Origin of the sequence: Marinimicrobium agarilyticum DSM 16975 (genome assembly GCF_000423345.1) — a bacterium.
GTDB lineage: Bacteria > Pseudomonadota > Gammaproteobacteria > Pseudomonadales > Cellvibrionaceae > Marinimicrobium > Marinimicrobium agarilyticum.
This window is the reverse complement of the sequence record NZ_AUHU01000011.1, coordinates 57,672-148,163: the sequence shown is the minus strand read 5'-3', so window position 1 is coordinate 148,163 and position 90,492 is coordinate 57,672. Positions and strand designations below refer to the sequence as shown.

Genomic DNA, 90,492 nt, shown 5'->3' with positions numbered 1-90,492 from the left:
CTCGATTGCGGACATTCGGCACTCGACGATCCTTGTAAAGCAGGGCCTCCACACCGCCCTCGTTAGCCGCTTCTTTGTACCGGTAGAAGGTGTCTCGCGAGACGCCCATCATCTTGCAGGCCTTGGAGACGTTACCCAGCTCCTCCGCCAAATTCAGCAATCCGACCTTGTGTTTAATGATACGTTCGTTACTATTGAGCATGAGGGTTACCTCTAATGTGTTTTGATTTCAGGTTTCGTCACCATCAATCAAAACCGGTAACCCTCCCTTTTTCAAGAGGCAGTGTCAGATTTGGTCTGAACTAATACATATCAGACTACCCATACATCCCCTTTTTCTTCCTTTACTTAAGCAGTCTCATCGCTTCTGCAATTGCGGCATCTAAATCTCCATATCTACCCTCGGGGTCAGGAAACTCTCGAATCTCATAGATTCGATCTTCTTCCGGATCATACTGCTGAACAAACTTTTGAAGTAATAAGGAGCCGTTATCGGTTTTCATAATTTCAATAAACCGAGTGCCACTTTTAGAGGATATCCGCTTTAGTTTTTCCATTAGTTAATTACTCATGCTACCTTTGATCATCAATAATTGTCTTAGGCTCAATGAGCTCATTTGTCGAAGCATCACGAAACGAGTGTGTCTGAACTTGTTGCCCGTCCCTGGCGACATGCGCGTCAGAACTCACCTTTTGAATATCAGCCGGATTTGCGCCAGTTTGTGCCGCTATTCTGTCTGCCTGATTAGCTGGCTGGCTAATAACTGTACCACCACCTTCAGCTAGTTGGCTGACTTGAGATTCAGAAGCCAACTGCTTCTCCAGCTTTACAGCATTAACCGCAGAGTCTGCACCCCTGCTAACCTGAATGCCTGCACCAACCACACCCGGAACTATAGGTATTGCGGCTGCGACGCCATCCACGGCTACACCAACTGCGTCTACAGCGGCAGCGCCCCAATTTCCTTCAGAAACATTGTTAACAAATGATGTTACTCCCATTGCCAGGCTGGCGGCTTCAAAACCAGCCTCAACATACATCCCAGTAGGATCCCTAAGATTCAGCGGATCATTTGCTACGTAGGCGTACAAATTCATTTGGTCTTCGTAGCCCACCGGATCGGTTTGCAAGAATCTTCCTATCTCAGGATCATACATTCGCGCTTTATAGTAGTACAAGCCCACTTCGTGAAGCCACATCTGACCAGTGTAGCGAAATCTGCCCTGATTGTAGGAGGCATTCAGCCCATACTCGTCGTAAGCATTGATGAACGCAGCGCTTCCTGATTGGTTGGTCGCTCCGACAATACTGCCTTTATAATCCTTTGTGTAGTATCGCTTAGAACTCGTTCCAGAGCCTTGATACCAAACGACAGGGCTGTCGGTGCCCATTCCATGTACATATCTTTGCTGTACAGCTCCTGATGAGTTAGTTTCAGCAATGACGTTCTGGTTGCTGTGGACAAATCGCGTTCCAGAGACACTGAACAATCTGTTGCGGGCGTCGTGCACCAAGTTAGTCGTGGTTCCGTTTCTCACGACTTTGGTCATCAAATTATCGGCTTGATAGGTATACGACCTGCCGCTCCTACTTTTTAGGTTTCCTCTACCATCGTAGCTTACGTTACTACCATTGATCTGCGTTATTTGATTAAGATCATTGGGCGTGTAGCTAATGCTCGCTGAACTGCCCGGGGTATACCTGTAATCAACATTTTCAATTTCTAGTGTGTGTGTCTTTATCTGGCTTGCAGCGGTGTAAGTGAAAGACTCGTATATGTCATCCTGTTCTCCCGACAAATCCGTACCCATTAATTCTATTCTGGAAAGGTCGTCGTATACGTAGTCAGTCGTCACTCCGTTGCCTCGCACTAGACTGGAAATTCGACCGTAATCATCATAGTTATAAGTTACGAGAACAGAGCTGCCGTTCTCTCTCACTCTTTTTACATAGTCAGAAGGGTAACTACCTACATTGTAATCGTAAGTGACATAAAAGCTATCCGGCCATGTCAGCTTTGTCATTCGACCATAGTTGTCGTAGCCATAGCTAACTGTAGACACCAAGCTGTTATCATAGAATGCTTTCTCCCACTTTTTACTACCAAAAGCGTTGTACTCCTCCTCTATTCTTGATAAATCTCCCCCGGTGCTAGAGCTGTTCTGTTCGATTACGTTTCCAAAGTTATCATACTTGGTCGTTTTATCTATGGCGCCATAGCTCTCTCTTAGCCTTCCTCTAGCATCATAAAGAAAGCTGACCACCTGCCCATCTCGCAATCGGGTAGACTGAAGCTGCGCAGCGTTATACGTGTTCTTGATGAAATCGGTCGAGCTAGCTACCGCACCATTACTGGGATTGGGGAATTTGGTGTACTCCAACCTGTTGAAGTCATCATACGTATAGAACGTAGTGTTGCCTTTCCCATCCTTTACATTCTCTAAAAGACCGTTATCTGACCTGTACTTATTAGTGCGGGTGGCCCTTTCATTTGACGTTTGGTAGGCATGGATGGTTTTTAATATCTCGTCCGCCGAATCGTATTCGTACTTAGTAATACGGTCGTTTCCATCGGGCCCTGCCGGGGACAGAGAGCAGGCGGATCCCGGGAGGTTGCCATATTGCGCACTATTGAGTCGTTCAGCGCGACAGTCCACGCGCATCCTAGAGTCGTAGCTCAACTGGATAACATTTTCCAGTGATCCAGCCGCATACAGCTTCTCTTTAACTTTCAAGCCAGAGTCTGGATCGTACTCGAACACCTTCTTTGTATCGGCATACATGCTGTTCAAAGAAGCTATCCCCAATGAGCTAACCACACCTTCCTTAATGCTGGAAACCTTTCCATCTTCATTAAAGTACGTGCGCTTGCCTTGCCTTCGCAACGGTCCGGAGCCATCGGGGTCTGTACCGATCTCACCAATTTTATTCCTGAGAATGTCGTAATAGTAATATTTGGTATCGTAGGTTCCCGGTCTGGGGCCATTCTCCCAAGTTAAATTTCCATATCTATCATAGCCCATAGTAGTCGTTCGAGAGACAGAGCCATCACCGAGCGCCTCCGTTACCGAGCTCATAAGAAGGTTTTTATTAGAATCATACGAAAACGTTGTTTTCAGTTCATCAACAGTGCCTTCACAGGAATTAAGGTAGCCCCTAATGCACTTTGACGTTTTAACCAACTTCCATACAGGAGTGCTATTAACTAAATTTCCGCTACTGTTCTTTATTTTTGGTGTTTTCTGTTCGTATGTATAACGAATCTCGGCGCGGTCTCCATCTACAGAAGGCCACCGAACGGACTCCACATTTCCACTCTGTGCGTGATAAGTAAAGTCTCTCCGAACACCCGCTTCATCAATAATATATGTAGGTTGATTACACGTTTTCCAGTTGCTGCAGCTATCTGGATAGTCAGCCGTGGTCACCAAAGGAGAGCCACCGCCTTTCGGGTATCGCCTCACATGAGTGATATTGCCTCTGGTGTCGTAAGAGTACTCTGTGTAGCCGCCCGTAGGGTTTACCTGATCTGGCGTAGCGTCCGGAGCAATCACCCTCTTGATGAATCCGTCGGAGTTATAAGTATAAACGTAGGACCTACCCAGTCTGTCCTTGTAGCTCTCGATCCTAGATTGAAAGCTTGTGACATCTCCATTAAAGCCACTGGAAACCGTATTGTAAGTATCGGTCCAACCATAACCCGCCTGCTGTTGACCTCCGACGTCCACATTGGTGACTTTACCCGTGCTTGCGTTGGAGGGACAAGTTTGGTTCGTAGGGTAGGAAGCACACAATCCAATTCGGTAGGAAACGGTTTTACCACTTGGAAATGTTACCACATCATCGTAGTATCCCTGAGGCACCTCTTTATCGTACTCGCGTGAAAAAATATCGCCCGCGGGGTTTTCTATTGAAGATTCTAAAATCGTATTGGTAATCGATCCGCCATCGGGCCAGCTTGGCTGAACAACTCCATACTGCGTCTTCGACTGCAATTCCGCTTCTGGCCATGAGTAACTTAACGAGTCGCAAGCAGACAAAGGGGCGCAATAGTCATACCGGGAGTTAATCGCTTTAATTGAGGACGTATATTCATACACCGTATATGAGCCTGCTGGATACGAGTTCAATCCACTAGCGTTATACTTGAGCATCCATCCCAACGAAGTCGACACTGCCGCCACAGATTTTTTATTACTCCCAGGGTAGAAGGGGTTGTTTTCATAGAACAAGGTGATAACTTCGCCATCAGGATTCGTAATTTTCTCCATCATGGCAACATTATCCATGGTCCCTACAACTGCACCGCTGTGCCTAAAGCTCTGATAATAGCCATTAGAAATCGATTTTTTGAATATATATTCGGCGCCGCTTCTGGAGGTATAGGTACAGCTACTTGAATTACAAGTCAGTTTACCGGTCGCCCCTTTTACAGGCTCGTACGTACCGCCTTGGACTTCGAATATGTAGGATGACTGACCAGTGGACACCTGGAGATAGACCCCATTATCCAATCCTGATCCAGCCCAATTTCCGCCGTAGGTCCCGGTTTTTGTGATTTCTGTTACTGACCCAGTAAAGTTATCGCGACCTCTCCACACTCCTAGAGGGTTTCTTTCGATTCCGCTCTCATCATTACCAAGCGAGAGTTCCATTCCAGGATACGACGCTGTGCCTGATATCTGGTCAATGCCTAAAGAGTCGGTGGTGCTTTGTACAGGGGGAGGAGGCACGACGGGCCCCGCATCTGAGGCAAAAACGTGTCCTGTGACCGTGACCACTAGAAGAACCACGGCCAAAGCGATCTTCACGAGAAAGGTAATTTTATTTTTCATGACTAACATCCATTTACTGTGGAGATTATTGGCTGACTAAGTGTTATGAACATTCAAACTGCTAGTTGGAGATGCTTTTCGATGTTCTATTGTCAGCGTCATCGTATTCATAACTCGTCGATTTCCCTCCAGGCCTAACCACCTTCTTTAGCCTTCCTAAAGCGTCATATTCATACGATGTTTCGTAGGTAACAGCTCCGGCTATCACAATGGTCTCTGTATCCACCACTACATAACCGCCTCTAGCTCCGTTTTCCTTCAATCTAAATATGTACTCCCCAGGTGGAAGATTGGAAACGGATACATAGCCAGAAGTATTAGGAGGAGCATAACTAGCGACAGCTACCGTCGCACCATTAGGCCCTTCCCTATCTAGAGCGCAGTACGAGGCACTACAACTCACGGAAACCAAAAGGCTTCCAGCGTATTCAAAACTACTTACCGAGGACGCTGAAGCCATTTGACCGAAGGTTGAGATTAGAAATGACAAAACCAAAACAGTTGCACTAGAAAACTTCAGCTTCCCAAAAAGCTTTAGTCGAAAATTCATGCTAGATCCTTCACAGTTATTAATTATAGCTTTTTAAAATTCCAAAAATTATTTCAGGAATCAACGACGCATCTCGATCAATTCACGAAACCCGTTGTTACCATATTTTTTCAATTAAAATAACTCTTCTCAAAAGAGTAAAAAATCGGAAGTAGCAGCGGGGCGGAAGTAATTGAGAACATGACAAAAATCCTTCTTTTAGCTGAGGTGTTAGCGGCATTTAACGTACTACAATTTATCACCACAACATTTCCAAGACAATCAGATAAAATATAACATTTTGCTATTAAAAATCTTATAAATAAAAAATAATCCTCACACGCTGGAAAATTCACGAGCGATTGCCCTGCCAGCTACACGCAAGGCGCACCCTTTGCGTTGGACGAGCACGAAGCGAAAACGGTCGGAGCAGGCATTCTGGTATTGGGCGTCGTTTTACCCTTGGTAGAGCTGTCGCTGATGGCGCTATTGATATTGGAGTGGTTGGTGATTCGGCGTGTTAAACCCTTGGCGTTCTGGTTGGGGGTACGGAGCCACACTCCAACCTAAAACGGCAGGTGGCGCGCTTCGCGCTTACCATGCCCTACGCTACTATCCCGTAGGGTGTGGTAAGGCCGAAGGCCGTCACCCGCCGATCTTCTTTCCAGACTACTGCCGAATCAGCTCAAACTGCTGATTGGTATTGCCGGCAATGCATTCCCACTGAACCACATTGGCGCCATCGTCCTGACTGATACCGCTGATATCAAGGCATTTGGAACTCTGGCGGCCGATTATCCGCCAGCGGCCTTCGCCGGCGCTCTGGAACCGGAACTGCTGGTTGTGGCCGCCGAGATAATCCCACAGCATGATATTCGCGCCGTTATCAGTGGACAAGCTGTCCACATCCAAGGCCAGGTTACCGGCGTTCACCGGGGAGATGCGATGGTAATCGCCATCGACCGGGGTGATGTTCCATTTCTGACAGTCGTTGTTGAGCCAGCTCCACTGCTGCACGTTGGTGCCGGCACTGTTACCGCAGCTGGCGACATCCAATGCCTTACCGCTATGCACGGGTCTGATATGGTAGATGCCGTCAACGGTGCCGTAGTTACCACCACCGCCGCCGGAGCCACCACCAGGAGGGGTGCCGATGTCATTGCAGCCGGAGACGCGAATGCTGGAGCTGTCGGTGCGCACGAGTTGGCAGTTGGGGTTGCCGTTGGATACCGAGCCGCTCAGTACGTGGGTATTGGACGCATCTTCCAGGAAAATACCGTGGGAGGTAGTATTGGCAATATCCACGTAATTCACCGTAGTGCCATGGCTACCGGACACGCTGAAGAAACCGCGACCGGAGTTGCGCGAGTAAACACTGTTCACGGTCACGTTGGGACCATTGTTATTCGCCACACGAAAGGTGGCGTAGCCGCCGCCCTGGTTGTTGTAGTGGCCGGTGACATTGCCCACGGTGCCGTTGCGGGAGTTGTTCAGCAGAAGACCGCAGCCGCCATTATTGGTGACCGTCACGTCACCGATGTTGAAACCGTCCACGCCATAGGTTTCCACACCGTGGCCCTTGGCCCCATTGATATTAATGTTCCCCGCAATGGTGAGGTTGCTGGCCGCGCCGGTGGAGTCATCCACGCGAATACCCAGGCCCACCGGATTGTTGTTGCTCAAATCCATGGTGATGTTTTCCAGGGTGACGTTAGAGCAGCCCCGGAACCAGACGCCGTAGCGCGGGTTACCGGTCACGTGCATATTGCGCACAGTGATGTTGTTGCGACGGTCACAGTACACGGGCACGACCAGGTCGCCACCATTGGCGTGAACAGTGTGGCCATGAAAATCCAGGGTCTGTCCCGCTTGAGGGCGAATGGAGTAAACGTTGCCACCATCAGGGCCGCTGTCGCCGGAGTTGCGAACGTTTACAACGCCGTTGCCCATATTATTGATGGCGGCGTTGATCGCGTCGAAATAGCGACCACCTTGATACACGGTATTACCGTCCACGCGGGATAGCCATTGACCATTGGTGCGGGTCACTTCGGCATCCGCCCAGAGATTGGGCGACAGGATCATCAGACATAGAAAAGCGAACAGCGGCGAGCGCTGCAGAAGGGTCTTTAACATCGGTTCTCTCTCCAATTTTTATGGATTTGTGTTGGCGGTGCCTGACGCACCGGCCCGACGAGAGATACCACTTGTGGGGACAGTAGACGCCCGAACGGGACACTCCCCTACTCAGGCCCCCCACTCAGGTCGGGAGACTGACCCTACAAAACTTTTGTTCCTGTTTGTATTACATTATTACCAAACTGTGGAACTTGTCACATAAATAACATATTTGGCGGCTTTACCCGAAGGTCCCAGCAGTACGCCGCCACCTTCACCATGCCAGGGCAAAGAGCAGATGCATCAGCACCACCACACCGGTGAGCTGCCAGCGCAATACCGGGTAGCCGACGGGGTACTGGCGATCAACCCCGGCCAGGTACTCAAACAGCCGCAACCCCAGAAACAAGGCCGCCTGCAGTACCAGGGCCTGGGACGGCGTCATCAACGCGAAGCCCACCAGACTGACCACAGGAAAAGCCACCGCCACCAGCGCCCGCCGACCGGGGACCTTTGGCCGATAAAGTACCGGCCAGAGCACGCCGGCCATAAATCCGAGAATCAAGGCGCCATATAGCTGAAACAACTGCAATGCTCGCCCGAACTCCATCAGGCCGGCGGCACCCAGCAAAGGGAGCAGTACAAAAGGGATCAGACCCAGGTACCCCAGCCATTGCAACAAGGTCAGTTTCGGTAGGGTGAGTGTCGACATTGATCAACGCCTCCAGGGTAGCGGTGGCGCCTGAAGCGGATCCCCGTCATAGCCGGGGACGGGGCCAAAGCGGTCACTGCCGGACTCCCATTGCGCTTGGGCCTCGGCGATTTCCTCGCGGCTGTGGCCGACAAAATTCCACCAGATCATGATCTCCTCCTCCAGAGGTTCTCCCCCCATTACAAGCAGGCGGGTACCGGTGCTGAGGGACACAGAGACGCTATTGCGCCCGCCCCCGATGTACGCCAGCTCATTGGCCGCGAAGACCTCCCCTTCCACTGTCAGCCCACCTTCCAGGGCCACCACCCCATATTCAAATTCCGGGTCCAAGGTGAGGGTGAGATCGGCTGCCGGGTGAGTACGATATTCCACGGCCACCAGGGGGCTGTAGCTCAAGGTCGGGGCTTTCTGACCGGCGTATTCTCCCACCAGCAGGGTGGCGTCAATGCCCGCTTCCTGCCACTGGGGCAGAGTGGGGTAGTGGTCAAACCGGGGCGCGGTGTTCTTGTGGGCTTCGGGTAGCGCGATCCACAGCTGGGCGGCGTGCAGCACCGCTTCAGGGCCGGTGGCCTCTTCAGTGTGGGCAATCCCGTGGCCGGCGGTCATCAAGTTCACCTGGCCGGGGCGGATCACTTGCTCACTGCCCAGGCTGTCCCGGTGCAGTACCTCGCCTTCTATCATCCAGGTAAAGGTCTGCAGCCCGATGTGTGGATGGGGCCCTACGCGAAAGCCCGGAGCATCCTCGGGAAAGTGGCTGGGCCCGGCGTGATCGAGAAAACACCAGGCCCCGATGGTACGCCTTTGACGGCGAGGCAGTATGCGGTTGACGGGGATGCCGCCCACATCCGCCGTGCGGGGCGTGACCCGCTGTATCTGGTAACGGCCGTCCACCTTGGGACACTCCAGGGACGAAGCCAGCTCGTCCGGCCATTCAGTATTGGTCATGGCACTTGTCCTCTATGAATGTTCCAACGCTGAGAGCGTCGTCACCAGGCGCTGGGTCATTCCGTCCAAGCGGCTCCGCTGGCCTTCCTCCTTTAGCCGTCCCTCCTCATCAAACGCCTCGTGCGCTTTGGAGACCGCCAGTTGGTCCGGCAGTAGAGTGACGCCCAAGGTGGTTATAAACTGGCGGGCTGCCGCCAGGCTACGGATGCCGCCCAGTGGGCCCGGCGAGGCGGACATCAGCACCCCGTACTTGCCCTTGAACAGGTCCAAACCGCTCTCCTCACCGTCTTTGCGGGACAGCCAGTCAAAGGTATTGACCAGCAGCGGAGTGACAAAACCATTGTACTCGGGGGACGCAATCAGCAGACCGTCGGTTTCCCGCAATAGCTTGCGCAGGCCGCGAGAGGCCTCCGGCACGCCCTCTTTCGCCTCCAGATCGCCGTGATAAAGCGGCATGGCGTAGTCGTTTAAATCCACAAAAGTCACATTGGCGCCGGCTGCTTCAGCGCTCAGCGCCGCCGCCCTCGCGAGCCTCTTGTTGAGGGAACCTTCTCGGGCACTGCCCGCCAATGCCAGTAACTTCACCGCCATGATGCGTCTCCTGTCTCCGTGAGTGTATGTCTACGTTGGCTAACTGCTATAGTTTACGCCTTTCAGACCTTCAAGATCACCGACATCAGAGGCCCTCATGGCACAGAAAGGAAACAACCTCCGTTGGGGCATTATCGGCGCGGGCGATGTGTGCGAGGTGAAAAGCGGACCGGGCCTCCAGAAAGCAGCCCACTCCGAGCTGGTCAGCGCAATGCGCCGCAATGGCGCAAAGGCAGAGGATTTTGCCCGCCGCCACGGCGTACCCCAGTGGAGCGACAACGCCGAGGCGCTTATCAATGACCCGGGGATTGACGCCGTCTACATCGCCACACCACCGGCAAGCCACAAGGACTATACGGTCGCCGCACTCGAGGCAGGAAAGTCCGTGTACGTCGAGAAGCCGGTGGCGTTGAACGCGGCCGAGTGCGAAGCCATGATCGCGGCCGAAAGCACCTCCGCCGGTAAACTCTGCGCGGCCCACTATCGCCGTTTTCTGCCCAGTTTCATGAAGGTCAAAGAGCTGCTGGAAAGCGGCACGATTGGCACACCGATGCTGGTGCGCCTGGACATGCTGCAGCCGGCCGCCTCCAAACTGATTGCGCAGACCGAAGAGAACTGGCGGGTCGACCCGGCCATTTCCGGCGGGGGCCTCTTTCACGACCTGGCGCCCCATCAGCTGGATTTAATGCTTCACTGGTTTGGCCCAGTGACCAAGGCGAGCGGCTTTGGTAAAAATCAGGGCGGACACTACGCGGCCGACGACTGCGTCCACGGCTGGGCCGAGTTCGACAGCGGCGTAGTGTTACAGGGGCGCTGGCATTTTGCCGTGCCGGAATCGCAAGCGCGGGACCAGTGTGAAATTATCGGCACCGAGGGGCGAATCACCATCAACTTTTTTGGGGCGCAGGTGTTAACGTTTTACACGGACAATGAATCCCAGACCTTTGAACTCGCGAATCCCCCCCATATTCAGCAGCCGATGATTGAAGAAGTTGTCCGGTATTTTCGCGGCGAGCGGGACAACCCTTGCAGCATGAAAGAGGCCAAACAGGTGATGGCGCTCATTGATACATTCAGCCAACCCGGCTAAACACATTGAGCGGCAGGTGGCGCGCTTCGCGCTTACCGTGCCCTACTCGGCCGAATTTGACGCTGTTTGGCGGGTGCGCCTTTGGCTTACCGCGACCTACGTTGGGCGTTGTATAATGTCGGCCGGATACGTCAGACAAAGCGCCGAGAAAGAGGACCGTTGAGCTTATGGAAACGAACTATCAATACAGGGAACGAACCCCCGAGCCATTGCCGGAGCGCGAGCTTCGTCTCGGGGAGGGGAGGATCAGCGGGATCAGCTCGATTACCCTGGGCATTCTCAGTGTGCTGGCCGTACTGGCCTACCTGTACCCCTCCTACCTCACGACCACGGAATTACGGCAGGTCTATGACGGCGAGCAACTGCAAATACTGCTCAAGTATGGAATCTATTTTTCCATTTTACTGGGTTGCCTGACGTTTATTCTGAATCGCGGCCTGTACCGACATTTGGGAAGCTTCGGCATTGGCTTTAGCTTGATCGCACTGGCGCTCGGCGGCTATCGGGTTCCGGTGGGTTCGGTTGAGCCCCGTGAACTTTCCCTGGGCGTGGACTGGTTGATATTGGCTTTCCTCGGGTCGGTTGTTATTTTTCTTACACTGGAAAAGCTGCTCCCCAAATATCGGGAACAGGTCATTATGCGCCCGGAGTGGGACGTGGATCTGTTTTATTTCTGCTTCAACCATCTGGCCATTTCGGCCATATTGATTTTCTCAAACTATCACGCCAGTCATTTTCACTGGGCAATCAGCCAGGACGTTCAGGCCACGATTCAGTCGATCCCGATCTGGCTGCAAGTGGCATTGATCATCTTGTGTGCGGACTTTGTGCTGTACTGGGAACATCGCGCTTACCACGAGATAAAGCTGCTATGGCCCGTCCATGCGGTACATCACTCGGTGGAGCATCTGGACTGGCTGGCGGGTTCGCGCGGGCACTTTGTTCAGGTGTTCTCGGAGCGGGCGATGGTAATGATTCCGCTGTATTTACTGGGTGCGGATGAAGCGGCGCTGAACGCGTATGTGGTGTTCGCAGCATTGCAGGCGGTGCTGATTCATTGCAATACCCGCTTACCATTCGGACCACTGAAATATGTGTTTGTGACGCCGCAGTTTCACCACTGGCACCACAGTTCGGAGAAGCCGGCGATTGATACCAATTATTCCGCACACACGGTGATTTTTGATCGGCTGTTTGGAACCTACCATTTTCCCGGTGAGCATTGGCCCGCCGAGTACGGCACCACCAAGCGGTTGCCAAGGAGTGTGGTGGGGCAGACGTTGTATCCGGTGACGGTGCATTTGGGGAGAAAGGATTCAGGCCTCCCGAAACAGTAATTTTGTCAGGTAAGCGCGAAGCGCGCCACCTGACAAATCGAACCTATAAAAAAGGCGGCCCCAATTTTGGAGCCGCCTTTTTTAACGATTGCGTAACAACAATGATCAGTCGTTCGCGCGCTGCTCCAGTATTTCCACGGCGGGCAGGGGTTTGCCTTCCACAAATTCCAGGAAGGCGCCACCGCCGGTGGAGATGTAGGAGATCTTGTCCGCCAGGTTCCACTTGTCGATGGCCGCCAGGGTGTCACCACCGCCGGCGACGGAGAACGCCTGGCTCTCGGCAATCGCATCGGCCACCACTTTGGTGCCCTTGGCGAAGGCGTCGAACTCGAACACGCCGCAGGGGCCGTTCCACAGAATGGTTTTGGCGTTCTTGATGATGTCCGCCACTTTCTGCGCGGTTTCCGGACCATAGTCGATGATTTCTTCATCGGCACCGATCTCGTCGACCTTTTTCACTTCGGTCGGGGTGTCGTTGGCCCAGTCATCAAAGCCTGCCGTGGTGGTGCGCACGTCGGTGGCGTAGATCACTTCGGTGGTGTTGGTCAGGCGCTGCGCTTCGGGGATCAGATCCTTCTCATGCAGGGAGTTGCCGACTTCGTAACCGGCCGCGGCGACGAAGGTGTTGGAAATACCCCCGCCGACTACCAGGGTGTCGGAAATCTTGGACAAAGAGTCCAACACGCTCAGTTTGGAGGAGACCTTGGCACCGCCAACGATGGACACCAGCGGACGCTCCGGGTTGTCCAGCACTTTGCCCAGGGCATCCAGCTCATTGGCCAGCAGCGGGCCGGCACAGGCGATGGGGGCGTACTTGGCCACACCGTGGGTCGAGGCTTGCGCGCGGTGAGCGGTGCCGAAGGCGTCCATTACGAACACATCGCACAGTTTGGCCATTTTCTTGGCCAGTTCGTCGTCGTTGGCTTTTTCGCCTTTGTTGAAGCGGACGTTTTCCAGCAGCACCACATCGCTACCGCCCATATCGACGCCGTCCACCCAGTCGCGAATCAGTGGTACGTCTTTACCCAGAGACTCGCCCAGTGCCTTGGCGACCAACGCCAGGGAATCCTCTTCGCTGAACTGGCCTTCTTCCGGACGCCCCAGGTGGGACATCACCATGACCTTGGCGCCCATTTCCAGGGCTTTCTTGATCGTGGGCACGGCGCCGTCCAGGCGAACGGTGCTGGTGATTTTGCCATCGCGAATCGGTACGTTCAGGTCTTCGCGGATCAATACGCGCTTACCGGACAGATCCTGGTCTTGCATACGTTTTACGGTCATGAATCGCTCCCATTGGTTGGTATTCGGGGTGGCCGGGCATTTCCCATCCACCGGAAACAAGTAAGCCCGACAACGGAGTTGTCGGGCTAATGATACCGCATTAAAAGATGCGGTCGCCGAGCGCGATATCAACCGACCCTGGCCGGGTGATATCGCTCACGCCGTCTTAGAGCAGGCCTTCGGCGGTCTTGGCGATGTTTTCAGCAGTGAAGCCGAAGTGCTTCATCAGGTCGCCGCCCTTGCCGGATTCACCGAAGGTGTCCAGGGTCACGGTGGCGCCGTCCAGGCCGATGTACTTGCGCCACTGGTCACCGTGAGCGGTTTCCACAGCGACTCGCGCGGTCACGCTGCGCGGCAGCACTTCGTCTTTGTACTCTTTACCCTGCAGGTCGAACAGCGTGGTGCTGGGCATGGAGACTACACGGACCTTGCGACCTTTTTCGGTCAGCAGGTCGGCCGCTTCCAGAGTCGGGGTCACTTCGGAACCGGTGGCCATCAGGATCACTTCCGGCTCGCCGTCGCAGTCGCGCAGGATGTAGCCGCCGCGGGCGATGGCTTCCACCTGCTCTGCGTTGCGCTGAACCGCCTCCAGGCCCTGACGGCTGAAGACCAGTGCGCTCGGGCCGTCTTTGCGCTCAATGGCCATTTTCCAGGCCGTGGCGGTTTCAGCGGCGTCACAGGGGCGCCATACCACCATGTTCGGGGTGGCGCGCAGCGTGGCCATGTGCTCGACCGGCTGGTGCGTCGGGCCGTCTTCGCCCTGACCGATGGAGTCGTGGGTATAAACGAAGATGTTGGGCAGCTTCATCAGCGCGGACATGCGCACGGCGTTGCGAGCATAGTCCATGAACATCAGGAAGGTGGCACCGTAGTTGATGAAACCACCGTGGGCGGCGATACCGTTCATCATGGCGCTCATGCCGAACTCACGCACACCGTAGTAGATGTAGTTGCCGGAGGCGTCTTCTTTGGTGATCGGCTTGGAGCCGGACCAGATGGTCAGGTTGGAACCGGCCAGGTCGGCAGAGCCGCCCAGCAGTTCGGGCAGGATGGCACCGAAGGTTTCGATGGCCTTGAGCGAGGCCTTACGGCTCGGCATGGCTTCCTGCTTTTCCTGACACTCCTTGATGAAAGCGTCGGCCTTGGCGGCGAATTCTTTGGGCAACTCGCCCTTGATCACGCGACGCTCAAACTCTTCGGCCAGCTCCGGGTGGGCCTTTTTGTAGGCGCCGAAGCGCTCTTGCCAGCTGCTTTCAGAGGCGGCGCCCTTCTCTTTGGCATCCCAGCCTTTGTAAATGTCGTCGGGGATTTCGAAGGGAGCGTGATTCCAGTTCAGCTCTTTGCGAGCCAGCTCGATTTCCTCTTCGCCCAGCGGAGCACCGTGTATACCTTGGGTGCCGCGCTTGTTGGGCGAGCCAAAGCCGATCACGGTTTTGCAGCAGATCAGGCTGGGCTTTTCGGTTTCTTTCTGGGCTTCTTCGATGGCGGCCTTCACGGCGGCGGGATCGTGACCGTCGACGTTCGGGATCACATGCCAGTCGTAGGCTTCAAAGCGTTTGGGCGTGTCGTCGGTAAACCAGCCTTCGACCTTACCGTCAATGGAGATGCCGTTGTCGTCGTAGAAGCCGATCAGCTTGCCCAGCCCCAGCGTACCGGCCAGGGAGCAGGCTTCGTGGGAGATGCCCTCCATCAGGCAGCCGTCGCCCATGAACACGTAGGTGTGGTGATCGACAATGGTGTGGCCATCGCGGTTGAACTGAGCGGCGAGGTTTTTCTCGGCCAGTGCCATACCGACGCTGTTGGCCAGACCCTGACCCAACGGGCCGGTGGTGGTTTCAACGCCAGGGGTGTAGCCCAGCTCGGGGTGGCCCGGGGTTTTGGAGTGCAGCTGACGGAAGTTTTCCAGCTCTTTCATCGGCAGGTCGTAGCCGGTCAGGTGCAGCAGGGAGTAGACCAGCATGGAGCCGTGGCCGTTGGACATGACGAAGCGGTCACGATCCACCCATTCCGGGTTGGTCGGGTTGTGCTTCATGAAGTCGTTCCAGAGGACTTCGGCGATGTCCGCCATGCCCATGGGCGCGCCGGGGTGGCCGCTTTTGGCTTTCTGGACCGCGTCCATACTCAGGGCGCGGATGGCGTTGGCAAGTTCAGTACGAGTGGGCATGTTGTCAGTAGCTCCTTCGATGATAGTTGGATGTTCTGGAATCTTAGGGCCTTTCAGTGACCCTTTTTCTGTCGGACCCCGGGGCTTTCCTGGCGCCAGTGTGGTGTTGGGCACCGAGCCTCGCAGGGCTGTCTTTGTCACGCGATTGGTGGGCGCCAGAGCTTCATTGCTGTGGGTTGTCGACCGTTTCCGGCGCCCGCGGTTCTCTTCGGACCGCTCCTAGCTTTCAGTACAAAGCCGATAATTGTATGACATTTGGCGGCTTTTTTTAACTCTAACCGCACAAATAGGCTGTGGAGATTTCAAAGCGCGCTATTTTCCCCTACCGAGCGCAGACAGTAAAGCCTTGTTATAGTTTTTATGACTATATAGTTCAAGGGACTGAACTCGATTGATGCTCACTTCGAGACCGGTCAGGAACGGGGCATACCCTTCGGAGACCCGCCGTAAATCCATCCCTGGAGGCTTCTCATCGGCATCCATGCCTCAGAGAGTCTCCGAAGGGTATGCCCCGTTCCCGCCCTCAGTGCCAATAGCCAACCAAAGAGGTGCGTATAGTGCGGTAATCGCGGAACGCGTCACCCACCATTTCGAGTTGACGGATTATTGGGAGCTACGAAGTTCATAGGGTGTGGGCGGGGGTATGGTGTTTGGAAACTCTCTGAGGCATGGATGCCGATGAGAAGCCCCCATGGATGGGTTCACGGCGGGTTTCCAAACACCATACCCCCGCCCACACTCTACTCTCCGCACGCACCACTCTATATCAAAATATTTTGATATAGGTGAAAACTCCTGCTAGACTCCCGCTCTATGAATCAAGCTCAAGCACTCCCACCCGAGGACAGCCTCGCCCCCCAGGCCCTGCCCCTGCTGCTCAAAGCCGCGGGCGACCCCCTGCGCCTGGACATCCTGCGAGTCATGAAACGCGACTCCTTCGGGGTGCTTGAGCTATGCCAGTTGCTCGAGTGCAAACAATCCGGCATGAGCCACCACTTGAAGGTACTCACCAACGCCGGGCTGCTCACCTCACGCCGGGAAGGCAACTCCATCTTCTATAGGCGGGCCTACCTGGCGCCGGCGAACCCGTTGCGCGAACTGCAACAGCAGCTGTTCGCCACCCTGGACGTCGAGCCGCTACCGGGTGATCTGAATGAGAAACTCAGTGAGCTGCGGCGTGAGCGAGCGCTCGCTTCGCGGGATTTTTTCGCCGACAACGCCCACAAATTTCGGGCGCAACAAGACCTCATTGCCAGCTATCCCGTATACGCCGAACAGGTGGGTCAGCTGCTTGCCAACACGCCCCTGCCGGATCGCCACCTGGCACTGGAAGTCGGGCCGGGTGAGGGCGAGTTTTTGCCGGCGCTGGCCAAACGCTTCAAGCAGGTGGTGGCACTGGACAATGCCTCAAAAATGTTGGAACAAGCCAGACAGCGCGCTCAAGAGCAGCGCCTGAGTAATGTCGAATTTATTCTGGGCGACACCCGCAGACTGAAAGAACACAAAGTGCTGGCGGACTGTATTGTGGTGAATATGGTGCTGCACCACACCCCCTCGCCCGCCGACATTTTTCAGGATTTGAGCGGTGTGCTGGTCCCCGGAGGCGCCTTATTGGTGACCGACCTCTGCCGTCATGAACAAACCTGGGCGCGGGAAGCCTGCGGAGACCTCTGGCAGGGCTTCGAGCCGGACGATTTATCCCTTTGGGCAGGCGACGCCGGCCTGAAGGAAGGCCAGAGCGTTTACTTCGCTCTGCGCAACGGTTTTCAGATTCAACTGCGACAGTTTTTTAAACGTTCATCATCCGACCCTTTATCACCCGTGTAAGGAGCCACTCATGGCTGAATATTCGTTGTTTACTTCGGAGTCCGTCTCGGAAGGCCACCCCGACAAACTGGCGGATCAGATCTCCGATGCCGTGCTGGATGCGATTCTCAAAGACGACCCCAATGCCCGCGTGGCCGTGGAAACGCTGGTCAAAACCGGTATGGCCATCGTCGCTGGTGAGGTACGCACTTCCACCTACGTCGACCTCGAAGACCTGATTCGCGATGTGATTCTGGATATCGGTTACAACTCCAGCGATGTGGGCTTTGACGGGGCCTCTTGCGCCGTGCTGAACGCCATCGGCAAACAGTCCGCCGATATCGCCCAGGGCGTGGATGAAAACGAAGCGGAATCCAAAGACCAGGGCGCCGGCGACCAGGGTCTGATGTTCGGCTACGCCACCGACGAGACCGACGTGCTGATGCCAGCACCCATTTATTTCGCCCACCGGCTGGTGGAAAAGCAGGCCGAGTTGCGTCGGAACGGTAGTCTGCCCTGGCTGCGCCCCGACGCCAAAAGCCAGGTCACGCTGCGTTACGAAAACGGTAAGCCGGTGGCGGTGGACGCAGTGGTCCTCTCGACCCAGCACAACCCCGATGTCACCCAAGCCCAGATTCATGAAGCCGTGCGCGAGGAAATCCTCAAGCCGGTGCTGCCCGCCGAGTGGTTACATGACGACACCCGCTACCACATCAACCCGACCGGCCAGTTCATCATCGGCGGTCCGGTGGGCGACTGTGGCCTGACCGGCCGGAAGATCATTGTCGATACCTACGGCGGCATGGCCCGTCACGGTGGCGGCGCCTTCTCCGGCAAGGACCCGTCCAAAGTAGACCGTTCCGCCGCCTACGCTGGCCGTTACGTGGCCAAAAACATTGTGGCCGCCGGGCTCGCCAGCCGCTGTGAAATTCAGGTGTCCTACGCCATCGGCGTGGCCGAACCCACCTCTATTTCCGTGAACACTTTCGGCACCGGCAAATTGCCCGACGACGAAATCGCCAAGCTGGTGCGTGAGCACTTCGACCTGCGCCCGAAAGGTCTGGTGGATATGCTCGACCTGAAGCGCCCGATTTACCGCGCCACCGCCGCCTACGGGCACTTCGGCCGTGAGCTGCCGGCGTTCACCTGGGAGAAAACCGACAAGGCCGAGTTGCTGAAGAAGTATTTGTAAAAGGGTTAAAGCGGTAGGTGGCGCTGAGCTTACCTACCCTACGATCCTTTTTTGCGTAGGGTAGGTAAGTGAAACGCCACCTACCAACACACCAAACCGAATTCAAAAGTTTAACTGGAGCCACCATATGAACATCGCCGCCAACTTTACCGACTACAAAGTCGCCGCCAAAACCGCGGAAGACTTTGAAAAGCAGGCCCAATACGGTCGCCGTGAAATCGACATCGCCGAAGGCGAAATGCCCGCACTGATGGCGCTGCGCCGCAAATACAAGGCGGAAAAGCCGCTCAAAGGCGCCAAGATCATGGGCTGCATTCACATGACCATCCAGACCGCCGTTCTGATCGAAACCCTAGTGGAGCTGGGCGCGGAAGTGCGCTGGGCCTCTTGCAACATTTTCTCCACCCAGGATCACGCTGCGGCCGCTATCGCCGCCGCGGGTATTCCGGTCTTCGCCTGGAAGGGCCAGACGGAAGAGGAGTTCTGGTGGTGCATTGAACAGACCGTTAAGAAAGACGGTAAGGTCTGGGATTCCAACATGATTCTGGACGATGGCGGCGACTTGACCGGCCTGATGCACGAGAAGTACGCCGAACAGCTGGACAAGATTCACGGCATCTCGGAAGAAACCACCACCGGCGTTCACCGCCTGCTGGATATGCTGAAAAAGGGCGAACTCAAGGTCCCTGCCATCAACGTCAACGACGCGGTCACCAAGGCCAAGAACGACAACAAGTACGGCTGTCGTCACAGTCTGAACGATGCCATCAAGCGCGGTACCGACCACCTGCTGGCCGGCAAGAAAGCGCTGGTCATCGGCTACGGCGATGTGGGCAAAGGCTCTGCCGCTTCCCTGCGTCAGGAAGGCATGATCGTAAAAATTACCGAAGTCGATCCGATCTGCGCCATGCAGGCCTGCATGGACGGCTTTGAAGTGGTTTCCGCCTACAAAAATGGCGTGAACACCGGTAAAGATGCGGACATCGATAAAGTCCTGCTGGGCAACACCGACCTGGTGGTGACCACCACCGGCAACGTGAACGTGTGCGATGCCCCCATGTTGAAGGCCCTCAAAAGCAGCGCCGTGGTGTGCAACATCGGCCACTTCGACAGCGAGATCGACACCGCCTACATGCGCAAGAACTGGCACTGGGAAGAGGTCAAACCCCAGGTGCACAAAATCTACCGCGACAAGGACAGCAACGATCACTTGATCCTCTTGTCCGAAGGTCGCCTGGTGAACCTGGGCAACGCCACCGGTCACCCCTCGCGCATCATGGACGGCTCTTTTGCCAACCAGGTACTGGCCCAGATGCATCTGTTCGAGCGCAAGTTCGCCGACCTGCCCAAGGACCAGAAGAAAGAACACCTGTACGTGAAAGTACTGCCCAAAAAGCTGGATGAAGAAGTAGCGAAAGACATGGTGGAAGGTTTCGGTGGCGTGATCACCAAGCTGACCCCGCAGCAAGCCGAGTACATCGACGTGCCGGTGGATGGGCCGTTCAAGACGGAAAGCTACAAATATTAATTGAGTAACGGTAGGTGGCGCGCTACGCGCTTACCAACCCTACGGGTAAGTGTAGGGTACGGTAAGCGCAGCGCCACCTACCAAAAACCCCAAAACACGATCCAAAAAACAGAGCTCCACCAAAATGACTGACAACGATCAACCGCGCCTGAGCTTCGAATTCTTTCCCCCGAAAACGGATCAGGGAAGGGAAAAGCTGCTGAACGTGCGCAAAAAACTTTCTGAGTTCGAACCGGACTTCTTCTCCGTCACCTATGGTGCCGGCGGTTCCACCCGGGACAACACCAAAGGCCTCGTAACGCACTTCAAAAAAGAAGGCGTGCCGGTGGCGCCGCACCTCTCGTTCGGGGGCGATGAGGAAGAAACCATCAAAGCCCTGATTCAGGAATACAAAGACGCTGGCATCGACCGCATCGTCGCCCTGCGCGGTGACATGCCCTCGGGCGTCGGCGGTGGCTACCAGATGGTCTACGCCAACGAGTTGGTCGCCTTCATTCGCAAACACTTTGGCGACCATTTCCACCTGGAAGTGGCGGCCTACCCGGAGATTCATCCGCAGGCCAAAAGTTACGACGACGACGTTAAATTCCTGAAAGGAAAGTTTGACGCCGGTGCCAACAGTGCTATTACCCAGTACTTCTATAATCCCGACGCGTATTTCTACTTCATGGACCAGTGCCACAAGGCCGGAATCACGCAACCGATTTATCCGGGCGTCATGCCGATCATCAACTTCAATAACCTCACCCGCTTCTCCGACGCCTGCGGCGCGGAAATCCCCCGCTGGATGCGCAAGCGGCTGGAAGCCTACGGCGATGACAGCGAAAGCATCAAAGCATTTGGCGAAGAACTGGTGACCGAGCTGTGCGAAACGCTACTGGAGAATGGCGCACCGGGGCTACATTTCTACACCATGAATCAGTATGCGCCGACGGCGAATATTGTGAAGAACCTGGGCTTAACGCCTTGATAGATCTCCCTGAAAGCCTAAAGCTGACGCCAGCCAGGGACACGGATCAGGCGTCGCTACAGGCATTGTTCCGCTCGGCGAGACCGCACCTCGAGCAAGTCGACCTGCCGCCTGAGTTGGCTCTCACATTAGTACAGCAGCAGTACCGCTTACAACAGGTTCACTACAGAGAGCGGTGGCCACAGCACCAAGTCTGGCTTGTTGAGCGTTTGCATAAAGTCATAGGTAAAATGGCGATTGATGAATCTTCCTCAGCAATTCGTCTCATTGACTTGGTACTGTTTCCCGAACATCGTGGTCAAGGAGTCGGGGCAACCCTGATCAAGGCCTTGCAGGCAGCCGCTCAAGCCAAAAACCTGCCAATAGAGCTTTCCGTGGACCGGCAAAACCCTCGGGCACGGGCGCTCTACCTGTCGCTCGGCTTCTACACGTCTCGTTATTCGGAAACCCAGGAGGATATGAAGTGGCACGCTGGGAAGCGCTCCCCGGCGACAAGCGTCTGAAGGACCCAACCACCGACCACTCCCGGAACACACCAGAAAACGCCAGCCCTCCTCGAAAACACCTTATATTTGACACTCTGGAACGTATCGGCTTCGTTCGCACATAAACCGACAATACTACGACATTCGGAGAAGGCGCGCCTCGCCAGAACGCCATGAATATTCGCTGAATTGTGTAAAAGGATTTGCACAAATCCTAGCCCTTTACTACCCTTAGATTTCGACTGGTGGTATCCGCCAACACAAGCAATAATTCCGATCAGATATCGACTTTTAGTCTTTATACAATCCCACCCGTTCCGGAATCATTCAGTCCGAGCACCGGACCGGCTCTCCGGCTTCAGGATGAAATAAGGAGGTCATGTGGCCGAGCCATACCTTGGAGAAATCAAACTTTTCCCTTTCCAGTGGGCCCCACGAGGCTGGGCGCTCTGCGATGGAGCCATACTCCCCATCAGCACCAACACCGCTCTGTTTTCCATACTGGGCACCGTTTACGGTGGCGATGGCGTAAAGACCTTCGCTCTGCCGGACCTGAGAGGTCGAGCGGCAATGCAGACCTCTACGACTTATGAAAACAAGAGCGGCATAAAGGGCGGTACCGAAACCGCAACGTTGACGGAGCTAAATATGCCCCCACATAGCCATGCGGTTGGCGCCTCAACCAACACCGGCGACCTGAAAACCTTCGACGGCTCGGTATTGGCCAGCTCCTCAAGCCCCCGGGGCACCGCTCACCTATACGCTCCCCCCGAATCACCTGAAACCTTGAATTCCACCAGCCTAACCAATACAGGTGGATCACAGCCCCACAACAATATGCAACCCACGTTGGTGATGAGCTTTTGCATCGCCACCCAGGGCGTGTTTCCGCAACGCGGCTAATCAGGGAGAATCACAATGAGCGAAGCCTTTATTGGAGAAATTCGGTTGTTTGCGGGAAATTTCGCACCCCAGAACTGGCACTTATGCGATGGCAGCCTATTGAGTATCTCTAGCAACGAAGCCCTCTTTTCATTAATCGGCACGACCTATGGCGGCGACGGCAGAACGACATTCGCCCTGCCGGATCTGCGTGGTCGAGTTCCCATTGGGCAGGGGCAAGGGCCAGGACTGTCCGTGCGAAGCATTGGGGAGAGATTTGGAAGCGAAACGGTGACATTGCTGGAGACAGAACTACCCAGCCACAACCACAGGTTTGTAGTAACCGCCTCCGCCCCAAATAGCGACAGCCCGGAAAACAATCTGCTCTCATCCAATAGTGAGGACAACATTTTCGCCCCGGGTTCATCGATGGACAAGCTTGAGGCCCTGAGCCCAGACACAGTGTCCTCAACGGGCGGGAGCCGGCCTCACGACAACATCATGCGAAGCACCGCCATGCACTACATCATGTGTATTTGGGGCGTTTATCCAAGCAGAAACTAATCGCAGGAGCGAACCATGGAACCATTTATCGGTGAAATTCAACTGATGCCCATTAGCTTTGTTCCTCGCGGCTGGGAGCTGTGCGCCGGCCAGTTGTTGAGCGTGTCACAGAACACCGCTCTCTTTTCCATTATCGGGATCACCTATGGAGGCGATGGGCGCACCAACTTCCGGTTGCCGGACCTACGAGGGCAGGTTGTACCGGGTATCGGTTCGGGCCCCGGATTGACGCCCTGGGCCTGGGGAGAAACCAGGGGAGAGGACACCGTCGCTATTACGGAAGCCGAAATGCCCCAACACAATCACGGGCTAAGAGGGCTGAATAGCCCGGGTAGCAGCGAAAAAAGGGCGACGGACTCGTTTCTCGCCCAGGATGACCGGGCTGGCAGTGGCGTTGTCAACTACCTGACAGGCGGAGATAGTCCGATCAACACCGAGCTGTCCTCGCAGGCAACCACTACCAGCGGTAGCGGCCAGCCTCACGAGAACCGTCAACCGTTTTTGACCATGATGTACTGCATTGCCGTTAACGGCATTTTCCCCAATCGATCCTGAGCCGCAACGAGGCTGGTGCCCCAAAGGCACCGCCACTTTCGAATGAAGGAACAGTCGTTTTAAAAAACTTATGAATCCGAAATACCACTTTATATCCGGACTGCCCCGCGCTGGCTCAACGCTGCTGGCCGGCATACTCCGGCAGAATCCCCGCTTCCACGCCGCCATGAGCAGTCCGGTCTCGGCCTTGCTCAATGGCGCACTGGAACAAATGGGGGCGGGCAGCGAGTTCTACCCATTTTTTGACGAAGCCAAGCGCAAGCGCATCTGCCGATCCCTGTTTGACGCCTACTACAGCGACCGAGACAAGTACGAGGTGATTTTCGATACCAGCCGGATCTGGACGGCCCGACTCCACCAACTCGTCGAACTGTTTGATGACTTCAAAGTTATTTGCTGTGTTCGCAATCCCGCCTGGATCATGGACAGCTTCGAGGTCATCTACCGAAAGAATCCGTTTGACTACAGCCGCATGTTCAACGCGGCCAACCGTCAAACGGTATACAGCCGCTGCGAGGCTCTGATCAACGCCAGCAGCACAGTAGGCTCCGCCTGGACCGCCCTTAAAGAAGCCTATTACGGCGAGTATTCCGACCGACTGCTTCTGGTGGACTACGACATACTGGCTCAACACCCGGCGAAAACCGTGGAGCTGATTTACCGGTTTATCAACGAACCGTTGTACGACCACGACTTTAACGCCGTGGAGTACGAGGATAGCGAGTTTGACCACCAGCTCGGCGTCAAGGGACTGCACACCGTCCGAAAGAAAGTACAATTTACACCGAGGCGCAGCATTTTGCCCCCGGACCTGTTCAGCAAGTACCAGGAAATGAGCTTCTGGCAAGACACCAACGGAACGGCCGCCAACATTGTCGCCGCGAAGCCCCAAAAGTGACTCAGGATCAACAGCCATGCGTAAAACACTTCTCAGCAGCGTAACCAGCCTACTGCTCCCCCTTGCAGCGTATGGAGCAACGCCGACCTACGGCTCCTACCAGCGGTCGAACACTTCCAGAGCGGATCTTATTTCGGCCCTTCCCATCCCATCGGGGCCAAGCCAGTTTACCGAGCCTTCGACCATTACGGGAGCGAAAGAGCTGTCAGTCGTTCAGGGCGCCAAGACGCGCGAGCTGATTATTGTCGACGCAAGCGTTCGGGACAAACATTTGATCATGAAGCAGTCCCGACCAGGGATCGAGGTTGTCGAGATAAAGGCAACCGAACAAGGCGGCTTGGCGGCGCTCACCCAGGCACTCAAGGGCTATAACGGACTTGATGCGGTGCACATTGTGGCCCATGCCGAGGCAGGCGTTCTATACATTGGCGGCCACAAGATTGATCAACAACAGCTGACTGAGGAGGCGTCCGCATTTTCTTCCATCAACTCAGCGATCCGCGAGGGCGGTGACTTTATGCTTTACGGTTGCGACCTTGCCAAAGGGCCGGACGGTGAGGCGTTTCTGGATATTCTGCAAGAAAACACTCACGTGGACATAGCCGCTTCGAAGGATTTGACCGGCAACCCGGAAAACGGCGGCGACTGGGACCTGGAAATAAAAAAAGGCTCCATCGAAACCGCGTTGCTATCAGAGTCGATTGCGCTGAGGGATTTCAGGTCGGTACTGCAAGCCTCGCCCGGCACAAAGGACTTCTCCAGCGGGTGGACGGACACTGGCAACACGCTCATCTCAACAAATTTTGTTGTGGGGGCTAAAGACGCCAGCTCTTCCTCTAGCTTAGATGTCAGCGTCTACGCAGGTCCTCCCAATCCGGCCTATGCACTCAACGCTCAGTCTGTAAACAATTACTTTTATGTTAATGCCGACGGTACGAATACCGGATCCTTTGAGCTAACAGGGTTAACTTCTGCTGAATATGGACTCGGTCAATTCACCAACGTTTATATTGTTGGCGTTCTTGTCGGTGGAGGACAGGTTACCTCATCCACGATCAATGGTACCGGCGCCACCAACGAATCCTTTAATTTCGGCTCCGGCGAACTGGCCAGCTTTTCTGGAGAGCAGCTCACAGGGTTCAAACTCTACTTTGAGTCAACTACAAATAGCGAGGATGTGCCATTCTTTGAGTTCCGCACTTTCACCACGGGAGCTTCCCAAGGCGCCGATAGTTCCCCCCCGGTCGTTCAGAGTATAGCGCTGAGTGGGACGCCCAACGCCAACGCCAGCTCAGTGGACTTCAATGTCACTTTTGACGAAAGCGCCAACAACCTGTCATCGGACGATTTTGCGTTAACCACAACGGGTTCCGCCTCCGGCGTTATCGATACCGTCAGTGCGAGCTCGGGTACATCCGTCACCGTCACGGTCAACGGTATCTCCGGCGAAGGCACGCTCCGACTGGATCTACCCTCTGGCACCAATATCACGGATAACAGCGGCAATAGTGGGGTATCCGCGTATACGAGTGGTAACGAGCACACGGTGGACCGCGTTGCCCCGAGTGCCCCCTCAGCACCGGACCTGAACGCGGCGTCCGATACGGGCAACTCCTCTACCGACAACCTTACCTCGGAGACAACCCCCGCATTGAGCGGCACCGCCGAAGCGAACAGTACAGTAGTGATAACCTCTGACCAGGACGGCACGGTGGCGAGCACGACAGCGGATGGCAGTGGCAACTGGACGGCGACCGCATCTACGCTGACCGAGGCAGCTCATGCTCTTACGGCAACGGCCGAAGACTCGGCGGGCAATCAGTCCTCCCCCTCGGGCGCATTGACGGTAACCGTCGATACCTCAACTTCGACACCGTCCGCACCAGATCTGTCGGCGGCTTCCGATTCGGGTACTTCCAGCACCGATAACCTGACCGCCGATACAACTCCCACACTGGCTGGCACGGCCGAAGCGAACAGCACCGTACAAATTATCAGCGACCAGGACGGAAGCCTTGGGACCACAACAGCCGACGGCAGCGGAAACTGGACGTTTACTACCGGCTCAGCGATCAGCGCGACAACCCATAGCCTCACTGCCAATGCCACCGATGTGGCGGGGAACGTGTCCGGCTCATCAAGCGCGTTAAACGTCACCATCGACAACGTGACCCCTTCGGTCAGCAGCGTAAACGTCCCAGCCAATAGCACCTATATCGAGGGCGACTTCCTTGATTTCACGGTCAATACCGACGAGAGCGTAACGGTGGACACTGGCGGCGGCGCTCCGCAGATCGCCATAACGGTAGGCTCCACCACTCGTCACGCCACTTATATCAGCGGCAGTGGCACATCCAGCCTCGTGTTCCGCCATACAGTCCAATCCGGAGACGAAGACGCCGACGGTATAACGGTGGTGGCTTCTCTCGACACCAACGGTGGAAGCCTCAAAGACAGCGCGGGGAATGATTTAAGCACGGCATTGAACAATATCGGAACGACAGCCGGCATCATCGTCGACGCGTTGGCGCCAAGTGGTCATAGCGTAAGCTTCGATGACGCCACGCTCAGCGGTACCGAGGCAAGCTCCACCAGCTTTACCTTCGCCAGCGCCGAAGTCGGTGCCGACTACACCTACACCATCTCCAGCAGCGAGGGCGGCACATCGGTATCCAGCTCGGGCACCGTGACCACCACCGACGAGCAAATCACCGGCATCGACGTCAGCGGCCTTCCCGATGGAACACTGACACTCTCGGTGACACTGACCGATACCGCAGGCAATACCGCCAGCGCCGTGACCGATACCGCCACACTGGATGCCACCTCACCCACCACCAGCCTGAGCACGGCCGCCAGCGATCCCACCAATGGCGCGTTCAGTATCACCGTCACTTTTGGTGAAACCGTCAGCGGCTTTGACATAGGTGATATCACCGTAACCAATGCCGACTTGAGCAACTTCAGCGGAAGCGGGAGCAGTTACACCGCCACGGTGACGCCGACGGCCGATGGTTCGGTGAGTGTGGATATCGCGGCGGACGTGGTTCAGGACTCGGTGGGCAACGGCAACACGGCGGCAACAACGCTGAGCCTGACCTACGACGGCACCGCGCCCTCGCCGACCATCACCAGCGCGGAACCCAGCCCGAGCAACAGCACCAGCTTTACCGCCACCGTCAACTTTGGCGAAACAGTCACTGGCTTTGCGGTCGGCGATATCAGCGCTGGCAACGCATCGTTGAGCGGTTTCACCGACAATGGCGATGGCAGTTTCGATATGACAGTCACACCCAGTGCCGAAGGCACCGTGACACTGGATATCGGTGCTGGCGCGGCGCAGGATACGGCCGGCAATAACAGCGAGGCCGCCAGTCAATTTAGCTTAGACTACGATGGCACCCTGCCCACGCTGTCTGGCACCTCACCCACCGACGGTGCCACTAACGTCCCGTACGACGCCGATATTCAATTGACCTTCGACGAAGCGATTGTCGCCCAACCCGGCTCGGACGCGGTGGTGGAAATTTTTGATGACGCGGACAACCAGGTGGACAGCGTCGCGGTCACCTCTTCCAACGCTTCGGTCAGTGGCAATACCGCCACCATCGATTTCGTGGCGGAGTTGGTACCGACCATGAGCTACTACGTGCAGGTCTCCGGCACGGCGTTCGCGGACAGCGCCAGCAACCTCTTTGGCGGCATCGCTGACAAGACCACCCTGAACTTCACCGTCGCCAATACCAGCCCGACGGCGAATAACGATGCGGTTTCAGTGAACGAAGAGCAGTCCGTCGACATCACCGTTCTGGGCAACGATGTGGACCCGGACAGCACTTTGAACTCGGCCAGTGTTCAGGTCGGTACAGCGCCGAGTAACGGCAGCACCAGTGTCGATACCGGCAGCGGGGTGATTACCTACACTCCGAACGCCGACTTCGCCGGCACCGACACCTTCACCTACACCGTCGACGATGTGCACGGCGGCACTTCGAACGAAGCGACGGTTACCGTGACGGTCAACAATGTGAACGATGCGCCCACGGCGAACGACGACACCGCCAACACGCCGGAGGACAACCCGATCAGCATCGACGTGGCGGCGGATGACTCCGACATCGACAGCGGTGACAGCGTCGACCCGAGCACCATCGTCATTACCTCCGAACCCGCCAACGGCAGCGCAGAGCTGGTCAGCGGCGAGGTGCTCTATACGCCGGATACCGACTTCAGTGGAACAGATCAGTTCAGCTATACCATTGAAGATCAGAACGGTGACGTGTCCAACGTGGCGACCGTTATCATCAATGTGAACGGCGTGAATGACACACCTACCGCCCTCGATGACTCCGCCAGCGTGGATGAAGACAACCCGGTGGACGTAGACGTTACCGCCAATGACTCCGACGTCGACGGCACGGTGAATGCCACCACCGTGCAAGTGCTGGATGATGTGGCCAACGGTACCCTATCGGTGGACGCCACCACCGGCGTCGTCACCTACACGCCCGATGAAAACTTCAACGGCACGGATACATTCACCTACGTGGTGCAGGACGATGCCGACGGCACCTCCAACGAGGCGACCGTGACGCTCACTGTCAACAGCATCAACGACGCCCCGGTGGCCGATGACAACGCCGCGACACTGCAGGAAGAAACGCCGCACGAGATTAACGTGCTGGGCAATGATTCGGATGTGGACGGCAGCCTGGACATCGCCTCGGTGGAAATCGTCAGCGCGCCCAGCGACGGCGCTACCACCATCGACACCACGACCGGTGCCATTACTTACACACCAGAGGAAAACTTCGACGGCAACGACAGCTTCACCTACCGGGTCATGGACAACGAAGGCCTCTGGTCCAACGCGGCAACGGTGAACCTGACCGTAGAGGGCGTCAACGACGCGCCTCTAGCCAACGATGACGATGCCACCACGGAGGAAGATACACCCGCGACCATCGATCTGCTGACCAACGACAATGATGTGGACGGCACTGTGGACGCGACGAGCATCGCCCTTAGCAGCCCGAGCAACGGCAGCGCCGATCTCAACGGCGACGGCACCGTGACCTACACACCGGATGAGCATTTCAACGGGGCGGACAGCTTCAGCTACACAGTCAACGACGATATGGGCGAACCATCGAATACGGCAACCGTTTCGGTCACCGTGACTCCGGTCAACGATGCGCCCACGATCAGCGGCACGCCAACGGCCAGCGTGAACGAACGCGAGGCCTATAGCTTCACTCCGATCGCCGACGACGTGGACGCCAACGAGACGCTGAGCTTCAGTGTCACCGGGTTACCTGCCTGGGCGGAGTTTGACAACACAACCGGCACTCTCACCGGGACACCGGGCATCTCCGCCGCCGGCAACTATCCGGGTATTGTGATCAGTGTCAGCGATGGGGATGCCACCACTGACCTGACGGCGTTCAGCATCCAGGTCATGGATGTGAACAACGCGCCCACCATCGGCGGTACCGCGCCCACCACCGCCACCGTCGGGCAGGCCTATACCTTTGCTCCAACGGCGACGGATCCGGACGCGACCGACACTCTGAGCTACAGCGCCACCGGCCTGCCCGAGTGGCTGACACTCGACAGTGCCACCGGCGAGCTGTCCGGCACACCCGCTGATGATGATGTCGGCAACTACACCGGCCTGCAGGTCAGCGTCAGCGATGGCACGGCCACCGACACTCTGGGTGCTTTCAGTCTGACGGTGGAACCGGGTGTGGACAGTGACAACGACAGCTTCAGCGATTATCAGGAGGGCCTGGACGGCACTGACCCGAACGACCCGGCCAGTTATCTGGACCTGATGCCGCCGCAGTTGGCCGCGCCAGCCGCTCAAGTCCTCGATGCCGACGCACTGTTCACCCGTATCACCCTGCGACAATTGCTGGGACTGGCGAACGATGCAACAGAAGCCGAGTTGCAGGCGGCGCTGAACCCGCTGGCCAGCGACAATATCGATGGCAATGCCTGCTGCAACCCTAGGGTGATGGGCATGGAGGGCAACACCCTTCGCCTGGCACCGGGTCGGCACGAAATCACCTGGCTGGCGGAGGATCGGCAGAACAACAGCGCCGAAGCGACCCAGGTGGTGAACATCCGCCCCTTGGTGTCTCTGAGCAAAGACCAGGTGGCGGTCGCCGGCAACACGGTGGAGCTCTCGGTCGTCCTCAATGGCCGGTCACCCTTTTATCCGCTCACCATTCCCTACCGGGTGGCCAGTGAAAGTACAGCGGACAGCGAGGCTCACGACCTGACCGATGGCACTCTGGTGCTGGAGGAAGGCGAACGCCGTAAAACGCTGTCGATCACGCTGGCACCGAACGACGGTGGCAGCGACTCGACCCTGATCGTGGCGCTGGACGACCGCACCCCCAACGCGCAGGACCTTGCTGAGGGCTATGACGAGAACGATCCGAACATTTACGACATCAACAGTGGCGCCAAGACCCGCCATCGGATCGAGATTGTCAGCGGCAACGTGGCACCGCGGGTCAATCTGCAACTGGTACAGAACGAGGAGCGCCGCTTGCTGATTCCGCGCGCCGGGGGCGCGGTCAGGGCCACCGCCGTGGTCACCGACCCCAATACCGGCGACAGCCACCAATACGACTGGTCAGCCACTGACAGCACCTTGATCGACACCGATGAGGATACGGGCAATGAGACGTTGGTGTTCGAACCACAGGCGCTGAATCCAGGCCGGTACCGCGTGGCCGCCACAGTGACTGACAGCGCCGGCGCGACCACCGAAGTCAGCCGCCACTTCGTCGTGGTGCCCGCGCCACCCACACTGAATCCGGACCTGGACAGTGACGATGACGGCATTGATGACGCCACTGAAGGTTTTGCGGATGAGAACGGCAATGGCATTCCCAACTATCAGGACAGCCTCGCCAGCACCAACGTCCTGCTGGAAAGCGCCGAGCGGCAAAATGCCTTTCTGATGGAATGCGATCCGGGCGTGGCTTGCGGCCTGGGCGAGTTCTCCCTGCAAACCGGCAAGGGGGGCACCGAGCTCGGCGAGGAAACCGTGGGCGAAGGCAACCCGATTCCGGGGGATGTGCCTTTTGAACCGGTGGGTGGCATCTTTGACTTCGAAATGACCGAACTGCCCGAACTCGGACAAAGCGTGAGCGTTGTGATCCCCCAGCGCGAGCCGATACCAGCCGACGCGGTCTACCGCAAGTTCCTCGGCGGTGAATGGGTCACCTTCGTGGAAGACGCCGACAACCGGTTGCAGTCCGCCGACGGTGAACCGGGCTACTGCCCGCCCGTCGGTTCAAACGAGTGGGAAGACGGATTGACCGAGGGCCATCACTGCGTCCAGCTCACCCTTGAAGACGGCGGCCCCAACGATGCCGATGGCCTGGTTAACGGCAGTGTCTCGGACCCGGGCGCGGTAAGCCGCCCGGTGGAGCAGGAGCCTGAGCAACCCGGAACCGGCACGCCGGAGTACGATGGTGAGGTCACCACCCGCAGTTCCGGGGGCGGTGGCAGTAACGGCGCCCTCTTTACCGGCCTGCTGCTGAGTCTGGGCCTCGGCCGTCGCTGGGTCGCTCGCCGGGCTCGCAAGCGCCGCCGCGTATTGGCCTGGCTGCCCATGTTGGCGTTGGGCAGCCTGCTGCTGCCCAGCCCGCAAGCCAGTGCCCAGGCGCCCGGGACACCGATATTCGAGCAGCTTCAGTTCGAACTGGGGCTCTACCGCGCCAAAAGCTCGACCAGCGCGGCAGACTTTACCCGCAGCATGAGCGACCGCGGCGTCCCGATTACGCTGAGCCGTTACGATATCGACCGCCAGGCGTTGAGTTTCGAGCTGGGACTGCCGCTGGCCCCGCACTTCCGCCTGGGGGTCGGTTACCTCAACCTGGGTGATGTGACGGCGGATTTTCAGGTAGACGGCGCCACCGCACAGGCTCTGTCGCAAGGCCTGACACAACACTACCCCTACAGCACAACGGGGTGGACGGTCAGCTCGCAGCTGAAAGTGCCGCTTGCTGAGCGCATCGCAGTCACCGCAGAGGTGGGGCTGTACCGCTGGGAGAGCGAAACCCGCTCCCTGGGCCCCAACCTGCCGGCTCAGTCCCGGGACGGCGTCGATCCGATGCTCGGGGCCGGCTTCGAGCTGCCCCTCAACGAGCGAGTGACGGCCGGTTTTCGCTTCCGTCAGGTCCTGCTTAAAGACCAGACGGTCGACCTGATGGGGCTCACCCTTCGCTGGCAGTACTGACCGATAGACAGGGCAGACGGACCTGCCCGCCTTAAAGTCAAATTGACTCTTAATTGTCAGCCGACTAGAGTGCACGGCACACATATCATCACAGGACCCTGCCGTGGACACTATCCAACACCTCCTCGACGCCTTCTTCAGCTTTAAAGCCTATGTGATGCTGCCCGCGATCATTTTTATCATCGCGCTGGCGGTGCGTTTGCCCTTTAAAAAGTCCCTGTTGAGCACGGTTGAGCTCGCCGTGGGCTTCGCCGGGGTGTTTATTGCCTTCGATTTTTTTGTAGCCAATATCAAGCCGGCGGTCGAACAGTTGATGGTGATGCGCGGGCTCAACTACACCATATTGGATGTGGGCTGGCCACCGCTGGCCGCCATTACCTGGTCCTCCCCTCTGGCCGCCCTGTCGATTCCGCTGGTCCTGTTTATGAACATCGCCATGCTGGCCCTCGGCTGGACCCGCACGGTTTATATTGACCTGTGGAATTACTGGCACTTCGCGCTGATTGGGGCTCTGGTGATGGCCACCACCGGCAGCATGCTGTGGGGCCTGTCCGCCACGCTTCTGTTGGCCGTGTATTGTTTTAAGATGACCGAGTGGACCGCGCCGGATGTGGAGCGGGAAATCGGCCTGGAAGGCGTCTCCGCCTCACCGGTCTCGGTCAACGGCATCGTGCCCTACACCGCCTGCGTCAACTGGCTGTTTGACCGCATCCCCGGTTTTAATCGACTGAGCTATAACCCCGAGAAAGCCGCCGCCACTCACGACACGCCGGCCGAGGAGGACGGGTCCACACCGACCCACAAAATGACCTGGCTGGCCTTTTTCAGCGAGCCGATGGTCATCGGCGTTCTGATCGGGTTGGTACTGGCGGTGGCCGCTGGTTACGACACCAAGAAAACATTGGAGCTGGCCGTTCACATTGCGGCAGTCATGTTCCTTTTGCCGAAAAGCGCGGGGCTGATTGGTGAGGCCATGGCGCCCATTACCCATGCACTGAGGGCTCAGGTCGAGCGGCGTTTCCCCAGCCGGAAAAATCTGGTGGTGGCGCTCGATACGGGATTTTTGATGAGCCACAAATCCGTGATTGTGACCGGTCTGATTCTGATGGTATTGGCGGTCGCGATTGCACTGGTCTTGCCGGGCAACCGGGTTTTGCCCCTCGGGGATTTACCCAACCTGATTTCGGTGATGTCCATTTCGGTACTGATGTTTCGCGGCAACGTGTTGCGTGCGGTGCTGGCAGGCATTCCCGTGATCGTCACCTTCCTGCTGATCTCCACCCATCTGGCTCCGCTCTATACCGAGCTGGCGAACCAGACCTCCGGTTTCGATGCGGAAGGTCTGGGCACCATCACCGCCTTTACCGACGGCGGTCATCAGGTTCGCTACCTGTTGTTTGAACTATACCAGGGCAACCTCTGGGCGATAGGCGGCCTGATGGCACTATTGGCCATGATGGTGGTCACCTGGCGGCGGTTCAAACGGCTCACCGCCAATCGCTAGCAAGGCGGCGCCATCGCAGGCCCCGACGGCTTCACCGAGAGGGCCTGCGCTGCTCAGAAGCTCAACGCTTTTACAATGGAGCGCTTGGGCGTTACGGCCACCGCCCGGTGCAGGCGCTCCGCCACCTCCTCAATGGAAATCAGCCCCCGAATGTGGTGATGATCCCGATCCAGCACCAGGCAGTGGTTTTCCCCCGCTTCGCGCAAGGTGCGGATCAGATCCCCAACGGTGGCCGATTTGAGCGCGTCGTAATCCAGCGCGGGAATCGAGGAACGGGGCAGCATCATATCCGCCGCGGTCAGTTCGTCACGGTCGAGCCCCTGCATCGTCTGCGTCACCAGGATGTATTGTTCGGACAGCCGTTCGGCCGTGAGCAGGCCAATAAATTCCTGGTCCCGATCCACCACCAGCTTGCTGTCCACCTCCTCCATAGCCATCAGCTTCGCCACCCCCAGAGCGCGCGCACTGGCACTCACCGTGTGCGGCTGGTGCTGGCGAAAGTCGGTCATCAGATTCAGAGCGGGCGAGTGTTCGTCGATATCGGAAAATTCCCGGGGTTTGACCAAATGGTCGACAGAGTCCAGTTGATACACTTTCAATGCTTTCATGGGTACTACCTCTACACCTCAACGGCTAAACCCGTTGAAACAAATTCATTTAAGACGGCGCGGCGAGAAACCGGCAATCGATAATGCGGTGGTCTAGAGGTATGCAGGAGAAGCGCGGGCGGGGGGAAGCTCGACAAAACCGGTGGCAAAGGCGGTGAGTACCGGGAGACTTGGGGGCTGAACCCCCCGTTGGCCGTGCGAGGTAAGCGGTACAGGGTGCTGGCCATCCTCCGAATCGGTATCCGTCCCGTTGAATAAGCCGCCCCCTGTATCGGTTGCCACACTGAGGGAGACGTTGGACGGCCCGTGGCCCTCTTCATACCCCCCGTCGCCCGCAGCGGTAGGCGCTGCAAGCGAGGCCCCTAACAACAGGGCGGTCAGTATCGCTAACCAGGATCTAAACATAGGGCCTCGTCACTGGAGCCATTCAGGGCCTCAAAAGGAGGGCCCGACAAAAGCTTGTACATTCAAATTAGCGCAAGGCCTCAAGCGGCACAAGCACCTGAACAAAACTTTATAACCCCTATAATGTGGGCGGTGACCGGCCGTTTCAATCCTCGGCCCACATTCGGAACAGATTGCTTCGACTTCGGCTGAGCCGGTCAAACTGCTCGGTTTTTCCGTTCAGCTCAAATTCGGCTCGCAACGATGTTTCCAGATCCAACAGTATCTCCCGTTGATGCGCGTGGCGAAGGTAGCTGCGCACCCAACCCACGACCGCCATGCGCTCGCCCGAGCGCACCGGGTCCACCCGGTGCAGATAGGTCGTGGGGTAAAGCAACAGGTCCCCCGCGCCCACTTTCCAGGCCCGATCGCCGCTGCTGTCCTCCAGTACCAGCTCGCCGCCTTCGTATTCAGCGCTCGGCGTGAGGCCCAGGGTAAAAGACAGGTCCGTGCGCTCACCATTGATGACGGCATCATCCACGTGAGAGCCGTACTGCATACCGGGGCCATAGCGGTTGATCAACAGCCGGGGAAAGCTCTTGGGCTGAGCCGCGCTGGAGAACAGGGCGTGCTTGCGGAGCTGGCTTTCCACCAACTTGAGCACCGCCGCGCGAGTCTTGCCACAGCGCGCCTGCTCGTTCTGCTTGACCTGCCGCGCCGCGTAGCCGGCGGTGCTTGCGCCGTCATCAAACGCTTGCCCGGCAAGGCGCTCGCGCACGGCGTCCAGGGTGCCGGGGTCCAGGATTTGCTGGAGGTATAAAATCATTTAACTGCCTATATTGAGACTCAATCTCATTTATGCCAGAATCGATCGCATTATAGCCACGAACCGCCATCAAGAGAATGACCTTATGAACGAACAACGCAAAGTTTGGGTCGGCCTGGGCGCCGCCCTGATTGCCGGCAGCGCTCTGACCGGCCACGCCGCCGACACCGACCCTTTTAACAGCCACACCAGCCACGGCACCCTGCAAATGGCTGCGGCCATGGGCGAGGGTGAAGGCGGCGAAGGCGAAGGTGGTGAGGGTGAAGGCGGCGGTGCTGTCGACCTGACCACCAACGATGCCGCCTACCTGGGCCAGCTGGGCCTGGTGCGCGGCCACCTTTGGGTAGGGGTTCAGCTGTACAAGGCCGGCCATACCGACATGGCCCTGACCCATATGAAGCACCCGGGTGACGAACTCTATGCGGGGCTCAAACCCGCCCTGGCCGCCCGCGACGAAGACGGCTTTGCAGACGCCCTGACGGCGTTGGCCGACGCCGTGGAGCAGGAGCTTGCCATCGACGTCGTCGAGCGCCGCCATATGGAGCTGGAAAAGGGCATTGCCGACGCTGAAAACCTGCATACCGCTGACCTGGGCACGATCTTGGCGAGCATTGAGCGCATGGTGCGCACCGCCGCCGATGAGTATGCCATTGGGGTCAAAGGGGGCAACATCGTCAACATGCACGAATACCAGGACTCCTACGGCTTCGTGGAAGCGGCCAAGGCACGCCTCGCGGTTCTGAGCGACCTGCAGCGGGAAGAGAGCCCGGAGGCGGTCGCGGAAGTGAAGAACCAACTGAACACAGTAAGCGGACTCTGGTCCGGACTGGCCCCGGAAGGCAAGCTGGACGGCGACGCCAGCAAGCTCTACGGCGCCGCCGCCCGCATTCAGCTGGCCGGTTGGGAACTGGAATAACCCTGACGGTTATTGAACACGCTGGAGAAACCGCCGCACCGCAGCGGTTTCTCCCTACTGATCCCGGCAAGGTTCTCCGGCAAGCTCCACCTCCACGGTGGTATGGGCCAGCCCGTAGCGGGCCAGAGTACTGGAGATGCATTCCTTGGTTTCCCGCAGTTGCTCAACATCCTCGACCCGCTCCACGACCACGTGCGCTGTCAGCACATGGTGTTCACCATCGAGCGACCAGAAGTGCAGATGGTGCACATTGGTCACCCGCGGCAGGCGCCGAAGCGCCTGTTCAATGGTTTGCCGCACGGCTTCGGATGGCGTTCCCTGCAAAAATAGTCGCACCGTCTGCCACAGAGTGCGCACAACGTTGGCCAAGATAAAGAGCGTAAACCCGATGGACAGCAGTGGGTCCAGAATCGGCCATTCCACGAACATCAGCACCACAGACACCACCAGCACCGCTACCCAGCCGAGCACGTCCTCAAGCAAATGCCAATTGAGTACACGCTCATTCAGGGTTTTACCGTGGCTGAGCTTGTAGGCGGCGAAGCCGTTCACGGCAATCCCGAAAATGGCCAGTGCGAACATGCCTTCAGTCACCGGCATTTCCGGTTCAAACAACCGGGGGATGGCGTGCGCCATGACCCAGATGGAGCCCGCCACCAGAATCAGCCCGTTGATCAATGAACCCAGCAACGAGAAGCGTCGGTAGCCGTAAGTGAACGACTCACTCGCTTCCCGGCCACTCAAGCGGGCCAGCACCCAGGCGAGGCCGATAGACAGACTGTCACCCAGATCGTGCACGGCATCGGCCATGATGGCGGTACTGTTGGTCAGGACGCCACCGACAAACTCGATAACGGTGAAACCGAGATTGAGGAAAAACGCCCAGCCGATGCGACTGCCGCTACCGTCATGGCTCTCTGTACGCTCATGGCTGTCTGCCCGCTCATGGCTGCTCTTCCGCTCATGGCTGTCTATACGCTCATGGCTGTGACCGTGCTCATGCATACCACTACTCCTGCGTGCCGCACTGACAAAAACCGGATTGCCGTTATTGCTCCGTGTTCTTCGGGTCGGAAAACCAGGGATACAACGCGGGCAAGATCAACAAGGTCAGTATAGTCGCTGTCACCAGCCCGCCAATCACCACCGCTGCCAGGGGCCGCTGGACTTCACTGCCCGTTCCGGTGGCAAACAGCAACGGCATCAGCCCCAGGCCGGTGGTGACGGCGGTCATGACCACCGGACGCAAGCGCGCCATGGCGGCCTGAACACAGGCCTTGGCCACAGGCACACCGTTACGCACCAGCTCGTTCAGGTAGCTGACCAGCACCAGCCCGTTTTCCAGCGCAATCCCGAACAGCGCAATAAAGCCCACCGACGCGGGTACGGACAGACTCAACCCGGCCAGCCACAAGGACACGGCGCCACCCACCAGCGCCAGGGGAATGTTGAGCATAATCAACAGGGCGTTGCGCAGCGAGCCGAAGTTGGCATAGAGCATGAAGAATACCAGCGCCAAGGTAATCGGCACCACGATCATCAACCGCTTGTTAGCCTGCTGCTGCAACTCAAACTGACCGCCCCACTTGAGGAAATAGCCCGGCGGCAATTCCACCTGCTCGGCAATCACCCGGTCCGCTTCGGCCACGAACGAGCCGATATCCCGACCGAGCACATTGGCCTGAATGGTGATAAAGCGCTGGTTGTTTTCCCGGGTAATCTGTCGCGGGCCAACCACCTCTTCGATGGTCGCCAGCTCGTTCAGCGGAACCTCCAGGCCCTGCGGGTTGCGTATTTTCAGGTCTCCCAACACTTCGGTGCGGTCCCGGGCCGACGCTTGCAGCCGCAGATAAATATCAAACCGGCGAATGCCCTCGAACACCTGTCCCGCACTGGCTCCGCCCACCGCGATACGAAGAGTTTCCTGAACGTCCGAAATGTTCAGGTTGTAGCGGGCGATCGCCCGCCGGTTCAGTTGAATGCGCACTTGCGGCGTGCCGCCCACCTGATCTTTTTGCACCCCTTCCGCGCCCTTCATCCCGCGTAGCACCTCGGCGATTTCCCCGGCCTTTCGATCCAACACCGTCAGGTCGTCCCCGAACAGTTTCGCCGCCAGCTCGGCCTTGGTGCCGGTGAGCAGTTCGTCCACCGAAGCGGCAATGGGCTGGGTGAGGTTGAACTTGGTTCCGGGAAAGTCCTCGAGCTCGGTGCTGATGGCCCGGTACAGGCCGTCCAGCGTGTCGGCGGTTTGCCATTCGTCCTTGGGCTTGAGTGCCACAAAAATTTCCGCGTTGTTCACCGGGTCCGCATGGGCGCCTACCTCGCCCCGCCCCAGGCGGGTCACCACTTGGGTCACCTCGGGGAAGCGCGCCTGTATCCGCTGTTCAAGCAGGTGGACATAACTCTTGGCCTTCTCCAGAGAGATAGAGGGCGCCATGGTGGCCCGAATCAACAGGTCACCTTCATTGAATCGCGGCACAAACTCGGAACCGAGTCGCGGGCCGATGACCAACCCCACCGCAAGCACCAGGCCCGCGCAGCCCAACGCCAACCAACGGTGGTTCACAAAGCGCTGGACCAAAGGCTGGTAGCCGCGAGCGAGATAACCGATCAGCCCTTTGGGCTCGTCCTCTTCACTTGCCACCTTGGGCCGGCGCATCAGCAGAGACGCCGCCACCGGGGCCACCACCAGGGCAAAAATCAAGGACCCGAGCATCGCCAGGGAGACCGTGTAAGCCAGTGGCCGAAAGGTCGCGCCCTCCACGCCCTGCAAGCTGAACAGCGGCAGAAACACGACGATGATAATGCTGATGGCAAACAGAATCGGACGGGCCACGGCCTGACTGGCGCGCGCGACGATATGGAGGCGCGACTCCTCGGGGCTTGCGTGGTGCAATGAGCGATCAATGTTCTCCACCACCACCACGGCGCCATCCACCATCATGCCGATCGCGATAGCCAGGCCACCGAGCGACATCAGGTTGGCGGAAATACCAAACCACTTCATGCCGATCAACGCCAAACACACCGAGAAGGGAATGGACAACGCCACCACCAGACTCGGACGCCAACCGCCCATGAAGGCAATCAATACCAGGGCGACCAGAACGATGCCCTGGAGCAAGGCGTTGGTGACCGTCGAGACCGCGGCCTCGACCAGTTGCGCCTGGTCGTAGTAAGGGGTGACTGTCATCCCCTCCGGCAGATTGGCGTTGATGCTTGCCAGTTCTTTTTTGACCGCGCTGATCACATTGGACGTATTGGCCCCTATCAGTTTCAGCACCATGCCCACCACGGCCTCGCCTTCGGCATCCTTGGTCACAAGCCCGCGCCGGATTTCCCCGCCAATGGTCAGCTCGCCCAATTGATGCAAGTACACCGGCACACCATCGATGCTTTTGACAACAATCTGACGCAGGTCGTCCAGGTTTTTGGCAAGCCCCACAGAGCGAACAATATACTGTTCGTCATTCTGCACAATAAACTGCGCCCCGGCGTTGGCGTTATTGGCCTCGATGCGGGCTTTGATCTGCGGCAGGGAGACGTCGTAACGCAACAGCGCTTGAGGGTCGATTCGCACCTGAAACTGTTTGACGTGCCCGCCAATGGATAACACCTCGGTGACGCCCTTGACCGTCTGCAGGTTGAACTTGACGATCCAGTCCTGCACCTCCCGCAACTCCGTACCACTGTACTGGCCGGTGGTATCTTCCAGCACATAAAACAGAATCTGCCCCAGGCCGGTAGTGATCGGGCCCATCTCCGGTTTGCCGAATCCCTCCGGAATGGCCTCGCGGGCGGCCTGCAATCGTTCGCCCACCAGTTGTCGGGCAAAATAGATATCGGTGCCGTCTTCAAAATAAATATTGACCACCGACAGACCGAAGTTTGAGACGGACCGGATATGATCCAGTTTCGGCAGTCCGTTCATCGCGCTTTCCAGCGGATAGGTCACGTACTTTTCAACCTCTTCCGGCGCCAGGCCCTCGGTTTCCACAAACACCTGCACCAGCGATGGGGAGATATCCGGGTAGGCATCTACCGGCAGACTGCGGTAGGCGGCATAACCCCCGGCAACGGTGGCCAGCGCCAGCACCACCACCAGAAGCCGGTTCTGCAAGGCCGCTCGAATAATTGCTTGCATAAGTCCTCCGCGGGTTAGTGGTGGTGTCCGGCTTCAAGCTCGCTTTTAAGCAGGTTCGCTTTCACCACAAACCCACCCTCGGAGACATACGCCTCTCCCGCTTCAAGCCCCGAGAGAATTTCAACTTGCTCGCGGCTTTCTTCTCCCAGCGTCACCGGTCGAGGGTGCCAACGCTCGCCCTCTCGAACAAAAACAACGGTTTCACCCTCGTAATTGATCAGGGCCGAAGGGGGCACCGCCACCGCAACAGGGGACTCCGCCAAAGTAACCTCCGCCTCCACAAACATACCGGGTTTCCAGTGCCCCGCCTCATTGTCCAGGTAGACCCGGGCCAAGCCGGTGCGCAACTGCTCATCCACCAGCGGTGCGATATAGTCGACAGTGGCAGTGACCGGCTTCGGACCAAAGGCGGTGGTAAGGCGCACCGGTTGACCCTGTTTGATGCGACCTATCTGGCGAGGATACAGGGCAATGTCCACCCACAAGCGGGTCAGGTCAGCGATTTCGAAGGCCGCATCTGAAGGCTGCAGCTGCTCTCCGAGGCTGGCGTGCCGGTCAATCACCGTACCTCCAACCAGCGACTTCAATTCGAAACGCTGAAGGGTCTGGGAACTTTCCGCCACCGCCAGGGTATCGCCCGCCTCAACAACATCGCCAATGCGCGCATTCACCTCAACAATTTGCGCTGCGTAGCGCGGGCTGACGTGCGCCACCGCTTCTTTGTCGAGACGAATTTCGCCAGGAAGTGTGACCGTTCGCTTCAGCGTTGTCGGTCCGGCGATTGCCACAACGCCCCCCAATGCTTTCAACTCGTCCAGCGCAAGCTCTGTGGCGGCGTTCTCGTGTTCCTCATGGCCTGCGTGCTTCGTGTCGGAACCGCTGTCGGCATGTGCTTCAGTGTGCTTTTTCTGAGCCTTTTGTTCGTGAGCATGCCCGGCGTCGCCTTGGGCGAACGCCGGCAAACCCATGCCCATCACCAGAGCGGCGCAAATCAGCCTGCTCAAAGAAGGAAGTGTGTGCTTCATGATTCACCTGCTTGTTCGTCATTATTGATACCGGAGGAGCCGCCAGCGCGTTTGACCGCGTCGGGTTCAAGCGTCCACTGCCCGGTCATACCGGTACCGGTCAGCTGTTCCAGCGTGACCAGTGTTTGATGAAAGTTGACCGCGGCCGTCAAGATATCGCGTTCCACTGCCAGCCGTTCACGACGCGCTTCGGCCAGTTCCAGGTAGGTGTAAAGGCCCCGCTCGTAACCGCGGGAGATACTTTCAAGCGCGTCGCGCGCAGCGGGCAAGGCCTTGAGTCGGAGCTGTTCGGCAGTCTGTCGAAACACCGTCAATTCCTGGTAGAGGCGCTGAACGCGTGCCATCAGTTCAACGCGGGCGGCTTTCTCTTCCAGTGCCAGTTGCTCGTACTCCGCCCGTCGCGCGGCGACGGTGCCCTGGTTGCGATCGCTCGTGCCGATGGGCATGGAGAGGCTCAACGTAAAAGCGTGCTCATCGGTATCCTGCATCTGTTTCACACCAATACCGACGCGCAGGTCCTGTCGGCCACGAGCGCGCGCCAGTTGCAGCTCGGCCTCGCGCAGCCGTTTCTCAGTCAGAAAGCGTGTCAATTCGGGTGACGATGCCAAGTGAGCACGAACCTGCGCGAAATCCGGCAATGACACCAACTGGTAAAGGCTTGCCAAGACCCGCTCGAACGACGGTTGGCTTTCACCCCACTGGGCCGCCAGCGACACCCGGGCGGAGGTCAGCTGCTGTCGGGCACCTGCCAGCGCAAGTTCCGAGCGCGTAAGCGCAATGGTGGCCCGCTGAAGCGACGCGTCGTTGGTGGTGCCGGCCCGAACACGCCTTTGAATGGTGTCTCGGCTTTGGCGGGCGAGCTCCAGTGACAGCTCGGCAAGACGAATCTGCTCCTGAGCTTGGGCTGTTTGCAGGAAACGGCGCACCGTCTCCGCCAATACCTGCCAGCGCGCCGTTTGGTATTCCCGCTCGAGCAGGTCGGTTCTATGGCGAGCGACCTGCTCGCGCTGCGAGCGCTTACCACCGAGTTCAAGCACCTGACTCAACACCAGCGACGTCTCGGCGGAACCGGTGCCCGAGAAACGACCGCTGCCAGCAATGTTTTCCACCTCGAGGGCCAATTCCGGATTCGGCCTTAAACCGGCCTGGAGTTCCCGCGCCTCAGAGGCGCGGCGCCGATAGGGAAATTGAGCCAGCTCCGGGTGGCTTTCCAGTGTGCGAGCCAACGCTTCATTCAGTGACAACGGCGCCGGCTCGGCATTGGCGGAGATACTGAGCAGTGACAATGTCAGGAGCCAGACGCTCAGCCACCCCGCCCGTCCCGACGGGGGGAATATATAAGAAAGCAACATGCATAACCTGCCTGTTTTCCAATGTCAGCCAAAACCGGTGCGACGCGGGCTACACCCGAGAGTCAATCACCGGTCGAGAGGGTTCAGAGAAAACGTCAGGCAATGGGAGGGGGCACATCCGGTGCCATAAAGTGCTGGGGAGGTAATGGCAGGTTCACCGCCTGCCAGCGATCACCTTCGGTGACAATAGCGCTGTAACCGTCAGTATCGATAGAAAACAAATGCGCGTGGGCGTGGCAGCTGTGGCTGTGCATACAGTTGCCGCCGGGGGGATGGGGATGTTCCGAGTGCTCCGTCGCCTCGCCGTCTTCAAAAATGGCCGCCAACGCGAGCTCGTCTCCCGACGCACGCTCGTGCCAGTCCGCCGCGAACACGAGGTTCGCAAACGAGACGAGCACTAAAAAAAGGAGCAGGGAGACGCGTTTCATGAACCGGAGTTTACCGCCAGCCCATCACGCAATACAAGTCTCCCTGTTCCTTGAGGTTTCAGGCGTCAGAAGTCGTAGCGAACACCGAGACGGATTTCCCACAGAGACGGCTCGCCCTCGCGGGTGGGGCCGGCGGGGTCACGGAAGCTCTCGTACACGTAGCGGCCCTGATCATCCATGGAAGCGTCCACGGCGGTCTGAATCCGCGGGAAGCCGGCTTCGTACTGAACGCCCCAGTCATCATTGATCAGGTTGCCCAGGTTCTCCACCACCATGTACAGCGAAGAGCGATGGTCGCGGGAGAAGCCCGGCAGCTCCTGTTCCAGCTTGAGGTCAAACTTGACCCACCAGTCACTGTACAGGTCGTTGCGCTCCATGATCTGGCCGCGGTTAAGGCCTTCGGAATCTACCCAGGCAAAGAAAGCGTCAGTATCGAATTCGTCGCCAAATACGACAGCTGAATCATTAACCCCGGTGGGCACATACAGCAGGTGGCGTTCAATAAACCCAGTGGAGTCTCCAAAGAGGAAGCCATTATCGACCGCGTAGCTGTAGGGACGACCTTCGTTGGCTGAGCCAAAGAGCGTAATACGGGTTTGGTAATCTCCGAAAAAGGCTTTTTCATAAGCGAGTTTCGTTGTGAAGCGGTGGGGAATGTTGTAGTTGGAGGTCGCCGCACCCGGATTTTCCGGATCGGATACGGCGATGTTGGTGTAGTTGGAGAAGGCCACGGAGCTGGTCATGGGGTTGACGTCTTCGGCATCGCTGTAGGCGTAACCAAAAGCGGTTTCCAGACCGAAATCGAAGTATTTGCTCAGGCCCAGGGAGAAAGTCAGTGCCTTGCCTGAATCGCCTTTCACATTGGTGAGCATGAAGTCTTGGCTGCGACCGTCGATGCTGCCGTAAACCGGGCGTCCGTCTATGGCCGTGCCGGTCTGTACGCGGGAGATGTCCTTGATGATGGCGGCATCTTCCATCTCGCTGTACAACAAGTCGGCGGACAGTACCAGATCGTTTCCGAAATCGTAGCTACCGCCAAAGGCGTACTTCCAGGACGACGGGATCTTGAAGTTTGGGTCCATCAGATTGACGCCCCCGGCCTGACCGTTGCCGGCCGCTACCTGGTCGTAAAGATCCTGAGGAATGTCATAACCCGGACGCCCTTCACCAGTGAATTCCATATCAAACACCGAGGTTCCGGAACGATCCTGAACTTCAATCTGCGTGACGCCGTCATTGGAGTAGTTATTGGAAATCCAGACGTTGGGGTTGCCGCCGGAGTACAGCCCTACACCGCCGTGCAGTTCCATCGCGCTGGTCACATTCCAATTAAAGCCCAGGCGCGGTTGAAGCAGGTCTTTGCCGTCCAGGTTCTGTTCGTTGTCCAGGCCATAGGTCAAGTAGATGTCGCGGTTCCAGGCCGGAACGTCATCGCTCTCGTACCAGTCATAGCGCAGACCGGCCACCACGGTGAGATCATTTCCGCCAAAATAGAATTCATCTTGGGCATACAGCGTGTTGATGACGTAACCGAACTCGGCAGCGGCGTCAGCCTTGACGTTGGTGTTCGCCGCGTTTTCATAAATAATGGCGCTGGGCGTGCCCGCTTCAAAGGCGTCGATAGAGTCGAACCGGTATTCGCCTTCTGACTCCTGGATGAACATATTGAACACGTCGAACTCTTCACGCTCGTAACCGACGGTGAAGGTCTGCATATCCAACGCGTAAGTGCCCGCCAGTTTCAGGTTGAAGGTTTCGTAGCTGAGCTTGTTGGCGTGGCGGGAGTCATCCGCCCCGAGGTAAACTGTGGCCTCGGAGGGGTTACCATCGTTGTCGTGATCGTTTTCGGTGGTGATCTGAAACTCACCGAATTCCACGCCCGCCAGCGACAGCTGGCGATTGTCCAGCTCCTGGTAGCCCAGTTTCACTTCAGTTGAGAAGCGGTCGCTCCAGTCGGAAAACAGTTGCCCAACGTAGCTGGTGAGCTCCGCGCCGCGTTCGTAATAATGGTTGGAGAACTCCAACTCATCCGGGTCGCCATCGGATTCGGCGATACTGTAACCGTCGTTGTAGTTGTAGGTCAGAGCAGCGCGGTGATCTTCACTGATATTCCAGTCCAGCTTCACCAGAAATTTCTCGTCCTCCACCGGCAAACTGGTTGGGAAACCGCCCGGGTTGTAGCCGTAGAGTTCGTTGGCGATACGCGCAATGTCATTCGCCTGTTCTACGCTGACGCCTTCCACCGGCGTGGCCACATTGGTCCCGACCGGGCCACGACCGAAAGTATCGACCCCTTCCAGTTTTTCGTAGGCGGCAAAGAGAAACAGCTTGTCCTGAATCAAAGGCGCGCCCACACTGAAGCCATAGCGCTGCTCATCAAACGGCGCCACATCGATCTTGTCGCCTTCCAGCGAGTCACCGGTCAGGGAGTCATCGGTGTAATCGAAGAAAACGGAGCCGTGCACCTCGTTACTGCCGGCCTTGGTGACGGCGTTGATGTTACAGGCACTGAAACCACCGTACTGAACGTCAAAGGGCGCCAGCTCCACGGCAACCTGCTCGATCGCGTCGTAGGGGAAAGGCATACGCTCGGTGGGGTAGCCGTTGCTGTTCAAACCGAAGTTGTCGTTCATGCGAACGCCATCGACAGTCAGGCTGTTAAAGCGCGGATTGGCACCGGCGCACTGAATCGAGTCACCGAAGGCTTCGTCCACATAAATGCGCGGATCGAGGCGGACCACATCTTTGAGGTCCCGGTTGATCGCCGGGGCGTTGCGCAGATCACTCACCCCGAACGAGGAGCTGGGGCCAACAGCGGCAAACTCCTGCTCCAGAATATTGCCCACCACCACGATATCTTCGGTGGCAACGGAGCGAAGCACGACTTCAAGGGCGTAGGCATCACCCAGGGTCAAATAGAGATCTTCAAGGGTACGCTCCCCTTCATCGGAGCGAATCGTGACCGTGTAGGGCCCCCCGACACGCAGACCGTCTGCACTGAAGCGACCCGCGTCGTTGGTCATCAGTTGGTTGCGACTGTTGGTGGGCGTGTGGGTCACCACCACCTGGGCATCATCCACCGGATTGCCGCTGGCGTCGGTCACAAACCCCTGAATGGCGGAGCTGGTTTGCTGGGCCAGGCCCGGCGCAGTCGCAACACCCATGGCGGTCGCGATGGCGAGGCCGAGAGAGCGTCGAATCAATGCCTTCTTCATAGATCAATCCCCTGAATACTGCGATAAGGCACCCTTTCCGGGCGCAAGGTCATTGGCACACTTTTACGTGTGGTCTGGGTCAGGGACTATAAGACTGAAAAGCGACGATTCAGTGACCGGAATGTGACCACTGGGTTACGATTGGATGGCAGGGAAAAGTCCGTGCATTGAGGCGGCGTGCCCGCTATTCTGTCACCGGTTTAGACGCAATAGGGGGAGCCTGATGAAATCGGGATGGTTAGCCGCCCTAATGACGGCGCTGTTGATCAGTGGCTGTACAACAGAGCGAGAAATGAATACCGGAATGAACCCGTGCAGTGAATCCATTCGAGTGGCCACCTTCAACGTCAGTATGGAGGCGGGCAATTACCTCGACGAGAACACCGACCAGCCCTTGTCGGCCGCCGTACTTCAACAGCGGTTGCAGGCCGGTGATCACCCCCAGATTCGCAACATCGCGGAAATCATTCAGCGAGTGCGGCCGGACATTCTCCTGCTGAATGAGTTCGACACGATTCAACCGCGCTCGGCAGGGCTGGATCTGTTTCAGGAAAACTATTTAAGCCAATCTCAAGCCGGCCAGCCTCCGATCGAATACGCTTACCGCTTCGTCGCGCCGGTCAATACCGGAGTGGCCATGCCGCTCGACAGTAACGGCGATGGTGAGATTACTCTGCCAGAAGACGCCTACGGGTTTGGGCACTACCCCGGCCAATACGGTATGGCGGTGCTCAGCCGCTACCCGATTGATACCGACAAGGTCCGAACGTTTCAGCACTTTCTATGGAAGGATATGCCCGGCGCATTAAAGCCTTTCAACGCCGATGGTACCCCGTATTATTCAGAGGCGGTGTGGTCACAGTTCCGGCTATCCTCCAAGTCGCACTGGAGCATTCCCGTTCAACTCCACGAGCAAACCTTGCACCTGCTGGCAAGCCACCCAACCCCACCGGTGTTCGATGGGCCGGAGGATCGCAACGGCAAGCGCAACCACGATGAAATCCGCTTTTGGGTGGATTACCTGAACAACGCCGCTTATCTCTATGATGACCAGGGCCAGCGGGGCGGGCTCGCCGCCGACGCGCCCTTCGTCGTTCTGGGCGATCTAAATGCCTCCCCGGTCGAAGGGGACAGTCGCCCCGGGGCCATAGCGGGCCTGTTGTCACACCCGGCGGTCAATGCCCTCACTCCCACCAGCGAGGGCGGCCGGGAAGCCAGGCCCGGCGACCCCCATAGCGCCTCTCACACCGTGAGCTGGGGAATGCGGGCCGACTATGTGCTGCCCTCGACGCATCTTGGCATTGAGAACAGCGGCGTCTACTGGCCCATCAAAGAAGAGCCTCTCCATCGGCTGATTGAAAGCCGAGAGGCCAGCTCGGACCACCGGCTGGTGTGGGTGGACCTGGGCTGTACCCTTTAGCCTTTAGCCTTTAGCCTTTAGCGGCTGATAGTCACTCGATCACCACTTTCCAAGTCCACGACGACCAGAGCGTCACGGCTTCGCCCCCCGGCTATATACAAGAGATTACGGTTCGCATCGTATGCGGTTTCAGTACTGTCCAATATCGTTGACGAGCTGCCCAGAACATCCGAAGCCAGCAAGGTTCGTTCACCCGTCGCAAGGTCAACCGCAATGATAGTGTCATTGCCCCGACTCCTTAGTATAAGGCGCTTACGAGCCGCATCCAGGTGCAGACTTTCAGCACCTTCAGCTATTTTCGGCGTTACTGACCAGTCCGTCGCACTCAAGCTGGCCCCGGTGACCACCTCATCCGTCACATCAAACGCGAGAATAGGAGAGTCGCTGAAAATATTCTCAGAGACATAGAACTGCCCGGTTTTACCATCAAAAATGCCGCTTAGCGGGGCGTCTACGGTGACCGGCGCCGTACTTTCATCGACGACCACGGTTCGCTTACCTGTGGCCAAGTCAACCGTCATCACCGACGGCACACCCTCGGAGCCACCATTGTTCGTCACCCATAGGCGCCCCTCCCCGTCCAGCATCAGGTCATTCGGCAAATTAAGGGCAGGCCCATCACCGATGTCTCCGCCCGTTATAACTGATCTCATGCCCGTTGCCATGTCCAGCTCAATGATGAGGTGATCCTCCCCCGAAGGCGCCGACGACAACAAAAACCGCCCGGCCACCGGGTCGAACTCCATGTCGGTATAAGCTCCGTAGACCGTGCCCAACGTCTCGTCGCTAAGGTCCGCCACGGTGTCCAACCGATCTCCGGTGGCAAGGTCAACAGCAAGGAGTTTCGTATCACTGAGCCAAAAGCCCGAAGTCAACAAATATGCCACGTCACCGGAAGGTGCCAGTGCTAGACCAGGCGACTCCTCCCATGTGGGCCCCTCTCCCAACGTCTCTTGTCCGAGCATAAGGACAGCCTCATCTGTCTGGTCGAGCCCCTGGGTATCAGTCGCCGTCACTTTGATGGTCAGTTCAGTAACACCTGAGGGTAAAGCCACCGCTGAGGCTCGCCAGCTCCCATCCGGGCCCACGTCCGCCTCCGTAGCACCACTGCCCGCGTTCACCATGACCGATTCTATTTGGGCCGAGCCGCGGGATTGAACGGAGCCAAATACATCTACGGTCTCTTCCTCATACAGGCCTTTGGCCGGTGGAAAATGAATGCTGAGATCAGGGGCATCTTCCGGCGTAACGGTGACTCGGACAGTATCCCGCCCAGTCGCTCCTTCGTTATCGGTGACTATCACTTCAAATGCCAGCTCCACATCAACAAGCGTGGAAGGCGCCTGAAAGGACAGCTGAGCTGCCGCAGTTTCGTCCAGATCAACCGCTTCCCCGTCGATCTGCTGCCATTGATAGGCGGATAACTCACCATCCGAATCCGTCGCTTGAGCCAACAGGTTCACCTCAGACAATCCTCTGAGCGTTATATCGCTCCCCGCCTCAACAGTCGGAGGCAAATTAACAGGCATCACCGTCACGCGAACCGAATCGGAGGCCGTGCCCCCATCATCATCTGCTACTTGCACCTCAAAGGTTAAAAGGCGTTCTTCGGAAACAGTCGGTGCCAGAAATCGCAGTACTCCCGTGGCATTGACTTCAAAACTGACCTCAGCACCACCCGTCTGACGCCACTGCAGAGGGCCCAGTGTGCCATCGGAATCGTTTGCGGTAGCACGGAGCTGAACAACGCTCCCCTCCTCGGGGCTCAAGTCACTACCGGCGTCTATTGTCGGCGTTATATTTTTCGAAGCTTCCTCGTCGTTATTCTGCTCTTCGTTTTCGGGAGGCTCTTCCTCTGCCCCATCGTCATCCTCAGAGTCTCCTTCGTCAACGTCACCTGTGTCATCTCCGTCAATATTCGTAGAGGGTGTTTCACCGACTTGCGGCTGCGGATCTGCTCCTCCGGAGGAGCCCCCGCAAGAAGCCAGGATTGCTGACAGTAGTATCGCCAAGGCAATCTTTAACGTAGAAAAAGCGCTATTCGGTGCGGAAGTCATGGGTTCGGGGTCCTTTTTATAGGTGCTTCACCAACGGAATAACCACCCACGCCAAAGAGAAAACGCGAGAACAAAATCTAGGACAGGGAAAGCGATAAGCGGGGCTGGGAAGTACCATCAACCGTCCTTGTCTGTATGGTCGCATCATCAATTCATTAAGTGCGGGTGGAACCCCCTGATACTAGGTTAGGATTCTGACGCCAACAAACGGTTGTTTCCGATTTTGTGACTTCGATCACAGAAGCACAATGCCGGCTAGCTCAACTCGTTAAACAGGGCCTGAACATTGGCCGCGCTTTCCTGGTAAACCTTGAGCAGTTTGCGGTTAATGGTGGCCAGATCCTTTTTCATCGCCAGGCGCCGCTCAAGATCTTCGACCACTTTGATCAGCTCGCCCAGGCCCCCGGTGCGCTCGAGGGCGGCGCTCTTGATGTCGCCCGCCAAATCCAGCTCTTGCAGAAACGCGGGAAGTTCCACTTGCAGCAGGACGTCCGCGCCCGAGAGCAGCCCTGCCAGAAACGCCCGCCCAGAGTCCAGGGGCTCCGCGGTATACAGCGGCGCCAGAGCCGCGCAGGCCTGAGCCCGGATCAGGATGGTTCTCGCCACCTCGGGCGAACTGGCCTGTAAGGAGGAAATCAGCACGGCCCAGCGTCGAATCGCCACAATACCCAGACGCATCACCACCTCTTTCATGGTGCTGATATTGTGCCGCCCCTTATACAGTGGGCTGTTAACAATGCGAATCAAACTGACCGACAACAGCGGGTCCTGAGCCAGGAGGTCGGTTACCTGGTCGATATCCGGCTCGTCGGCGAAAAGCTGGCTGATGAGGCGAGCGAGGTTTAGAGCGGAGGGGCTGAGCTTTTTCCCGTAAAGCACGGCCGGCCTGGCCAGGAAATAGCCCTGAAACAAATCGAAGCCCGCGTCCAGGTATTGCTGATGCTGTTCCGCCGTTTCCACCCGTTCCGCCAGCCACCGAAGCGGAAAGCGCGCGAGTTTTTTGCGCTTTTCGAGCGCCACACTCAATGGCGTCTGTTCGATATCCACTTTGATGATCGATGCCAGAAACAGCAGCGGCTTCCAGGAGTCTTTGAACTCGAAATCATCCAGCGCGAAGGTGAAGCCTTTCTTATTCCACTTCCGTACAGCCTCGATCAGCTCGGCGTCGGGCTCAATGCGCTCCACCAGCTCAACGACGACGCTTCGAGGATCAATCGGAAGAAAAGCACCGGAGCATAGAAACTCTCGTGAGACATTAATGAAGGCGGGCTGTTGGTAGTGATCCACTTGAGAGGTCACACCCGTGCAATAGTTGAACAGCACCTCGCTGGTGGCACGGTCTTCCCCTACCTCAACGGCATTCTTCCCTGAATCATGGCGATACAAGAGCTCCATCCCTGCGATATGGTTGTCACGGTCGTAAATCGGCTGAGAAGCCAATAGCGCATTGGTACCCGGCGGGCGGATGTCACTCATAAATGGATCGCATTATTAACAAGCGTATGGCGCAATAATCAACATATTGTATAGGGAGGCGACCCGCCGTACATCCAATTTATTGGCATAAGCCTGACGTTTTTAGATCCCGATGCAGATCTTACCGAAGTGCTGGCCAGACGCCTCGTAGCGAAACGCTTCGGCAAGCCCTTCCAGCGGAAAGGTCCGATCAATGACCGGCTTCAACCCGCCGACCTCAAGCGCACGGACAAACTCCTGCTGCTGGCTGCGGCTGCCCACAATCAAACCCTGGAGCCGTGCCTGCTTGGCCATCAAGCGTGCCGTGGGAATATCACCCGCGACACCGGTCAACACGCCAATCAACGCAATGTGACCGCCGATGGCGACCGCCTGAATGGACTGGGGCAGCGTCCCCGGACCACCCACTTCCACGATATGGTCGGCGCCGTGACCACCCGTCAACTCCATTACCCGTTTGCCCCACTCGGGCTCGGTCTTGTAGTTGATGACATGATCGGCGCCGAGCCCCTTGAGGCGCTCCAGTTTGGCATCGGAGGAAGACGTCGAGATCACCTTGGCACCCATCATCTTCGCCAGTTGCACGGCGAATATGGAGACGCCACCGGTACCCAGGGTCAGCACCGTGTTCCCCGCCTTGATGGGGCCGTCCACCACCAGCGCCCGCCAGGCGGTCAGCCCGGCCGTGGTCAGCGTGGCCGCTTCCTCGTGGGTGTAGCCTTTGGGGGCACGGGTGAAGTAGTTGACCGGCCGCACGACCGCCTCACGGGCGTAGCCGTCTATGCCGTCCCCCGGGGTCTGCGAGAAATCACCCAGCGGCGGAGGCCCGGCCAGCCAGGGCGGGAAGAAGGTGGATACCACCGAGTCCCCCACAGCAAACTCCTGAACGCCCTGCCCAACAGCCTCGACCTCGCCGGCCCCATCCGACATTGGAATGCGGCCATCCTCGGTGGGCATGACGCCACTGACCACGCTGTAATCATGAAAGTTGAGGGAACTGGCGTGAATTCGCACCCGAATTTCCCCGGGGCCCGGGTCGCCCGGGTCCGGGCGGTCCTGCATTTCCAGGGATTCCAACGTAGCAGGGTTGCGAACGGCAATGGTCTTCATGACAGCACCTCCAATCAATGCGTTAGTGGTCATATCAGTGTAGCAATGGGAACACGTTACTTCTTCACTGCCAATATCGATCACTTTATATGGCTGAATAACGCCTGCACATTGTGCGTACTTTCCGAATACAGACGTACCAGTGTTTTGTTGACCCTCGCCAGGTCGCGCTTCATGGCCACCCGGCGCTCGAGCTTCTCAATGACCTCCACGACCTTGCCAAGCCCGCCGGCGCGCGAACGGGCGGCGGCTTTGATGTCTTCCGAGATGTCCACCGACTCGAGAAAGCGACTCAGTTCCACATCCAACAAGACATCGGCGCCGGACAGCAACCCCGCGAGAAAAGCGCTACCGGCATCCAGTGGCTCGTTCCGGTAGTACTCGGCCAGCGCGGCACTGGCCTGGGCCCGCACCAGCACCAGCCGGGCCCGTTCCGGTGAGCTCGATTGCAATGACGCAATCAGCACGGCCCATCGGCGAACCGCCACTAACCCCATACGCATGACCACTTCCTTCATGGAGCGAACTTCATACCGGGTTTTGAACAGTGGACTGTTCACTATGCGAATAAGGCTGACCGAAAGCATCGGGTCACTCGAAAGCACCTCGGTGATGCGGTCCATATCCGGCTCCGGCGCAAACAGTACGCCGATCAGTCGCGCGATATTCATCGCCGTCGGGCTCAGCTTTTTGCCGCGAACGATCACCGGGCGGGCAAAGTAATACCCTTGAAAAAGGTCAAATCCGGCATCGTAAAACTGCTGATACATTTCAGCCGTTTCCACTTTTTCGGCCAACCATTTGATGTCGTAGCGCGCCAAAGCCCGACGCTTCGACAACGCGCGTTCCAAGGAGGTTTTCTCCACATCCACCTTGATGTAGGACGCCAACTTCAATAACGGGTCCCATTCGGGCTGGAACTCAAAATCATCCAGAGCAAAACGGAAGCCTTTCTGATGCCAGCGCTGTGCGGCGGAGACGACCATCGCGTCGGGAGTAATGCGCTCAACCAGCTCCACCACCACGCGTGTCGGGTCAATCGGCAGGAAGGAGCCTGAACACAGGAAGCTTCTCGACACATTGATGAAAGCCGGGTAACGACTGTCTTGAATGTGCTCGCTCACCCCGGTGCAGAAGTTGAATAGCAATTCGTTGGTCGCCTGGTGCTCACCAATGTCAAACGCTGTCTGCCCCTTGTCATTACGGTACAGCAGTTCGACACCTGCCGTGGTTTGGGACCGGTCAAAAATAGGCTGGGCCGCCAAGAGCACATTGTCGGTATCGGAGGCTGGGGGCTGGTTCATAGACATCCTGGTTTACACAAGACCGCTCTCGGTCACCTCGTCGTATGAAACCACGTTACACATTTCTCCACAAGCGATCCCACAGGCACGGCGTTCGTTTATTGAGCAGCGAGAGCAACCTGCTCAGAAGAGACTGGAGCGCAGCATGTCACTGCCATTTGTTGTGCGTCTGGCTCCAATCTGGTAATTTACCGCCGTCTTTGGGGAGTAGCCTGCTTCCCCCGGAGCCGAGCTTATGGCTCAGCCAGGGGAAGTCCCCGCATCAACATAATCGGCGAGTTGCCGTGGTGCGGGTGGCCATAACGGTTGGCGAGACCATCGACGCGCATGCGCTACTGGCCGGTGGTGTAGGCGTGTCGTGGGCTCATCACACCGGCCGGGGTTATTGCTGAATGTCTCCCGTTTCTACGTTGTTACTCGCCTTTTCCATGTCAACCGATGCCTTTGCAGCCGCCATCAGCAAAGGAACCGCACTCAATAAGCCTCACTTTAGCGAAGCCTTGCGCACGGGTGTCATCTTCGGCGTTATCGAAACCCTTACCCCCCTTTTAGGCTGGACACTGGGCATGCTCTTCGCCGACAGCGTCTCGCAGTGGGATCACTGGATCGCCTTCGCCCTGCTCGGTTGCCTGGGCGGTCATATGGTGGTCGAAGGGTTAAAAACTGATACCGCGCACGCCCAGCCGCCCAAACAATCACGCCACGGTTTTTGGCTTTTGGCCATTACGGCACTATCCACCAGCCTGGACGCACTGACCGTGGGGGTCAGTTTGGCCTTTATGGACGTCCACATTATGGCTACCGCAGTCGCGATTGGCGTGGCCACTCTGCTGATGGCCACCGCCGGGATTATGCTCGGCCGCGTTCTGGGAGCAGTGGTCGGAAAACGCGCTGAAGTCATCGGCGGTCTGGTGCTGATGGGGCTGGGGAGCGCCATCTTGTTCAACCACCTGACGGCGCCCACCTGAGCCTGACGAGCCGCCCCTAAAGCCAAAAAATGCCAACCCCAAAGCCACCCTCAAAGGTGGCTCTGAGAAACCCGGCTTTGCAATGGATCAGGCGATCTCTGCTTTGGCGGGGGACTGACTTTTTTCGTCATCACTCTCTTCCATGGAAGAGCGAATCAGGTGATCAAAGGCACTGAGCGCGGCCGTTGCCCCCGCCCCCATGGAGATCACAATCTGCTTATAGGGCACGGTGGTGGCATCCCCGGCGGCGAAGACGCCCGGCATGGAAGTCGCGCCGCGCTCATCGATCTCGATCTCGCCAAAGCGGTTCATCGCCAGGTCACTGCCCTTCAACCACTCGGTATTGGGAATCAGGCCAATCTGAATAAACACGCCGGCCAGCTCAACATCGTGGCTCTCCCCCGAGGTCCGATCGGTGTAGGTCAGACCGGTGACCTTGTTGCCGTCACCGGTAATTTCGGTGGTCTGAGCGCTGGTCAGAATGTCCACATTGGGCATGGAGCGTGCTTTTCTCTGAAGGACCTCGTCCGCCTTCAACTGATCACCGAATTCCAGCACGGTGACGTGTTTGACGATGCCGGCCAGATCAATGGCCGCTTCAATCCCGGAGTTGCCGCCGCCGATCACCGCCACGTGCTTGCCCTTGAAGAAGGGGCCATCGCAGTGGGGGCAGTAAGCCACACCCTTGGTGCGGTACTTGGCTTCGCCCGGCACACCCAGCTCGCGCCAGCGCGCGCCGGTGGCAAGCACCACGGATTTACTGGACAGCGTGGCACCGCTTTCAAGCTCCAGGTCGAGCATTTTATGGCGGCTGATACTGGCCGCTCGCTGTTCGGTGATGATGTCCACACCGTACTCTTTCACGTGTTGCTCCAGACCGGCGGACAGCTTGGGGCCTTCCGTGTACGGGACCGAGACGAAGTTCTCAATACCCATGGTATCCATCACCTGGCCGCCGAAACGCTCCGCCAGTAGTGCGGTACGCACGCCTTTACGAGCGGCGTAGATGGCCGCTGCCGCGCCGGCCGGACCGCCGCCGACAATCAACACGTCATAGGGGTCGCGTTCGCTCAGGGCGGCCGCTTTACGCTTGGCGGCGCCGGTGTCGAGCTTGTTCACGATTTCTTCCAGGCTCATACGACCCTGGCCGAAGTGCTCGCCGTTCAGGTAGACGGCCGGGACCGCCATTACCTGACGCTCGTCCACTTCTTGCTGGAACAATGCCCCGTCGATCATTTCGTGGGTGATGTTCGGGTTCAACCGCGCCATCAGGTTCAGCGCCTGTACCACGTCCGGACAGTTCTGGCACGACAGGGAAATATAGGTTTCAAAGTGGAACTCACCCTCGAGCTGGCGCACCTGCTCCAACACCTCGGGGTCCGCCTTTGACGGGTGACCACCGGCTTGCAGCAATGCCAGTACCAGAGAAGTGAACTCATGCCCCATAGGAATACCGGCGAAACTCACGCGCGGCGCTTCCCCGGCCGGGGCAATGGCCATGGCCGGCTGGCGTTTGCCGGAACCGGGTTTCAATTCAATTTGACCGGAAAGCTCGGCGATTTCGCTCGCCAGACTCTCCAGCTCGGAAGACTTGGAGGACTCGTTACCGGACACACGAATTTCGATCGGGTTGACGATTTTCTGCAAGTAGGTGTCCAGTTGCTGTTTCAGGTTTGCATCCAACATCAGTGTGTCCTTCGTCGGTTAACAGTCGTTAGGTAAAAAGGGCCCACCCAGAGGTGGGCCAAAGCGTGAAAAGCCAGAAGGGAGAACCGGGTTTAGATTTTGCCAACCAGGTCCAGGGAGGGAGCGAGTGTTTCTTCACCTTCCTTCCACTTGGCGGGGCAGACTTCACCCGGGTGCGCCGCGATGTACTGGGCCGCCTTGATCTTGCGCAGCAATTCGGAGGCGTCGCGACCAATGCCGCCGGCGGTGATTTCCACCAGTTGGATACGACCTTCCGGGTCGATCACAAAGGTACCGCGATCAGCGATCCCCTCTTCTTCAATCATCACATTGAAGTTGCGGGTGATCTGGCCGGTCGGGTCACCGATCATCGGAAACTGGATCTTGCCGATGGTCTCGGAGGAATCGTGCCACGCCTTGTGGGTGAAGTGGGTATCGGTGGACACGGAGTAGATTTCCACACCCAGCTTCTGGAATTCGGCGTAGTTATCCGCCAAGTCGCCCAGCTCGGTGGGACAGACAAAGGTAAAATCAGCCGGGTAGAAGAAGACCACGGCCCACTTGCCTTTGACATCGCTGTCGCTGATTTTGGTGAACTCACCATTGTGGTAAGCCTGGGCGCTGAAGGGTTTCAGTTCGGATTCGATGTAGCGAGACATTCGGTATAGCTCCTCGTCGTTGGTTTCAATGAATGACTAGATAACGATAGCTATACTATTAGGAATATCAGACTAATTGAAATTCTATATATCAATGACATAAATAGCTAATGGCTATCGACACCAAACAACCGATACATTCAGATTAATAAAGGCACCTGCCGAGCACAGAGAGACTGTTTGAACTCAGCGAGCAAGCGGGGCACAATCCAAAACGTGGGCAACGTCTGCCCCTCCCCACCCACAACATGGTTAACAAGGAGTTTTGTTATGAATGCTATCCCGACGTTTATAAAACGCGCCCTTCTTCTGCCCCTATCCTGCCTTGCGCTCGCTGGCGGCTCCGCCCAGGCCGAATCCGTCTACCTCAAGCCCGGCACCTGGGAAATGACCATGCAGATGAGTTCGGACTCCGGCGAGCTGGAGAAACGAATCGAACAGATGGAAGCGCAGCTGGCCGCCCTGCCCGAGCAGAGCCGGGCCATGGCCGAGCAAATGAACCCGTTCAGTCTTTTTAATGGAGAGCCCCAAAAAGACTGCATGACCCAGGAAGAGATAGACAACGTCGAATTCAATTTCGCCGATGACGCGAGCTGCGAACACACAGTGACCCGGGACGGAAAAGACTCGGACATCACGCTGACCTGCCCCGAGTCGGGGGCCAAGGGTGAATTCCAGATCGAGAATGGTGAGCGCTATAAGGGGAATGTGACCATGCCCTCTCAGTTTCCCGGTGTGTCGGGCAACCTCACGCTGGATATTACGGGGAAGTTTCTAAAAGAAGGCTGCTCTGACGAGCTCAAAGCCCAGTAACCGGGTCTTTCAGCTCAGCCGGGCCGGTATGTTACCCCGGCCCGGCTGAGTGAGCGGTCAAGAGATTTCGGTGGGTGTCGTTTTCGAACGATTCCAGAAGTAATGAACGGCCCCAACAAAATGCATCGCAATCAGCGCAGGAATAATGTACAGGCCCGTGATGACATGAAGGGTTTCAACCGGCTCGTGGATCACCGCCAGGCTCTCCAGCGGAATCATCACCGTGAACCACCCAAACACATTCACGCCCTCGTTTTCGGTAAACAGGTAGAGCGGCCCGGTAAACACCTGTAGCAACAGAAGCCACAGCATCAGCCGGTGCACCCACCAGGCCAGCAGCCGCTGCCAGCGAACATCACCCTGGGTCGGGGGAAAGCCCTGATAAAGGCGATAGGCCACCCGCCAGAGCACGAACCAGAACGCAAAGAACCCCAGGCTGATGTGCACCGACATAATGAAACCACCGACCTCCCTTGAGGGCGCCGCTGCGGCCATAAAGCCCAACAGCAACATGGCCACGACCAGCAAGGCCGTCACCCAGTGATTGACAATGGAAATTGCGGAGTATCCTGAAGTACTCGTCATTGTTCTCCCCTCTCCTGATGAAATGACAATAATGGTAACGGTGGTTTACCGCAAAACAACCCTCAAACGGCAGCGCCGCCTTGCCCCACTGGCGTGAGTATAGACGACAGAGGTGGCATAGCCACAACGCCCGCTCATCGATTCCGGTTGGGCTGGACGCCAGTATCCGGTAGACTGCGCGCCCATTTCGCCCGATTCCGGCGCTCACCTCCCAGTTGGACCCTTTTTGTGATCTCTACCGCCAATATTACCATGCAGTTCGGGGCCAAGCCCCTGTTCGAGAACGTCTCCGTCAAATTCAACAACGGCAACCGCTACGGCCTGATCGGCGCCAACGGCTGCGGCAAGTCCACGTTTATGAAGATTCTGGGGCGCGAGCTGGAGCCCTCCGGCGGCCAGGTCATGCTGGAGCCCAACGTCCGCATGGGGATGCTGCGCCAGGACCAGTTCGCCTATGAAGAGTACACAGTGCTGGATACCGTGATCATGGGGCACACCGAGCTGTGGCGAGTGAAAGCCGAGCGCGACCGTATCTACAGCCTGCCGGAGATGAGCGAAGACGATGGCATGAAGGTCGCCGAGCTGGAGGTGCAGTTCGCCGAGCTGGATGGCTATACCGCCGAGGCCCGCGCGGGCGAGCTTCTGCTGGGCCTGGAAATTCCCGAGGATCAACATACCGGCCCCATGAGCGCCATCGCCCCCGGCTGGAAGCTGCGAGTACTGCTGGCCCAGGCCCTGTTTTCGGACCCGGACGTACTGCTGCTGGACGAGCCCACCAACAACCTGGACATCAACACTATCCGCTGGCTGGAAGGTGTTCTGACCCAGCGCAACAGCACCATCATCATCATTTCGCACGACCGGCACTTCCTGAACAGTGTGTGCACCCACATGGCAGACCTGGACTTTGGCGAGCTGCGCATCTATCCGGGCAACTACGACGACTATATGACGGCCTCCACCGCCGCCCGCGAACGGCTGCACAACGAAAACGCCAAGAAAAAGACCCAGATCGCCGATCTGCAGGCGTTCGTGAGTCGATTCTCTGCCAACGCCTCCAAAGCCAAGCAGGCTACCTCGCGAGCCAAGCAGCTGGAGAAAATCCAACTTGAGGATATACCACCCTCCAGCCGGATCAGTCCCTTTATCCGGTTTTCCCAGAACAAGAAACTGCACCGCCTGGCCGTGGTGACGGAAAAAGCAGAAAAGGCCTTTGACAGGTCTCTGTTCAAGGACTTGAGCCTGAGTATTGAAGCCGGCGAGAAGGTCGCCATCATCGGCCCCAACGGCGCGGGTAAAACCACCCTGCTGCGCTGCCTGTACGGCGACGTCACCCCGGACGCCGGCACCATCAAATGGGCCGAGCAAGCCGATGTAGGCTATGTAGCACAAGACCATTCCGACGATTTTGCCTATGAGGCGACACTGTTTGAGTGGATGCAACAGTGGACCACCGGCGATGAGCAAGTGGTGCGCGGCGCGCTTGGGCGAATGCTCTTCTCAAACGACGACGTGAAAAAATCCGTGAAAGTGATTTCCGGCGGCGAGCAGGGCCGGATGCTGTTCGGCAAGCTGACCCTGCTCAACCCCAACGTCATGCTGATGGACGAACCCACCAACCACCTGGACATGGAATCCATCGAGGCCTTGAACCTGGCCTTGGAGAATTACCCCGGCACATTGGTGTTCGTCAGCCACGACCGGGAATTTGTCTCTTCCCTCGCGACACGAATTATCGATATGAGACCAGAAGGGTTGGTGGACTTTCACGGCTCCTATGAGGAGTACTTACGCAGCCAAGGGCTTTGATCTCACCAGCCAGCCCTTGCGGGGCTGGAAGGCACTTCTGATGGGCCAGGATAAAACACCTGATCCAACGAATGAAGGTTTAAGTGGTGCGATTGGCGCAATGCCGACGCATCATTTCATCATTGACTTCCTGTAGAAGCATTATTGGCACATTAACCTTCCCGCAGCTAACTGTGAATGGTAATGCCCCCTACATATTTCCGTATAACATATCAGCAACGACACTTTCCGTTTCTTACCCCGTCATTCTTATTTCGATACATTCTAAACCGCGAGTGACGCGGCCCATTGAGCATGATATAAAAACATCCAAACGCGAAATACGGAAACCCTCCGGCTAATAATATTGTTACCCTTGAGAAAGGAAAAAACATGAGCAACACGTTCAATTTTAACGTCACATTGTGTCTCTCGCTTCTCATGGCTGGTTGTGTGACACCATATAACGTAAATAACTCGGAATTTGCAAAAGAGAAGATCAGGTACATGAGTGCTGGACCTACTGGTTGTCTACCAGCTGACATGGAAGTAGAGTTTATCGACCCAAAATGGAACGTTCATGGCGTATGGACCGTAACATGCACGTCGACTGTTCATGTATGTTCGGCTGCTGGAGTAGATGAAAATACAGCAAGTTGTAGCCCTTTAGCCAAATAGGGTTAGCGATATGGCAGGAGTTCATAACCATTCCATTAAGTGAGACATCCGTCCCGTCGGCGACGTTGAGTGGAGGTTGCCCCGCAACACCAGAAACGGCACCCCCACCCATATAGTGTAGTTAAACAAGGAGAATTTCGATGCAAATCAACCACAAAAAATATCTTATTATTGTAACTTTTCCGCTATTTTTTTCTGGCTGCAGTACAGCAACAACCACAGCCTATTCGGATTTAATAAAGAGCAGCCTTCAAACTATAAGCGCCGGCTACACTGGTTGCTTTCCTAATGATAATGACATTAATTTTGTAACTGCAGACGGCGTTGTTTCCGATGAGTTATCAATAGGGCTGACCTCAAATGTATGGATGGCCACATGCAAAGGAAAACGTTATTTATGTTCTAAAGCCAAAACTGGTGAAAGCTATTCGTACAACTGCGCTTTATCGGTAGATCAGAGTTTAGAGTGACTCCGCAGACCGACGACATAAATCATATTGCTTACGTATTTAATAAGGTTGCCAGCATTGTAAAAGCCCACCTTCACTGGCCACCCCTTCCCCCTCTAACTCCGGCATCAGCTAAATGCGTCAATTTAAAAAAGGAAATGGAAATAAAAACTGTAGAAGATAGAAGCGATAAGAGCCGAACTCTGACAGCAATACTTGCGTTTTTCTTTGGGGTTTTTGGAGCTCATCGCTTTTACACTGGAAAAATGAAATCAGCAACAGTTCAATTATTAACTCTAGGCGGTCTAGACATTTGGGCTTTTATTGATTTTATAATTATCTTATTTGGTGAACTTAGTGATTCATTGGGCAGAAAATATAAGGAAGCCTTTATTATGGACAACACCGTCAAGATAAAAGCCAACGTTAGGTTATTAATTTTCATAGTCTCCTTGCCTTTCTGGGCACTTTTGTTCCTCCAGATATATAGCCTTTGGTTGGGCGATCCTTACTCGTTCGACTTCACTCATATTTTCATTGTGGCGGCCGCCTATTTGTTCTTCCGGACGGTGGTCATGGGGAAGCATCCCGTTAGCCCCACTCAACCCCCAAAGCAGTAGAAATTTCACTTCGTCTGCTTATCGCTACGCAGTGAAACTCAGCGCCGACGCTCGCGATGTTCGCGATGCTTCAGAAACAGAACAGCGGCCGCCGGAAAGTGAGCCACGCCAAAACCGATAAGAAACAGTGCCCAGCGTTCTGCGCCATCCACCATGGGGAAATAGCGGAAGGCCGTTGCCCAACCGACCCCCACACCGAGCAACACCAGAAAACCGCCGGTCAGCCAGCGCGACCAGCGGTTTTCCGCGAGCGGGGGTAGCCGCCAGTGGGCGTAGATGGGAAGCAACAACGCCAAAGGAACGCCTAACCAAAGCATCAACGCAAGCCATCAAAGAAATGCTTGGCGTTGGTCGCCAGGGATTCCAGATGGTAACCTCCCTCCTGTACCACCAACGTGGGCAGCCCCATCGCTTTAATGCCTTCGCCCATATGGCCCAGGCCCTCGGTGCTGACGGCGACTTTGGCTTGCGGGTCTTCGTGGTAAACATCGAAGCCGAGGGCGACAATCAGGACATCAGGCTCGTACAAGCGAATGGCATCGGCGGCGTCCGCCAGTTTTTCGAAAAATACGGACTCGGGCGAGCCGTGGGGCATGGGCATGTTGATGTTGTAGCCGTAACCCGGGCCGGCACCGCGCTCGTCTTCAAAGCCGCTTACCACCGGGTAGAAGTTGGTGGGATCGCCGTGGATGGAGATATACAGAACGTCGTCCCGCTCGTAGAAGATCTCCTGCACGCCCTGGCCGTGGTGCATGTCCGGGTCCAGAATCGCGACCCGGTCGTACTTCGTTCGCAAGGCTTCGGCGGCGATGGCGGCGTTATTCAGGTAGCAAAAGCCCCCGGCTGCGTCGCGCCGGGCGTGATGGCCCGGTGGGCGGCAGAGGGCGTAGGCGAGGCGCTCGCCAGCCAGTAACTCATCCGCGCCTGAGAGGGCACTTTGCGCGGACCAGTAGGCCGCCTCCCAGGTATGGGGGCCGATGGGGCAACTGCCGTCCGCCTGGTAGCGGGCGGATTCGGCCAGAATGCCCCGCAGGGGGTTGGGGGAGCGCACGAAAATATTGGACATGACTTCTTCGCCCCAGTCTTCCGGCCAGCGTCGGTGGGCGGACTCGAGAAAACGCAGATAGCCCAGATCGTGCACCCGGGCGATCATGTCCATACCATAGTCGCGGGCCTGCTCGGGTTTCACCCCCAGAGCTTCCAGGCCCTTGATGAGTTCCGGGGTTCGGGTGGGCAGTTCCTGGGGCGCCCGCATCTGGCCGCGAGTCAGGTAGGATTGCGGGGCGTGCTTGTCCTGGCTTGGGTGGAAAAACGCTTTCATAGGCTCTCCTTTGTCGCCTGAGACGGAATCAGTTATGGGTAAAGACTAGCATACGAGCTTCTCACTTCGACGGTTTAGCGCTTTGCCTACCCGAACGGCTGCGCTACACTGCTGACCATGACGAGCCGATTCCTGTTCCACACTCTGTTTGCGCTACTGCTGGTGATAGCAGGGCCCGTGAGCGCCTCCCATGCGGAGATGTCGGCGCCGGAGCCGCACTGCGAAGAGATGGGCCCGTCAATGGCAATGATGCAACACGCTGGCGGCCATGACGCCATGTCGAACTCGTCCAGTGTCCCTGAACAGGATTGCGACACGCAATGCCTCTGCTGCCCCGGCACCTGCTCCGGGACGGTCGCCTTGAGCACCGCGCCCGCGGCGATTCCTTTCACAACCGTTTCCCATTTTGCGGCCAACCAAAGCCGATACCCTCACCGCTCGCCGGCGGAGCTGCTTCGCCCACCCACTTTCGCCTGAACACAGGGTCAGTGCGCCTGAAAAACGCACCTTTTCACCCCCCCGTTTGAACCCTTAGTGGACAGGTATCATGAACAAACTGTTTTTTTCCGGCGCCCTGCTGGGTGCTCTGGTTGCCGGCGTTGGCGCCGGTGCCTGGTTCTTTTCACCCGCCCCTTTAACCGGTGGCGGGGTGAGCACCAACAAAGACGAGTCGGCCGCCGCCTCCGAGAAAGAGCCGCTTTACTGGGTGGCGCCCATGGACGACAGCTACCGGCGCGACAAGCCGGGCAAGTCTCCCATGGGAATGGACCTGGTGCCGGTGTACGCCGAGGACCAGGGAAGCGAACCCGGTGACGTCCAGATAGCCCCCACCGTACAGCACAACCTGGGGCTGAAACTCGGCGAGGTCAGTCGCGGCCCCTTCCACCGCCCGGTGAGCACCACCGGCTATGTGGTGGCCAATCAGGACCGGCTCAAGCACTACCACGTGCGGGCCCAGGGCTGGATCAGTGAGCTCTCGGTGGCCACGGAGGGCGACCCGGTGAAGGCCGGGCAAAAACTGTTTGAGTTCTACTCCCCGGAAATTGTGAACATCCAGAAGGAGTACCTGCAGGCACTGCGTGAGCAACGCCCGGCGCTGGCGCGCTCCTCGATTGCCTCCCTGCGGGCCAAGGGCGTGAGCGACCGGGAAATCAAACGGCTGCAGGAAACCGGGGAAATCCGCCAACGCCTGCACTACTACGCCGACCGCGACGGCTACGTGTTCAACCTGGGTGTGCGCGAAGGCAATTTCGTCGATCTCCCACAGAACCTGATGTCCCTGGGTTCGCTGGAGGACATCTGGGTGACCCTGGAATTCTTCGAACACCAGGCCGGGCTGCTGGAGACCGGTCAGCCGGTGACCCTGACGGCCGACGCCTACCCCGGCCGGGAATGGTCCGGTCAAGTGGATTACCTTTACCCCACACTGAACGAAAACCAGCGCACCCTGCGCGCCCGCTCGGTGTTTCCCAATGAGGACGGCCGGCTGAAGCCGGGCATGTACGTAGAAGCTCGCGTTCACACGCAACCGCGCGAAGCGGTGCTCACCGCCCCCGCCTCGGCTGTCATCCGCACCGGCGCGGGGGCTCGCGTGGTGTTGAAAGTCGGCCCCGAGCGCTTTCGCTCCGTACCGGTCAAGCTCGGCCACCGTGCCGGCGATCGGGTCGAAATCCTCGCCGGGTTGGACGCCGGTGACCAGGTGGTCGTGGACGGGCAGTTCCTGATCGATTCCGAGTCCAGCCGGGAGGCGGATTTGAGCCGGTTCGAAACCGCGCCCAACCCGAGTGATGACGCGACTCCCTCAAAGGACCACGACGCGATGGGACACGGAGATAGGGACCACGGTGACATGGAGCATGACGAAATGGACCATGAGGGTATGGATCACGGCGACATGAACCACGAAAGCATGAATCATGACGGTATGGACCACGACGACATGACCGGAGGTGATCAATGATCGCCGCCGTCATTCGCTGGTCGGTTCACAACCGGCTGTTCGTCCTACTGGCCAGTTTCCTATTGGCCGGCTGGGGCATCTACGCCGCCCGCACCACGCCGGTAGACGCCATCCCGGACCTGTCGGATGTACAGGTGATCGTCAAAACCAGCTACCCGGGGCAGGCGCCCCAGGTGGTGCAGGACCAGGTCACCTATCCGCTGACCACGGCGCTGCTGTCAGTGCCCAACACCAAAACCGTGCGCGGCTTTTCCTTCTACGGTGACTCCTACGTTTACGTCATTTTCGAAGACGATACCGACCTTTATTGGGCGCGTTCCCGGGTGCTGGAGTACCTGAGCCAGGTGAGCGGCGACCTGCCCGATGCGGCCCGACCCGAACTCGGGCCCGATGCCACCGGCGTGGGTTGGGTGTACCAATACGCCCTGGTGGACCGCACCGGGCAACACAACCTCTCCGAGCTGACCAGCCTGCAGGACTGGTTCCTCAAATACGAGCTGCAAGCGCTCGACGGCGTGTCGGAAATCGCCACCGTGGGCGGCATGGTCCGCCAGTATCAGGTCACCGTTTCCCCGGAGAAGTTGCGGGCCTACCAGGTGCCCTTGTCCCACATTCGTACGGCCATTGAGCGGGCTAACCGGGAAACCGGCGCCTCAGTGGTGGAAATGGCGGAAGCCGAATACATGGTGCGCGTGAGTGGCTACATCGACAGCGTGGAGGACCTGGAAAGCATTCCCCTGCGCACCAGCGCCAATGGCACGCCCTTGCTGTTGGGGGATATCGCCGAGATCGGGCTGGGGCCACAGATGCGCCGAGGCATTGCCGACCTGAACGGCGAGGGCGAAGTGGTGGGCGGCATCGTGGTGATGCGCTCGGGCGAAAACGCCGCCGAGGTGATCGGCCGGGTCAAGCAGCGGCTGGACGAATTGCGCCCGAGCCTGCCCGAGGGCGTGGAGCTGGTCACCGTCTACGATCGCTCGCGCCTGATTCTGAACGCGGTCGAGAACCTCTATAAAAAACTGGGCCAGGAACTGCTGGTGGTGGTGCTGATCTGCGCCCTGTTCCTGTTTCACCTGCGCTCCTCTCTGGTGGTGGTTTTCAGCCTGCCTCTGGGTGTGCTCGTGGCGGTCATCATCATGCACCTGCAGGGCATCAACGCCAACATCATGTCGCTGGGGGGCATTGCCATCGCCATCGGCGCCATGGTGGACGGCGCGGTGGTGATGATCGAGAACCTGCACAAACACCTCGAACAACACAAAGGGCCCCTGCGCCCGGAGGAGCGCTGGCCACTGGTGGCCCGGGCCTCGGCCGAAGTGGGGCCGGCGCTGTTTTTCTCCTTGCTGATCATTACCCTGAGCTTTCTGCCGGTGTTCGCCCTGGAAGCGCAGGAGGGGCGGATGTTCGCCCCCCTGGCGTTCACCAAAACCTACGCCATGGCAGCGTCTGCCGGACTGGCCATTACCCTGGTGCCGGTGCTACTGGGCTACTGCGTGCGCGGGCGTATTCTGCCCGAAGGGAAAAACCCGGTGAACCGCCTGCTGATTGCCGGCTACCAGCCAGTGCTGCGCGGTGCCCTGCGCTTTCCCAAAACACTGGTCGCCCTGGCGCTGATAATCATGGTCGCCGGCTTCTGGCCCGCTCAGAAACTGGGCACCGAATTTATGCCGCCGTTGGATGAGGGTGACCTGATGTACATGCCCACCACCTACGCGGGCGTGTCCATCGGGGAGGCCCGGCAGATTCTCCAGCAGACCGACCGGTTGATCAAAACCCTGCCGGAGGTGGAGACCGTTTTCGGGAAAATGGGCCGGGCCGACACCGCCACGGACCCGGCGCCGCTGACCATGATCGAGACGGTCATCCAGTTCAAACCCAAAGACCAGTGGCGCCCCGGCATCACCGAGGACGACCTGCGTCGGGAGCTGGAAAGCCTGATCGATTTTCCGGGGCTCACCAATGCCTGGGTCATGCCCATCAAAACCCGTATCGATATGCTCGCCACCGGCATCAAAACCCCCGTGGGCCTCAAAATCGCCGGGCCGGATCTGGGCGTGATTCAGGAACTGGGCCAAGAGCTGGAAACCATACTGGCGGAAGTGCCCGGCACCCTGTCGGCTTACGCTGAGCGGGTGGCCGGTGGGCGTTACCTGAAGGTGGACATCAAGCGCACCGAAGCCGCTCGCTACGGGTTGAATATCGCCGATGTGCAGGAGGTAATTCGAAGTGCGGTGGGAGGCGTCAACATCACCGAAACCGTGGAGGGGCTGGAGCGCTACCCGGTCAACCTTCGCTACCCGCCGGCGTATCGCGACTCGCCCGAGGCGCTGGAAACCCTGCCCGTGGTCACCCCCGATGGCGAGCACGTTCCTCTGGGTGCCGTGGCCGATGTGTATGTGGAGAACGGACCTCCCGCCATTAAAAGCGAAAATGCCCGGCTCAACGGCTGGGTGTTTGTGGATATCGAGGGTCGGGACCTGGGCTCCTACGTCGCCGATGCCCAACAGACGGTCTCGGAACAGCTGGAGTTGCCGGCGGGTTACTCGCTGCGCTGGGCCGGGCAGTACGAATACCTGGAACGGGCCAAGGAACGACTGGCGCTGGTGCTGCCGGTCACGCTCGGCATTATCATTCTTTTGCTGTACCTCAACTTCCGCAGCGTGATGGAGGTGGCGTTGATCCTGGCGACGCTGCCCTTTGGCCTACTGGGCGGCATCTGGCTGATGCTGGCGCTGGACTACGATCTGTCCGTGGCGGTGGCCATGGGCTTTATTGCCCTGGCTGGCGTTGCTGTGGAAATCGGCGTCTTGATGCTGGTGTATCTGAACCTGGAGCTTCAAGCCTGCAAACGCCGTTGTGAAAACGAGGACAGGGGAATGACCGGCGAAGATCTGAAAGCGGTGGTGCTTCAGGGCGCGGGGCTGCGTCTGCGCCCCATTGTCATGACCGCCACCACCCTCTTTGTCGGGCTGCTGCCCATCATGCTCGGCGGCGGTGCCGGGGCGGACATGATGCGGCGCATCGCCGCACCGATGATCGGTGGCACCCTTTCGACGCTGGTGCTCACCCTGTTGATATTGCCCGTGGCCTACTTCCTGTGGCGCGCTTACGAACTGCGGCGCGCATCACGGTAAAGATTTGGCGCTGAAGTAGCTGACCCGCTGAAACAGTTGATCGGCCACCACCGACAGGTCCCGGCTTGAGCCGGAGACCTGGTCGGCCGCGGCGGAAGAGGCCAGCGTTGCGGTATTGATCTGGTGGATACTCTGATTCACCCCCTCGGCCACCTGGCTTTGCTCCTCGGCGGCGCTCGCCACCTGGGCATTCATGTCCGTGATGGCCAGTACTTCTTTGCGAATACCGGCCAGCGCTTCCTTTGAGGCCAGGGTCTGGCGCACGGTCGACTGCGCCAGATCCCGGCTGCTTTCCATCATCTGTTCGGCGCTTCCGGCGCCCTCCTGCAAGCGGCCTATCATTTCGCGAATTTCACGGGTGGACTCTTGCGTGCGCGTGGCAAGCGAACGGACCTCGTCCGCCACCACCGCAAAGCCCCGGCCGTGCTCCCCCGCGCGGGCCGCTTCAATAGCCGCATTGAGCGCTAGCAGGTTGGTTTGCTCGGCGACGCCGTTGATCACTTCAATAATGCTTTCAATCTCACCGCTTTGAGCCGACACCGCCATCACTTGCTCGGTGGCCTGCTCCAGTCTCTGGGCCAACTGCTCGATGGCTTCGGCCGTTTCTTTGACTGTCTGATCCCCCTTAGCCACTTCTTTCTCTGCGCTTTGAGTGGCCTCAGAGGCAGTGGAGGCACTGCGGGAAATCTGCACCACCGAAGCGCTCAGTTGGTGAATAGCGGCGGCCATCTGGTCCGTTTCGGACGATTGCAACCGTACTTGAGCGCTGTTGTCATTCGAGGTCTGGGTGAGCTCCTCCGAGGCGCGGCTGAGCGTTTGCGCCGCTTCGGTGACATCCGCGATCAACGCGGCGAGACGCTTGAGCGTGCTGTTGATGTTGGCCATGACGCTGTTGGGATAGCGACTGGTTTCAACCACATCCAGTCGGCCGGCGGCGAAGGCTTCAATCGCCTCCGACAGCGCCGCGGGCTCAGCGCCAAGCACGGATTTTATGTGGCGGATGATCAACCAGGCAATCAGTACGCTGGCGGCCGTCGCCAGAAGGACAAACACCACCATGGTCTGCCCGAAGGTCCCCGCGATCTCCTGTACCTGCGAGACGTCGCCCTGTATGACCGCTTCTTTGTGGTCGATGAAGGCATTGATGCTCGCGAGCCAGTCGGTATAGGCCGCGGACACGTCCTCCAGCAGAAAGCGCCGGGCGAGCTCTCGCTCCCCGGCATACAGCTGCGCGATCAACTCGGCCGTGAGTGTGAGGGTGGTCTGCTCAATGGATTGAATACGCTCTAGCAGACGGCGTTCCTCTTCAGTCGCGCCGCGCTCGTTGAACAAGCGGTCCATCCCCCGCGCCGCCTCCTGATAGAAGGCAGCCAGTTCCTCGACATCCGCCAGGTGGCGTTCCAGGGCTTGCGGGCGGGTCACCAGCACCGCATCGCGAATGGCGATCGCCCGGTCGTGCACACTGCCGCGAAAGTTGATCGCGAACCGCTGCTTCTCCGTGGCACCCTCGTTGACTGATGTGAGGGTTCGATCCATCACGCCCACTCGATGCACTCCTAATAACGTCACCACTACCAGAAGTAGCACAATCACACCAAAACCGATTCCCAGCCGCTGAGCCAGTGTCAAAGAGTTCGAGTTCACAGGATCTCCCCACAAGTGAATGCCTCAGCCGACGGCCAAGTTGTCAAAATTTCCGACAATATACGGGCACGCCTGTCGCATGGATCAACATAAGGTCACTCAAATTCCACACTCTCTGCATAAAGCTGGGTTAAGGTGGGCCTTTCGCGGGAAAAAGTGTGCTCTCTTAATGCGCCTGTCACTTCGCTACAAAGTCTTTTTTGTTATTTTGCTGGCCAATGGGCTGTTGGCGGGCGCCATGCTGTATGCCAACAACCGGGCTTTCAATACCAGCTTCGATGCCTACTTGAGCCAGGTCCAATCCCGGCGCCTGGCGCCATTGCTCGACGCCCTGGCGGACGAATATCAGCGCCAGGGAGGCTGGCAGTGGGTCAACAACCGGCCGGAGCGGTGGCAGGAGCTGAATGAACGCTTTCTCTCACCGCGCCACGGCCGGGATCACCACCCCCCGCGCCGCGATTCACGCCGGCCCTTCCCCATTTTCCAACTCCAGGACGCCCGGGGCGAACTGCTTTGGGGCCGTCCACGGCCCGACAGTCGCACCACCTGGCTGCCCATTGAGGTCAGCGGCGAAAAAGTGGGCGCCCTCGGGTTGCCCGCCAACTTGCGCCTGACCGAGGAATTCGACCAGGTCTTTGCCCTTGAGCAGCGCCGGCACTTCCTCTGGATTGCGGCCATCGCTCTGCTATTGAGCGGCCTGATCGCCATTCCCTTCGCCCACGCACTGGTCAAACCCATCGCCCGGCTTCGCAACGCGACCCGGGAGCTGGCCGATGGTCACTTCGATCTGCGCCTGCCCCGTCGCGGCTCGGACGAGCTCAGCGACCTGGCCCACGACTTCAACCGGTTGGGGCAGCGGCTCAAGATGAACCTGGACGCCCGGCAGCGCTGGATCGCCGATATTTCCCACGAGCTGCGCACCCCCGTGGCGGTACTTCAGGCAGAGTTGGAGGCGTTACAGGACGGGATTACCGAACCCGGCCCGGCCACGCTGGCATCGCTTCACCAGGAGATTCGTCGCCTGGGAGACCTGATTGACGATTTACACGAACTGTCGCTGTCCGATGCCGGAGCGCTCAGCTATCAGATGGCGCCGGTGGATCTGGGTGAGCTGATCGACATGGTCTGTCAGCAAAGTCGCTCCAGCTTGCGCCAGGCCCACCTGACGCTCGACTGGGAACGTCCGTCCACGTCTTTATGGGTGGAGGGCGACGCCAAAAGACTGACCCAGTTACTGACCAACCTGATGCAGAACAGTTTGCACTACACCGCCGGCTCAGAGACGGCACCGGGGTTGCTCAGGGTGGAACTGGCTCAGGCATCCCCGGGAGTCTGTCTTCGCTGGTCCGACTCTGCACCCGGTGTGCCCGAGGAAGACCTGCCCCGCCTGTTTGACCGCCTGTACCGCGGCGAGCACTCCCGCAGCCGCGCCACCGGTGGCTCCGGTCTGGGGCTGGCCATTGCCCGCAATGTGGTGGAAGCCCACGGGGGGACGATTGAAGCCAGTGCCTCAGTGCTGGGCGGTTTGACGATCACGGTGACGCTGTTCTCTGAGCCATCCACGCCCGCTTGCCCCTCACCGGAGAATAGCCAATGACCCGTATCCTGGTGGTCGAGGACGAAATCAAACTCGCCACGGTCCTGCAACAGTACCTTGTGCGCGAAGGGTATGAGACCCACATTTGCCATCGGGGCGACGAAGCCGAACAGTGGCTGGAACAACACAAGCCCGACCTGGTGCTGCTCGACCTGATGCTCCCCGGCGTGGATGGACTGACCCTTTGTCGGCAGCTACGCCAGCGCTCCGGGGTACCCATCATCATGACCACAGCCAGAGTGGAGGAGGTCGACCGTCTGGTGGGGCTGGAGCTCGGGGCGGACGACTACATCTGCAAGCCCTATAGCCCCCGCGAAGTGGTGGCCCGGGTTAAAGCGGTGCTCAGGCGGGCCGCACCCCCTGCGGTGGCAGCGGCGGAGGAGCTGCAGCGACAGGGCAACCGGGTCTCTCTGGGGGAAGCTAGTGTTGAGCTGACAGCGGTGGAAATGCGGCTGTTGGACACCCTGATGGATCGACCCGGTCACATCTTCTCCCGGGACCGGCTGATGGATGACATTTACCCCGATCGGCGCCTGGTCAGCGACCGCACCATCGACAGCCACATCAAGAACTTGCGCCGAAAGCTACATGAGCTGGCGCCCGAAAAAGAGTTTGTCCGCTCCGTGTACGGGGCGGGCTACAAGTATGAATAAATCCTCATTGCCTCCCCATTTCCTGCGATTTTGGGGCGCATGATCAACAGTGACGAAGGGCAAACGCCCCTCGACTGTGAACCAAGAGGATACACACCATGATCAGATCCCGACTGCTGACCGCCGCGCTGCTGAGCGCACTGATGACCTCTCCGGCCTGGGCCGGAGACAGTACCGGTGAACACCGGGGGCAACGCCTGGACTACATCTTCACCCAGATGGCGCTGACCGATGAACAGCGGACTCAGACGCTGGATGTACTGAAAACACTGATGGAAGAACGTCGCACTGACATGCAGGCCCGCCGGCAAAGCGGCGAGGGGCGCCCCAGCCGAGAGCAAATGCAGGCTCTACGCGAACAACATCGTGCAGAGCTGGCGGACCGGCTGAACGCCGTTATGACCGAAGCTCAGACCAGTGCGTTCATCACCTATCTGGACGCGCACCAGCCGCGCCATCATCGCGGCATGAGGAAACACCACCACGAGCAACGCGACCCGTTCGCCGAGACCTCTGAGGGCGACAAAGAGTAAACCCACCGCGGCAACACCTGATGACACGGCCGTCCGGCTCACCGGGCGGCCGTCGTGGCGTCGAGCCAAGCGTCACGTGCGCCCACCGCCGGCACTGTGCTATATTCTGACCATCCCACGCGTGACGCGTTAGGGCACCTCCTATAACAACAACAGCGGTCGGCTGATTCGGCCGGGGATTGTCGGTGTATGAAAGACGAAAAACCCACCTCCTTTGATATCGCCTACCGGGCGGGGGTGTCCCAATCCACGGTCTCGCGCGCCCTGCGCGACAGTCCTCTGGTAAATGAAGCCACCCGCAAACGCATTCAGGCCATTGCCCGTGAACTGAAGTACAAAGTCGATAAAAACGCGCGCAATCTCCGCTCCAAGCAGACCCGCACCATCGCTTTGTTGCTGTGTGAGGATCAGGGTATAGGGGACTCGATGATCAACCCCTTCTTCCTGTCCATGCTGGGCAGCATTACCCGGGCCTGCGCCAACCGGCAGTTTGACCTGCTGGTGTCCTTCCAGCAGATGAGTGACGATTGGCATGCAGATTTTGAGGATGCGCACCGCGCCGATGGCATTATTTTTCTCGGCTATGGCGACTACGTCACCTACGTGGAAAAACTGATTCACCTGAACACCGTGGGCGCGCACTACATTACCTTCGGCCCCGTACTGCCCGGCCAGCCGGGCATGTCCATCGGTTGCGACAATTACAATGGCGCCTACAAAGCGACCCGTCACCTTCTGCGTTTGGGGCGCCGACGTATCGCGTTTATTGGAGAGGCAAGTGAACACGCCCCCGAATTCAAGCGTCGGTATGAGGGTTATGCACGGGCGCTGGAGGAGTTTGGTATTGATGCAGACCCGGCGCTGCAGGTTCCGGCCGAGACGTCGGAATTTGAAGGCCGCGCCGGAATAGAGACCTTACTGGCGCGGGGCGCGAAGTTTGATGCGGTGTTCGGGGCCAGCGACCTGATCGCGATTGGCGCCATTCAGGGGCTTGAAGCGGCGGGGATGACGGTTCCTGCGGATGTGGCCGTGGTGGGTTTTGATGATATTCCAGCGGCGTCCTATACCCATCCGCCATTAACGACCGTGCAACAAAATACCAAGTTGGCGGGGGAGCTTCTGGTCGACAACCTTCTGAAAATGATTGAGGGGGAAAAGCCCGAATCCTTCCTGTTACCGACGGACTTGATAGTGCGGGGATCCTGCGGGGCGAGCATGCAATAATGTGTCGGGTGGCGGCCCTTCGGGCCTTACCCGACCTACGCGTGATTCAGGCATTGCTTAAAACGTAGGTTAGGTAAGCCCCCGAAGGGGGCGCCACCTAACAAACCACTCTCAAAACGCCTGCAATTTATCCAACCGCCGCGCCAACGCCTCGTTATTCACCACTCCATCGAACAACAACACCCGCACCCCATTTTCTGGCACACCCAGCGTCAGCGACGTATCGACGTCATAGCGTTCACCGGTATGAGCGTCGTACCACTCACCGCTATTCAACCAGCGATCGACCGTCAAGCTCGCTTCATCGTCGCCCTTGTTCAACAACACCAGTGCCGTCTGGGCCTGGTGGTCATCCTGATAGACCCGCAAGAAAGACGCTGTTTGCCCGTCAAATTCAAGGTTGGCCTGAAGCCCTTTCTGCAAAGCGACCGAGTCCTGGCGGATATGGGCTATCTGCTTCAGGTTCTTTGCAATCTCGCTGTTGCGGGCCTTCGCAATCCCGCTCTCGCCAAAGAAATTGCGGTTGCCTTCGTGTTCTTTCGTGCCCGGCATAAACCCGATTTCCGAGCCATAGTAAATTGACGGAATACCGCGCGCGGTGAACAACCAGTTATTGGCGTTGATATAAGCCTTGGTGTCGCCATCCATACGTCGAATGTCGTGGTTTTCGTAGAAGGACACCAGTTCATAAGGGTTATGGTAGGGACTGTTCTCCAGGTGCAGATAGCTCAGAATTTCAGCGTAATCACTTTGGGGGTTTTCAAACACTTTGGTCAACGTCTTCTGGGCGGGGAAATCCAACACGCTGACACCGCCGTGCTCGGGTAATGTGTGCTGCCCGAGAAATTCAGCGTCGAACACAAAGCTTTCGCCAAACATGAAGAAGTCTGGATGCTCCGCTCGAATACGATCGGTAAACGCCTTCCAGAACGCGTGGGGTTTGTGCCTCAGGGTATCGATTCGAAACGCGGCCGCGCCCTGCTCAATCCACTGCAGGTAAGCATCCACCACGTAATCCATCACTCGCGGATTGGCATCGTCAAACTTGCCCAGTTGTGCCAGGTCTTTCTCACGCTCATAGAATGCGTGCAAGGGGTTGTTGGGGTTCAACTCCTCCGGTGGCAGGTTTTCATGGTCCGCCACCAGCTCTCCATTGGGACCATAGACCTCGCCGAACATGGGCTGATCTTCCGGCATGGAATAGGACGGCGAGCTGTGATTCGCAACAATATCGAGCACAACCTTCATATCGTGCTCCTCGCGCAGTCGACGGGTCAAATCCGCAAAGGTGAGGCCCTGGGACTCCCAGTGCTCATCAACCTGATAGAAGTTTGTACCCCAATACCCGTGAAAACCGGTTTTGCCACCGTCGCCCGGCTGAGCAAAGCCGACCGGATCACCGCCACTGAATGCCTGATTGGGGTTATCCACAATCGGAGAAATCCACAACGCCGTCACACCCAGGTCCGCGAGATAATCGGCATTGTCGAGAATGCCTTTAAAATCGCCACCCATATACCCTACATTGGCCTCTTTGCCATCCGGGCCTTTCATCGGACGGTCGAAGGTGGGAAATTCGCCGCCCTGGTTTCCATGGTTGTTACTCGGGTCCCCATCGACAAAGCGGTCCGTCAACAAAAAATAAATGGCCTCCTCCGCGAACGCCTCCTGAGTACCGTAGTAGTGGGCCCGGGTGGACGAATCGGGTTGGGAGGCACAGGCGGTCAGTAATAGCGCACTACCCGCGATAGCAAGACGTTGATTCGTTAAATTCATACTTCGGCCCCTTCGTCGTTAACCAGGAGAGTGGCCGCCGCCGCGACCAGAAAGGAAGCTCCGCCCGCAACCAGAACATAGATCGCCTCTCCACCAAAAAGCTCGTTGAGAATAACCCCGAGTAAACTGCCGGCAATAATCTGGGGTATTACGATAAAGAAATTGAATATGCCCATGTAAACGCCCATTTTGTGCGCTGGCAGGGAACAAGACAGAATCGCGTAGGGCATTGACAGGATCGACGCCCAAGCGAACCCAACGCCCACCATGGACACCAGCAACCACACTGGGTCGCGAATAACGATAAACGAGATCAGGCCGGCCGCGCCCAGACACAGGTTGATCATGTGTGCGCCCTTGCGTCCGGCTTTGCGCGCCAGCCAGGGAATCACAATGGCCGCCAGCGCCGCGAAACCGTTATAAGCCCCAAAAAGGACCCCAACCCAGTCGGCACCGTCGTTGTAAAGCTCGGAGGTGGTATCGAGCGTGCCGTAATGAAAGCTGGTGACGGCACTGGTGGCGTAAATCCACAGAGAAAACAATGCAAACCACGAGAAGAACTGCACCACGGCCAATTGCGCCATGGTTTTCGGCATATGGAACAGGTCGTGCGCGACCTGATACACACCATTACGGGTTTTGCCCTGTTTGAGAAAAAATCCAGCGATCAGCTGCAAGAGGCCCACGCCTCCCAACAGAAGGGCCAGCACCACTATTTCCTTGTCAAGCTCGAACGCGACCACAGAAGCCGCTACCAGTGCGGCCACCAGTACAAAACCACCCCCCCATAAGAGGTAGGACGACACGCTTCGGTTTTCCCGCTCAGGGCCCGCTTCCCGGCGCTGGGTTTCCTGAAATCGCTCAAACGCCGCAAGCTGTTCGGGACTGTACTCTTTGGTAGTGAACACGGTCCAAAGCACGGCGAGTAGCAGCACCGCGCCGCCGATCCAGAACGAGTAAACCACCGACGCCGGAATGACACCCGCCTCGGCGGTATTGCTCACGCCCAACCAGTTGGTCATGATCCATGGCATAAAGGAGGCGACAATCGCCCCCACGCCAATAAAGAAGCTCTGCATGGCAAAGCCTTTAGTGCGTTGTTTATCGGGCAACATATCGCCCACAAACGCACGAAAAGGTTCCATGGAAATATTGATGGACGCATCGAGAATCCACAACATGCCCGCCGCAACCCAGAGGCTGGGCGAGTGTGGCATATACAACAACGCCAGGCTGGCCAGAACCGCGCCCACCAGAAAATAAGGACGACGGCGTCCCAGCCGGTTCCAGGTGTTGTCGCTCAGGTAACCGATAATGGGTTGTACCAGAAGACCGGTAATCGGCGCGGCCAACCAAAGAAACGCCAGGTCATCAATGGGGGCACCGAGTGTCTGAAAAATACGGCTGACATTGGCATTCTGAAGCGCAAAGCCGAACTGGATTCCAAGGAATCCAAAGCTCATGTTCCAGATCTGCCAGAAACTGAGTTGCGGTTTTTGAGTCATTGAAGTCACTTTTTATCAATTATGCGATGCACCATAGCTTAGCACGCCAGGGGCGCGCTCGCGTCGGTTGGGGCGATCGTTCAAATTAAGGAAACGCGCGCTTCCGGGCAATAGCCTGCATACGTATTCATGGCAATTGGCACGGGGAAAAGCGCCTTTTGGGCATGCGCTCACTTATGCATACGTATGTAGCGTATTGCCGCCCCTTCCCGCGCTAACGTATATTGGTTTTAACGTGAATAGTGTCCGTTTGCACTGCAATCGGGCAACGTAAAACGACGACAATAAAGTTTCAGGGCTGTTTCGCTATGACTTCAATCGACATCAACCACGCGCTGCCAAAGGGTTCTGGCGCAGCAACGACTGCTGCGGAGGTGCGCAATGCAGACTAACCCCTGGTGGCGCGGCGCCGTCATTTATCAGGTCTACCCCCGAAGTCTGATGGACAGCAATGCCGACGGTATCGGTGACCTTCCCGGCATCATAGCCCGACTGGACTACATTGCCAGCCTGGGCGTCGATGCCATCTGGATTTCGCCCTTTTTCAAATCGCCCATGAAAGACTTCGGCTACGACATCAGCGACTATCGCGATATCGACCCTATCTTCGGGACGCTCGAGGATTTTGATCGCCTGATCGAACAGGCGCATGCCAAGGGCATCAAGATCATTATTGATCAGGTGTTGAGCCACACCTCCGATCAACACGCCTGGTTTGAGGAAAGCCGTCAGAGCCGAGACAACGCCAAAGCTGACTGGTACGTCTGGGCCGACCCACGGGAAGATGGCACCCCTCCGAACAATTGGCTGTCCATCTTCGGAGGTTGCGCCTGGGAGTGGGAACCCCGCCGCGAGCAGTATTATCTGCATAATTTTCTGAAGAGCCAACCTGACCTGAACTTCCACAACCCCTCCGTGCGGTCGGAAATACTGGAGGAGGTTGAGTTCTGGTTGCAACGGGGCGTTGACGGTCTTCGCCTGGACGCCATCAGCTTCTGCTTTCACGATCAGCAACTGCGGGACAACCCCGCCAAACCCAGAGCCGAGCGCAAAGGCCGCGGGTTCAGCGAAGACAACCCCTACGCTTATCAATACCATTATTACAACAATGACCGGCCGGAAAACCTGCAGTTTCTGGAATCATTGCGCGCCCTTATGGATCGCTACCCGGGGTCTGTGACATTGGGTGAAATATCCACCGAAGATTCGCTCGCCACCATGGCCGAGTACACCAAGGGCAACGACCGACTGCATATGACCTACAGTTTCGAGCTGTTGGTCGATCGTTTCTCAACAGATTACATCCGGGACACCGTTGAAACACTGGAGGACCGGCTGAGTGAGGGCTGGCCCTGCTGGGCCATCGGCAACCATGATGTCTCCCGCGTCATGTCCCGTTGGGGCGGCACGGAACAGCCCGACGCCCTGGCCAAGCTTTTCAATGCCATGCTGCTGTCACTCCGGGGCAGTGTGTGCATTTATCAGGGCGAAGAACTGGGCCTACCCGAGGCGGACATCCAGAAGCACGAGCTCCAGGATCCCTACGGCATTGCCTTCTGGCCTCGTTTCAAAGGACGTGACGGTTGCCGTACCCCCATGCCCTGGAAAGCGGACCATCCAAACGCCGGTTTCTCAACCGCAAGCAGCACCTGGCTGCCCGTTCCAGAGGCGCACTACCCCAAGGCGGTTGAGGTTCAGGACGACGACCCGGCATCCATTCTCAATGCTTACCGGCGCTTTATGGCCTGGCGGAAAGATCAGCCGGCGCTACGAAGTGGTGATATCCAGTTTCTGGATGCCCCAGAGGGGGTTATGCTGCTTACCCGGCGTCATCCAGAACAGGCACTTCTGGTCGCAATGAATTTTACCAATGAGCCGGTTACCGCCGATATCGGATCATTTGCTCTTGATCAGGTATTGGAAGGGCACGGGTTTGAAGGAGCCCTTCGGAAGGGACAACACGTCATTCTACCACCCTATGGCGCGGCGTTCCTTGGTTTGAAAAACTGAGTCAATTCCGCTTCACAACCAGGTCGCTGAATGCAGCTTGGACATCGATTAAACCGCCGACTACTTTTAAAGTAGCGGCGGTTTTTCATTAGTGCGGCGATTAAATCGGATAATTGCGCAGAGAAACGGATTCGCTTTGCATACGTATTCAACCCATAAATCCTGCCTTGGCGCCTTTGAATACGTATGCAATGAATTGCCCACCCCACCCCTATGGGATAGCCTGATTTTTAGCAGTTTTACCCATAATAACCGATGAAAGGGGATGTTAGATGATGAACACCAAAAAGCTCGTTCTACCTTACGTGATCGGCTGTGTTACCGCTGGCCTGTCGACCGCGGTTCTGGCCCAGACCGACGCTCCGGCCACTCCCGCCGCTGGCGCGCTTGAAGAGGTCGTGGTCACCGGTATCCGCCGCAGTTTGATCAACTCCATCGCGATCAAAGAAAATTCTTCCTCAATCGTAGAAGCGATTTCTCCGGAAGATATCGGCAAGCTACCCGACACCAGTATTGCCGAGTCCCTGGCCCGTCTGCCCGGTGTCGCTGGCGAGCGTAAAAACGGCCGCACCAGCGGTATCTCTGTTCGCGGCTTCAATGAAAACTACGTCGCCACCACCATGAACGGCCGAGAGCTGCTGGGCATTGGCAACAATCGCGGCGTAGAGTACGACCTTTACCCCTCCGAAATTGTCTCCGGCGCTGTGGTATATAAAACGCCGGACGCCTCTTTGATGAATCAGGGTCTCGGCGGCATCGTTGATCTGCGCACCTTGCGGCCGCTGGAAAGCGATCGAATCATCAGCATCAACGGCAACTACGAGATGAATGGCCTAGAGTCCGGCAATCCGGACTACGATGACACCGGCCATCGCCTCTCCTTTACTTACTCCGATGCCTTTGCATCAGACACCTTCGGCCTGGCGTTGACGCTCGCCACCATGGAATCCCCGAGCCAGGAAGAACAGATCCGAGTATGGGGTTATCCCGAGACCGCTGAGGGCAATGCCATTTTTGGTGGGCATGATACCTTTGTCCGATCCGCCCTGATGGAGCGGGATACCGTGTCCACGGTGTTCCAATTCGAACCCAACGAAGACCTGACCATTACCGCCGATGCACTGTACATCGATTTCGTGGAGTCAAAAGTATTCCGCGGCTTTGAAGAAGGCGGCCCAATTTGGAGCGGTTCCAACTTCGATGTCGGTCAGGTTCAAGACGGTCTGGTCACTTCCGGTGAATTCGACGGTTTCCACTCCGTCATTCGCAACGACGGTGAAGTTAAGGACGGCGACCTGTCCACATTCGGCATCAACGTCGAGTACCGCCTGAGCGATGCCTGGACCATGGAAGTCGACGCCGCGACCAGTGAATCCAGCAAAGACCTGATCAATATGGAGAGCTATTCCGGCGTCGGGCGTGCGCAAACCGATACTCAAGGCGACCCCGCTGCGCGCTCCTGGGAAATGGTTTCTTCAACCGGCATCCGGTTTGGCGAGCATTCCAGCATCGACATGCCTGACTATACCGATCCGGATGTCATTCGGTTGGCCGGACCGCAGGCCTGGGGCGGCGCTATTGCCCAGCGCGTAGGCGGTAAGCAAAACGCTCAGGACGGCTTCGTCAACAACCCCACTTTCGAAGAAGAGCTGGATACCTTCCGCGTCGACTTTACCGGTGATCTCGATCTCGGCATCGTCACTGGCGTCGAGATGGGTTTGAACTACTCGGATCGCACCAAATCCAAGGTCAACTTCGGCGCTTATTTGATCGCACCCGGTTTCGACCCCGACCTCCCTGCCAATGAGCAGGGCGATGTTGCGGTACCGCAAGAGTACATTGTCGGCACCTCGAACCTGGGTTTCGCCGGTCTCGGAAGCATGCTGGCCTACGATGGGGTAGCGTTGTACCGCAGCGGTTTCTACGACTCCCTGGATGCCAGCCAGTTTGAAACTGACCGACTGGGTGACACCTATTCAGTGAGCGAAGAAGTGCTGACGGCCTACGCCATGGCCAATTTTGAGACCGGCATCCTGACCGGTAATATCGGCCTTCAGATCGTCGATACCGACCAGAGCGCGACCGGCTTTGATACAGTTTCCCAGGAAGACGATAACGGCGTTGTCAGTGTCGTACCGACGCCGACCTCCGGCGGGGCGGATTATGTGAAGGTACTTCCAAGCCTGAACATGAACTTCCAACTGACGGAAAACCAGATCGTTCGCTTCGCGACCTCCAAAACCATGTCTCGCGCCCGTATGGACGATATGCGCCCGAACAACACCATCGGCTTTACCTTCGATGACGGGCGTCGCACCAGCGCCGATCCGGAATTCAGTGCCTGGAGCGGCCGTACTGGTAACCCCGAGCTGCGTCCGATTGAAGCCATTCAGACCGACCTGTCGTACGAATACTACTTTGCCAACGACGGCTATGTAGCGGCTTCCTGGTTCTACAAGGATCTGCTGAACTGGCACCTGGATACCGAAGTGATCGGAGACTTCTCGCAGTACATCATCCCCGGCTATCACGATATCGGCATTGATGAACTGGTGTCGACCCAGGGACCAGTTTCCTCCACGGCCCAGCTCGGCAAAGGCAAAGTGGAAGGTATCGAACTTCAGGGTAGCTTGCCGTTCTACACCTTCAGCGACTTGCTCGACGGCTTTGGTCTGATCGCCAGTGCGACCTTCCTCGAAGGCGAGATCGTGAACGACGAGGGAGAACTTCAGCGAGTTCCGGGGCTGTCCGAGGAATCCTACGGGTTGACGTTCTTCTACGAGAAGAACGGCTTTGAATTCCGGGTGAGCGGACGCAAGCGTGACGAATTCCTGACCGAAGACCTCGGACTCAGCCTCGCACTGGTCGAAACAACGAGCCAGGGCGCTGAGCTGTGGGATGCGCAAATCGGTTATGACTTCGGCGCCGGCGGTTTTGATTCCCTCGACGGCCTGACAGTCACTCTGCAAGCCCAGAACCTGACAGACGAAGAGACCATCAACGCCGACGAGAACGATCCCCGGCAGGTATCCACTTACCAGCACTTCGGTGCAAACTACATGCTCGGTGTGAACTACAAGTTCTAAATCCGTCGCGTAAGGAAGGCCCCTGCTATAGTTTTCCCTGTAGCAGGGGCTTTTTTTTGGCTGGAGAAATAACGTGAATGCACCCATTCAAAAGGTGGTCATCGCCGGCGGGGGTTCTTCCGGCTGGATGGCAGCCGCCGTTCTGTCTCGGTTCTTTGGAAAGCAGGTTTCCATCACGCTGGTGGAGTCCAGCGCGATTGGCACCATTGGCGTGGGTGAGGCCACTATCCCGCCCATCAAAACGTTCAACGACGTACTCGGCATCAATGAAAGTGACTTCCTCAAACAGACCCGAGGAACGATCAAGCTCGGTATTGAATTCGAGAATTGGGGGAAAGAAGGCGACCGTTATATGCACGCCTTCGGAGAAGTCGGGCGCAACCTCGGCATCGCCAGTTTTCAGCACTATTGGCGCCGGGCCAAACAGTCCGGCGTCGGGGGCGACTTCTGGGACTACTCGCTCAACTATCAGGCCGCCAAGCACGGAAAGTTCACCCCCCTGCCCCTGATCCCGCAAACCAAGCTGCCCGGGCTCAACCATGCCTACCATATCGACGCCGGCCTCTACGCTCAAATGCTGAGGGGGTACAGTGAGGAACGGGGAGTCAAGCGAATTGATGCGACGATCCAGCACGTCCTTCGGAATGAAGAAAAGGGCGACGTGAAAGGCCTACAGCTGGACAACGGTACGATCGTCGCCGGCGACCTGTTTATTGATTGCACTGGCTTTCGCGCCTTGCTGATCGGCGAGACGCTCGGCGTTGACTACGAAGACTGGTCGCACTGGCTGCCCTGCGACCGGGCAGTGGCTGTTCCCAGCGAACGCGCCGACACGATAGCGCCCTACACCCGATCAATCGCACACGAAGGCGGGTGGCAATGGCGCATCCCCCTCCAGCACCGGACCGGCAACGGTCTTGTCTATAGTCACCGCCACCTTAGCGAGGACGAAGCCTGCCACAAACTTCTGTCCAATCTGGATACGGCACCGTTGGATGAGCCACGCCCCATTCGCTTCACCACAGGCCGGCGGCGCCAGCAGTGGTCCCAGAACGTGGTGTCCCTGGGGCTGTCCAGCGGCTTTCTCGAGCCACTGGAGTCTACCAGCCTCCATCTCGTACAGCAGGGCCTGACCCGCCTGATCAAGCTGTTCCCGCACCAGCGTATTCAGCCCAGTGACATCGAGGAGTACAACCGGCAGTCGACACTTGAGTTTGAGCAAATCCGGGATTTCATCATTCTGCACTATCACCTGAACGAGAAGAAAGACAGTCCGTTCTGGAGCGAATGCCGCGAGTCGCCCAAGCCCGAGTCCCTGTTACGCCGCATTGAATTATTTGCCGGCTCCGGCCGGGTTTTCCGCGAACAGGACGAGCTTTTCAGTGAGACCGCCTGGGAGCAAGTCATGCTCGGCCAAGGCATAACGCCCGAGGACTTTCATCCGCTGGCAAACAACCTGTCTGATGACGAACTCAAGGAGTTCCTCGCCTCCTGGAAACGCATCGTGGATAAAACCGTGGTGCAACTACCCAACCATGACGATTTTCTCAAACCTTTTCAGTAAGAGTCCCTATGAAAGCGATCCTTGTTTTTCTGGTGCTATTAAGCCCCCTGACCCTGGCGCAATCCATTGAACGTATCGACCCGCCGTTCTGGTGGGCGGGGATGGCCTCTGCGCGACTGCAACTGATGGTACACGGCGACCGCGTGGGAGAGCTCGATGTCACCGTGGACCATGCCGGCATTCGACTCGATACCGTGCACCGGGTAGACAGCCCCCACTACCTGTTTGTCGACCTGACGCTGTCCAACGACTTCGACGGCGGCACTGTTCCCTTAACATTCACCGATGGCGACAACCGGACTTTTGTGCACGATTACGCTTTTCGTACCCGACGAAAAGGGTCTGCCGAACGCAGAGGGTTTGACACCACTGATGCCATTTACCTGATTACCCCCGACCGCTTCGCCAACGGCAACCCGGGCAATGATTCGGTACCGGGCATGCTTGAAAAAGTCGACCGAAGCCGTTCAGTCGGCCGACATGGCGGTGACCTCGCAGGCATGACGGAACACCTGAAGTACATCGCCGACATGGGTTTCACCGCCATATGGCCAACTCCCATGTTGGAAAATAATCAGGCGGAATACTCTTATCACGGCTACTCCATTACCGACCACTATCGGATCGATCCCCGTTTCGGACGCAATGCCGACTACCGACAACTGAGCCTGGAAGGCCAACGGGCTGGGGTGGGACTGATTCAGGATGTGATACTCAACCATATCGGCTCCAACCACTGGTGGATGGACGATCTACCCACGAACGACTGGCTGAACTACCAAGGCAATTTTGAGCCAACAACCCATTACCGCACCAGTGTGCAAGATCCTTATGCCACTGATATCGACCAGCGGGAATTTGAAGGCGGCTGGTTTGTCGAGTCCATGCCCGACCTGAACCAGCGCAATCCTCTGGTAGCCAACTACCTGATCCAGAACACCCTATGGTGGATCGAGTACGCCGATCTCTACGGTATCCGCACCGATACCTATTCTTATTCGGATAAAGACTTCCTGAGCGACTGGACCCGGCGCATCATGGAAGAGTACCCGAATTTCAACATTGTGGGCGAAGAGTGGAGCACCAACCCGAACGTCGTCTCCTATTGGCAACGGGGGAAGGACAATCGCGACGGCTACGTTTCCTATCTGCCGAGCGTGATGGATTTTCCTCTCTATGACAGTTTACGCACGGCCTTGACCGAAGAGGAAGCCTGGAACCGGGGGTTTATCCGGGTGTACGAATCCCTCGCGGATGACAACCTCTATCCGGACCCGATGAGCCTGGTAATTTTCGCCGAGAACCACGATACCAGTCGACTTTACAGCCTCTTTGATGAAGACCTCGACCGGTTCAATATTGCCATGAGTCTGCTCGCCACCATGCGGGGCATACCGCAGTTTTTCTACGGCTCCGAGCTGCTGGCCACCAGCCCCAAGACCCGTGACGATGGTGCCGTTCGCAGTGACTTCCCCGGTGGCTGGCCAGGGGACACACGCAACGGTTTTACCGGAAAAGGGCTGAGTGAACCTCAGCGCCAAGCGCAATCCTATCTGCAGACGCTGTTGCAGTGGCGACAAACCAGCGATGCGGTCCATAACGGCAAGCTTCTGCACTATGCTCCCCACCACGGGGTTTACGTCTACCTTCGCTACACAAAAGAGGAACGCGTTCTGGTAGCGATCAATCACAGCGATCAGAAACAGCACCTGTCCACCGATCGCTACTCACAAGCCCTGTCCAATGCAGTCACCGCGACCGACGTTATTCGAAAAGTCAGTCAGTCGGTCGAGGATGGGCTGGCGCTGGAGCCCATGTCCGCTCACATTTTTGAGCTGAAGCACTGAACAGGGAGAGAACCTGACCAACAGCTCCGGCTTGCATACGTATTCATGAGTTCTTCCTGCCTGCATACGTATGCAAGCTATTGAGACATCACCCGCCGCGTTCTAGCATCAATGAACGGTTCAGTATTTCGGACACTCTCGACTGACCAGCGGGCGTTTCCTTTAACCGTTTTATTCCACTCTCTCATTGCTTTGTGTTGGGAAACTTTGGCGCAGTCAACTGCGCCTTTTTTTTACCCACAGAGGCTGCCCGAGACGTGCCGGGCCCCAATAATCATAAACAAGCTTGGAGAACTAATAATGAATACTCGATATAACCGATCCGCGCCACGTTGGCTCGCGGCCGGAGTGCTGGCCCTCAGTGCTCTCGCACCGACGACCCTATGGGCTGACCACACCCCCGACCCCACCGCCGTTTCAATTCCCGGAGATCTGCAAACCGCCCTCGGCTGCTCGGCAAACTGGGCACCGGACTGCGCCGAATCGCAGCTGACCGGCGCGGATGATGGGGTGTGGCGAGGAACCTTTGCCCTCCCCGCTGGCGACTACGAATACAAAGTCGCCCTCAATAACGGTTGGGATGAGAACTACGGGGCGGGCGCCGAACCCAACGGCGGTAATGTCGCCCTGAGCCTGGAGAACGACGCCTCGGTGCGTTTTTACTACAGCCACGCCAGCCACTGGGTGGCCGATAGTAAGAACCATGTGATCGCGGCAGCCGTGGGGGATTTTCAAACCGCACTGGGATGCCCCACCAACTGGGCGCCGGATTGCCTGCGGGCCTGGGTGCAGGACCCGAACCATACCGGCATCTATCAATTCACAACGACTGCAATCCCACCCGGTGATTACCAGGCCAAGATTGCGCTCAACGAATCCTGGGATGTCAGTTACGGCAATGGCAACGGCGGCAACGTCGCCTTTTCCGTGAGTGAAGCCGGAGAGGCGGTCACCTTCACCTATAACAGTCTGGACAACAGTGTGATTGTAGGTGACGTGGTCTCGACCGGTGACCTCACCAGCGCCAAGGCCTACTGGCTCGATCAGGAAACCATCGCCTGGGCTGTGCCGGCCGACGCCGAGATCCAGTTACACTACGACGCTGACGCCGCGCTGAGCAGCGGCACGGACGGCGTCACCGGAGGGGAAAGCCTGACACTGACCCATGATCCGGCTGGCATGAGCGAGGTATTGGCCGCTCAATTTCCGCATCTGGCCGATTATCCGGTGTTCAAACTCCAGCCCGCGGACGTGGCACAAGTTCCTGCCATCCTGAAGCAACAAATTGCGGTTTCCGCCAGCAACGGGGACGGTAGCCTGATCGATGCCACCGGCGTTCAGATTCCCGGTGTGCTGGATGACCTATACGCCTACGAGGGCTCCCTCGGACCGGTATACAGCGACGGCGTTCCCTCCGTTCATCTCTGGGCACCCACGGCGCAGTCGGTGACCTTTTTGCTATACGCCGACGGCCAGACCGACACCGCCACCGAACTGCCCATGACATTCGATCCGGACACCGGGGTCTGGAGTGTTACCGGCACCGCTGACTGGGACCGGCAGTACTATCGTTTCAACGTCGATGTGTATGTGCCCAACACTCAAAATATTGAAAGCAACCTGGTCACCGACCCCTACACCCTCGGCGCCAATACCGACGGGACCCGCAGTCAACTGGTCAACCTCAAGGATGCCGACCTGAAACCCGAGGGCTGGGATGAACTGGAAAAACCCGCACCGGCCGCCCCGGAAGACATGGTGGTGTATGAGTTGCACATGCGCGATTTCAGCGTGAACGACCCGGAGGTTCCTTCTGAGTGGCGCGGCACGTTTAAAGCCTTTACGGTTGAGGACAGCCTGGGCATGACCCACCTCAAGAAGTTGCAAGCAGCGGGATTAAGCCACGTGCACCTGCTCCCCGCGTTTGACTGTGCCACCATTCCGGAAGACCCGGCCGATCGCTCGCAGCTGGAACAGGACCTGTCGGTCTATGAGCCCAACGGCACCGAACAGCAGGCCGCCATTGAGGCCATTCGGGCGACCGACGCCTTCAACTGGTGCTATGACCCTCACCACTACACGGTACCGGAAGGCAGCTATGCCACCAGCGCCGAAGGCGTGGCCCGCATTCTGGAGTTCCGGGAAATGGTGCAGGCTCTGAGTAATGCCGGTCTGCGGGTCGTGATGGACGTGGTGTACAACCACACCAGTCAGGCGCTGCTCGGCGACAAGGCGGTGCTCGACAAAGTCGTACCCGGTTACTACCACCGTCTGAATGCCAGTGGCGAGATCGAGCGCAGCACCTGCTGTGAAAACACCGCCACCGAGCATGCCATGATGGAAAAACTCATGGTGGATTCACTCACAACCTGGGCGGCAATGTACAAGGTGGACGGCTTCCGTTTTGATTTGATGGGTCATCACAGCAAAGCCAACATGCTGGCCGTACAGGAGCAACTGGCGTCGCTGACCGAAGAAGCCAACGGGGTGAACGGCGACAGCATTTACCTCTACGGCGAGGGCTGGAACTTCGGCGAAGTGGCCGACGATGCCCGCTTCGAACAAGCCACCCAGTTGAACATGGCCGGCACCGGCATCGGCACCTTTAACGACCGCTTTCGTGACGCGGTCCGCGGCGGCAGCCCTTTTGATACCGGCATCGCCCACGTTCAGAACCAGGGCTTTATCAACGGCCTCTACTACGACCCCAACGCGGAAAACAACGCAAGCACAGCGGACCTGGAATGGCTCCTCACCAGCACCGATCGCATCCGCATCGGCCTGACGGGCAACCTGAAGGACTTTACCTTTGTGGACTGGCAGGGCACCGAGGTGACCGGCGACTACGGCGCCCAGGTGGGCTACACCAGTGACCCTCAGGAAACCATCAACTACATCGCCGCCCACGACAACGAAACCCTGTTCGATATCAACCAGTATAAAATTCCACTGGATCGGGATCTCGAGACTCGCGTTCGGGTACAGAACCTGGGTAACAGCCTGATTCTGCTCTCCCAGGGGATTCCGTTTATGCACGCCGGGCAGGAAATGCTGCGCTCCAAATCCATGGATCGCGACAGCTACGATTCCGGTGACTGGTTCAACCTGCTCGACTACAGCTACACCGACAATGGCTGGGGTCGCGGTCTGCCACCGGCTCACTCCACCGAGGCCAGTTGGGATCAGATCAGCCCGCGTCTGGCGGACGACACCCTCGCCGTGGGCAGCGATCAGATCAAGCAGGCCTTCGCCCACACCCGTGAAATGTTGGCCATTCGCAAGAGCTCCAAATTGTTCCGCCTGGAGACGGGCGCTGACGTCATGGCGCACCTGAGCTTTGAGAACACCGGCGCCGAGCAGAAGCCCGCGTTGATCGCCATGAAAATCACCGACGGCGAAGCGGACTGGGACCCGGAACGGGAAATGGTCATGGTATTGTTCAACGCCCACACCGAGGCACAAACACTGGCCAAGGCGGACTGGGAAGGCATGACATTTGAACTGCATCCGGTACAGCAAGCGTCGGCGGATACACGCCTTCAGGACGCTGCGTTCGAAGCGGAGAGTGGCACCTTTACGGTTCCGGCCCGAACTACCGCTGTTTTTCAAGTCACGCAAGCGCCTGACGAGGATGGCTCTGACGGAGATGGAAGCGGCGACAACGACGACGGAAATGGCGATGATGATCAGGATCGGCCCGAACTGCCCGACAGCGGTAGCGGTAGCGTTAATCTGTTGATTCTACTGGTTATGGCTGCGCTGTCGCTTCGCTTTCGTCAGCGCCGCTAACTCAAAAAAATACCTGCCATAAAAAAACCGGGGGCCCATGGGCCCCCGGTTTTTTTATGGCTTTAACAGCGAGTTGATCAGTTACAAACGCTGC

Annotated in this window: 62 protein-coding genes and 1 riboswitch (1 of these 63 cut by a window edge); of the genes, 31 read left to right on the top strand and 31 right to left on the bottom strand. The window is 57.6% G+C overall.

Going from position 1 to position 90,492, the window contains the following annotated elements; genetic code table 11:
* From G547_RS0112475 to G547_RS0112445, 8 genes are all read right to left on the bottom strand, one after another.
* On the bottom strand, window positions 1-202 hold a 202-nt coding region (locus tag G547_RS0112475), incomplete at its 3' end, for a helix-turn-helix domain-containing protein (RefSeq protein WP_027330148.1).
* A gap of 142 nt (window positions 203-344) precedes the next feature.
* On the bottom strand, window positions 345-557 hold the full coding sequence (locus G547_RS0112470) for a hypothetical protein (protein ID WP_027330147.1): 213 nt from the start codon (window positions 555-557) through the stop codon (window positions 345-347).
* 16 nt (window positions 558-573) lie between these two features.
* Entirely contained in the window at window positions 574-4,836 is a 4,263-nt protein-coding gene (locus G547_RS23840) for an RHS repeat domain-containing protein (RefSeq protein WP_169449448.1), read from the bottom strand.
* A gap of 61 nt (window positions 4,837-4,897) precedes the next feature.
* Window positions 4,898-5,386, bottom strand: coding sequence for an RHS repeat domain-containing protein (locus tag G547_RS23105; protein ID WP_084645969.1), 489 nt, complete (start codon window positions 5,384-5,386; stop codon window positions 4,898-4,900).
* A gap of 648 nt (window positions 5,387-6,034) precedes the next feature.
* Window positions 6,035-7,501, bottom strand: coding sequence for an RICIN domain-containing protein (locus G547_RS23675; RefSeq protein ID WP_051235379.1), 1,467 nt, complete (start codon window positions 7,499-7,501; stop codon window positions 6,035-6,037).
* 256 nt (window positions 7,502-7,757) lie between these two features.
* Complete coding sequence (locus G547_RS0112455) at window positions 7,758-8,195, bottom strand: DUF3429 domain-containing protein (protein WP_211224554.1); 438 nt, start codon at window positions 8,193-8,195, stop codon at window positions 7,758-7,760.
* A 3-nt stretch (window positions 8,196-8,198) separates the two neighbouring features.
* Window positions 8,199-9,140: a pirin family protein gene (locus tag G547_RS0112450; protein ID WP_051235377.1), complete on the bottom strand. Its 942-nt coding sequence runs from the start codon at window positions 9,138-9,140 to the stop codon at window positions 8,199-8,201.
* A gap of 12 nt (window positions 9,141-9,152) precedes the next feature.
* Window positions 9,153-9,731 carry an NADPH-dependent FMN reductase gene (locus tag G547_RS0112445; protein WP_027330143.1) on the bottom strand — a complete coding sequence of 193 codons (579 nt, stop codon included), beginning with the start codon at window positions 9,729-9,731 and terminating at the stop codon, window positions 9,153-9,155.
* A 97-nt stretch (window positions 9,732-9,828) separates the two neighbouring features.
* Between G547_RS0112445 and G547_RS0112440 the strand changes: the two genes are divergently transcribed.
* Both G547_RS0112440 and G547_RS0112435 read left to right on the top strand, forming a co-directional pair.
* Window positions 9,829-10,821, top strand: a complete 993-nt coding sequence (locus G547_RS0112440; protein ID WP_027330142.1) for a Gfo/Idh/MocA family protein — start codon at window positions 9,829-9,831, stop codon at window positions 10,819-10,821.
* 167 nt (window positions 10,822-10,988) lie between these two features.
* Window positions 10,989-12,158, top strand: coding sequence for a sterol desaturase family protein (locus tag G547_RS0112435; RefSeq protein WP_027330141.1), 1,170 nt, complete (start codon window positions 10,989-10,991; stop codon window positions 12,156-12,158).
* A gap of 105 nt (window positions 12,159-12,263) precedes the next feature.
* Here the strand turns inward: G547_RS0112435 and G547_RS0112430 are convergent, their stop codons facing one another.
* Together G547_RS0112430 and tkt are read right to left on the bottom strand one after the other, a co-directional pair.
* A complete protein-coding gene (locus tag G547_RS0112430; RefSeq protein ID WP_027330140.1) occupies window positions 12,264-13,439 on the bottom strand; it encodes a phosphoglycerate kinase in 1,176 nt (391 codons plus the stop codon).
* A 166-nt stretch (window positions 13,440-13,605) separates the two neighbouring features.
* The gene (gene tkt, locus G547_RS0112425; protein ID WP_027330139.1) at window positions 13,606-15,603 is read right to left on the bottom strand and encodes a transketolase; all 1,998 of its coding nucleotides are present in this window, start codon (window positions 15,601-15,603) and stop codon (window positions 13,606-13,608) included.
* Window positions 15,604-16,416: 813 nt separating this feature from the next.
* Here tkt and G547_RS0112420 point away from each other — a divergent pair.
* The 11 genes from G547_RS0112420 to G547_RS21300 all read left to right on the top strand — a co-directional run bounded on the left by G547_RS0112420 (window position 16,417) and on the right by G547_RS21300 (window position 34,244).
* Entirely contained in the window at window positions 16,417-17,430 is a 1,014-nt protein-coding gene (locus G547_RS0112420) for an ArsR/SmtB family transcription factor (protein WP_027330138.1), read from the top strand.
* 10 nt (window positions 17,431-17,440) lie between these two features.
* The gene (gene metK / locus G547_RS0112415; RefSeq protein ID WP_027330137.1) at window positions 17,441-18,601 is read left to right on the top strand and encodes a methionine adenosyltransferase; all 1,161 of its coding nucleotides are present in this window, start codon (window positions 17,441-17,443) and stop codon (window positions 18,599-18,601) included.
* A gap of 127 nt (window positions 18,602-18,728) precedes the next feature.
* A complete protein-coding gene (gene ahcY, locus G547_RS0112410) occupies window positions 18,729-20,129 on the top strand; it encodes an adenosylhomocysteinase (RefSeq protein WP_027330136.1) in 1,401 nt (466 codons plus the stop codon).
* A 124-nt stretch (window positions 20,130-20,253) separates the two neighbouring features.
* Complete coding sequence (gene metF / locus G547_RS0112405) at window positions 20,254-21,099, top strand: methylenetetrahydrofolate reductase [NAD(P)H] (RefSeq protein WP_027330135.1); 846 nt, start codon at window positions 20,254-20,256, stop codon at window positions 21,097-21,099.
* Complete coding sequence (locus G547_RS0112400; RefSeq protein WP_084645967.1) at window positions 20,994-21,602, top strand: GNAT family N-acetyltransferase; 609 nt, start codon at window positions 20,994-20,996, stop codon at window positions 21,600-21,602. Before metF ends, G547_RS0112400 begins: the two co-directional genes overlap by 106 nt.
* Window positions 21,603-21,965: 363 nt before the next feature.
* Window positions 21,966-22,487: a phage tail protein gene (locus tag G547_RS0112395; RefSeq protein WP_027330133.1), complete on the top strand. Its 522-nt coding sequence runs from the start codon at window positions 21,966-21,968 to the stop codon at window positions 22,485-22,487.
* 15 nt (window positions 22,488-22,502) lie between these two features.
* On the top strand, window positions 22,503-23,030 hold the full coding sequence (locus G547_RS0112390; RefSeq protein ID WP_027330132.1) for a phage tail protein: 528 nt from the start codon (window positions 22,503-22,505) through the stop codon (window positions 23,028-23,030).
* Window positions 23,031-23,045: 15 nt separating this feature from the next.
* Window positions 23,046-23,585: a phage tail protein gene (locus tag G547_RS0112385; protein WP_027330131.1), complete on the top strand. Its 540-nt coding sequence runs from the start codon at window positions 23,046-23,048 to the stop codon at window positions 23,583-23,585.
* A 70-nt stretch (window positions 23,586-23,655) separates the two neighbouring features.
* Window positions 23,656-24,483 (top strand): sulfotransferase family protein, encoded by an 828-nt coding sequence (locus G547_RS0112380; protein WP_027330130.1) that lies wholly within the window; start codon window positions 23,656-23,658, stop codon window positions 24,481-24,483.
* Between the two features lie 16 nt (window positions 24,484-24,499).
* A complete protein-coding gene (locus G547_RS0112375; RefSeq protein ID WP_027330129.1) occupies window positions 24,500-32,740 on the top strand; it encodes a tandem-95 repeat protein in 8,241 nt (2,746 codons plus the stop codon).
* Between the two features lie 103 nt (window positions 32,741-32,843).
* On the top strand, window positions 32,844-34,244 hold the full coding sequence (locus G547_RS21300; RefSeq protein ID WP_051235375.1) for a PTS transporter subunit IIC: 1,401 nt from the start codon (window positions 32,844-32,846) through the stop codon (window positions 34,242-34,244).
* 53 nt (window positions 34,245-34,297) lie between these two features.
* On the opposite strand, the gene G547_RS0112365 is transcribed toward G547_RS21300, so the two are convergent.
* Both G547_RS0112365 and G547_RS0112355 read right to left on the bottom strand, forming a co-directional pair.
* Complete coding sequence (locus tag G547_RS0112365) at window positions 34,298-34,852, bottom strand: CBS domain-containing protein (RefSeq protein WP_027330128.1); 555 nt, start codon at window positions 34,850-34,852, stop codon at window positions 34,298-34,300.
* A 550-nt stretch (window positions 34,853-35,402) separates the two neighbouring features.
* A complete protein-coding gene (locus G547_RS0112355) occupies window positions 35,403-36,062 on the bottom strand; it encodes a Fe2+-dependent dioxygenase (RefSeq protein ID WP_027330126.1) in 660 nt (219 codons plus the stop codon).
* 85 nt (window positions 36,063-36,147) lie between these two features.
* On the opposite strand from G547_RS0112355, the gene G547_RS0112350 reads away from it, so the two are divergent.
* Entirely contained in the window at window positions 36,148-36,978 is an 831-nt protein-coding gene (locus tag G547_RS0112350; RefSeq protein ID WP_027330125.1) for a hypothetical protein, read from the top strand.
* 54 nt (window positions 36,979-37,032) lie between these two features.
* Here G547_RS0112350 and G547_RS21295 read toward each other — a convergent pair whose 3' ends face one another.
* The 6 genes from G547_RS21295 to G547_RS0112320 form a co-directional block, all read right to left on the bottom strand.
* Window positions 37,033-37,983, bottom strand: coding sequence for a cation diffusion facilitator family transporter (locus tag G547_RS21295; protein ID WP_084645966.1), 951 nt, complete (start codon window positions 37,981-37,983; stop codon window positions 37,033-37,035).
* 43 nt (window positions 37,984-38,026) lie between these two features.
* Window positions 38,027-41,122 carry an efflux RND transporter permease subunit gene (locus G547_RS0112340; RefSeq protein ID WP_027330124.1) on the bottom strand — a complete coding sequence of 1,032 codons (3,096 nt, stop codon included), beginning with the start codon at window positions 41,120-41,122 and terminating at the stop codon, window positions 38,027-38,029.
* A 14-nt stretch (window positions 41,123-41,136) separates the two neighbouring features.
* The gene (locus G547_RS21290) at window positions 41,137-42,147 is read right to left on the bottom strand and encodes an efflux RND transporter periplasmic adaptor subunit (RefSeq protein ID WP_051235373.1); all 1,011 of its coding nucleotides are present in this window, start codon (window positions 42,145-42,147) and stop codon (window positions 41,137-41,139) included.
* Complete coding sequence (locus tag G547_RS0112330) at window positions 42,144-43,499, bottom strand: TolC family protein (RefSeq protein ID WP_027330123.1); 1,356 nt, start codon at window positions 43,497-43,499, stop codon at window positions 42,144-42,146. The genes G547_RS21290 and G547_RS0112330 overlap by 4 nt, the downstream gene beginning before the upstream one ends.
* Before the next feature lie 95 nt (window positions 43,500-43,594).
* On the bottom strand, window positions 43,595-43,927 hold the full coding sequence (locus tag G547_RS0112325; protein WP_027330122.1) for a hypothetical protein: 333 nt from the start codon (window positions 43,925-43,927) through the stop codon (window positions 43,595-43,597).
* Between the two features lie 65 nt (window positions 43,928-43,992).
* Complete coding sequence (locus tag G547_RS0112320) at window positions 43,993-47,142, bottom strand: TonB-dependent receptor (protein WP_027330121.1); 3,150 nt, start codon at window positions 47,140-47,142, stop codon at window positions 43,993-43,995.
* Window positions 47,143-47,434: 292 nt separating this feature from the next.
* Here G547_RS0112320 and G547_RS0112315 point away from each other — a divergent pair, with 292 nt between their 5' ends.
* The gene (locus G547_RS0112315) at window positions 47,435-48,562 is read left to right on the top strand and encodes an endonuclease/exonuclease/phosphatase family protein (RefSeq protein WP_211224553.1); all 1,128 of its coding nucleotides are present in this window, start codon (window positions 47,435-47,437) and stop codon (window positions 48,560-48,562) included.
* Between the two features lie 17 nt (window positions 48,563-48,579).
* Here G547_RS0112315 and G547_RS0112310 read toward each other — a convergent pair whose 3' ends face one another.
* From G547_RS0112310 to G547_RS0112295, 4 genes are all read right to left on the bottom strand, one after another.
* Window positions 48,580-50,619: a PKD domain-containing protein gene (locus G547_RS0112310; protein WP_027330119.1), complete on the bottom strand. Its 2,040-nt coding sequence runs from the start codon at window positions 50,617-50,619 to the stop codon at window positions 48,580-48,582.
* 255 nt (window positions 50,620-50,874) lie between these two features.
* A complete protein-coding gene (locus G547_RS0112305) occupies window positions 50,875-52,095 on the bottom strand; it encodes an EAL and HDOD domain-containing protein (RefSeq protein WP_027330118.1) in 1,221 nt (406 codons plus the stop codon).
* Between the two features lie 102 nt (window positions 52,096-52,197).
* A complete protein-coding gene (locus G547_RS0112300) occupies window positions 52,198-53,205 on the bottom strand; it encodes a zinc-dependent alcohol dehydrogenase family protein (RefSeq protein ID WP_027330117.1) in 1,008 nt (335 codons plus the stop codon).
* 80 nt (window positions 53,206-53,285) lie between these two features.
* Window positions 53,286-54,509 carry an EAL and HDOD domain-containing protein gene (locus tag G547_RS0112295; protein ID WP_036188378.1) on the bottom strand — a complete coding sequence of 408 codons (1,224 nt, stop codon included), beginning with the start codon at window positions 54,507-54,509 and terminating at the stop codon, window positions 53,286-53,288.
* A gap of 190 nt (window positions 54,510-54,699) precedes the next feature.
* A riboswitch (yybP-ykoY riboswitch) is annotated at window positions 54,700-54,899 on the top strand.
* A 2-nt stretch (window positions 54,900-54,901) separates the two neighbouring features.
* On the opposite strand from G547_RS0112295, the gene mntP reads away from it, so the two are divergent.
* Window positions 54,902-55,477 carry a manganese efflux pump MntP gene (mntP, locus tag G547_RS0112290; RefSeq protein ID WP_027330115.1) on the top strand — a complete coding sequence of 192 codons (576 nt, stop codon included), beginning with the start codon at window positions 54,902-54,904 and terminating at the stop codon, window positions 55,475-55,477.
* A gap of 87 nt (window positions 55,478-55,564) precedes the next feature.
* Here mntP and ahpF read toward each other — a convergent pair whose 3' ends face one another.
* Both ahpF and ahpC read right to left on the bottom strand, forming a co-directional pair.
* Window positions 55,565-57,163 (bottom strand): alkyl hydroperoxide reductase subunit F, encoded by a 1,599-nt coding sequence (gene ahpF, locus G547_RS0112285; protein WP_027330114.1) that lies wholly within the window; start codon window positions 57,161-57,163, stop codon window positions 55,565-55,567.
* Between the two features lie 92 nt (window positions 57,164-57,255).
* Window positions 57,256-57,822: an alkyl hydroperoxide reductase subunit C gene (ahpC, locus tag G547_RS0112280; RefSeq protein ID WP_027330113.1), complete on the bottom strand. Its 567-nt coding sequence runs from the start codon at window positions 57,820-57,822 to the stop codon at window positions 57,256-57,258.
* Between the two features lie 270 nt (window positions 57,823-58,092).
* Here ahpC and G547_RS22740 point away from each other — a divergent pair, with 270 nt between their 5' ends.
* A complete protein-coding gene (locus G547_RS22740; RefSeq protein ID WP_051235371.1) occupies window positions 58,093-58,635 on the top strand; it encodes a DUF3617 domain-containing protein in 543 nt (180 codons plus the stop codon).
* Between the two features lie 57 nt (window positions 58,636-58,692).
* Here the strand turns inward: G547_RS22740 and G547_RS0112270 are convergent, their stop codons facing one another.
* Window positions 58,693-59,220 (bottom strand): cytochrome b, encoded by a 528-nt coding sequence (locus G547_RS0112270; protein ID WP_027330112.1) that lies wholly within the window; start codon window positions 59,218-59,220, stop codon window positions 58,693-58,695.
* Window positions 59,221-59,448: 228 nt separating this feature from the next.
* Between G547_RS0112270 and G547_RS0112265 the strand changes: the two genes are divergently transcribed.
* The 3 genes from G547_RS0112265 (at window position 59,449) to G547_RS23100 (ending at window position 62,755) form a co-directional block, all read left to right on the top strand.
* Window positions 59,449-61,029 (top strand): ABC-F family ATPase, encoded by a 1,581-nt coding sequence (locus G547_RS0112265; RefSeq protein WP_027330111.1) that lies wholly within the window; start codon window positions 59,449-59,451, stop codon window positions 61,027-61,029.
* A gap of 797 nt (window positions 61,030-61,826) precedes the next feature.
* The gene (locus G547_RS23415) at window positions 61,827-62,156 is read left to right on the top strand and encodes a hypothetical protein (RefSeq protein WP_157209863.1); all 330 of its coding nucleotides are present in this window, start codon (window positions 61,827-61,829) and stop codon (window positions 62,154-62,156) included.
* Complete coding sequence (locus G547_RS23100) at window positions 62,153-62,755, top strand: TM2 domain-containing protein (protein ID WP_211224552.1); 603 nt, start codon at window positions 62,153-62,155, stop codon at window positions 62,753-62,755. The genes G547_RS23415 and G547_RS23100 overlap by 4 nt, the downstream gene beginning before the upstream one ends.
* A gap of 38 nt (window positions 62,756-62,793) precedes the next feature.
* Here G547_RS23100 and G547_RS0112255 read toward each other — a convergent pair whose 3' ends face one another.
* Window positions 62,794-63,051, bottom strand: a complete 258-nt coding sequence (locus G547_RS0112255) for a hypothetical protein (protein ID WP_157209862.1) — start codon at window positions 63,049-63,051, stop codon at window positions 62,794-62,796.
* A gap of 20 nt (window positions 63,052-63,071) precedes the next feature.
* Window positions 63,072-64,076 carry a histone deacetylase family protein gene (locus tag G547_RS0112250; RefSeq protein WP_027330109.1) on the bottom strand — a complete coding sequence of 335 codons (1,005 nt, stop codon included), beginning with the start codon at window positions 64,074-64,076 and terminating at the stop codon, window positions 63,072-63,074.
* 547 nt (window positions 64,077-64,623) lie between these two features.
* Between G547_RS0112250 and G547_RS21275 the strand changes: the two genes are divergently transcribed.
* A complete protein-coding gene (locus G547_RS21275; protein ID WP_051235369.1) occupies window positions 64,624-66,036 on the top strand; it encodes an efflux RND transporter periplasmic adaptor subunit in 1,413 nt (470 codons plus the stop codon).
* The gene (locus tag G547_RS0112235) at window positions 66,033-69,170 is read left to right on the top strand and encodes an efflux RND transporter permease subunit (RefSeq protein WP_027330107.1); all 3,138 of its coding nucleotides are present in this window, start codon (window positions 66,033-66,035) and stop codon (window positions 69,168-69,170) included. The genes G547_RS21275 and G547_RS0112235 overlap by 4 nt, the downstream gene beginning before the upstream one ends.
* On the opposite strand, the gene G547_RS0112230 is transcribed toward G547_RS0112235, so the two are convergent.
* Complete coding sequence (locus tag G547_RS0112230) at window positions 69,162-70,814, bottom strand: methyl-accepting chemotaxis protein (RefSeq protein WP_036188372.1); 1,653 nt, start codon at window positions 70,812-70,814, stop codon at window positions 69,162-69,164. The two genes, G547_RS0112235 and G547_RS0112230, sit on opposite strands and share 9 nt — an antisense overlap.
* Before the next feature lie 169 nt (window positions 70,815-70,983).
* On the opposite strand from G547_RS0112230, the gene G547_RS0112225 reads away from it, so the two are divergent.
* The 4 genes from G547_RS0112225 to G547_RS0112210 all read left to right on the top strand — a co-directional run bounded on the left by G547_RS0112225 (window position 70,984) and on the right by G547_RS0112210 (window position 74,821).
* Window positions 70,984-72,411 (top strand): ATP-binding protein, encoded by a 1,428-nt coding sequence (locus G547_RS0112225; RefSeq protein WP_027330105.1) that lies wholly within the window; start codon window positions 70,984-70,986, stop codon window positions 72,409-72,411.
* Window positions 72,408-73,064, top strand: coding sequence for a response regulator (locus G547_RS0112220; protein WP_027330104.1), 657 nt, complete (start codon window positions 72,408-72,410; stop codon window positions 73,062-73,064). Before G547_RS0112225 ends, G547_RS0112220 begins: the two co-directional genes overlap by 4 nt.
* A gap of 98 nt (window positions 73,065-73,162) precedes the next feature.
* Window positions 73,163-73,597, top strand: a complete 435-nt coding sequence (locus G547_RS0112215) for a hypothetical protein (protein WP_027330103.1) — start codon at window positions 73,163-73,165, stop codon at window positions 73,595-73,597.
* 189 nt (window positions 73,598-73,786) lie between these two features.
* Window positions 73,787-74,821: a LacI family DNA-binding transcriptional regulator gene (locus G547_RS0112210; protein WP_027330102.1), complete on the top strand. Its 1,035-nt coding sequence runs from the start codon at window positions 73,787-73,789 to the stop codon at window positions 74,819-74,821.
* A gap of 111 nt (window positions 74,822-74,932) precedes the next feature.
* Here G547_RS0112210 and G547_RS0112205 read toward each other — a convergent pair whose 3' ends face one another.
* Window positions 74,933-76,597, bottom strand: coding sequence for an alpha-amylase family glycosyl hydrolase (locus tag G547_RS0112205; RefSeq protein WP_027330101.1), 1,665 nt, complete (start codon window positions 76,595-76,597; stop codon window positions 74,933-74,935).
* Complete coding sequence (locus G547_RS0112200) at window positions 76,594-78,102, bottom strand: MFS transporter (protein WP_027330100.1); 1,509 nt, start codon at window positions 78,100-78,102, stop codon at window positions 76,594-76,596. Before G547_RS0112200 ends, G547_RS0112205 begins: the two co-directional genes overlap by 4 nt.
* Window positions 78,103-78,483: 381 nt before the next feature.
* On the opposite strand from G547_RS0112200, the gene G547_RS0112195 reads away from it, so the two are divergent.
* The 5 genes from G547_RS0112195 to pulA all read left to right on the top strand — a co-directional run bounded on the left by G547_RS0112195 (window position 78,484) and on the right by pulA (window position 90,398).
* Complete coding sequence (locus G547_RS0112195; RefSeq protein WP_027330099.1) at window positions 78,484-80,112, top strand: alpha-glucosidase family protein; 1,629 nt, start codon at window positions 78,484-78,486, stop codon at window positions 80,110-80,112.
* A gap of 272 nt (window positions 80,113-80,384) precedes the next feature.
* The gene (locus G547_RS0112190) at window positions 80,385-83,198 is read left to right on the top strand and encodes a TonB-dependent receptor (protein ID WP_027330098.1); all 2,814 of its coding nucleotides are present in this window, start codon (window positions 80,385-80,387) and stop codon (window positions 83,196-83,198) included.
* Between the two features lie 73 nt (window positions 83,199-83,271).
* Window positions 83,272-84,762: a tryptophan halogenase family protein gene (locus G547_RS0112185; protein ID WP_027330097.1), complete on the top strand. Its 1,491-nt coding sequence runs from the start codon at window positions 83,272-83,274 to the stop codon at window positions 84,760-84,762.
* Window positions 84,763-84,770: 8 nt separating this feature from the next.
* Entirely contained in the window at window positions 84,771-86,609 is a 1,839-nt protein-coding gene (locus G547_RS0112180; protein ID WP_027330096.1) for a glycoside hydrolase family 13 protein, read from the top strand.
* 300 nt (window positions 86,610-86,909) lie between these two features.
* A complete protein-coding gene (gene pulA, locus G547_RS21270; protein WP_084645959.1) occupies window positions 86,910-90,398 on the top strand; it encodes a pullulanase-type alpha-1,6-glucosidase in 3,489 nt (1,162 codons plus the stop codon).
* Between the two features lie 77 nt (window positions 90,399-90,475).
* Here the strand turns inward: pulA and G547_RS23095 are convergent, their stop codons facing one another.
* On the bottom strand, window positions 90,476-90,492 hold the 3' end of the coding sequence (locus G547_RS23095; protein ID WP_169449447.1) for a lytic polysaccharide monooxygenase. The gene runs 1,843 nt beyond the window's last position; the window shows 17 of its 1,860 coding nt (coding positions 1,844-1,860); its start codon lies beyond the right edge, outside the window; the stop codon is at window positions 90,476-90,478.

What these genes read in the sequence shown, in the direction of transcription:
- G547_RS0112435 (WP_027330141.1), top strand. Translation starts at nt 10,989, where the DNA reads ATGGAAACGAACTATCAATACAGGGAACGAACCCCCGAGCCATTGCCG.
- G547_RS0112350 (WP_027330125.1), top strand. Translation starts at nt 36,148, where the DNA reads ATGAACGAACAACGCAAAGTTTGGGTCGGCCTGGGCGCCGCCCTGATT.
- G547_RS0112235 (WP_027330107.1), top strand. Translation starts at nt 66,033, where the DNA reads ATGATCGCCGCCGTCATTCGCTGGTCGGTTCACAACCGGCTGTTCGTC.
- metF (WP_027330135.1), top strand. Translation starts at nt 20,254, where the DNA reads ATGACTGACAACGATCAACCGCGCCTGAGCTTCGAATTCTTTCCCCCG.
- G547_RS0112325 (WP_027330122.1), bottom strand. Translation starts at nt 43,927, where the DNA reads ATGAAACGCGTCTCCCTGCTCCTTTTTTTAGTGCTCGTCTCGTTTGCG.
- pulA (WP_084645959.1), top strand. Translation starts at nt 86,910, where the DNA reads ATGAATACTCGATATAACCGATCCGCGCCACGTTGGCTCGCGGCCGGA.
- G547_RS0112450 (WP_051235377.1), bottom strand. Translation starts at nt 9,140, where the DNA reads ATGACCAATACTGAATGGCCGGACGAGCTGGCTTCGTCCCTGGAGTGT.
- G547_RS0112365 (WP_027330128.1), bottom strand. Translation starts at nt 34,852, where the DNA reads ATGAAAGCATTGAAAGTGTATCAACTGGACTCTGTCGACCATTTGGTC.
- G547_RS23840 (WP_169449448.1), bottom strand. Translation starts at nt 4,836, where the DNA reads ATGAAAAATAAAATTACCTTTCTCGTGAAGATCGCTTTGGCCGTGGTT.
- ahpC (WP_027330113.1), bottom strand. Translation starts at nt 57,822, where the DNA reads ATGTCTCGCTACATCGAATCCGAACTGAAACCCTTCAGCGCCCAGGCT.
- G547_RS0112220 (WP_027330104.1), top strand. Translation starts at nt 72,408, where the DNA reads ATGACCCGTATCCTGGTGGTCGAGGACGAAATCAAACTCGCCACGGTC.
- G547_RS0112195 (WP_027330099.1), top strand. Translation starts at nt 78,484, where the DNA reads ATGCAGACTAACCCCTGGTGGCGCGGCGCCGTCATTTATCAGGTCTAC.
- tkt (WP_027330139.1), bottom strand. Translation starts at nt 15,603, where the DNA reads ATGCCCACTCGTACTGAACTTGCCAACGCCATCCGCGCCCTGAGTATG.
- G547_RS23415 (WP_157209863.1), top strand. Translation starts at nt 61,827, where the DNA reads ATGCAAATCAACCACAAAAAATATCTTATTATTGTAACTTTTCCGCTA.
- G547_RS0112295 (WP_036188378.1), bottom strand. Translation starts at nt 54,509, where the DNA reads ATGAACCAGCCCCCAGCCTCCGATACCGACAATGTGCTCTTGGCGGCC.
- G547_RS0112355 (WP_027330126.1), bottom strand. Translation starts at nt 36,062, where the DNA reads ATGATTTTATACCTCCAGCAAATCCTGGACCCCGGCACCCTGGACGCC.
- G547_RS0112380 (WP_027330130.1), top strand. Translation starts at nt 23,656, where the DNA reads ATGAATCCGAAATACCACTTTATATCCGGACTGCCCCGCGCTGGCTCA.
- metK (WP_027330137.1), top strand. Translation starts at nt 17,441, where the DNA reads ATGGCTGAATATTCGTTGTTTACTTCGGAGTCCGTCTCGGAAGGCCAC.
- G547_RS0112210 (WP_027330102.1), top strand. Translation starts at nt 73,787, where the DNA reads ATGAAAGACGAAAAACCCACCTCCTTTGATATCGCCTACCGGGCGGGG.
- G547_RS0112445 (WP_027330143.1), bottom strand. Translation starts at nt 9,731, where the DNA reads ATGGCGGTGAAGTTACTGGCATTGGCGGGCAGTGCCCGAGAAGGTTCC.
- G547_RS21290 (WP_051235373.1), bottom strand. Translation starts at nt 42,147, where the DNA reads ATGAAGCACACACTTCCTTCTTTGAGCAGGCTGATTTGCGCCGCTCTG.
- G547_RS0112300 (WP_027330117.1), bottom strand. Translation starts at nt 53,205, where the DNA reads ATGAAGACCATTGCCGTTCGCAACCCTGCTACGTTGGAATCCCTGGAA.
- G547_RS0112420 (WP_027330138.1), top strand. Translation starts at nt 16,417, where the DNA reads ATGAATCAAGCTCAAGCACTCCCACCCGAGGACAGCCTCGCCCCCCAG.
- G547_RS0112340 (WP_027330124.1), bottom strand. Translation starts at nt 41,122, where the DNA reads ATGCAAGCAATTATTCGAGCGGCCTTGCAGAACCGGCTTCTGGTGGTG.
- G547_RS21295 (WP_084645966.1), bottom strand. Translation starts at nt 37,983, where the DNA reads ATGCATGAGCACGGTCACAGCCATGAGCGTATAGACAGCCATGAGCGG.
- G547_RS0112390 (WP_027330132.1), top strand. Translation starts at nt 22,503, where the DNA reads ATGAGCGAAGCCTTTATTGGAGAAATTCGGTTGTTTGCGGGAAATTTC.
- mntP (WP_027330115.1), top strand. Translation starts at nt 54,902, where the DNA reads ATGTCTCCCGTTTCTACGTTGTTACTCGCCTTTTCCATGTCAACCGAT.
- G547_RS0112470 (WP_027330147.1), bottom strand. Translation starts at nt 557, where the DNA reads ATGGAAAAACTAAAGCGGATATCCTCTAAAAGTGGCACTCGGTTTATT.
- G547_RS0112310 (WP_027330119.1), bottom strand. Translation starts at nt 50,619, where the DNA reads ATGACTTCCGCACCGAATAGCGCTTTTTCTACGTTAAAGATTGCCTTG.
- G547_RS21275 (WP_051235369.1), top strand. Translation starts at nt 64,624, where the DNA reads ATGAACAAACTGTTTTTTTCCGGCGCCCTGCTGGGTGCTCTGGTTGCC.
- G547_RS0112440 (WP_027330142.1), top strand. Translation starts at nt 9,829, where the DNA reads ATGGCACAGAAAGGAAACAACCTCCGTTGGGGCATTATCGGCGCGGGC.
- G547_RS0112305 (WP_027330118.1), bottom strand. Translation starts at nt 52,095, where the DNA reads ATGAGTGACATCCGCCCGCCGGGTACCAATGCGCTATTGGCTTCTCAG.
- G547_RS0112225 (WP_027330105.1), top strand. Translation starts at nt 70,984, where the DNA reads ATGCGCCTGTCACTTCGCTACAAAGTCTTTTTTGTTATTTTGCTGGCC.
- G547_RS0112320 (WP_027330121.1), bottom strand. Translation starts at nt 47,142, where the DNA reads ATGAAGAAGGCATTGATTCGACGCTCTCTCGGCCTCGCCATCGCGACC.
- G547_RS22740 (WP_051235371.1), top strand. Translation starts at nt 58,093, where the DNA reads ATGAATGCTATCCCGACGTTTATAAAACGCGCCCTTCTTCTGCCCCTA.
- G547_RS23675 (WP_051235379.1), bottom strand. Translation starts at nt 7,501, where the DNA reads ATGTTAAAGACCCTTCTGCAGCGCTCGCCGCTGTTCGCTTTTCTATGT.
- G547_RS0112330 (WP_027330123.1), bottom strand. Translation starts at nt 43,499, where the DNA reads ATGTTGCTTTCTTATATATTCCCCCCGTCGGGACGGGCGGGGTGGCTG.
- G547_RS0112250 (WP_027330109.1), bottom strand. Translation starts at nt 64,076, where the DNA reads ATGAAAGCGTTTTTCCACCCAAGCCAGGACAAGCACGCCCCGCAATCC.
- G547_RS0112215 (WP_027330103.1), top strand. Translation starts at nt 73,163, where the DNA reads ATGATCAGATCCCGACTGCTGACCGCCGCGCTGCTGAGCGCACTGATG.
- G547_RS23105 (WP_084645969.1), bottom strand. Translation starts at nt 5,386, where the DNA reads ATGAATTTTCGACTAAAGCTTTTTGGGAAGCTGAAGTTTTCTAGTGCA.
- G547_RS0112430 (WP_027330140.1), bottom strand. Translation starts at nt 13,439, where the DNA reads ATGACCGTAAAACGTATGCAAGACCAGGATCTGTCCGGTAAGCGCGTA.
- ahpF (WP_027330114.1), bottom strand. Translation starts at nt 57,163, where the DNA reads ATGTTGGATGCAAACCTGAAACAGCAACTGGACACCTACTTGCAGAAA.
- G547_RS0112180 (WP_027330096.1), top strand. Translation starts at nt 84,771, where the DNA reads ATGAAAGCGATCCTTGTTTTTCTGGTGCTATTAAGCCCCCTGACCCTG.
- G547_RS0112385 (WP_027330131.1), top strand. Translation starts at nt 23,046, where the DNA reads ATGGAACCATTTATCGGTGAAATTCAACTGATGCCCATTAGCTTTGTT.
- ahcY (WP_027330136.1), top strand. Translation starts at nt 18,729, where the DNA reads ATGAACATCGCCGCCAACTTTACCGACTACAAAGTCGCCGCCAAAACC.
- G547_RS0112455 (WP_211224554.1), bottom strand. Translation starts at nt 8,195, where the DNA reads ATGTCGACACTCACCCTACCGAAACTGACCTTGTTGCAATGGCTGGGG.
- G547_RS0112200 (WP_027330100.1), bottom strand. Translation starts at nt 78,102, where the DNA reads ATGACTCAAAAACCGCAACTCAGTTTCTGGCAGATCTGGAACATGAGC.
- G547_RS0112205 (WP_027330101.1), bottom strand. Translation starts at nt 76,597, where the DNA reads ATGAATTTAACGAATCAACGTCTTGCTATCGCGGGTAGTGCGCTATTA.
- G547_RS0112375 (WP_027330129.1), top strand. Translation starts at nt 24,500, where the DNA reads ATGCGTAAAACACTTCTCAGCAGCGTAACCAGCCTACTGCTCCCCCTT.
- G547_RS0112190 (WP_027330098.1), top strand. Translation starts at nt 80,385, where the DNA reads ATGATGAACACCAAAAAGCTCGTTCTACCTTACGTGATCGGCTGTGTT.
- G547_RS0112315 (WP_211224553.1), top strand. Translation starts at nt 47,435, where the DNA reads ATGAATACCGGAATGAACCCGTGCAGTGAATCCATTCGAGTGGCCACC.
- G547_RS0112270 (WP_027330112.1), bottom strand. Translation starts at nt 59,220, where the DNA reads ATGACGAGTACTTCAGGATACTCCGCAATTTCCATTGTCAATCACTGG.